We start from the raw sequence: 115,343 nt of genomic DNA on the forward strand, positions 1-115,343 counted from the left end.
TGTAGCTGACTTTTAAATTCCGCGAATTTTTCTTTTTCAACCATGACAATTATTGATTTTTCCTGATGATTCATTTCTTGTTTTATAGAAGGAAATGTCGGATTGAGCGACATTTGCCCTCCCCCGCTCCCTAATATAAAGCTAAGCATTAACCATTTAATCCACATAAAAAAACACCTCTCACACTATCGTGTCTCAAAGAGACACTTTTCATGTGAAAGGTGTTTAGAAATCTTACGAAAGCGGATTAAAAGCTTCCGGTCTGTTTTCACGGCGGTTGAAATAGTAGCTAATAGCATCACAAATACGTTTAGAAGCTAAGCCATCTCCGTAAGGATTCGATGCTTGTGACATTTGCTTATATACGTCTTCATCTATTAACAGCTCTTTTGCTAGCGTATAAATTGTTTCTTCTTCCGTTCCTGCTAGTTTGAGCGTTCCTGCTTCAATTCCTTCCGGTCGCTCTGTTGTATCACGAAGTACCAATACAGGTACGCCTAATGAAGGAGCTTCTTCTTGAACACCGCCCGAATCTGTCAAAATAATATGAGCGCGCTCAGCGAAGTTATGGAAGTCAATTACATCTAACGGTTCAATTAAATGAATGCGTGGGTCATTTCCTAAGATATCGTTTGCTGTTTCTCTAACTACCGGATTCAAATGAACAGGATACACAACTTGCACATCTTCATGTTCATCCACAATACGTTTAACCGCACGGAACATGTTTTTCATTGGTTCGCCTAAATTTTCGCGGCGATGCGCCGTTAATAAAATAAGACGATCATCTCCCAATTTCGTTAACACTTCATGCTCATATGTCTCTTTTACTGTCGTTTTTAACGCATCGATAGCTGTGTTTCCAGTCACAAAGATTCGCTCTTCTTTTTTATTCTCTGCTTGCAAATTAGCTGCAGACTTATCTGTCGGAGCAAAGTGCAAATCAGCAAGAACGCCTGTAAGCTGACGGTTCATTTCTTCCGGATATGGAGAATATTTATTCCATGTGCGCAAACCTGCTTCAACATGTCCCACCTGAATTTGATTATAAAAAGCTGCTAGTCCGGCAATAAACGTCGTAGTTGTATCGCCGTGTACAAGTACGATGTCCGGCTTTACTTTTTTCATTACGTCGTCCAAACCTTCTAATCCTCTGGTCGTTACGTCCATAAGAGTTTGGCGATCTTTCATAATGTTAAGGTCATAGTCAGGCTGAATGTCAAAAATGCTCAATACTTGGTCTAACATTTCACGGTGCTGAGCCGTTACCGTCACAATCGCTTCGAACTCCTCAGGTCGCTTTTTAAGCTCTAGCACTAGAGGGGCCATTTTAATTGCTTCTGGTCTTGTCCCGAATATCGTCATTACTTTAATTGGCTGCTTCATGTTCATCACCCGAATCTACAAATTATTTTGTACCGAATAAACGATCCCCTGCATCACCTAAACCTGGAACAATATATCCATGGTCATTTAATTTTTCATCTAATGCCGCAATGTAAATATCTACGTCAGGGTGTGCTTCTTTTACGATTTCCACGCCTTCAGGAGCAGCAATTAAACACATAAATTTAATGTTTTTAGCGCCTCTTTTTTTAAGAGAGTTGATTGCTTCTACAGCTGACCCTCCTGTTGCAAGCATAGGATCTACTACAATAAAGTCACGCTCTTCTACATCATTAGGCAGCTTTACATAATATTCAACAGGCTGTAATGTTTCTGGATCACGATATAAGCCAACGTGTCCAACTTTAGCAGCTGGCATTAGTTTTAAAAATCCATCTACCATGCCGATACCAGCACGAAGAATTGGAACGATACCAAGCTTTTTCCCTGCAATAACTTTTGACTTTGTTTTGCAAACCGGTGTTTCAATTTCAACGTCTTCTAGCGGTAAATCACGTGTCGCTTCAAAAGCCATTAAGCTTGCCACTTCATCAACTAATTCACGAAACTCTTTCGTTCCCGTTTTTACATCGCGTATGTAAGTTAATTTGTGTTGAATAAGCGGGTGATCAAATACGTATACTTTGCCCATTGATATCTCTCCTTATATATAAAGATGTACACATTAAAATACCATTCAACGAATTGAATGGTACGTACTAGTAAAAACATATCTCTTGCTAATTAAATTTATACATTGCATTCATTTTACAGAAAAAAGTTTTTGAGTTCAAGCATTATTCAAAAAATGATTGAATTGCTACCACTTTCTCCATAAAAAAACAGGCACAAAGGCCTGTCTCTCTTACAGTGATTTATACATTTCAAACTTGCTTGTTAAAGCTTCAACGCGTGTTTTAGCTTCAGCTAGCTTTTCTTCATCTTCAATATTTTTAAGCGTTAATCCGATGATAGAAGCAATTTCATCCATCTCTTCTAAGCCAAATCCGCGAGTTGTAACCGCAGCTGTACCAATACGGATACCGCTTGTTACAAACGGGCTTTGCTCATCGTAAGGAATTGTATTTTTGTTTGTTGTAATACCTACATCATCAAGTGCTTTTTCAGCTACTTTACCTGTCAAATTCATTGAACTTACGTCGATTAACACAAGGTGATTGTCTGTTCCTTCAGATACAAGAGCAAATCCTTCTTTCTTTAATCCTTCTGCTAAACGATTAGCATTGTCGATGATATTTTGAGCATAGTGCTTAAATTCATCTTGTAATGCTTCACCAAATGCTACTGCTTTTGCAGCGATAACGTGCATCAATGGACCACCTTGAATACCAGGGAAGATTGACTTATCAATCTTTTTCGCAAATTCTTCTTTACATAAAATCATACCGCCGCGTGGTCCGCGCAGTGTTTTATGTGTTGTAGTTGTAACGAAATGAGCATGTGGCACAGGATTTTGATGAAGTCCTGCAGCTACTAGACCAGCAATGTGAGCCATGTCTACCATTAAATAAGCGCCTACTTCATCAGCGATTTCACGGAAACGCTTGAAGTCGATTGCGCGTGGATATGCGCTTGCACCAGCCACAATTAATTTTGGTTTATGTGTACGAGCTTTTTCTAATACATCATCGTAGTTAATACGATGTGTTTCACGATCTACGCCATATTCGATGAAATTGTACTGAACACCACTAAAGTTAACAGGACTTCCGTGCGTTAAGTGACCGCCGTGCGATAAATTCATACCAAGTACTGTGTCTCCAGCCTCTAAAACTGTGAAATATACAGCCATGTTTGCTTGTGCACCTGAGTGAGGTTGAACATTCACGTGCTCTGCTCCGAAAATTTCTTTTGCACGATCACGAGCTAAGTCTTCTACTACGTCTACGTGTTCACAACCGCCGTAGTAACGTTTAGCTGGATAGCCTTCAGCATATTTATTTGTTAAAACTGAACCTTGTGCTTCCATTACCGCTGTTGTTACAAAGTTTTCTGAAGCAATTAGCTCAATCTTAGTACGTTGTCTTTGTAATTCATCCTTGATCGCATTATAAACTGCTGGATCTTGTTGCATTAGTTGTTTCTCCATCAAAATCCTCTCCTCATTTCGTATTCGCAATGTTCGTTATTTGTTGATTCAACTACATTGTAACATGATTTATTTAGAATAAAAAAGAAAAAATGTGTATTATTTTAATATATTTAATTACGAAAGTTCGTAAAACGCTCTCATTCCACCAATTAGTTTTGGACGCGTCTTTGCTAAAGTAACATGAGCGTGTCCAACTGCGTTTAACGTACAACGAACGGGTACTGCGACATGCTTTAAATGCATACCAATGAATGTATCTCCAATATCAATACCGGCATCAGCTTTAATAAACTCTACCAAAACAGGATCTTTAAGCTGGCCATAGGCCTGTGTAGCCATCGCTCCGCCTGCTTTATGAATAGGCACAACACTAACCATTTCTAAACGCTCTTTGCGAGCTAATTCTCTTTCTACTACCAGTGCTCGATTGAGATGTTCACAGCATTGAAATGCTAAGTGAACACCCGTCTTTTTTCGAAAATCTGATAGCGCATCAAAAATCATTTCTGCGACTTCCATTGCGCCTGCGGTTCCTATTTTTTCACCAATTACCTCGCTTGTACTGCATCCAATGACAAGTGTATGTTCTGAAGACAACTGCACTTGTGCTAAAAAATCAGATAAAACTGTTTCCAACTGCTCTTTCCATTTCGTAAGTTCAGACACGTTTTTCTTCCTTTCTTTCATTGAATACGTTCACATTATACAGTTAATGTTGCATCACTTTGCTGCTCATACTGTTTAATTTTATTCACGCGATTTTCATGTCGGCCGCCTTCAAATTCTGTCATTAACCAAATTTTCGCAATTTCACGTGCAAGTCCCGGCCCAATGACACGTTCACCCATTGCCAAAATGTTGCTATCATTATGTTCTCTTGTCGCTTTTGCACTGAACGTATCATGCACTAGAGCACAGCGAATTCCTTTTACTTTATTAGCTGCTATACTCATACCGATGCCTGTTCCACAAATAAGAATGCCTCGGCTTACTTCTTGGCTCGCCACTTTTTGAGCAACGGGAAGTGCATAATCCGGATAGTCTACGGACGCTGTGCATTCACACCCTAAATCCACATATTCAATATTTAATTCTTCCATTAAAGAGATAATTTCCTGTCGCAAATTTATACCGCCGTGGTCAGATGCAATAGCTACTTTCATCTTTGTTTCCTCCTCATACGTACCTTCGTCTTATATTAAATTTCTGTTCATTTTAAGTCAGCAAAAATTTATGGGACCTTTTATAATTTGTCGACTATTTTGTTAATCATACGCTCTAACTCTTCTAAAGTCTGTTCGTACGTCTGTAATGATCCGCCAAACGGATCAGATACTTCACCTTGCTCGTCGGCAAATTCTTTCAGCGTAAATAATTTATCACTTACGTATGGAGCTTGGTTCAAAATCAGCATTTTATGCTGCTCCGTCATCGTAAAAATATAAGTAGCCCACATCAATTGTTCTTCCGTTAATGCTGCCGAAGCATGAGAACAAGCTATGCCTTTCTGGTGAAGGGCAACTTGTGCATGAACAGAAGCTTCACTTCCATTTGAAGCGAATACGCCTGCAGACTTCACGTTTATTCCATCTATCTCTTTAGCTTTGAGCAACGCTTCTGCCATAGGGCTGCGGCACGTGTTTCCTGTACATACAAATAAGATGTTTTTCAAGATACATCCTCCCTTGCTTTCACTATGTTCGACTATGTTGATATTCCACCCTATTGTATCTCTATTGCCTGCATAAATCCAGTTAGCTTTTTCGGGTATTTTTTATCCATTATCGCTTCATGCATCTCGAAAAAACGACTTCGCTTTCCTTCTTTTATCACTGCAATCCAAAAGAAGCAAAAAAAGACCATAACCTGCATGGTCATGATCCTTTACCTATTTATATATAGTTAAAAAGGTAGTAACAATTTGATTCCAAAAGCTAATAAAATGCTCCCGCCCAGTGCCTCACTATATGAACCAAGCCAACCTTGTACTCTTCTGCCTAACAGCAGTCCTAACCAAGTTAATAGCATACTCACTACGCCAAAAACAATAATGGTCAAAAACGTTCTTGCCCCAAAAATACCTAAGCTAAGTCCAACAGAAAAACTATCTAGACTCACGCTGAGCGCAAAAAATAACAGTCCAAAGCCAACTGGTTTGATAAACGGCGTATCGTCATGCTTAAAGGAGGAATAAATCATCTGCGCCCCAAGAATCAACAATAAAATTCCACCGCCATAGGTAGCAAACATTCCAAGTTTATCAGACAAAAGTCGTCCAATAAACATGCCTAACAGCGGCATCCAAATATGAAATACACCGATAACAACACCAATGTAGAAAATTTGGCGAAAGCGTAAACGAATTAATCCCATTCCCAAACCAACTGAGAAAGCATCCATTCCTAAGGCAAACGCCATAATGACTAACGTGATCATTTCACTAATTAACTGAGATACATTCATCTTTACCCTCCTCGGACGTGCTCCTATTTCAAAATATGCACATTCGAAAAGGTTTAGAAGATGAATTTTATTGCTTAATCACGTGATGTCCTGCAGCTTTCATTAATCGGTTCATAACGGCATGACCGACTCCTTCTTCAGAAAAACTTTCACTAACGATAACATCTACGTCACACTCATTAAATGAACGAAGCGACTCGTATAAGTGGCTAGCAACCGTCTCTAAATTTGAACGAGATCCACATGTGATAACCGCATCCGCTTTATACGCATCTTCATGTTCAGATGTCGTTAATACCCCTACTCGCTTACCCTGATCTTTATAGCGATCGATAATAGATTGGAAAAAATCTGAACTGCCGTCAACAATGACAAGCGGTGCATCAGGTGCGTAATGCGTATATTTCATACCTGGAGATTTTGGCGCTTCTTTATCACTTAGTAACGCTCGATCTACTTTTACGGGACCAATGACATTTTCCAACTCTTTCTGAGTAATGCCGCCCGGACGTAAAATGATAGGAATCTCTTCGGTACAATCAAGGACAGTCGACTCTACTCCTACCCCTGTTGCTCCTCCGTCTACAACTCCGCTAATACGCCCTTCTAAATCATTCATCACATGATGAGCTAGAGTGGGACTCGGCTTGCCGGAAAGGTTTGCACTAGGAGCTGCGATAGGCAAAGCCACTTTTTTTAATAATGCGAGGGCTACTGGATGTGATGGCATTCTCACTGCAATGCTGCTTAAACCAGCCGTAACCTTATCTGAAACTCGATCTTTTTTGGGTAATATTACTGTAAGAGGACCCGGCCAAAAAGCATCGATCACTTTCTCTGCTTTTGAAGGAATCGACTCTACAAATGTATGAAGCTGCTCTTTATCTCCAATATGAACAATAAGAGGGTTATCACTAGGACGTCCTTTCGCTGCAAAAATTTTATCCACAGCTTTATCCGATGTTGCATCTCCTCCTAATCCATACACCGTCTCTGTAGGAAAAGCAACCACTTCGTGATTGCGCAGCAAATCTGCTGCTTCTTCTATCTGTGGATAAATATCTTTTTCGTTCGTAAAATTATCCACAACCCATAACTTAGTTTCCATCTTCTTCAACTCCTTTTTCTTTCTATATCTAGGTTTTTTTTACTTTAAAAGTACAATATGTATCATAGATAGTAAAATACCTGCATTCATTATATCAACAAACAAGCTTTATCCACAAAATGTGGATAAAGCTCATATTTTTGTGAATAACATTGTGGATACCCCTTTAAAATGATTTATCCACATTTTCTTTTAACTAGCTGCATAAAACATCACATAGACATCCTGAGGGTTTGGTAACTTTTTTAAATAAGAATGTTCTTTTAACAACTCAGGCAGTGCACTGTAAGATGTTTGCTGAAAATTCATCATTTGAAAAAAATGTAGAGAAGATGCCTTATTTGTTAGTAAATATAGTTGCTTCACGCCATGCTTTTGAGCCAGCTGGACGATGCTTTTAAATAGCAGCAGAATATCAGATTGCATTAAAGAAGGAGACACGACAAGGGAGCGGAGAATTCCATCCACACCTTCTTTTTCAAACCCAACTGTTGCTAGCAGCTCGCCTTCTTCATTTTCCATTATGACAAATTGATGAATATGCTCTTCCACACCTGCTGTGCTGATGCCCGCTTTTTGTAAAAACTGCTGAATTCGAATATAATCATTTTCACTGGCAATTTTTAATTGTTCTCTCACTTTAATCACCTCAACTTGTTTTCTAGTAACAAATCTATGAGATGATTAAAAAAAGTAGAACTGAATTTTATTTTTAATGATTCTATTAATTAAATACTGACGATACCCATTCTACTACAAAAAACTTAACTTCTAAAGAATCTTCTTTTGATTTAGAATCAGCTTTTTTCTTAGATGAAATAGACTTTTCAGCTTCTTTACTTTCCTTTTTTTCAGCCTTAGCACTTGTTTCTTCCTTTATTGTGCTTGTATCTTTTGCAATTGCTTCTTTAGAAGATACTGTTGGTTGAGAAGATTCCTCAGCTTTCTGCTCAATAGAATCTGATGTAATAGTTGCAGATTGAATTTCTGTTTTCACTGCGGGCTCTTTACTTTCAGCCGATTTGTCATCTGTTTTGTCTGCAGATTTTGATTCAGAAGCTGCTGGTTTCTCTTTTTCTTCCTTTGGCTCTTCTTCAGATGGCTCCGGCGCTTTTACCGCTTCACCGTTTGAGAAATCTAAGAAGCATAAAGGAGGAAATAGTACGCACCACCAGTTTGCTCCCTCTCCTTTGCCAAGAGTAATAAGCACGGCTTCATACTCACCTGCTGGATATAAAAACTGACCGTACAACTTAGTAGGAAACTCTACTTTTCCGAATTTAACATGAACAGATTCATTTACGCCTTCTTCTTTTAGCACTTCTTTCGCAATTGTTTCAAGCGCCGGCAAATTTTCTTTAATTGTTTTTCGAGCTACAGTTACAGATGTTAAATCTTTTACCCATTCTGTGATTTGTTCGTTCACGCGGTCACGAATCAGACGTTTTACGTACTGGTCTTTTTCACCGTCGCTGTTTGCTAAAATGCGCAGTCGAATTGCCTCGTCTGGAATGACTGCAGGCTGATCTGCCTGCACTTGGTTATGTGTATATATAAGTTGAGCATTTGCTCCAATAATTAATAAAATAAAATAAATGATAGCATATTTCTTCATTTCGGCCACCGCCCTTTCATAGGAACAGTATGGCCGAAAGCAAGATATCTTAAACTAGTAATTTAGTAAAAAAATGCATGATTTTCAAAAATCAAAGGGAAAATCATTCCCTCTAATTTTTTTAGTTCTCGCGAAGTTGTGCAAAAACCATTCGATCTTTTCCATTAATATCATATACACATTCTACAAAAGCTGTCGGAAACGTTTTTTGCAGCATCTCAGCTACATCTTTTGTCTGTCCGGCCCCGACTTCAAATCCAATAATACTATTTGACTTCGTCACATATGGCAACTCTTCCATGAAACGCCGATAAAAATCCAGGCCATCTTTTCCACCAAAAAGAGCTCGGTTTGGCTCATGATCTTTTACCACTGTGGACAACTCATCATCTGCTGGAATATAAGGCGGATTAGACACAATTACATCAAATTTCTGATTTGATAATAGAAATGGTTGTAATAGATCTCCCTGTATAAACGTGACAGCAGCTTCCAGGTTTTGAGCATTTTCTTTGGCTACGCTTAAAGATTCTATAGCTATATCTGTTGCTGTAACTTCCACTCTGTCAACCTCCAAAGCTAAAGTGATAGCAATTGCCCCACTTCCTGTTCCAATATCTACAAGCTCAATAGGCTGGTGTTGAAATTCTTTTTTTATTCGAGAAATCATTCCGTATACCAGCTCTTCCGTTTCGGGTCTTGGAATTAATACATGTTCGTTTACAATAAATGAACGCCCGTAAAATTCTTCTGTCCCGATTAGATATTGTACAGGCATACCTGCTTTATGAGCATGGACATCTTGTTTAAATCTTTTTAGAATTTCTTCTTCTAGTTCTTCCTGCAGAGCACCTAGCAAATGAGTTCTCGTCATCTGCAAGTGATGGCGAAGCAAGAGTTCTCCCGCGTTTTCATCTCGCTTTGCCTCTTTCAAAAAAGAAGAAGCCCATTTAAGGGCTTCAAATACTTTCATTAGTTCGAATCTTCCATTCGGCGCGCTTGGTCTTCCATGACTAATGCATCGATAATTTCATCAAGCTTGCCTTCTAAGATTTGATCTAGCTTTTGAATCGTCAGACCAATACGGTGATCCGTTACGCGATTTTGCGGGAAGTTATACGTACGGATACGCTCGGAGCGATCTCCAGATCCAACTGCTTGTTTGCGCGTTGCATCGTACTCTGCTTGTGCTTCTCGCTGGAACTTATCGTACACGCGAGCGCGCAATACTTTCATTGCTTTTTCTTTATTTTTAATTTGAGACTTTTCATCTTGACATGATACCACTGTATTTGTTGGTAAATGCGTTAAACGAACGGCTGACATCGTCGTATTAACACTTTGGCCACCAGGTCCACTTGAAGCAAATGTATCTACACGGATGTCTTTTTCATGAATGTCCACTTCGACTTCTTCCGCTTCAGGAAGACATGCTACCGTTGCTGTAGATGTATGAATACGACCGCCTGATTCTGTTTCAGGAACTCGTTGAACACGGTGTGCACCGTTTTCAAATTTCATCTTTGAGTACGCACCTTTACCGTTAATCATAAAGATAATTTCTTTATAACCGCCTACTCCAGTAGTCGTTGCTTCCATTACTTCTGTTTTCCAGCCTTGTGATTCAGCAAAGCGCGAATACATTCGGTACAAATTAGCTGCGAATAATGCTGCTTCATCTCCACCAGCCGCTCCACGAACTTCCATGATTACGTTTTTATCATCGTTTGGATCTTTTGGAATTAATAAAATACGTAGCTTTTCAACTAGCTCTTCTTGCTGCGTTTCTAACTCGGCAATTTCTTCTTTTACCATGTCACGCATATCTGCATCAAGCTTATCTTCAAGCATCGTTTTCGCTTCTGATAACTGCTCTTTTACATCTTTGTATTCCTGATAAGCCGCTACCGTTTGTTGTATATCTGATTGTTCCTTCGAATATTCTCTCAACTTAGAGGGGTTGTTTACGATCTCAGGGTCACTCAGAAGTTCGTTTAACTTCTCATAGCGCGCCTCTACCGCTTCTAAACGATCAAACACGTCATTCACCTCATTCTTTATCCATAACATTGTAATTATAGTATAGCTTTAAAATAGAGTCAAAACCTTGTTAATACACGTATATGAACAAAAAAACAGAACTGCGCGTTCTGTTTTTATCATCATAAAATTCTTGCTTTATTTTTCGACCATTTCGCTTGAGTCCACAGACACAGCTTGTCCTTTAGACTTTTGCACAACGTGGCAATGACGACATCTTGGTTCGTACGATTCAGACGCACCGACTAAAATAATAGGGTCGTCATAAGAAGCAGGCTCACCGTTAATCAAACGCTGCGTACGGCTCGCAGGAGAGCCACATGAAGCGCACACAGCCTGTAGCTTTGTTACCGACTCTGCAATAGCCATTAACTGCGGCATTTGTCCAAAAGGTTCACCTTTGAAGTCTTGATCTAACCCCGCTACAATCACACGAAAGCCTTGATCCGCTAAAGATTGAACAATTTCTAAAATATCTGTGTCAAAAAACTGTACTTCATCTATCGCTACTACGTCTGTCTCTTCATCTACTCGCTTTAAAATATCGCGCGATGCCGAGATTGAATAAGCCATAACAGATGTACCATTATGTGAAACGACCGCTTCTTCGCTATATCGATTATCGATTGCAGGCTTGAACACTTGTGCTTTTTGTTTAGCAAACTGTGTGCGGCGCACACGTCGAATTAACTCTTCTGATTTCCCTGAAAACATACTGCCACAAATTACTTCTATCCAACCGCTTTGTTTCATTACGTACACCACTGCGGGACTCTCCCTTCTTCTCGTTCCGTTTCTGAGCGAACCGCTACTAACTTAATCTACGTCTTCTATGTAGATCTTATTCCTATGATAAAGTACCCACTTTTTTATCAAGCAGACACTGTTTTTCTACTTTTATAAGCAAAAAAACAGGCAAGAAGTTAAGCTACTTGCCTGTTTGTTTCGACAATGTGATTATTTAAGACCGTATTTTTTGTTGAAGCGATCAACACGGCCACCAGCTTCAGCGAATTTTTGACGACCAGTGTAGAATGGGTGACATTCAGAACAAGTCTCAACGCGGATCTCTTCTTTTACAGAACCACTTTCAAATTCGTTTCCGCAAGTACATTTAACCATAACTGTTTTATAGTTTGGATGAATTCCTGTTTTCATTCGTTTCATCTCCTTCCGCCCTGAATCATTCTGAAACAGAGTTTATTGATAAAGATAGTGATGAAATAATAACTATTTCACTGTGTACTTTATCAACACACATGATGAAATTATAACAAGGGTTGTATGCTTTTGCAACCACATGTTTTATAACTTATCGTTTATTTGCTAGAAGTGTTTTTTTCTCTTCCGTTAACATCGAGAAGAACTCTTCATTTGTCTTTGTTTGACGTAAACGTTTTAAGAATTTTTCTGCAAAATCAGGAGCATCTGCCATTGATTTACGAATTGCCCATAAGTGGTCTAAATGCTCTTTTGGAATTAACAGCTCTTCTTTACGTGTGCCTGAGCGACGAATGTCAATCGCAGGGAAGATACGTTTTTCAGCTAGTGAACGATCTAGATGCAGTTCCATGTTACCTGTACCTTTAAACTCTTCATAAATAACATCATCCATACGAGAGCCTGTATCAATTAAGGCTGTTGCCAGAATGGTTAAGCTGCCTCCATCTTCAATGTTACGAGCCGCTCCAAAGAATCGTTTTGGACGGTGAAAAGCAGCCGGGTCAATACCCCCTGATAGTGTACGACCGCTCGGTGGAATAACTAAGTTATAAGCACGAGCAAGTCTTGTGATGCTGTCCATCAAAATGACAACATCTTTTTTGTGTTCAACTAATCTCATCGCACGTTCAAGTACAAGTTCCGCTACTTTAATGTGGTTTTCTGGCACTTCGTCAAATGTAGAACTGACAACATCACCGTCAACCGAACGCTCAATGTCCGTCACTTCCTCAGGACGCTCATCAATAAGAAGAACAATCAATTCTGCATCAGGATGATTCGTTGTAATGCTATTGGCAATTTCTTTTAATAGCATCGTTTTACCTGCTTTTGGCGGCGCGACAATTAGTCCCCTTTGCCCAAATCCAATTGGTGAAATCAAGTCAATAATACGAGTAGAGAAACTTCTTGGCTGAGTTTCTAGCAGCATTTGTTCATTTGGATAAATTGGCGTTAGCGCTGGAAAATGTACGCGATCTTTTGACGTTTCCGGATCTTCTCCGTTTACTGCTTCTACATGTAATAATCCGTAGTAGCGCTCATTTTCTTTTGGAGGACGAACTTTCCCCGATACCTTGTCTCCATTACGCAGATCGAAGCGACGAATTTGTGAAGCTGAGATATAAATATCTTCTGAACTCGGTGAATAGTTAATTGGTCGTAAGAAACCGAATCCTTCTGATTGAATAATTTCAAGAACGCCTTCCATAAATAAAAGCCCATCTTGTTCAGCTTGAGCCTTTAAAATAGCAAAGACAAGTTCTTTTTTCGTTAATTTACTATAGTACGAAACTTTATACTCACGAGCATGTTCATACAGCTCTTTTAATTTCATATTTTCTAAACTGGATAATGTTAAGTTCATTAGGACACCACGCTTTATAATGAATAATTTTTAACCGTTCCTCCCATATTAAATTCAAATTCAAATATAAAATTGAGAGATGATATGGATGGAATAAATCTGTGAAAATGGAGAATATAACCTTTGAAGTATAATAAGTAGAATCAATTGATTAACTATACACTTTTAGAAGAATAATTCCGACATAAAACCATTTATATTATCTTGATAAATTTAACGTAGCAATTTATATTCTAACCTTTTTCTATCTTTTTAATCAATCTTTTTTTACTTTAGAAGATGAATAAAAAAAAGGAAATTTAATAGCTTACGAGAAGCGAGGAAAACCTTTTCATAATTTCACATTAAAGGAAATAAACTGGACGTTAAAATAAGAAGTGAAATTTACCTTTTAGCTTCCCTTTTTATCTATTTACCCTATTCATAAATATATAAGCTACACAGAGATAGAAGAACGCTCCTACGCCTGTGTAGCTTATTAAAAAGCTCATTTCTAAACTTTGCTTTCATGACTGTGGCACCGATTTGCCTTTATGAATTTTGAAATTGCTCAATTTCCTCTTGAGTCATCTCTTCACGCCAAATCATTGCCCCTAAATCCGATAGCTTGTCTACTAAATGACTGTAACCTCGGTCAATGTGCTCTAAACCCGTTACCTCTGTAATCCCTTTGGCTATTAAGCCAGCGGTTACGAGAGCTGCTCCTGCCCGTAAGTCCGACGCTTTCACACGTGCACCTTGTAAGTGAATGGGACCATTAATAATAGCAGAACGCCCTTCTACCTTAACAGATGCATTCATTCGTCTCAGTTCATCAATATGCTTAAACCTTGCACCATAAATTGTATCTGTCACAACGCTTGTACCAGACGCTCTTGTTAGAAGCGTCGTAAATGGCTGCTGTAAATCAGTTGGAAAACCTGGATATACTAGCGTCTTAATATCTACGGGCTTCAATAGCTGACGAGTCGCTACAAGAATCTGATCTGAGCTTGTTTCGATATGAATACCCATCTCACGCATTTTAGCCGTTAATGACTCCAAATGCTGAGGGATAACGTTGTCCACAACAACTTCTTTTCCCATACTCGCTCCCATGATCATATATGTGCCTGCTTCAATTCGGTCTGGAATGATGGAATGACGGCATCCTTTTAATTGATCTACTCCATCAATTCGAATAACATCCGTACCTGCACCTTTAATACGGGCACCCATACTTGTCAGCAACGTAGCTACATCAATAATTTCAGGCTCTTTAGCAGCATTCTCAATAACGGTACGCCCTTTTGCTCTTACAGCAGCGAGCATAATATTGATTGTTGCTCCTACGCTAACAACGTCTAAATAAATTCGAGCACCAATCAGTTCCTCAGCTCGAATGTAAATAGCTCCTTGTTCATTTGTTACTTTAGCGCCAAGAGCTTCAAAGCCTTTAATGTGCTGATCGATTGGTCTAGGACCAAGGTAACAGCCTCCTGGAAGCCCAACTACCGCTTTTTTAAAGCGTCCCAACATCGCCCCCATTAAATAATAAGAAGCGCGTAATTTTTTTACTTTTCCGTTCGGTAAAGGCATTGCAACCATTCCGGATGGATCTACTGTTAATTCGTCGTTATCAATGGTTACTTTCCCACCAATTTCTTCAACTAAATCCCCTAATAACTGCACGTCTGAAATATCGGGCAGACCTTCAATTGTAACAGGTGACTCGGCTAAAATTGTTGCTGGAATAAGCGCAACGGCACTATTTTTAGCACCACTGACGCGGACGGATCCACTTAAGGTAAAGCCACCTTGTATTTTTAACTTTTCCATTTATAGCTCCCTTCTAGTGAAAGAAAGTTTCTCACCTAGTAATTGAGGAAAATTTTGGTACAAAGAATACCTAAAAGAATGGTTATTTTTCCTATTACCTACTAGTGTACACGAAAATGAAAAAATCATGTATAGTTTCGACAAGATAAAAGAAAAATATGGCATTCACCTGTCAGGATGGTAAACACCACACAAATTTATACATGTTTAGACATTTCGCTTTTCCCAATCTGCCAAAAATTGGTCAATTCCTGCGTTTGTTAACGGATGTTTGAACAATTGCATTAAAACTTTGTAAGGAATTGTCGCAATATGTGCTCCATTTTTTGCAGCTTCTGTTACGTGCATCGGATGACGAATAGATGCTGCAATAATTTCTGATGGAATGTCATGAATCGCAAAAATATCTGCGATATCTGAGATTAAATCGAGACCATTAAAACCAATATCGTCTAATCTTCCTAAGAAAGGCGATACGTAAGTAGCACCTGCTCTTGCTGCCATTAACGCTTGGTTAGCTGAGAAAATAAGCGTAACGTTTGTCTTAATACCTAAACTAGTAAATTCTTTTACTGCTTTTAAGCCATCTGGAGTCATCGGTACCTTGATTGTGATATTCGGCGCAATCGCAGCAAGCTCTTTTCCTTCGCGAATCATGCCTTCTGCATCAAGCGCAATCACTTCTGCACTTACAGACCCTTCAACGAACTCTGTAATTTCACGAAGACGATCTTCAAACGTGATGTTCTCTTTAGCTACTAAACTAGGATTTGTTGTAACCCCCGCTAACAAACCCAATGAATGCGCTTCCTTAATTTCGTCTAAATTAGCCGTATCAATAAAAAACTTCATGAATGCCATCCCCCTGTGTTATGTATTCAGAATGATAAGAAAATTATAGTAAAAATAAAACCGCCTTACAATGAAAATAAGACGGTTTTATTTTTCAGACTCAACTAACTGCAAACAGGCAATCCGAAGATTTCAAATTATGCTTTGTTAGAAGAACCGAATTCACGCATTTTACCTTGAACCGTTTCTTTGATTGCTTCGCGAGCAGGTCCTAAGTATTTACGTGGATCATATTGTTCAGGTTGCGCAGCTAATACTTCACGAACAGCTTTAGCTGAAGCAATTTGGTTTTCAGTGTTTACGTTGATTTTAGCAGTACCTAAAGAAACTGATTTTTGGATATCTTTTGTTGGAATACCAGTTCCACCATGTAAAACTAATGGTAAGCCTGTACGATCTCCGATTTCTTTCATTTCAGCAAAACCTAGGTTTGGTTCACCTTTGTATGGTCCGTGAACTGATCCTAATGCTGGAGCTAAGCAATCGATACCTGTACGGTTAACAAGTTCTTCACACTCGTTAGCATCTGCATAGATAACGCCCTCAGCAATAACGTCGTCTTCTTGTCCACCAACAGTTCCTAGTTCTGCTTCTACAGATACTCCGTGGAAGTGAGCTAGTTCAACTACTTTAGAAGTAATTGCAATGTTTTCTTCAAATGGATGGTGAGAAGCATCGATCATTACAGAAGTGAATCCAGCATGGATTGCTTTTGCACATGATTCAAAGCTTGAACCGTGGTCTAAGTGAATTGCAACTGGTACTTGAACGTCGTAATCTTCGATTAGAGCTTCAACCATTGCTACAACAGTTTTGAAACCGCCCATGTAGCGTGCTGCACCTTCAGATACACCAAGAATAACTGGAGAGTTTTCTTCTTTTGCTGCTTGAAGAATAGCTTGAGTAAACTCTAAGTTATTTAAGTTAAATTGACCTACTGCATAGCCTTGTTCTTTTGCTGTAATAAGCATTTCTTTCATTGATACTAAAGGCATATTGAAATCCTCCTTAAAATCAACCTTAGATTAGATGCTAACCAAAAGGCACACTCAAATAGTATGCTCTTGAATTGAGTGTTTCATGTAGAAACAACGCGCATCTTTACATAATAGATTGTCGAATTATGAATACAGTAATTAGGATACCAACTAACAATGAAAACAGCAACATTTTTAGGTTGATATTCAAAATTTGTTAGGATGAAAACCCTACCAAAACCTTAATTAGACTTTACTGGTATATATTCCCTAACAACTTTTCGGATTTCATCAATATCAAACGGTTTTGCAAAGTGTGTTAATGCTCCTAAATCTTTTGCTTCTTGAATCATATCCAATTCACCATAAGCGGTCATAATAATGACTTTAATCGTTTCATCGTGCTGCTTTAACCTTTTTAAAATTTCAATTCCATCCATTCCTGGAATTTTCATATCTAATAAGACAAGATCCGGTGCTTGCTCTTTTGTAATATCAATCGCCTGGAAGCCGTTCGCCGCTTGAAATGTCGTATAGCCTTCTTTTTGCAGCACTTCCGTTAATAAAATACGTATACCATACTGATCATCAACAATTAAAATTTTCTCTGCCAATATAATCCCACCTTTTATATTCCTCTTCTACAGACAAAACTAACATATGTATTTCGCCTTTAAAACAAAAATCCCTGCTTATTAGAGAAATTGTTACAAAACATAGCTTTTTTTGTCATCCATCCAACTTCATTGCACTTTACTTTCATTGTAGCTCATTTCAAGATAGAATACAGATAGCTTTTTTCGTTATAATGTGTAGATAGACGGCTTTAGCCGCTTAAATCGAAGGGAGATTCTATGCTTAAAATTTTCACAACTCAACTTTCAGGTTTTTTTAAACGAATTGAAGAACAAGAAGAATTCCAATTTGAAGATGCCGCGCGTATTTTAGCACAGGCCTCTGTCGGAGAAGGATTTATCTATATTTATGGTGTAGAAGAAATGCACGCCATAACGCTTGAAGCACTAAGCAGTGCAGAACCTTTAAGTCGGGCAAAAGCTTTGCCTTTACATGAATTAGATCAGCTGACTAGCGTTGATCGCGTACTGCTTGTCTCTCGATTTTCAACAGATAATAAAGCAGTGGAAATAGCTGAACGTTTAAAGAAACGGGATATTCCATTTGTTAGCATTGCTGCTGTTCCTAAAGAGATAGCCGAACCTTCTTTAACAGCACTCGCAGATGCTCATATTGATACAAAATTGTTAAAGCCGCTTATTCCTGGAGAAGACGGCTCAAGATTTGGTTTTCCAGCAATGATGGTCGCTTTATACGCGTACTATGGTTTAACTTTCACATTAAAAGAAATCGTAGAAGAATATGAATAAAAAACACGCTGTCTAAAGACAGCGTGTTTTTTATTTCACTTATTTGTTTTGGCCTGACTCCATTGATGCGCGAATAAATTCTCTGAACAATGGTTGCGGTCTTGTTGGACGAGAAGTAAACTCTGGGTGGAATTGTGAAGCCAAGAACCATGGGTGGTCTTTTAGCTCTACAATTTCAATTAAACGGCCGTCTGGGCTTGTACCAGAGAAGATAAAGCCTTTCTCTTCCATTTGTTGACGGTATTCGTTATTAAATTCATAACGGTGACGATGACGCTCATATACCACTTCATCTTGATATGCTTCATATGCAAGCGTATCTTCAGACAATTTACAAGGGTATAGTCCTAAACGCAATGTACCGCCTAGGTCCTCTACGTCTTTTTGTTCTGGCAATAAGTCAATAATTGGATAATTTGTTCCAGGTGCAATTTCCGCTGAATGTGCGCCTTCTAAGCCTAATACATTACGCGCAAACTCAACTGATGCCAGCTGCATACCTAAGCAAATACCTAAGAATGGAACCTTTTGCTCACGTGCATATTGTGTTGCTACAATTTTACCTTCAATTCCACGATCACCAAATCCACCTGGAACTAAGATACCATCTACATCACCAAGTAAATCTTGAACATTTTCTTTTGTTACAAATTCAGAATTTACCCACTTGATGTTTACATCTGCATCGAATGCATATCCAGCATGTTTCATTGCTTCTACGACAGAAATATAAGCATCTTGAAGCTCTACATACTTACCAACCAATGCAATTTTTGTCGTATTTGAAAGTCCTTTTACTTTCTCAACCAGTGCTTTCCACTCAGTCATTTCTGCTTCTTTGCAATCTAATTTCAAGTGATCGCATGTGATTTGATCTAGGTGCTGCTCTTGTAAAGATAGTGGAATTTCATATAATGTTTCAGCGTCTGCACACTCAATAACCGCTTTTGGATCAATGTCGCAGAATAAAGCTAGCTTGTCTTTCATATCTTCAGAAATTGGCATTTCTGTACGAACAACGATAACATTTGGCTGAATGCCTAAGCTACGTAACTCTTTTACACTATGCTGTGTTGGTTTTGTTTTCATTTCACCAGCAGCTTTTAAATATGGCACAAGTGTACAGTGGATATACATAACATTGTCACGGCCAATATCACTTTTGATTTGACGAATAGCTTCTAGGAAAGGAAGTGATTCAATATCTCCTACCGTTCCGCCGATTTCAGTAATAACAACGTCCGCATTTGTTTCTTTACCTGCACGGAAAACGCGTTCTTTAATTTCATTTGTGATGTGCGGAATAACCTGAACTGTTCCGCCTAAATAATCACCGCGACGCTCTTTTTTCAATACTGTTGAATATACTTTACCTGTTGTTACGTTGCTGTAGCGATTTAAGTTGATATCGATAAAACGCTCATAGTGACCTAAGTCTAAGTCTGTTTCCGCGCCGTCATCCGTTACGAATACCTCTCCGTGTTGGTATGGACTCATTGTTCCTGGGTCTACATTAATGTATGGATCAAACTTTTGAATCGTTACGTTCAACCCACGGTTTTTTAATAAACGGCCTAAAGAAGCTGCTGTAATCCCTTTTCCTAGAGATGATACAACACCGCCTGTTACGAAAATATACTTTGTCATCTATACTTCCCCCTCTAAATAATTTGAACTGTACAATATTAAAAGTTTTCACATAAACAATCACAATTCATTCATTGTGCATGCGAAATTATAAGAAACCTTATGAATGTGAAACGTTCAAGAACCAAAAGAAAGTTTCTATCAAGGATTTATAAGCACATATCGGGGTGTAAAACATGGATAGATAAAATAAAAAAATTGCTCCCAATACCAAAACTGGATTGGGAGCAATAGTCTATTTTAAATAAAAACTTTTTAAATGCTTGTTTAAAGAGCCCAAAAAAGATTCTACCTACTTCGCTTGAAAAAGTCAAGAAGGATTATTTTTCTTTTTCGTCCTCATAATCTTCTTCTTCGTCTTCCTCATCATCGTCTAGATCATCTTCTAAATCGTCAAAATCGTCTTCTGCAAGATCTTCTTCATCTTCTTCTAGCTCGTCAATGTCTTCAAAATCTTCTTCTTCGTCTAGATCATCAACATCTTCATAATCCAAATCTTCTTCTAAATCATCAAAATCTTCAACTTCTTCAACAACAGCTTTTTTCGCTTTTTTCTTTTTAGGTTTTGCAACCGGAATAACTTCTTCTTCAGCTTGGTCAAAAGGATACCATCCACGAAGACCCCAGTGGTTGTCCCCTACTGTTAAAAAGCGACCATCAATATTAATATCTGTATAAAACTGAGCTAATCTCGTTTTTAATTCTTGATCTGACATTTCAGCTGCTGCTTTAATTTCAGCAATAATTTCTTGGAATGACATTGCTTGACGATCTGTTTTTTCTTCTAGAAGTGCATAAGCAATCTCAATCATCGACATTTCTTTTAAATCCGTTTTTGAGTACTGTGCTAAACTCAAATCTGGCACATCCTTTCTATGACTATGTATATCGAAAATCTATTAAATCAATTCATCATATGTGTAAATGATGGAAACGAATAAATACATACCATTCATTATAAACAAATTCAATACATTTATGCTAGCCTCGTTTCTAAAATTCTCGAGAATTTCGCATAAAACAACGAAAAAATAGACATTTTATCACTATAATACATTCTATTTAATACGCCAATAACATCCTTTGATCAAAAGGAATTCACCATCAGTTATTCTGAATCCGCTAGGGTTAGGTCTATAAAAGCCGAGATGACCCACAAACGGTCATCTCGGCTTTTAATATATCACTATATACTAACGATACATTATTACATATTTCGGCGATATTGCCCACCGCATTCATATAAAGCTCGCGTAATTTCCCCTAAGCTGGCTACTTTAACGGTCTCCATTAACTCTTTGAAAATGTTCTCTCCTTCTGTTGCAGCTTTCTTTAACCTTTTCAGCGCATCTTCTCTTTTTTCTTCATGCTGCTGTTGAAACTTCTGAAGCTGATTAATTTGATGATTTTTTTCTTCTTTTGATGCGCGGGCTAACTGCATGTCATCAACTGAGGAATTTTTCTCTTCATTTGGATTAATATACGTATTTACTCCTATAATAGGTAAATCTCCCGTATGTTTTTGCATCTCATATTCCATCGATTCATCTTGAATCTTACCTCGCTGATACTGCATTTCCATCGCACCTAAAACGCCGCCTCGATCATTTAAGCGTTGGAACTCAGCCAATACCGCTTCTTCTACCAAGTCTGTTAGTTCATCAATAATAAAAGAGCCCTGTAGTGGATTTTCATTTTTAGTTAATCCATGCTCTTTTGTAATGATTAATTGAATGGCCATCGCTCTTCGTACAGATTCCTCTGTCGGCGTTGTAATTGCTTCATCATACGCATTGGTATGAAGAGAGTTGCAATTGTCATGAAGAGCCATTAAGGCTTGCAGCGTCGTACGTATATCATTAAAATTAATTTCCTGTGCATGAAGCGATCGGCCGGATGTTTGAATATGATACTTAAGCTTTTGACTGCGTTCATTCGCGCCGTATTTATCACGCATCACAATTGCCCAGATTCTTCTCGCTACACGTCCAATAACCGTGTATTCAGGGTCAAGCCCATTACTAAAGAAAAACGATAAATTAGGAGCAAAATCATCAATGTGCATGCCTCGACTCAAGTAATATTCCACGTACGTAAAACCGTTGGCCAATGTAAAAGCTAGCTGAGAAATCGGGTTAGCACCTGCTTCAGCTATATGATAGCCTGAAATAGAAACAGAATAATAGTTGCGCACTTTCTCGTCAATAAAGTACTGCTGAATATCTCCCATCATTTTTAATGCAAATTCCGTGGAAAAAATACATGTATTTTGTCCTTGGTCTTCTTTTAAAATATCCGCTTGAACAGTTCCTCTCACTTGTTTCAACGTACCCGATTTTACGTCCTCGTATTCCTCTTCTGTTAAAGGGCGCTTCAGCTCCTCTTCCTTCTTTTCCACCTGCTGACTGATAGCTGTATTCATAAACATAGCTAGTAATATTGGAGCCGGCCCATTGATCGTCATCGAAACGGAAGTCGACGGATGGCAAAGATCAAATCCTTTATACAAGAGTTTCATATCATCAAGCGTACAGACATTTACGCCGCTTTCGCCAATTTTCCCGAAGATATCCGGCCTTGGATCCGGATTTTCTCCGTAAAGCGTTACAGAATCAAACGCTGTACTTAAACGCTTAGCCTCATCATCTTTTGACAAATAGTGGAAGCGGCGATTTGTTCGTTCTGGTGTTCCTTCGCCTGCGAATTGACGCTTAGGATCTTCACCTTTTCGTTTGAATGGAAAAACACCTGCTGTATAAGGAAACGCACCTGGCACATTTTCTTTATAAAGAAAACGAAGAACTTCCCCGTATTCTTTAACTTTTGGAAGGGCCACGCGCGGAATACGCAGTCCTGATAGGGTATCAACTTGCAGAGAGGTTTTAATTTCTTTATTTCTTATCTTTGTAATAAGTTCTTCTTTCCCGTACTGACTTTTTAATTTAGACCAGTTTTCCAGCTTTTCAATCGATTCAGCCGTTAGCTGTTTTTGATATTTCTCCTTTAGCTGAGTGAGCTCTTGCTTGGCTGTTTCTGTTTCCACTTCTTCCAAAGCACCCTCTAGCTGATAAAATTTACGCGCTATTTGTACTTGAACATCCGTATTGCGGTGATAAGAGCGAACGCTGTTTACAATCTCCTGTAAATATTGCTGTTGATCATTAGGAATGATGGTATATTTCTTTTCACTTACGCGCTCTGATGATTTTTCTACGTGCCAAGACGTACGGCATGTTTGATGCAGATGATTTACAAGATCTTCAAATAAAATATTTGTTCCCCCGTCGTTGAACTGGCTCGCAATTGTTCCGTAAATTGGCATCGTAGAGAGATTATTTTCAAACAGCTGATGATTACGCTGATATTGACGCTGCACTTGTTTTTTTGCGTCTTCGGAACCTTTTTTTTCAAATTTATTGATTACAATAAAGTCTGCGTAATCAATCATTTCAATCTTTTCTAACTGCGACGGCGCGCCAAATTCGCTTGTCATTACATACAGAGAGACATTTGCAATATCTTTGACTTGAGCATCAGCTTGCCCGATGCCGCTTGTTTCGACAATGATAATGTCGAAACCCGCTTTTTTCACGACGGCAATTCCATCTCGAATGGCCGCCGATAGCTCATGTCCAGATGAACGCGTGGCCAAACTTCTCATATACACACGAGGAGACGCTGCGATGTTCATACGAATTCGATCCCCAAGAAGCGCTCCTCCGGTTTTTTGTTTAGTTGGATCGACGGATAAAACAGCTACATGAATATCTGGAATATGTTCAATAAACCTTCTTACTAATTCATCCGTAAGCGAACTTTTCCCCGCTCCTCCTGTTCCTGTGATTCCAATAACCGGTATTTTTTGATCCGTCTCGCTTTCGATTACACTTTCTCGGATTTCTTCAAGAGCAGCTGCGTGCTCTTTTGTGTATTCATAGGCTTCATTTTCAGCGCATGTAATAAGCTGGGCAATTAAACGGTCATTAGCCGGCGTTAAGGTTCGATCCTTCGGCAGTGCAGGGGGATTTGTGTAATAACAATCATCGATCATAAATTGAATCATGCCTTCTAACCCCATTTTTCGTCCATCTTCCGGAGAAAAGATTTTAGAAATGCCGTAATCATGAAGCTCTTGAATCTCACTCGGAATAATGACCCCTCCTCCTCCGCCATAAATTTTAATATGAGAAGCCTGTTGTTCTTGGAGTAAATCGTACATATACTTAAAATATTCTACATGGCCGCCTTGATAAGAAGAAATGGCAATCCCCTGAACATCCTCTTGTATGGAAGCGTTAACAATTTCTTCGACAGATCGGTTATGCCCCAGGTGAATGACTTCTACCCCCTTTGCTTGAAGAATTCGTCTCATAATATTAATGGACGCGTCGTGGCCGTCAAACAGGCTAGAAGCGGTTAAAAAACGAAGCGGTCTTTTGCTTGTATTCAAACTGTCTCCCCCTCACACAGTTGTTGAAATGAAAAATTTTTAAGTAAAAAATCTAACTGCATATTTGTATATTCTTCTAATGAATAATGCTTTTGCAGCCACCATCTGCGAAATGCCCACATCTGACCTTGAACAAATAAATGATGAGCAAACAGCGAAATTTCTTTATCCGTAAGTGCAAATTGATTGTTATCTACGCAGCCTTCGATAATAACCTTAAACATCTCAACCATATCCAGCTCTTTTTTTAATACATATGGAAGCGCATCTTTAGACAGTGATTTCGCTTCTTGGTACATGACTAATACTTCATCTTGAAGCTCATCCACAACTTTAAAATAGTGCTGAATCGCTTGTTGAAGCTCAGCGATTGTATAACGATCCACCACCATCTCTTCTAATCGCTCTCTCACTTCATCGTAAATATTGTCACATACAAGATATAAAACATCTTCTTTAGACTGAATATATTCGTAAAGTGTACCGATACTGAACCCAGCGGCTTTGGCAATTTCCCTTGTTGTTGTTCGGTGAAAACCTTTTTCCTTAAATAGCGTGACGGCCCCTTTAATCATTTGATTACGACGCTCTACAATCAGCTTTTCATCTTTAATGGATGTGAGAACTTCTCTCTTTTTCATTTTTTCACCTCTCCTACAACAAGTGTTTTATTTAGCAAGATACCTAGAAATGACGAGACGCTGAATCTCTTGTGTGCCTTCATAAATTTGCGTGATTTTTGCATCTCTCATAAAACGTTCTACTGGATAATCTTTTGTATAACCGTATCCTCCAAATACTTGAACAGCTTCTGTCGTTACTTTCATTGCTGTATCCCCAGCATATAATTTTGACATGGCTGATTCTTTGCCATATGGCAGCCCTTGAGACTCCAGCCAAGCAGCTTGATAGGTTAACAGTCTTGCAGCTTCTATACTCGTGGCCATGTCGGCTAGCTTAAAAGCAATTCCTTGCTGAGAAATAATTGGCTTACCAAATTGCTGACGTTCCTTGGCATAAGCTACGGCCGCATCTAATGCCCCTTGAGCAATTCCTACCGCCTGTGCTGCAATGCCATTTCGGCCGCCATCTAGTGTCATCATGGCAACTTTAAATCCTTCTCCTTCATTTCCCAGCAAATTTTCTTTTGGAACACGGCAGTCCTCGAAAATAATTTCTGTGGTAGGTGAAGAGCGAATGCCCAGTTTCTTTTCTTTTTTACCAACTGAAAATCCCGGCATATCTTTTTCAATAATAAAAGCGCTCGTGCGTTTTTCATTGGGATCGATGCGAGCAAATACGACGTAAATATCCGCTTCGCCGCCGTTTGTAATAAAGATTTTAGAACCATTTAAAATATAATCTTCTCCGTCTTTTACAGCGAGCGTTCTCATTCCTCCTGCGTCTGATCCAGCACTCGGTTCGGTTAACCCATAAGCACCTATTTTCTCACCCGTTGCCATAGGTTTCAGGTATTTTTGTTTTTGTTCTTCTGTTCCGAATGTATAGATTGGCCAGCCGGCAAGAGAAGTATGAGCCGACAAAGTAACGCCTGTTGATGCACATACTCTAGACAGTTCTTCAACAGCAATGCAATAAGCTAGATAGTCACTGCCAATTCCTCCGTATTGCTCCGGCCATGGAATACCTGTTAATCCTAGATCAGCCATTTGCGTAAAGATTCCTCTGTCAAAACGCTCTTCTTCATCTCGTTGTGCAGCTGTCGGAGCCACTTCGTTTTTGGCAAAGTCCCGCACCATTTTTCGAATCATTTCGTGTTCTTCTGAAAGTTTAAAAAACATGATTATTCCCCCTATAATTGACTGCTAATGACGATGCGCTGAATTTCGCTTGTACCTTCGTAGATTTCGCATACTTTGGCGTCACGAAAATACCTCTCTACTGGATAATCTTTCATATAACCATAGCCTCCCAAAACTTGAATCGCATCGATTGCTACATTCATGGCCGTTTGGGAAGCAAATAATTTCGCCATTGAGGCTTCTTTTTTACAAGGAAGTTTTTGATCATATAAAAAAGCCGCTCTATACATTAAAAGCTTCGCTGATTCAACAGCCGTTTCCATATCAGCCAGCTTAAAGGCAATACCCTGCTGAGATAAAATCGGTTTTCCGAATTGATATCTTTCATTTGCATAGTTTTTAGCTGCCGTTAACGCACCTTCAGCAATTCCTACCGCCTGAGCAGCAATACCAATTCTTCCGGCATTTAAATTAGCCATCGCAATTCGAAAGCCTTCACCTTCTTCTCCGAGACGATTTTCTACAGGCACCTGTATATTTTCAAAGTGAAGTTGAACCGTTCGAGAACCGTGAAGGCCCATCTTATGTTCATCTTTTCCTATCGAAAATCCCTCCATCGTCTTTTCAACGATAAAAGCGCTCATTCCTCTCGACCCGCGTTCGGGATTCGTTTTAGCAAATACAATATACGTATCTGCTTCGCCGCCGTTTGTAATGAAAAGCTTTGAGCCATTTAAAAGATAGTGGTCTCCTTTTCGTTCTGCCTTTGTTTTTAAGCTTGCAGCATCAGACCCTGCACTAGGTTCTGTTAAACAAAAAGCACCTAAATATTCACCTGTCGCCAGTTTTTTTACATATTTTTGTTTTTGATCTTCCGTCCCAAATACGACAATAGGATTCGTACCTACAGAAGTATGAACAGACAAAATGACGCCGAGGGCTGGACTTACTTTTGATATTTCGTGGATGGCAATCATGTACGACACAAAGTCCAGTCCGCCCCCTCCGTATGCTTGAGGAACGGGAATGCCCATCAGGCCAAGATCAGCCATCTGCTTTAATAAACCTCGAGGAAATTCACCCTTTTCCATGTTTGGCACAGCCGCAGCGACTTCTTTTTCACTAAAATCAGCTACCATCTTTTTAATCATGTGTTGTTCAGACGTAAAAAAGATCATTTCGCCACTCCTTTATGTTTCGTACGTAAAAAATCCTTTTCCTGTTTTTCGACCAAGCCACCCTGCCTTTACATATTTCCTAAGCAATGGACAAGGACGATATTTGTCATCACCAAACCCTTTATGAAGCGTTTCCATAATAAACAAACATGTATCGAGGCCGATGAAATCTGCTAATGTCAAAGGTCCCATTGGATGGTTCATTCCTAGTTTCATCACTTGATCAATATCCTCTTCGCTTGCTACCCCTTCATAGAGCGCAAACACAGCTTCGTTAATCATTGGCATTAAAATTCGATTTGAAACAAACCCTGGAAAATCATGAACTTCCACCGGGGTTTTATTTAATTTTTTCGTTGTTTCATAGACTGCTTGATACACTTCATCGGTAGTAGCCAGCCCTCTAATAATTTCAACGAGTTTCATCACCGGAACAGGATTCATAAAGTGCATGCCAATTACTTTTTCAGGTCGAGTGGTCGCAGCTGCAATTTCAGTAATAGGAAGCGAAGACGTGTTGGTTGCTAAAATAGTATGACTCGGGGCTAACGAATCCAACTCCGCAAAAATGGCTTGTTTGACTTCCATCTTTTCCACAACCGCTTCGACGATTAAATCTGCTTTTTGTGCTGCCGTTATTTCATTTGCCAGCTGAATGCGCTCCATAATCCCTTCATGTTCCTTAGCTGAGAGAGAACCTTTTCCCAACTGCTTTTTCAGACGTTTATCAATACCTTCTATTCCTTTTTGTGTATTTTTTTGATCAACGTCATACAAAGAAACTTGATATCCGCTCGCAGCAAATACTTGCGCAATTCCTGCTCCCATCTGTCCTGCTCCAATAACCATAACTGTTTCAATATTCAAGTTGGTATCCCCCTTTTACACTTCTACCATGATGGCATCACCTTGGCCGCCGCCGCTGCAAATAGAAGCAATGCCTAGTCCGCCGCCTCGTCGTCTTAATTCATGAATGAGCGTTACAACAATACGGGCGCCGCTTGCTCCAATCGGATGTCCAAGTGCTACAGCCCCGCCGTTCACATTTACTTTTTCAGCCGGAAGCCCTGCAATTTCCATACTCATCAACGCTACCGCTGAAAAAGCTTCATTGATTTCAAACAGCGCAATATCGTCTACTGTTTTATTTGTTTTTTGCAATAGCTTATTAATAGCAAACCCAGGCGTTTTCGGAAATTCCCTTGGCTCCATCGCAAGAGAAGTATGGTTTACAATCGTAGCCAACGGCTCATAGCCATTTGCTTTTGCCACATCTTCATCCATTAGCATGAGCGCAGCTGCTCCGTCATTCACACTAGGTGCATTTCCTGCTGTAATGGTTCCGCTGTGACCAAATACAGGCCGAAGAGACGAGAGTTTTTCTAACGACGTATCTTTTCTTGGTCCTTCATCTTTTTGAACCGTTATCGTTCCTTTTTTAGACGGAATATCAACTGAAATTCTTTCTGCAGTCCATCTCCCTTTCTCTTCTGACTCTACCGCCAATTGATGACTGCGAAGGGCCCATTCATCCTGCTTTTCTCGGGAAATATTCATTTCAGAAGCGATTTCATTTCCATACGTACCCATTTGAACCCCTGTAAAGCTGCATGTCAAACCGTCATGCACCATCAAATCCGTCACAACGCTATCTCCCATACGGAACCCCCACCTTGCTTTTGGAAGAAGATACGGCGCGTTACTCATCGATTCCATTCCACCTGCAATGATTGTTTTTGCTTCTCCTAATCGAATCAGCTGATCAGCAGTTGTAATGCTGCGCATGCCCGATGCACAAACTTTATTAATGGTTTCTGTCTCTACTTGCCACGGTAAACCTGCATAGTGCATGGCTTGCCTAGAAGGCAGCTGTCCTTGGCCCCCCTGCAGCACGCACCCCATAATAACGGAATCAATTTCTGTACGTCCCTTTGAAGCTGCTTGAATCGCTTTCCCGCCTAGTTCTGCCGCTTTTAGTCCACTTACAATGCCACCTAATTTTCCAAAAGGTGTTCGAACTGCACTCACAATAACTGTTTTCCCCACTATTGTTTCCTCCTTTTTCTTCCTCTTTGTCCTCGCCGATTGAACGCTTGCTCAATTTCCTTTCTGTAAAAAGTAGAGATGAAGACCATCTCTACTTCTCCTTTATGAAACCTGTTCTTGCACGTCGCCATAAATTGACTTTTCAAGCAGTTCTGCTACGTCATACGTATGAACCTTTTCTTCTACTTCTTTTGCTTTTGTTCCATCACTTAGCATCGTTAAGCAGTATGGGCAACCTGAACTGATAATGCTTGGGTTAACGGCCAAGGCTTGTTCCGTGCGTGCTACATTAATGCGCTGGCCGGTCGTTTCTTCCGTCCACATTAACCCTCCTCCTGCTCCACAGCACATACCATTTTCACGGTTGCGATCCATTTCAATCAAACGAACACCTGGAATCGCTTTCAAAATTTCTCTTGGTGGACTGTATACTTCGTTATATCTTCCTAAATAACAGGAATCATGGAAGGTAATTTTTTCATTAACCGCATGTTTTGGTGACAGCTTACCTTCTTTCACCAACATAGCTAATAATTCTGTGTGATGATACACTTCTCCTTCAAAACCGAAATCTGGATATTCATTTTTGAAGATATTGTAAGCATGTGGATCAATCGTAACAATTTTTTTGATTTCATTTTTTTCAAATTCAGCGATGTTTTTAGAAGCTAACTCTTGGAATAAAAATTCATTGCCCAACCTGCGCGGCGTATCACCAGAATTTTTTTCTTTATTTCCTAAAATCGCAAATGAAACACCCGCTTCATTGAGAAGCTTTGCAAACGATAGAGCGATTTTTTGGCTGCGGTTATCATAAGATCCCATCGAACCTACCCAGAACAAATACTCAAACGTTTCACCGGCTTTACTTACTTCTTTAACAGTCGGAATGTGAACATCTTCTCTTACATGTCGCCATTCTTCACGCTCTTTTCGGTTTAATCCCCAAGGGTTTCCCTGACGTTCAATATTCGTCATGGCACGCTGAGCATCCGCGTCCATCTTTCCTTCAGTTAATACTAAAAAACGTCGTAAATCTATGATTTTATCTACATGTTCGTTCATTACGGGACATTGATCTTCACAGTTTCGGCACGTTGTACATGCCCAAATTTCTTCTTCCGTAATGACATCTCCGATTAAAGCGGGATTATATTCCGCTGTTGCTGCAGCCTCTGCTCCGCCTTGGCCGGCCGCCATCATCGCCAGCTGATTTCCTTTTGTTTTGGAGAATGCATACGTAGGAACCCAAGGTGCCTTAGATGTCACAACCGCTCCTTTTTCTGTTAAGTGATCGCGCATCTTTAAAATTAAATCCATTGGAGATAAAATTTTCCCTGTACCCGTTGCCGGACACATATTCGTACATCGACCGCATTCCACACAGGCATATAAATCAATAAGCTGATGCTGCGTGAATTCTTCAATCTTTCCAACCCCAAACGTCTCCTGGGTCTCGTCTTCAAAATCAATCTTTTCAAGCTTACCTGGCTTAGAAACACGGTTAAAAAATACATTAGCCGGTCCAGCCAGTAAATGAGCATGTTTTGATTGAGGAACATATACTAAAAACGTCAATAATACGGCTAAGTGGATCCACCATGAAACATAAAAAATGGAGATAGCGGCAATATCATTGATTCCCTTAAACAAGATCGCAATCGATGACGCAATCGGTTCTGTCCATGACGGTTCATGATTATGCCAGATGATTGACATACCGTTTCCGACAAGCACTGACAGCATAAGTGCTCCAATAAAAATCAGTACTAAACCAGATTTAAACCCTCTTTTTAAACGCACAAGCTTTTCTACGTAGCGACGGTGAAAAGCCCAGACAACTGCTACTAAAATCAAAAACGTCACAATTTCTTGAAAAAATGTAAAACCGGGATATAAAGGTCCAAGCGGCAAATGTTTACCTGGAAGCAAACCTTTTATAATGAAGTCTAACGCGCCGAACTGAACTAAAATAAACCCATAAAAAAACATGACGTGCATAATTCCACTTTTTTTATCTTTTAACAGCTTCTTTTGTCCAAACACGTTCACCCAAATTTTTTGCAGTCTTTCTTTTAACCGCTGATCAAATTCAACTTTTTTCCCTAATTGAATATACTCAATGCGTGTGCGAATTAAATATACAAACAAAGAAACAGCGTAAGCGGTTACAATAATAAAAAAGAGAAAATTCACCCACAGCCACCCTGTCATCTCGTCCCCTCCTTGAATAGTTTGTTACCTTTCTTTCCTCCTGACGACTAAATTTTCTGATAATATATCTGTTTTCATTGTATATAATGAATGAGCATTCAGTCAATATCTTTTCGTTCTTTTGTTCATATTCTATTTAAACAAGGTGACACTAAGAACAACATAAAATGTATTTACATCGGGAAAAGAGGTGACATGATGAGCGGCATGGTTGTAATTTTACTTTTTATTATTTTTATTGCTTGGCTTGCAATTGACCTTGGCGTTGGAAAGAAAGTATTTTCTCAGGCTGAAAATACTTTTCCAAAGCGCCGTGCTTCTCTTTTTTTGTTCGCAGACGGGAATGTCTTGTATAAAGATTTATTTCAAGAAATAGAAAATGCCTCTTCGTTTATCCATTTATCGTTTTACATCGTACAAAATGATGAAATTAGTCAAGATTTTTTAGATTTACTAGTCCAAAAAGCACAGCAAAATATTGAAGTCCGGTTATTGGTAGACCGTGTGGGAAGCTATAAAATCAAGAAAAACAAAATTGCATTCTTAAAGAAACAAGGTGTTCATTTTGCTTACAGTCGAACGCTACGGTGGCCTTATTTGTTTTATACACTCAACGCACGCAATCACCGTAAAATGGCCGTTATTGATGGGAAAGTTGGCTACATTGGCGGCTTTAATATCGGAAGAGAATATTTAGGGCTCGACGCCAAGCTTGGGGTGTGGAAAGATTACCACCTGCGTATGGAAGGTGAAGGTATCCAAGATCTTCAAATGCAGCTGTTAAACGACTGGTATGCTGCTACCGGCATAGACCTGCGTAAAGTGGAAAGATACTTTCCACCAACCTCTGAAGGAGACTATGTTATTCAGCTTTCTTCAACTGAAGGTTTTTCACTTGAAGAAAGCTTTTTATCGATTATCAACCAAGCCAATAGGGAATTGTACATAGGTACTCCTTATTTTATTCCAAGTGAACCTTTGATGAATGCTTTACTGCAAGCTCGTGCACGGGGAGTACAAGTTCATATTTTGATTCCAATGCGTGCAGATCAACCGCTTGTTCATCATGCTGCATTTGCCTATCTTCCTACATTACTTCAAGCAGGCTGTATGATTTATCAATATTATTACGGTTTTTACCACGCAAAAGTATTAATTGCAGACAATGTTATCTGCGATGTAGGAACGGCTAATTTTGATAAAAGAAGCTTGTTCTTAAACGCTGAAATCAACTGTTTAATCTACGATGCCACATACATTGAAGAGGTAAAGAACAGCTTTAAAGCTTGTATGGGGGAATGCCCAATTTTGTCTTTGGAAGACGTCAAAAACCGAAAATGGAGTGAAAAACTAAAGCAAGGATTTGCAACCTTTATTTCTCCGTTACTTTAATGAACGAAAAGAGGAAAACTTATAATGAAAATTAGATTTGGCTATGTATCACATGCCCTGTCGCTTTGGGACTGCTCACCTGCGAAAACTTTCACGTTTACTAGATGGGAAAAAATGAAAAAAGATGAGAGGCTGGATAAGCTTCATTACGTCACAAAACAAAATTTGAATCATACTAAGCGCGCTTTACATTTTAATATTGCCCATGAAATTATGCTGTATCGATTATCATCTTCTCTTGTCCCTTTAGCTACTCATCCTGAAGTAGATTGGAATTACATTGATGCGTTCCAAGACGATTGGTCAGAGATAGGAGACTTGATTCGGAATCATCAGCTGCGCGTGAGTTTTCATCCCAATCAGTTTACATTATTTACAAGCGACAAAAAACATATTACAGAAAATGCGGTAAAAGATATGGATTATCACTATAGAATGCTTGAAGCGATGGGAGTAGCCGATCAAGCTCTTATTAATATTCATGTAGGAGGAGCCTATGGCAATAAAGAAAAGGCGATCGGTCGATTTCATGAAAACATTCAAACGCTGCCACCTGTCATTAAAAAGCGCATGACTCTTGAAAATGATGATAAAACATACACAACTGAAGAAACATTAGCTGTATGCGAAAAAGAGAAAGTCCCTCTCCTCTTTGATTATCACCACCACAAAGCAAATGAAGGAGAAGAACCTCTTGCATTATTGCTCCCTCGTATCTTTGACACGTGGAAACATATCGGGTTAAAACCAAAAGTACATATCTCTTCTCCTAAATCTGAAAAAGAATTTAGAAGTCACTCTGATTATGTCTCAACTGATTTTATCGCACCTTTTTTGCAAATGGCTAAAGATATTGGACAAGATTTTGACGTAATGATTGAAGCAAAGTTAAAAGATAAAGCGCTGCTAAAATTAGTGGAAGATTTAGCATCAATGAGAGGAGTAAAGCGTACAGGAGGTGCCACACTTGTTTTTTAAATAAAAAAGAGCCAAGAGGCTCTTTTTTTGTTACATTTTTTCAGGTGCTGAAACACCAATTAGTTTTAAGGAGTTTTGAAGCGTTACTTGAACAGCTTTCACTAGTTCAATACGTGCTTTACTTGTTTCTACATTATCGCTGTCTAATACTTTTTCTGCATTATAGAAGCTATGGAACGTAGAAGCAAGATCAAATACATAGTTTGTAATGCGGTGCGGAATACGTTTTGTTGCTGCTTCCGCTACGGCCTGAGGGAACTCTCCGATTTTCTTCAGCAGTTCCATTTCTTTTTCTGCACTAATTAATGAAAGGTCAGCGCCAGATGTTGATTGAATCCCCATCTCTTCACCTTGACGAAGAATACTGCAAATACGGGCATGAGCATACTGCGCGTAGTATACAGGGTTTTCATTAGATTGAGAAACAGCTAAATCTAAATCAAAGTCTAAATGTGTATCTGCACTTCTCATCGCAAAGAAGTAGCGAGTTGCATCAAGGCCTACCTCTTCTACTAGATCACGCATTGTTACTGCTTTACCTGTACGTTTGCTCATCTTCATTTTTTCGCCATTTTGATACAGTTGAACCATTTGAATGATTTCTACTTCAAGCGTATCTTTTTCATAACCAAGCGCTTGAATCGCCGCTTTCATACGAGGAATATATCCATGGTGGTCGGCTCCCCAAATGTTAATTAGCTTATCAAATCCGCGTTGAATTTTGTCTTGGTGATACGCAATATCTGGTGTTAAGTACGTAAATGAACCGTCATTTTTAATTAACACACGGTCTTTATCATCACCAAATGTCGTAGAACGGAACCACGTAGCACCTTCTTCTTCATATACATGGCCTTGTTTTTTCAGCGTTTCAAGTGCAACTGATATTTTATCATTTTTATAAAGAGACGTTTCAGAATACCATACGTCAAATTTCACACGGAACTGTTCAAGATCACGCTTTAATTTAGCTAACTCATAATCTAACCCGTATTGACGGAAGAATTCAAATCGCTCTTCTTCAGAGGCATTTACATATTTGTCTCCGTGCTCTTTTGCTAGCTCTTTTCCGATGTTTATAATGTCAGCACCATGATAGCCGTCTGCAGGCATTTCTTTCTCTAAACCAAGAGCCTGCATGTAGCGTGCTTCTACTGAATAAGCCAGGTTATTAATTTGGTTACCAGCATCATTAATATAGTATTCACGTGACACATCATAGCCTGCTTTTTCAAGAACATTACATAATGAGTCTCCAACTGCAGCACCGCGGGCATGTCCTAAATGTAAATCCCCTGTCGGATTAGCTGAAACAAACTCAACTTGTACTTTTTGTCCGTTCCCTACGTTTGTTTGACCGTAAGCTTCACCAGCTTTTACAATCGTTGGGATAAGCTCTGTTAAATAAGAGTTATTCATATAAAAGTTGATGAATCCAGGGCCTGCAATGTCAATTTTCTCGATAGATGCTTTTGATTTATCGAAGTTTGCTACAAGCTCTTCAGCGATAACACGCGGTGCTTTTTTGGCAATACGAGCTAGCTGCATAGCCATATTGGTAGAATAATCACCATGTGTTTTATCTTTTGGGGTTTCTAATAGAACTTCTGGAAGTTCTGCTTTTTCAGCAAGTCCTGCTTTGACCACAGCATCTTGAATTTCAGCTTTTAATTTTTGCTGCACTTGTTCGACGATGTTCATTTTTTCTCCTCCTTGAATGTAATGGTTAACGCATATTTCCCGGTAGGCTGACCCTGTACTTCTAGATCATACGTTAAAAATAATCGACCCTTTTGAGTCATTTGTTTATATTCAATGTTATGAGCGAATGTCAGTAAATCCATACGTCCATAAGGGCTTATATAAGTTCCTTCGATCTGTACCTTTTTACGAAACGATTGCTTCATTTGAACAGCACCGGTTCGATTAATTGATACTTCATCTTCGCTAATTTTCACCATTGTTCTAATATCTCCGATTTCCTCTTGGCACTCTGTGTATGTAAGATAAATTTTCGATCCTTTTTCATAATACATACCTTTTGCATTTACCGATGTTGTCTCTTTTCGGTGACCATCGCGGATATCCGTCACAATTTTAACTTCAATGGGTTTCTTGACTTCTGAAGCGTTACTCACAAAAGACACTTCCTTATTAAAATGAATACGTTATAACTTAAATAGTATAAACATTCTAAAGAAAGAATTCAATAATACTTCAAAGGAAATATGATAGATACGCCGAGAATTCACCTTTTTACAGTACGTGAAGCATTCACATATTCCAAATAAAAAAGGCAGCCACAGCGGCCGCCTTTTACTTTATTTATTTCTTTTGTACCCAGCCTAAGATCATTTCGCGAATAAGCTTGCTTGCTGTATTAGCTGTTTGTTCAGACGGATCATAAATTGGAGCTACTTCTACTAAATCTCCTCCGACAATGCGAAGATCTGATTTAGCAATTGCGTGAATAGAAGCTAAAAGCTCTTTTGATGTGATACCGCCCGCATCTACTGTTCCTGTACCAGGAGCGTGCGCTGGATCTAATACATCGATATCAATTGTTACATAAACAGGACGACCTGCAAGTGTTGGTAGAATCTCTTTTAACGGCTCTAGAACTTCAAATTTTGAAATATGCATGCCGTTTTCTTTTGCCCATTGAAATTCTTCTTTCATTCCTGAGCGAATACCAAATGAATAAACATTCTCCGGTCCGATTAGTTCTGCAACTTTACGAATCGGAGTGGAATGAGAAAGTGGTTCTCCTTCATACTCTTCACGAAGGTCTGTATGAGCATCCATATGGATAATGGCCAAATCCGGGTATTTTTTATACATAGCTTTCATAACAGGCCAAGAAACCAAATGCTCTCCGCCCATGCCTAATGGGAACTTGTCTGCTGCTAAAAGCTGGTCGATATACTCTTCAATCATATTTAAGCTGCGCTGAGGATTCCCAAATGGAAGTGGAATATCTCCTGCATCAAAATATTTTACTTCCTCTAGCTCTCGATCTAAATACGGGCTGTATTCTTCTAATCCAATTGATACTTCACGAATACGAGTTGGGCCAAATCGTGAACCTGGACGATAGCTAACTGTCCAGTCCATTGGCATTCCGTAAAGAACCGCTTCACTTTCTTCAAAAACAGGGTGACTGCCGATAAATACATTACCTGAATAAGCTTCATCAAAACGCATATTTTGTTCCTCCTTCATTATTCATAGAAAAGATGCCAGCCTTAAACCTCTGGCATCTCACTTGTATGTGGTAACTTATTTAATAAGATCTTGCACAAATTTAGGTAAAGCAAATGCGGCTTTGTGCAATTCTTTTGTGTAATACTTTGTATCAATATCGAAGAAACGATCTTCGCTTACTTCTAATGGATCATGTTTCTTTGAACCCATTGTAAATGTCCATAAACCGCTTGGATATGTTGGAATATTTGCTACGTATAGACGTGTAATCGGGAAGATTTCTCTTACATCACGCTGAACATTTGAGATAAGCTCTGGCGTGAACCAAGGATTGTCCGATTGAGCAACAAAGATACCATCTTCTTTAAGTGCTTTTGAGATACCTGCATAGAATCCTTTTGTAAATAAATTCACAGCTGGACCTACTGGCTCTGTTGAGTCCACTAAAATGACATCGTATTCGTTCTCGCTTTTAGCGATGTGCATAAATCCGTCATCTACTTGTACATCAACACGAGGATCTTCTAGTTTGCCCGCAATTGAAGGTAAGAATTTTTTCGAGTACTCAATAACTTTTCCATCGATATCAACTAACGTCGCTTTTTTTACGCTTGGGTGTTTTAAGATTTCACGGATTACGCCTCCGTCTCCTCCACCTACAACTAGTACGTTTTCTGGATTTGGATGCGTAAATAACGGTACATGCGCAACCATTTCATGATAAACGAACTCATCTTTTTCCGTTGTCATAACCATACCGTCAAGTAGGAGCATGTTACCAAACTCTTCTGTTTCAACCATGTCTAATTTTTGAAACTCCGTTTGCTCTGTATGTAAAGTGCGATTAATTTTAGCTGTAATACCAAAGTTCTTTGTTTGCTTTTCTGTGAACCATAATTCCATTTCAAACTCTTCCCTTCTATTTTGAGAATTAACCTATGCATAGATTACCCTAACATAATTTATACAAACATGAAAAAAGTATAGATGAATTCAGCAAAAAAGCAAGTAAAATTTTTAGCAATGGAGGTTTAAAACCACCTTTTCTATTTCATACTGATGATAGATACAAGCTTTAGAATCTACTTGCATCGCTCTTTTAATAGAATTTTGTTGTGTTGAAAACAACATGTACGGTGCATAGTGACACATATTGGTGGTGAATAGAAATGGAAACGGTATTAACCGAACATTTAAAAAAGGCAAGACGCATCTTCCGAATTCTTCTCGTCCTTGGTATATTAGCGGGGGCTTTATTATTGTTTGCCTACATAAGCATCTTTCTCTACGCCAAAATCGCTGGCCCCCCTCCGCTAAACGTTTCTCAAACAGCTGTTTTCTACTCAGCAAACGGTAAAGTTCTTGATGAAGTTCACAATGGACAAAAGCGCTACTGGGTTTCACTTAATCAAATTTCACCTTACGTAAAAGATGCGACTTTAGCCGTTGAAGATAAGCGCTTCTATGAGCATCACGGCTTTGATATGCATCGAATCGCCGGAGCAGTTGTAGCTGATATAAAAGCTATGGGGAAAGTACAGGGTGCGAGTACCATTACTCAGCAGTATGCACGAAACTTGTTTTTAGAGCACGACAAAACGTGGACTCGAAAGCTTCAAGAAGCTCTGTATACGATTCGTTTAGAAATGAATTATAGTAAAGACCAAATTCTAGAAGGCTACATGAATACGATTTACTACGGCCATGGAGCTTATGGAATTGAAGCAGCAGCTAGGCTGTATTTTGATAAGCATGCCAAAAATTTGACGTTAAGTGAAGCGAGTATGTTAGCAGGTATTCCAAAAGGCCCTAGCTACTACTCTCCTCTTATTCATCAAGAAAATGCAAAAAAACGACAAAATATCATTTTATCTCTTATGAAAGAGGATGGAATTATCACAGCCAAGCAAGCAACAAAAGCGCTTGTAACACCTCTAGCATTCGCAAAGCCTGCCGAAAAAGATCCTAATAAAGAAGATGCCTCTTACTTTATGGATGCAGCGCTAACAGAATTAAAGCAAGATTTAGGCATTGATGAAACCATGATTTACACAAATGGACTTCGCGTTTATACAACGCTGGATGAAAAGATGCAGCGAACAGCTAAAGAAAAAATGAAGGATGTTATCAGCAGCTCTTCAGACGTACAAAGTGCATTTGTTGCGATGAATCCTAAAAATGGACAAGTGAAAGCTCTTATTGGTGGAAGAGATTATGAAAAGAGCCCGTTTAATCGCGCGACTCAAGCAATAAGACAGCCTGGTTCAACGATGAAGCCATTTTTATACTATGCGGCGTTAAAAGATGGTTTTACTGAATCTACTCCAATGAAAAGTGAAGAAACGACGTTCAAATTGGAAGATGGCGTTTCGACATACACGCCTAGCAACTATCACAATTATTATGCGAATGCTCCTATTACAATGGCCCAAGCCATCGCACTTTCAGATAATATTTATGCCGTAAAAACGCATTTGTTCATTGGGGAAAACCGCTTAATTGAAACTGCTAAAACACTTGGAATATCATCACCTTTAAAGAAAGTTCCATCTTTAGCTCTTGGAACTTCGCCTGTGAAAGTTATTGATATGGTTAATGCGTACGGCATCTTTGCTAATGGCGGAAAAGAAATTCGTCCAACATTTATTAAACGAATTGAAACCCATGACGGAGAAGTTGTTTATCAAGCTCCTTCCGAACAGAAACAAGTCATTGATAAGCGCTATGCTTTTCTTACTACCCATTTAATGACAGGCATGTTTAATCAAAAGCTAAATGGCTATACAACCGTCACAGGAAAGCCTATTTCTAAATATGTATCTCGTCCTTACGCGGGAAAATCCGGCACAACCTCTACGGACAGCTGGATGATTGGCTACTCTCCGCAGCTCGTTTCAGGCGTTTGGGTTGGATATGATCAAGGAAGAACAATGGATGATGTAGCTGAAAAAGGATACGCCAAAAAAATGTGGGCATTATTTATGGAAGAGGCTTTAAAAGGGAAGAAAAAAGAAAAGTTTAAAGCACCAAACGGATTAATGAGCGTAAACATTAATCCTCAAAATGGAAAGTTAGCATCCAAATCATGCCCTGTTCAATATAAAGCTTATTATTTAACTGGAACACAGCCAAAAACATATTGTACTGATCACATCGATCATGCAGCAAAAACGAAGAAAAAAGAGCGTGAAAAAGAAGATAAAAAGTTTCACTGGTTACCCAAATGGTTTGATTAAAAAAAAGCTTAAGGCCAAGGCCTTAAGCTTTTTTTAGCATTACGATGTTTGAAGCGCTTCTTTTAAGTCATCATTAGATAACGTCCAAACTTCTTCATTATGAGACTTCAAAAACTCACGAAGCAAATCCTTAGACTTGTTATCCATTTCTTCTACCATAATGCGTCGTTTTAAGGATTTATCCATTTTGTTCACGTGTTCAGGAAGTGACTTATAGCCGCGGCGAATTTCACGATCAACGGTCATTTCACATGCTGTCATACCTGCGTAGTAAGGTCCTTCTTGCTTGCGATCAATCGTTACCCACACAAGCCAATATAACTTGCCGTTTGGCACCTCGTCTTTATTCGGTAAGAACTTAATTCCTTTTTCCACTACACTTCTTGCATGCATCGCACCGATATCTACAAATACTTCTTCGTCGCTCGGACAAACAAAAACGGGTGAAATGTTTTCTAAACTTAACGCTCCAACCCCGTAACCGCCGTGGCCGTCGGTTGAATCGTCTTTTATGATATTAAATCCTATACTTTTCTTTTTTGGCTGAGTCATAGTAAGCCTCCTCTATTCATTAAATCAGTGGTGCTAATATCTGCTGAAAGATATTCATAACAAACGTTGCTGCTCCGTTTAGAAGCGGCCAGATCACAATGCGATCCAGAGGTGTAATCACAAGAATTAAAAATACAAAAATGCCCCAAGACTCATACTGCGTCATCTTGGCTCGCGTGGACGGCGGAACGAGGTCTTCAATCACGCGGTAGCCGTCTAAAGGCGGAAAAGGCAACAAGTTAAATACACCTAGCGTTAGGTTTATTTGAATAAATAATGTAACAAAACGATAAAGCGCATCGTTATCCACTGCGGCGTTATTCATCAAATAATAAATAAGCAAACCGATAAATGCCAACACCAAGTTACTAAACGGTCCCGCTATCGATACTAGAATACCAGCTAAACGAGGCTTTTTAAAGAAATAGCGATTAACAGGAACCGGCTTCGCCCACCCAAAACCTGCGATGATTAACAAAAGTGTTCCAAATGGATCTAAATGAGCCAGCGGAGAAAGCGTTAGCCTTCCTTGCTTTTTAGCCGTGTGGTCTCCAAATAAATAAGCTACATACGCATGTGCAAACTCATGCAGCGTGAATGCAACAATAAGAGTCATTACCACGTAAGGAAGGTCTTGCAATGCAAAAGCTAAAAAATGTTCCACTCTTTATCTCCTTTATTTTAAAATAATTTCTACCTATCACATCTACTAGATGAATCTTTTTTTGCGTTAAGAAGGATACAATTTTTTTCAAATATGCCCTAAAAGTTCTCAAAGACCAGCGATGGGCCTCCTTTGGGCACACCTGTTTTTTATATCGATGTTATTATAAAAGTATACTACAGATTATGTCCTTCATCACTATCTCATACTGTCATTTTATTCAGAAAACGGGTACACTAATCATATAATGATCAAAAAGGAGTGTACACATTATGCCAGTTGTAACTGTTAAAATGCTTGAGGGCCGTACAGATGATCAAAAAAGAGCTCTTGTTGAAAAAGTAACGGATGCTGTGGTGGAAACAACAGGTGCAGCACCTGAAAAAGTATCTATTATCATCGAAGAAATGTCTAAAAACCATTACGCTGTAGCGGGCAAGCGCATAAGCGATCAATAACGCCTACATAAAAAAAATGCCATAGGAGTGAACCTATGGCATTTTTTTAATGGACAGACAGCGTTGCCTGAAGTTTTTCAATATATTTGTATGCTTCTGAAATGTCTTCTTCTGTATAGTTTTGCTTACGCTTTAACGTAAACACTTTTTCTTTTACTTCTTCTTTCGGTAAATTATCAAAATATAAAATCGTAGAGACAAGCTCCAAAAATTTAGAGCTTTGTTCGTTCATATCCTTCATACATTCCTGCAAGTAAGGAAGTTCTAAGTCATAGTGGCTTAAAAATCCTTCCCCCGCTTCTGTTAATACGTAGCGATACTGCATATACCCGCCTTTTTTCTCTTTAATTTCACTTAAAAAGCCTAAGTTACATAGCTCTTCAATTCGAAGCGTTAATTCTTCAGAATAAGGTCCAAAAAAGTGAAAATTATACTTTTCATAAAAAGGAAACTTCAGCTTTTTTCCGATAAATATCATCTTTTGTAACTTTTTTCTGCCAACAACTTCTCCCGCCGCGGAAAATACTTTCACAATCTTTGCGTGATCGTTTAACACAGCCCCTTCAACTCCTATACTATTTAACTCTGATCTCCTTTTAGTAAGTTTATAATCTGATCTTTAACTTTTCGCTTAGACGACAATTGATCAATGAGATCTTGTGGAAAATATAATTTATGATCGGTTCTCTTTTTCCCTGAAATTGCTTCAACAATCTCCGACTGACGTGATAATTCACGCACTTCATTATTTGGCATCAACAGATGAATCGGCAAACGTTCTTCCTCTTCACCCGGTCGATAAAAATCGTATGGTAAGTCGCTTGAAGAATCGACGACTAAATAATAATCTGGGTTAATACCCGCTTTTTTAAATAATGTTGTAAGCTCCATCCACATCTTCATTTGTGAATTCGGATTAAACTCAATGTATTTAAAAAGCTGACGATTCATAAATCTTCGGCATAGATCAGATAAAATTTCATCCTCTTCTTCTTCCCACGCTTGAAAATAAAATAAAATAACAGATTCATCTAATTTCAAATACTCTTTTAGCGATATTTCTTCTTCAAAAATCGAATAAAAATGAGTTGGCTCCTGCTTGAACTCATAGTAATGATGATGGAGCTCTTTTGCACGATGTAAAATTTTTGTCAAAATCACTTCAGCACTTCTCGTAACAGGATGAAAATACACTTGCCAGTACATTTGATAGCGGCTCATAATATAATCTTCAACCGCATGCATACCGCTGTGTTTAATCACGGCTTGGTCTTCCCTAGGACGCATCACGCGCAAAATTCGTTCCATATCAAAGTGACCGTAGCTTACTCCTGTGTAATACGCATCACGCTGCAAATAATCCATGCGATCTGCATCAATTTGACTGGAAATCAAACTAACGACAAGCTTATTTTCATATGTTTTCGCAATTACTTCAGCCACTTTTTTAGGAAAATCCTTTCCTACTTTCGTTAACACTCGATTTACCTCTGTGTCACCTACGATAATAGCTTGTGTAAATTCTTCATGGTCTAAGTGGAAAACCTTCTCAAACGAATGGGAAAACGGACCGTGACCTAAATCGTGCAGTAAAGCAGCACAAAGACAAAGAAGACGCTCATCTTCATTCCATTCAGGGCGTCCTTGAAAACCGTCATCAATAATACGGCGCACAATTTCATAAACACCTAAGGAATGACTAAAACGGCTGTGCTCAGCCCCATGAAACGTTAAGTATGTCGTTCCTAGCTGTCTAATGCGACGCAGCCTTTGAAATTCGGCTGTCCCAATTAGCTCCCAAATAACACGATCTCTTACATGGATATAGCGGTGAACAGGATCTTTAAATACTTTTTCTTCACTGAGTTTTTCATTAGGATATGTCATTTACATACCTCTCTATCTTCACTTTGTTGTTGCTATAATTTTTCGACACTCACTTCCTATTTTCCTATTCAGAATAAAAAATCACCTTGTCAAGCAACCAAGGTGATTTACCTAACAAACAAGGCGATTCTGTTTGTAAGAAGCTCGTTCGACAAATAAGTAGCAGAAAAGCAGCTATTTATTGTTTCACTATCTATTTTTTTACTTTTTTCTCAATCTTCTCGATTAATTCATCCTCTGTTGGCGCTGCTACAGGACGGTTGTTTACAAATGCAAATGACTTTTTACGTCCGGGCCCACAGTAAGACTGGCAGCCGATTTGTACTTCAGCTTGTTCATCTATTTTTTTAAGTCGAGGTAACAACGTTTTGACGTTTGTTGCCTGACAATCATCACAAATTCTAAATTCATTTGCCATGTTGACACAATCCTTTCAAAATTGGTTCATCATTTTGTCTAAGGGGTATTTTACCCCTATTTGAAGTCCGATGCAAGTTAAAGAAGGAAGCAAAATCTATCATACTCCTAGAAGAAATGGTATAAAGTATGGATTTTTTGTACATGATGATACTACAAAACATGATTACTATGAGTCATGGAAAATAGAGGAGTGAAAAAAGTGAAAGATAGACAAGATGCTTGGACAGAAGAAAACGACTTATTATTAGCTGAAACAGTACTGCGCCATGTCCGCGAAGGAAGTACGCAGCTGAATGCGTTTGAAGAAGTGGGAGATGAATTAAATCGCACTTCAGCAGCATGTGGATTCAGATGGAATGCTGTGGTACGCCATCAGTATGAAAAAGCACTTCAGCTAGCCAAAAAACAGCGAAAACAGCGCATGCGTGCACTTGGACAAGAGCAAGGCAAAAAGAAATTATTATATACGCCACCAGCATCTGTAGAGCATGTGGAAAAAATGATGTCTGCACCTACAGCAACATATAGCTTATCTGAAACACAAGTAGAAAAAAGCAGCAGTGAGGAGCTTTCAATGGCTGACGTTATTCGCTTTTTGCAAACAATGCCAAATCAAGCGAGCAATTTACAGGCATTACAAAGCGAAAACAAACGCTTGATGCAAGAAAATACAGAATTAGCTAAGAAAAACACAGAGTTGGAAAAACAAATCAAACATCTCGAGGCAAATGCTACTACTATTCAAGAAGACTATGAAACATTAATGCAAATCATGAACCGTGCGCGAAAGTTAGCTCTATTCGATGAAGAAGAACGTTCTTCTACTACATTTAAAATGGATCGTAACGGAAATCTTGAGAAAATGGCTGAATAAGCTACATGAACGAAGAAAGAGGGATGTCAAACTTGGCTCTTCTTTCTTCTTTTTCTATTTTACAGCCAATGACACGACGCCTTTATGCTATAATATGTTCGTTTACTGTTTATAAAGGGGTTTTAGATATGCAGCAGAATAGTTTAAAGCTTTTAGCACAGCCCGCTTGGCGTATTATTGATCAATCCAGTCTAGGTCCTCATTTTGATGCCCGTCATTCTTTTGCCATCGATGACACGCTTTGTACAACCGTTGGAAGAGGTGAATCTCCAGCTGTCATGCGCTCTTGGGTGCATCACGATACGATTGTATTAGGCATCCAAGATACAAAGCTACCTCATTTAGCTGAAGGTGCAGCTTATTTACATGAACAAGGATATAAAACAATCGTCCGCAATTCAGGCGGCCTCGCTGTCGTACTTGATCAGGATGTTCTAAACATTTCTTTAATTTTTCCTGATGCAGAAAAAGGAATTGATATTGATCGTGGATATGAAGCCATGTTTGATTTGATTAAGGTCATGTTTGCATCTTACGGGACAGCAATTGAAGCGAAGGAAATCGTAGGCTCTTATTGTCCCGGCAGCTTTGATTTAAGCATTCGCAATCAAAAGTTTGCGGGCATTTCACAGCGACGCGTTCGCGGCGGAGTAGCTGTACAAATTTACTTATGCGTTAAAGGAAGCGGTTCTAAACGTGCTTCTCTTATTCAAGAGTTTTACAAAAAAGGTCTCCAAAACACGGAAACTAAATTTTCATACCCAGATATCGAGCCTCACACAATGGCTTCTCTATCTGAACTATTACAGATTGAGTTAACCGTATCTGATGTCATGCTGCTTTTATTGCAAACACTGAATAGCATGAGCTCTTCTCTTATAAATATGCCTTTAAATGCTACCGAACAAGAGCTGTTTGAGACGCAGCTGCAGCGCATGTATGACCGCAACGAAAAAGCATTAGGTTCATTAGCCGAATAAAAAAAACTCCGCCCAAGGACGGAGTTTTTTTTATTACAGTGCTTGAGCTGCTGTGATTAAAGCAAGCTTGTACACATCTTCTTCGTTACAACCGCGAGATAGATCGTTTACCGGTTTGTTTAGACCTTGTAAGATTGGACCTACTGCTTCGAAGTTTCCTAGGCGCTGTGCAATTTTGTAACCAATGTTACCTGCTTCAAGGCTTGGGAATACAAATACATTTGCATCTCCTTTAATCACTGAACCTGGTGCTTTCTTTTCAGCTACAGAAGGAACAAATGCTGCGTCGAATTGGAATTCGCCGTCTAATGTTACGCTTGGTGCTAATTCTTTTGCAATTTCTACTGCGTTTGCTACCTTTTCTGTTTCCGGAGATTTTGCTGATCCTTTTGTTGAGAAGCTTAGCATAGCAACACGAGGATCGATATCGAACATTTCAGCTGTACGAGCACTTTCGATAGCAATTTCAGCTAAATCTTGGCTGTCAGGTGAGATGTTGATTGCACAGTCAGCAAATACGTATTTTTGATCACCGCGAACCATGATAAATACGCCAGATGTTTTCTTAACACCTTGTCTTGTTTTGATAATTTGTAGAGCCGGACGTACTGTGTCTGCTGTAGAATGAGCAGCTCCGCTTACAAGACCGTCCGCTTTGTTCATATGAACAAGCATTGTGCCAAAATAGTTTTCATCTAATAAAATTTTGCGAGCATCTTCTTCTGTTGCCTTACCTTTACGACGCTCAACAAACGCTGCTACCATTTCATCAAATTCAGAGTAGCTTTGAGGATCTAGAACCTCAACACCGTCTAATTTTACGTTTAGTTCTGCTGCTTTTGATGCTACAGCGTCTTTGTTTCCAACAACGATAGGCTTTAAGATATTGTCGGCAGCTAAACGAGAAACAGCGCCTAATACGCGCTCATCTAATCCCTCTGGGAATACGATTGATACATCGCTAGCTGATACTTTTTGTTTTAAACCTGTAAATAAATCACTCAAAGTAAATCCTCCTCGATATGTAAAAAACTTTTCTCATAATAGGATACTCCACTTTTTTTAAAAATCAAAGGCATGTCCTTCAAGAATCCATGATTACAAAAAAGTCTTTTAATTCTTAATTTTCCACTAACACCTAAAATGAAACCTGTTTTTACTTTGCGACAATTGTTTAAAGTTTAGTCACAAAATCACAGGTTTTTCATTCCAGTTCTTCGGACAAACTATGATATAGTAGAATTGGAATTTATCATAATCGGACAATAGGAGTGAAACGAAATGGCAGAAGCAGCACAAACATTAGACGGTTGGTATGCACTTCATGATTTCCGTTCAATCGATTGGAGCGCTTGGAAGCAGTTATCAAGCGACGATCGCCAAGCGGCTATCCATGAATTTTTAGGGTTGATTGAGAAATGGAAAGGAACTGAAGCTGAGAAGCAAGGCAGTCATGCTTTATATACCATTGTCGGCCAAAAAGCAGACTTTATGCTAATGCTTGTTCGTCCTACTATGGAAGAACTAAATGAAATTGAAACAGAATTTAATAAAACAAAGCTTGCTGAGTTTACCATTCCTACTTATTCATACGTGTCAGTAGTTGAATTAAGCAACTACTTACCTGCTGGGGAGGACCCTTATGAAAATCCTCAAATCCAAGCTAGACTATATCCAACTTTACCAAAAGCTAGTCATGTTTGCTTTTATCCAATGGATAAACGTCGTCAAGGAAATGACAATTGGTACATGCTTCCCATGGAAGAGCGACGCAGCTTAATGCGCAGTCATGGAATGATTGGACGTCAATACGCTGGAAAAGTAAAGCAAATCATTACGGGTTCTGTTGGTTTTGATGATTATGAGTGGGGCGTTACTCTTTTTGCAGATGACGTACTTCAATTTAAAAAATTAGTATACGAAATGCGTTTTGACGAAGTAAGTGCTCGCTACGGAGAATTTGGCAGCTTCTTTGTCGGAAATTTATTAAAAGAAGAAGCTATTGCACGTTTTTTACACGTTTAAACTAAGCCGCAAAAGCGCTCATCGCTTTTGTAACGCCTAGAGCAATAAATATCAATGAGCCTTATCTAAAAAACCTGTTTCCACTTGGAAACAGGTTTTTTATTTTCTAGCCATGGCATATTCGCACTTACAGGACCATATATATACAACAGTGTCACAAGTAAGCGAGGTGGGATAATGGCAGTCGTTGCACACAACGAAGAAGATGTTAAGCTCCTAGCCAGACTCATTCGAGCTGAAGCTGAAAGTGAAGGAAAACAAGGGATGTTACTGGTAGGAAATGTAGGTGTGAACCGCGCTAAAGCTCCCTGTTTAGATTTTAGAAATATAAGAACCATTCGTCAGATGGTGTTTCAAAACCCAGGCGGATTTGAAGCAACTCAAAAAGGCTACTTTTATCAGCGTGCCCGCCAGTCTGAAATTACACTTGCACGACGTGTATTAAGAGGGGAACGTTTTAACCCCGCAGAAAACTCACTGTGGTTTTTCAAGCCCAGCGGCGACTGTCCTGCTCAATGGTATAACCAAAATAATACAGGACGATTTAAATCTCACTGTTTCTTTGCACCAACTCAAGCTGATTGTCCAGGAGTTTACTAATTTCTTTTTGTTTGAAGGAGGTTCCTATGAAAAAACCAAAGTCTAATCAACCGCAACAGCAATATATGCAAAACCCGTATATGAGTCCAAACTACCCTTATTATATGCCTCAGCCGCAGCAGCCCCAGCCAGGCGGCCAGCAGGTTCAAGGGCAAACCCAAGGAGGTCCGCCCCCTACCTCTTCTGGAGGCAGCGGTGCCCCGCAAGACCCAAATCAACTGCCCATTGAAGAATCATATATTGAAAATATTTTACGTTTAAATCGAGGAAAAATAGCGACTGTATATATGACGTTTGAAAATAATACGCAGTGGAACGCGAAAGTCTTTAGAGGGGAAATTGAAGCAGCCGGACGCGATCATATCATTTTAAGTGATCCACAAACTGGCACTCGTTATTTACTGCTTATGGTTTATCTCGATTACATCACTTTTGAGGGTCCAATCAAATATAACTATCCGTTTAGCGGTGGAGGCCAGCAGTTGAGCAATTATTCTCCGCGTTAAAAAAACCCCTTTTCAGGGGTTTTTTTATAGCCATTTTACAGCTGCAACAACAATTAAAATCCAAGCTACAATAAACGCAACTCCACCTAGCGGAGTAATCGCGCCGAGAACTTTAATACCGGACGTACTTAATACATAGAGACTGCCCGAAAACAGCACAATCCCCGCGAACATAATCCAGCCCGAAGCTGTTAACAAAGAAGATTGAGGAAATTTGCTTAATAGAAATGCAATGACAAACAGCCCCATTGCATGGAACATTTGGTACTGCACTCCCGTTTTCCATACCTCTAAATACTTCTCTGAAATTTTCCCTTCTAACCCGTGTGCTCCAAAAGCACCAAGAGCAACCGCTAATATTGCATTGATTGCACCGATTATTAAAAATAGTTTCATGTTTTTCTCCTCACTTTAGAAATCAAACAGACTATCGCCGTTTGCATCATCTGATTTCAATTTCGTTCCTTCAAAATTAGGTTTGGATGACTGAATAATCTGTTGCTGCATAATCTCAGGCGATTGCATCATTTCCGGTGAAGACATTACAACAGGTTTTGAAACCGAGACAGGTTTCGATACTGAAACCTCTCCATTTTGATCTAATGCAAGCTCACATAGTGCTTTTATGGCAACCAATTGATCTCGAACGTTCGCACTATTCGAATGGTGCTTTGCTTTTTGTACTTCTGCACTAATTTTATCAAGGAGCTGCGTCATTTTTATATCCATGTAGACACCTCATCTTACATTCAATATGACTTTATACAGCTATTTTATCAAAAGATGAAATAGGAGGCTATGTCTGAAGCTAATCTTCATGAAATGCTCACTTTTACACATCGTCAATTTGCCAATCAATAGATTGACGTCCTTGTTGGAGCAAAAACTCATTTGCTCGTTGAAAGTGATTATTGCCAAAAAAGCCTCGATTAGCCGAAAATGGGCTAGGGTGCGGGCTTTCCAAAATTAAATGGTGCGAATGATGAATAAGCTCTTTTTTAGCTTGTGCATGCTTGCCCCACAGCAAAAACACGACTGGCTCCTCTTTTTGTGCCACTAATTCAATAATACGATCCGTCAGCTGTTCCCACCCTTTTCCTTTGTGAGAGTTCGCTTCTCCTCTTCTAACTGTTAAAACAGTGTTAAGCAAAAGAACACCTTGTTCTGCCCATTTGACCAAATAACCATTATTTGGAATATGATAATCCATTTCACTTTTCAGCTCTTTGTAAATATTCACTAAAGAAGGCGGTGTTTTTACTCCTGGTTGAACAGAGAAGCTCAGTCCATGCGCTTGATTTGGTCCATGATAAGGATCTTGTCCCAATATGACGACTTTTACATTTTTATAATCTGTATAGTGTAAAGCATTAAAAATATCATATTTATCAGGGTAAATGGTGTGGTGATTATATTCATCCACTAAAAACTCTCGAAGCTGTATGTAATAGTCTTTTTGAAATTCTTCTTCTAATAAAGGAGCCCAGTCATTTTTTAAAATACTCATCGTTTATCACCTCATAATAATCTTTTTTGTTATTTTATCGTAAACTCTGCCCCCTGCTCAAACGTTGCCTGCTTTAAATATGCTAAGAGCCTGGGCATATTTTAATATTGTCATGTTCAATGAAACTTTGTATACACTTATAAAGAGTGTATTTTTATATTAAAGGAGGGATTCCATATGATCATTAGCAATCCCCATCAAATAGATGTAACCTACAGCCTGGGTGTTACACCCGTTGAACCAATGATACCAAGAAAATACACCGTTTTCCCAGGTCAACACACTTCTGTTCCTTCCATTCAAATCGGCATTGAATTTGCCTACGATCATATGCAAAAAGAGCGGAACGAATATTTAGCATCCTTCGTCTTTGATAAAGGTTTTTATTCCCTTACTGTGTATTATTACATCGGTGCGCATACATCAACAGATGAAACCATTACACGCTACCTTCACTTTTTAGAACAGCTCCCTGTCATTCTATCGTCCATCTATCACGCTGATGCTTCTTTTTTCGAAAAACATCCACTTTTAATGCACTGTCCTATTTTTATCATCGCCGATAGTCCTGACTTGCCATTTTCAACAAAAAAATCTATCGGTTCCCTGTATCAATATAAATAAATGAGAAAAGCTACTGTTAAAATAACGGTAGCTTTTTCTCCGTATTCGAAACAAAATACTTTTAAACTTGTTAAAAACATGGAATAATAACTACAAATTGTTTTAATCTATTTGCGTTAACCCTTTAAAATCGTTACAATTTATTAGTAGTTCTATACATAAAGGAAAAGGTAAACAAGCAATCATTCGTTTGTTTATAAAGGCCGAGTTTAACGGGCAATGAATCCCCAGATTTCATTTAAGTGTTGTCTGTTAAAGCGGAAAAAAATTGAACGTAACTACGACAAAGTGAGGTCCTAGAAGTAATGACAAATGTACAACCAAAATCCATTATCGTAATTTTTGGCGCTACAGGTGATTTAGCAAAACGTAAGTTATTCCCCTCTATTTTCCGCTTATATAAAGCGAACAAACTATCGGAAGATTTCGCTGTTGTTGGTGTCGCAAGAAGACCTTGGACTAATGACGAATTACGCGAAAATGTAAAAAAATCAGTGAGCAGTTTCAAAAACAGTGACGCTGACATTGAAAAGTTTGCTTCACATTTTTATTACCAACCGTTTGACGTAACAGATGTCGCTTCTTATCAAGAATTAAAAAGCCTAACAGAAAGCCTTGATGAGCAATACAACGTGCCTGGAAATCGTATTTTCTATCTAGCAATGGCACCTGAATTTTTCGGAACAATTGCTTCGAATTTAAAAAATGAAGGTTTAACACAAACAGACGGTTGGAGTCGCCTAGTCATTGAAAAGCCGTTTGGTCATGATTATCCTTCCGCTAAAGAACTAAACGAACAAATTCGCCATGCATTTAAGGAAGATCAAATTTATCGTATCGACCACTACCTCGGTAAAGAAATGGTGCAAAATATCGAAGTTATCCGTTTTGCAAATGCTCTATTTGAACCGATGTGGAACAACCAATACATTTCAAACATCCAAATTACGTCTAGCGAGACGCTTGGTGTAGAAGATCGTGGCCGTTACTATGAATCTTCAGGTGCCCTTCGAGATATGGTACAAAATCATATGCTTCAAATGGTAGCATTGCTTGCAATGGAACCGCCAATTAAATTAACACCGGAAGAAATTCGTAGTGAAAAAGTAAAAGTACTGCGTGCTCTTCGCTCTTTATCAGTAGATGAAGTAGATGATTATTTTGTACGAGGCCAATACGGCAAAGGTGTACTTGAAGGAGAAGAAGTGATCGGCTACCGCGAAGGAAACTCGGTTGATCCTGAGTCTAACACCGCTACATTTGTTTCTGGTAAGCTTATGATCGATAACTTCAGATGGGCTGGCGTACCAATTTATATCCGTACAGGTAAACGCATGAAAGAAAAAGCAACGACAATTGTTGTACAGTTCAAAGACTTACCAATGAACCTGTACTTCAATAAAGATAAAGAAATTCATCCAAACTTGCTTGTCATTCATATCCAACCGGAAGAAGGCATTACGCTTCACTTAAACGCGCGTAAAACGCCGGGTGCAACATCGTCCACACCAATTAACTTGAACTATTGCAATAACTGTGGAGATAAAATGAATACACCGGAAGCTTATGAGCGCCTTATTTATGATTGCATGCTTGGAGATGCAACGAACTTTACTCACTGGGATGAAGTAGCCCTTTCTTGGAAGTTTGTTGATACCATTTCAGAAGCATGGGAAAGCACAAAAGCACAAAACTTCCCGAACTACGAATCAGGTTCAATGGGACCAAAAGAATCAGACGCATTGCTTGCTGAAGACGGTTTCCACTGGTGGCCAGTCGGAGAAGACAACTTCTCACCTAAAGAGTAAATAAAAAAAGCAGCTGTAGTATACAGCTGCTTTTCTTGTTTTTTATTTTAACCACTCAGTATGGAATACGCCCTCTTTATCAACACGTTGATATGTGTGAGCTCCGAAGTAGTCACGTTGCGCTTGTAAAAGGTTCGCTGGTAACGTTTCTGTACGGTAGCTGTCATAGTAAGCTAATGCACTTGAGAAACTTGGTACAGGAATACCTTGTTTAACCGCAATTGAAATAACTTCACGAAGAGCCGACTGATAGCCTTCTACGATATCCTTGAAGTATGGGTCTAATAATAAGTTTGTTAGATCTGCATCGCGATCGTAAGCTTCTTTAATTTTTTGTAAGAATTGTGCACGGATGATACAACCACCACGGAAGATCATTGCAATATCACCGTACTGTAAATTCCAGTCATATTCTTCAGAAGCTGCTTTCATTTGAGCAAACCCTTGCGCATATGAACAAATTTTACTCATGTACAATGCTTTACGGATTGCTTCTACTAATTCGGTTTTATCACCTTCAAATGCAGCTGCATTTGGACCGCTCAATACTTTGCTTGCTTTTACACGTTCTTCTTTCATAGCTGAAATAAAGCGCGCAAATACAGATTCCGTAATGATTGGTAGTGGTACACCTAAGTCAAGCGCACTTTGGCTTGTCCATTTACCTGTACCCTTTTGACCTGCAGTGTCTAAAATAACGTCTACAAGTGCTTTACCTGTTTCTTCATCTTTTTTCGTAAAGATATCAGCTGTGATTTCAATTAAGTAGCTATCTAGCTCGCCTTTATTCCATTCAGCAAATACTTCATGTAGTTCATCTGTTTCTAAACCTAATACGTTTTTCATAATGAAGTATGCTTCACAAATTAACTGCATATCGCCATACTCGATGCCGTTATGAACCATTTTCACGTAGTGACCTGCACCATTTGGTCCAATGTATGTGCAGCAATCATCGCCTTCAACTTTCGCTGAAATAGCTGTTAAGATTGGTTTTACAAGTTCATATGCTTCTTTTTGTCCGCCAGGCATGATTGAAGGTCCTTTTAATGCGCCTTCTTCTCCGCCGGATACGCCTGTACCGATGAAATGGATACCTAATTCTTCTAGCTCTTTGTTACGACGAATTGTATCCTGGAAGAATGTATTTCCGCCATCGATTAAAATGTCGCCTTTTTCTAAGTATGGTTTTAACGAATCAATTGTTGCATCTGTAGCAGCACCAGCTTTAACCATTAATAAAATTTTACGCGGTTTTTCAAGAGAATTAATAAACTCTTCCACACTGTATGTACCTGCAAAATTTTTACCTTCTGCTTCTGTTTTTAGGAACTCTTCTGTCTTTTCAGGAGAGCGGTTATAAACTGAAACAGAATAGCCTCTGCTCTCAATGTTTAGCGCCAAGTTTTTCCCCATAACCGCTAAACCGATAACACCGATTTGTTGTTTTGCCATGTTAAATTCTTCCCTTCATGTGTAATATGAATTGGTCAACCTAATCGTAACTGAACATATCATAAAGAAAGTTACAGATTCAAGTTTGATATAACCATAATCATACGTTTTATTATACACATTTGAAAAGAATCATGCTCACCGAACATTGATTATTTTGAAGAAAATTTCGATAAAATAAGCGAAATGAACGCAGTTACTAATCATCCGTACATTCTTAACTACCTTTAGACGCATTTTAACATTTTCTTAAACAATTACTTTTGTTAAAATATTAAGCAGTTAATCATTTCAATGAATTGATGATCAACACGGTTGTTACCGTTTTACTATATTTATTGTAGCTAAAAAGCTGTACTAGTACTTATTTTGTTTTATGAAGAGGGATTTTATATATGACGAAACCAATCAAAGATCCGTTCAAGGAAAATTTTGATACGCTTGAAGAATTCGCTGATCGCATTAGCGAAGTATTGAACTGTCCTATTACCATTGAAGATGCTAATCATCGCTTATTAGCTTATAGCACCCATGACGAAAGAACGGACCAGGCGCGTATTGCCACAATTATTGGAAGAAGAGTTCCGGAAAAAGTCATCAACAACTTATGGAAAGAAGGCATTATTCCTAAACTGCTTGAGACAAATGAACCTGTGCGTGTGAAAAATATAAATGAAATTGGGCTTGGAGATCGCATAGCTATTTCCATCTGGAAAAATGAAGAAGTTCTAGGATTCATCTGGGCTGTTGAAATTGAGAAAGCCTTAGGCGACGAAGAAGTAGAGCTATTAAAAAAAGCTGCGAATGTATTAAAAAATAAATTGCTACAGCTTCAAATTCGAAAGTATAAACGAGAGGAACGTTCACAAGAATTTTTCTGGAAATTATTAACTGGTCACATTAAGTCTCGCCAAGAAATTTCAGAAGCGTTTTATGAAGCTCAAATTACAGCTCCATCAACGTTTTCCATTGCTATCTTCCGCTTCCAAGAAGATATTACGCCTGAAGCTGAACGTCAAATCTCGTATATGCTAAAAACGATGCATCGCTTGAAAATCGTTCTTTATACGATTGATTGCAATGACTTAATCTTACTGCTTTCTTTGGATGCGGTTGAAAACCCTCTTGATGAACAGCGAGATTTTGTAGACTATTTTAGAGGCAACATGTATGAACGCTTTGACGTTACTCAAATTAAAGCCAGCTGCAGCAGTATTTATTCATCGCACGATCATATCGAAAAAAGTTATAAAGAAGCCTTGAACGTATTAGATATGAAAAGTAAGTTTCCAGAAGAAACGAAAGAGATTATTAACTATCAGGAATTAGGTATTTATCAATTTCTTGATGTTATTTTAGAAAAGCGCGTGCAAGATCAATTTGAAAACCATTCTTTAAAGAAGCTAACTGATTACGATCTTCGTCATAATAGCAACTTGGTGGAGACTCTCGAAGTATTTTTAAATAATGATAATAACATTAACGAAGCAGCAAAAGAATTAAATGTGCATATGAATACACTTAGCTATCGATTAAAGCGAATTTCAGAGATTGGTGATATTAACTTAAAGGACGTTAATCAAAAAATGACTCTTTATATTGATATTAAGTTAATGAAATATAAAAAATAACAGATAATGTAACTTCTTTTAACATTGAGCTATTCGTTTATTTCCTAATAAACAAATAGCTCTTTTTTTACTTTTTATTTCCTTATGATGTTAGATGACCTTACACAAAAATTAAAAATTCTGATAAGTAAGCGTTTACATTTGTGTGTTTAAACAAAAACCACTTCTTTAATTCTTCTTTCTAGACAAAGAAATTTCATAAAACTTTCTTTATACTAAAGGTACACAAACGACCAAGGGGGAAATTAATCATGATTATTGGCGTACCAAAAGAAATCAAAAACAACGAAAACCGAGTAGCGATTACACCAGCAGGCGTAGCATCATTTGTTGGTACAGGTCATCGTGTATTAATTGAAAATGAAGCGGGTATTGGAAGTAACTTCACAAACGAAGATTATGTAAAAGCTGGAGCTGAAATCGTTGAGACAGCAGCTGACGTTTGGGCACAAGCTGAAATGGTTATGAAAGTAAAAGAACCATTAGCAAGTGAATACGGCTATTTTAGACCAGGTCTTATCTTATTCACATACCTTCACTTAGCAGCTGAACCAGCACTAGCAAAAGCATTAAAAGATAGCGGCGTAACAGCCATTGCTTATGAAACAGTAGCAGTAAATCGTACATTGCCTCTATTAACACCTATGAGTGAAGTAGCAGGACGTATGGCTGCTCAAATCGGTGCACAATTCCTTCAAAAATCAAACGGTGGAAAAGGAATTTTATTAGCGGGTGTTCCTGGAGTTAGCCGCGGAAAAGTAACGATTATCGGAGGCGGCGGTGTTGGTACAAATGCTGCAAAAATCGCAATTGGCCTGGGTGCTGATGTAACAATTATTGATTTAAGTCCTGAACGCCTACGTCAATTAGACGATATCTTTGGCAACCAAATCAATACGCTAGTGTCAAACCCTTACAATATTGCAGATGCAGTAGCAGAGTCAGATTTAGTGATTGGCGCAGTATTAATCCCAGGTGCAAAAGCTCCAAAACTAGTAACGGAAGAAATGGTGAAAACAATGAAGCCAGGTTCTGTTATTGTTGACGTAGCAATCGACCAAGGCGGTATTGTTGAAACAATCGACCACATTACAACACACGATCAGCCGACTTATGAAAAGCACGGGGTTGTACACTATGCAGTTGCAAACATGCCGGGAGCAGTTCCTCGCACATCAACAATTGCTTTAACAAACGTAACCGTACCTTACGCACTTCAAATTGCTTCTAAAGGTGTTCACAAAGCAATCGCTCAAAACGAAGCGTTAAAATTAGGAGTGAACGTTGCAAACGGAGCCATTACGTACGAAGCAGTTGCACATGATTTAGGTTATGATTATGTATCAGTAGACGTAGCTCTTGAAAAAGAATTAGCTTCTATCTAATAAATAGTGAAAAACGTCCTTAACCCGCTGTTAAGGGCGTTTTTATTTTACATGAACAACAATTAGCTATAAAAAACACGACTATTTAAAGCTTTGTGTATCTGTTCACTCGTAATCTCCGGTACTATTGGCCAGAATTCAGGAGTAGGAAACATAAGGTTACTAGGCGTTCTATTATGATTTCCATCTAGTTCATGAAAAGGTTCTGGATCATCCGTCTCGTTAAAACGATTCGTAATAAACATAAAATGACCTAATTCATGTGCGAGAAGATACTCATCTGTACTTGCATTTGTCATAATAATAAGCGGAAAAGAATTATAAGTTACAGCGAGAGTAGATGAATAATCAAAATTAACAGGCCCAAATCTATTTCCATTCATGTAAAATACATACACATCAGCATTTTGACAAACTTTTCGGCCAGTTTTAAGCATTGCTTGTACCATTGTAAGATGACTAGCCCCTCCAATTGGAAAATTTTCTGCATTATTAACAATGCCACTGATGTTTTCCAAAAAAACAACTGAACGTGTAATAGTAAATGTAACACCTTGGATTAATCGGTTTTTCTCATATTGTTTCCATATTTTATTAGCAGCGGCTATGTCTCTTTTTACACGATTGGGAACTATAGACTGATTATCTGTGGAGTTTCGATCAACTTTAGCTCCTGGTAATACAACTATACAAACATTTAAAGTGCCTGTCTTAACAGTTCTGAAGTGATCATTTGTTAAATTTGAATTCATATAATAATCTTTGTGGTTTTTTTTGCGAGGTTGTGATTTATTGAAAGCATACGAATCGTCTTTATAACTGTCATGATTAGAATGTTTTTTTATGTGAATCACCCTTTCTTAAGTTTCTCTTTATTTTATTCATGAAAAGAAAGAGTGCTTGTACCATAAGGTAAAAGAGGCTAAGACAAAAGTATACACTTAGGATTCATACAGTTTTTAGAAATTGAATATCTACATTAAAAGCGATAAAATAAAAGAAAAAGTGAAAAGTGAATGGAAGAAATTTATCTAAAACACATTGGGCAGCTAAAAACCGACCGGTGGAAGTTTTACTCTATTTTCTCTATGAACTTAAAATACGGGAGGATTTTTTATGACAATGAATAAAGCATTAACCATTGCGGGTTCTGACAGCAGCGGCGGAGCTGGCATTCAAGCGGATTTAAAAACATTCCAAGAACTGGGTGTTTACGGAATGACAGCTTTAACAACAATTGTAACAATGGATCCCGATAACAGCTGGTCTCATAACGTATTTCCGCAAGAAGTTTCAACTGTTGAACAGCAGTTGAAAACAATTGTAAAAGGCGTAGGCGTACAAGCTCTAAAAACAGGTATGCTTGGCTCAGTGGAAATTATTGAACTAGCCGCAAAAACAATTGAAGAATATGGTTTAAAAAATGTCGTAGTAGATCCTGTGATGGTATGTAAAGGAGAAGACGAAGCGCTTCACCCGGAAACAACTGTCAGCTTGCGTGATGTACTAGTTCCAAAAGCAACAGTGGTAACCCCTAATTTATTTGAAGCTAGTCAATTAAGTGGACTTGGTCCTATCAAAACGGTCGATAAAATGAAAGAAGCAGCCGTCAAGATTTTTGACCTTGGTGCCGAATATGTATTGATTAAAGGCGGAAGTAAATTGGCGCATGAAAAAGCAATTGATTTGCTTTATGATGGAAAAACGTTTGAGATCTTAGAGTCTGAACGTATTGAAACAACATTCACGCACGGTGCTGGATGCACATACTCAGCTGCGATTGCTGCTGAATTGGCAAAAGGCAGTGACGTCAAACAAGCTATTTATACAGCAAAAGAATTTATTACAGAAGCAATTCGTCATTCATTTGCTTTAAATCAATATGTTGGACCGACAAATCACGGTGCATACCGTCGTAACAAGGAGAAATTAACAAACTAAAAAGCATGCCTTTAGGCATGCTTTTTAGTTTGCTTATTGTTTAACTGTTTCAAGCGCATTTAAAATAGCTTGAGCTACGCCGTGCTCGTCATTTGTTCCTGTTACGATATGGGCAAACTCTTTAATTTCTTGAGGGGCATTCCCCATCGCTACAGCACGTCCAACTCGCTGAAACATCGATACGTCGTTATAATTGTCTCCAATGGCCATCGTTTCTTCTAGAGAAATATGGCGTTCTTGAACAAATGATGTAACTGCAATTCCTTTTTGAGCATTTTCATCATTTATTTCAATATTTTCTTTACCAGATGCACTGACTGCAATCGAATCTAACTTCACAAGTTCTATTTTTGCCTGTTCTAACTTTTCTTCGTCAAAAGAGAAAGCAAGCAGCTTATAAATGTCCTTGTTTGGATCTTGAAATAACGCTTCATACTCTTCAATAAGCTTTACTCTGCCGCTATTGAAACGCTCTTTTGCCGCTTCTAACGATTTTTCATAATTATCTTTTAAGCTAGCGCTTAAATAAATATCCATTAATACCGACAAAGCTTTTTCATAGTCATTTGAATACGTGCCTTCACTTGTATAGACTTCAAAGTACAGCTGAAACTTCTTAAAAATATCCTCTACTTCGCGAATAGATTCCATCGTCATGCCTACTGAATATTGTTTTTCTCCTTGTGGATTCCGAAGCTCTGCTCCGTTTGCACAAATTAAATATGTATGAAGTCCTGCTTCTTCTAAAACATAACGGGCCTCTTCATAAGAACGTCCCGTAGCAACAACAACTTCCACCCCTGCCTTTTGAGCTGTCTTAATCGCTTGGGCATTTTCTTTACTTACAACTTGTTCACTATTTACTAAAGTTCCATCCATATCGATCGCAATACATTTAATCATGATGTACCCCTTCCTATGCATCTTTGCTCTCTTATTTTATTCTAGCATATGTTTTTTTGCGCTTTGCTACTTGCATGTAAAAGATTTACTAATTTTTTGTATACACGCTGTTATAATCTGTTCCTTTTCTTGCTTTTTCGAAAACCTCTTTGATCGTCTTTAAACACAAATCAGCTGTTGAATATACGTGAAAATTCATATTCTCTTCCTTCAGATGCTTACCAACGCCGATAGAAACCATATCTGTTTGATTAATAGCTTTTACACCCGCCTCTCCATCTTCTATGGCCACACATGCATAGGGTGTTACTTTTAATTGATCGGCAGCTGTCAAAAATATTTCTGGGTCTGGTTTTCCCTTCTTTATTTTTCTCACATCCACAATGCAATCAAAAAAAGGACGTATTCCTAACGCATCCACTACAGTATTTGCATTTGAACTAGAAGAAGCAATCGCCATTTTAATACCTTGTTTTTTACAATCCTCTAACAACAATTGTATTCCTGGAAGTAGATGATCCTTTGTCATTTCCTTTATTAATGCTTGATAATGCTTATTCTTTTCATCAGCAAGCTGTTCTTTTTTTTCCACTGTGAGACGTACGTTGCCTTGTGCAGCAATGAGCTCTACAGTTTTCACTCGGCTGATCCCCTGCAGCTGCTGATTCAGTTCTTCAGAAAATGAAACGTTAAGTTGATCTGCTACTTTTTTATTTGCTCTATAATATAAATGTACCGTATCTGCAATAACACCGTCTAAATCAAAAATAATCGCTTGTAGCCCTTTTTTTTTCATATTATCCTCCTCTGCACTTGTCTTTATGCCATTACTTGAATGCTTTGATTACATTCTATCGTGTTAAAATACCGTTAATACTGTTCACTTTATCATAAAATTTTTTTCATCATTTATGATTCATGAATAAATTTTTCAAAAAAAGAGAAATTACAGTCTTGCATTATGAAAGCCCTTTTATTACAATAAGGTTATGCAAACGGTTGCACTATCTTTGAAATATAGTTTATCAAAAAATAAAATGAAAACCCATACATAGGGGAAGGGGAAAAACTATGAAGAAGTTCTTTTCATTTGATTTTTGGCAGAAATTTGGTAAGGCTTTATTAGTAGTAGTAGCGGTTATGCCCGCAGCTGGTATTATGATTTCACTTGGAAAACTAGTTGCAATGACTGGGGGAGACATCACTGCTGTACAAACAATTGCACGCGTGATGGAAGACATAGGCTGGGGTATCATTACAAATCTTCATATTTTGTTCGCTGTTGCCATCGGGGGCTCTTGGGCAAAAGAACGTGCTGGAGGTGCATTTGCTGCACTCATCGCATTCATTCTTATTAATCGAATTACAGGAGCCATTTTCGGAGTTAAAGCAGAAATGCTCTCAGATTCAAAAGCAACGGTTCAATCACTGTTTGGACAAGAATTAGTTGTAAAAGACTACTTCACATCTATTTTAGGATCTCCTGCTCTTAACATGGGAGTGTTCGTAGGAATTATCGCTGGGTTTTTAGGTGCGAATTTATTCAATAAATATTACAACTATGATAAATTGCCTGAAGCCCTTTCGTTTTTTAACGGCAAGCGCTTCGTACCATTTGTGGTCATCGGTGGTTCAGTTGTAACGGCACTGCTTTTATCCATTGTATGGCCGTTCATCCAAGGTTCATTAAACAGCTTCGGACAGTGGATTGCAACATCTAGAGACACAGCTCCTATTCTAGCACCATTTATTTTCGGAGCATTGGAGCGCCTGCTTCTTCCATTTGGTCTTCATCATATGCTGACAGTTCCTATGAACTACACGGAGCTAGGCGGAACGTACAAAATTTTAACAGGTTCTGGAGCAGGTTCCACTGTTGCCGGTCAAGATCCTTTGTGGCTTGCTTGGATTGCAGATTTAAATAATTTCCGCGCTGCAGGAGATATGGACAGCTACAAACAGCTCTTACATGACGTTACACCTGCACGATTTAAAGTAGGACAGATGATTTTATCTTGTGCGTCATTAATTGGAATCGCTTTAGCAATGTATCGTAACGTAGATCCTGACAAACGTTCAAAATATCGTTCAATGTTCTTTTCAGCTGGACTAGCTGTTTTCTTAACAGGCGTAACAGAACCAATCGAATTTATGTTCATGTTCGCAGCACCTCTTTTATATGTCGTATATGCAATTATGACTGGACTGGCTTTTGCCATTGTTGATATTGTTCATGTTCGCGTACACTCCTTTGGCGTAATTGAACTATTAACACGTACACCAATGATTATCAAAGCCGGACTATGGGCTGACTTAATGAACTTTGTCATCGCCTGCCTTGTATTCTTTGGCTTAAATTTTGGAGTGGCAAACTTCTTAATCAAACGTTTTAACTTCCCAACGCCGGGACGTAACGGAAACTATATCGATGAAGAAACAACTGCAACAAGCAGCAAGCAGGTGAAAAATGATTCGCTTGCCCCAGTCATTATTGGACTGCTTGGCGGAGAAAACAATATTGAAGACGTTGATGCTTGTATGACTCGCTTACGTGTAACGGTAAAAGATATACATGCCGTTGCAGGAGAAAGTGAGTGGAAACAAAACGGAGCCCTTGGTTTAATCTTGAAAGATAAAGGGGTACAAGCTATTTATGGACCTAAAGCGGATGTTTTGAAATCCGACATTCAAGATTTGTTAGGAGCTTAACATAATGAAGCTATTAACGTTAAATTGCCACTCTTGGCAAGAGGAAAATCAGCTAGACAAGTTATCTTGTCTAGCTGAAGTAATTAAAAAAGAAAAATATGATGTCATTGCTTTACAGGAAGTAAGCCAAAAAGTAGACGCACCTTATGTATATGACTACATTCGCAGCGATAATTACGCTTGGCTTTTAGCAAAAGAACTGGGTAAGCAAGGTGAAGACTATCAATTGGTATGGGATTTATCTCATATAGGCTATGAAGTGTATGAAGAAGGAATTGCCATTTTAACGAAACACCCTATTATTGAAGAGCATTCATTTTTTGTTTCACAAACGTCAAATATTGACTATTGGAAAACGAGAAGAATTGTTGGAGCCACAATCGAATATGAAAAAGAACTCCTTACGTTTTATTCTTGTCATCTTGGCTGGTGGGATGACGAGGAAGAGCCGTTCAAGCAGCAAGTTGATACGCTGCTAGCTCATGTACACAAAGATAACCCATTTTTCCTACTCGGAGACTTTAATAATGACGCTCATAGACGAAATGAAGGTTACGACTACCTGTTGAGCCAAGGCCTCTATGATACGTATACTCTATCGAACAAAAAAGACAGCGGTATTACAGTTAAAGGTAACATTGCTGGATGGGATGATAATGAACGGGCACTGCGCCTTGATCTAATTCTATCGAGTCATGCGCAGGATATTCAGTCATCAACTGTGGTTTTTAACGGCATACATTATCCCGTTGTTTCCGACCATTTTGGGGTAAGCGTTGAAGTGAAATAAGTGACATAAAGCGAACGAATAGCGTTCGCTTTTTTTCGTGTGATTATGATGATGTGAAAATCATCTTCTTTACTGCTTTATCTATCGTTTTGGAAGTGTCCGATAAACTTTCGCATTTTAAAAAGTAGGTGTGCTATAATATTGTGATGTTGGCGATATGCAACCCATTTTTGCATGTTTATCAATGAAATCGCTCAACTTAATAGTAAGATGATACATGTAAGCTCTATTTAAATGAACACCCGTTGTCATTATCATAAACTAATAAAGAAAAATAGGTGTGAAACAATCATGAAAATTTTGTTGATTTCAAATATGTATCCTTCGGAACAATTCCCTAGCTATGGTGTATTTGTTCAAAACACTGAAAAAATTTTAGTTCAACATGGTATTCAAGTTGATAAAATTGTCATGCAAAAAAAGACAAGTAAATTAAGCAAGCTTTTTAGCTATGCTTCTCATTATGCTAATGTCGTCTTGACGGGCTTGACAAAAAACTACGACTACCTTTACGTACATTATGCATCTCATAATGCTCTTCCGCTGCTGATTCTTAAAAAGCTAAAGAAGAATGTGAAGATTGTGACAAACGTGCATGGTTCAGACGTTGTACCTGAAGTACCTTCACAGGAAAAGTATCAGCCTAGAGTAAATGACTTATTGCACCATTCTACTAAGATTATTACTCCTTCTCCTTATTATAAAGGGCTCGTTGAAGAGAAATATAAGGTTCCTAACCCAATCTATATTTTTCCAAGCGGAGGAGTGAATAAAGATCTGTTTCACCCTTATGCAGATAAAAGCAAAGCTTATCAAGAACTAAACTTGGACCCTACTATCCGTTATCTTGGATGTGTAAGCCGCATCGATGTGGGTAAAGGATGGGAATACTATCTGCAAGCAATTGCAAAAGCTGAACAAAAAATGCCCACTTCTTACAAATACCTATACGTTGGAAGCGGAAAAGATGAAGCTGCATTTAAAGAAATGATCAAGACTCTGGGCCTAGAGGAAAAAGTCATCCATTTCCCTCTCCTTCCTCAGTCCTCTCTTGCTTACGTATATAATGCAATTGAAGCATTCGTGTTTCCGACCGTAAGAAAAGGAGAAAGTTTGGGCTTAGTCGGCCTCGAAGCTATGGCTTGCGGAGCACCCGTAATTGGGAGTCAGATTGGTGGTCTAAAAGATTACATTATAAACGGAAAGAATGGTCTATTCTTTGAACCTAAAAATGTAGACGAACTAGCTTCACAGCTACAGGCTTTTATTAATCTTCCTGAAGATGTGAAACAGCAAATGTCTCAACAGGCGTTACAAACAGCAAACCGCTACACAGTAGATGTAATTGCTGAACAACTCCCAACAATTTTTTTTGATGAGGTGGAAAAATGAAAGTCGCAGTTTTAATTCCTTGTTATAACGAGGAAGTAACAATTGGAAAAGTAATTGACGATTTCAAACGCGAACTGCCTAGTGCAGATATTTATGTGTACGATAACAATTCAAAAGATCGCACAAGTGAAATTGCACTTGAACACGGGGCAATCGTCAAAAAAGAATTCAAGCAAGGAAAAGGAAACGTTGTACGTTCGATGTTTCAAGAAATTGATGCAGATTGTTATGTCATGGTAGATGGGGATGATACGTATCCTGCAGAATTTGTTCATCAATTAATTGAGCCTATTAGAAATCGAGAAGCTAACATGGTCATTGGAGATCGTTTATCAAACGGAACGTATCTCGAAGAAAACAAACGTGCTTTCCATAATTTCGGAAACAATTTAGTACGTTCTTTAATTAACGGCCTGTACAAAAGCAACATTAAAGATATCATGACAGGTTATCGTGCGTACGATAAATTATTTGTAAAATCAATACCTGTGATGAGCCCGGGATTTGAAATTGAAACAGAAATGAGTCTTCACGCGTTAGATAAACGCTTCCGCCTAAAAGAAATCGCGATCGATTATCGCGATCGACCTGAAGGCAGCGAATCGAAACTTAATACGTTCTCTGATGGATTTAAAGTGTTACGAATGATTTTTACGTTATTTAAAGAGTACAAGCCGCTTCAGTTCTTCTCCATTTGGACAGTGTTATTTATTGTCGCAGGATTAGCTGTTGGTGCTCCAGTACTTTATGAATTTTTTGATACAGGCTTTATTACCAAAGTACCTTCATCTATCTTAGCAACTGGATTGATGGTGTTAGGTGTTTTATCTTTCGTCTGTGGATTAATTCTAGATACAATCGCTTCATTAAATCGCAAGCAATATGAATTAGAACTAAATAAAAAAATTGAACAGATTGAACAAGTAGGAGAATAACAATGATGAAGAATAAAAAAAGTATTTTGCTGCTTACAGTAACAGCTTTAATTATTCTTATCGGTTTAAGTATTGGTAATCCAGACGGTGTTCACTATCTTTCCCTTTTTGCTGCACTTGTATTTACCATCATAAGCTCTATTTTTATTTATAAAAATAGAGCTTATGCTTCATTTAAACCGCTAGAATGGCTATTGCTGATTGTTTTTTCGTTTATCGTACAGTTTTCTCTTTTAGATAACTTACATATGACGAGCTCAACTATTTTCTTACTCGTTTTGTATGCCGTCAGCCGTACTTTATTGGCAATGCTGCTAACGGCCGCTGTACTCAGCGCTATCAAACAGATAAACGATTTTCACTATACATTTGCACACCCAAAGCGTTACCTAGGAATTGTTACGATTCTTATTTTAGCTGTTAGTCTATATTACTGGTTCGCCTTTTTCCCAGCGGCCATGACTCCCGATTCATTAGCACAGTGGAGACAGGCACATAACGGAGAATTTAACGATTGGCACCCTATTATGATTACGTGGCTGATTATGCTGCTGACAAAAATATGGGATAACCCAGGAATTGTAGCATTCACGCAAATTGTTGTTGTAGTAAGCATATACGCCTATACGTTCGATTTTTTCATTAAACGCAAAGCACATCCTGTTATGATTGGACTTTTAACAGCTATTATTGTCATTATTCCAAGCTTTTTAATCTTTTCAATTATTATTTGGAAAGATATTTTATACAGTGCTTTTCTGCTGTTTTTTACGGTGAATATTGCAAAAATCTATTTGTCAAAAGGTGCTTGGATTAAAAGTAAAGCAGGCTTTTTCTTACTTTTACTTTCTGCATTTGGAGTAGCTTTCTTTAGACATAATGGTTTTCCTGTATTTGTTTTGACTTTCCTTTTAATGATCGTCTTATTCAGAAAAAATTGGAAACCTCTTGTCACGATTTTCTTAGTTGTCTTTATTTTACAAAAGATTGTTACAGGCCCTGTGTTCACGTGGCTTGATGTACAGCCTTCGGATCCAAATGAAGCTTTGTCTATCCCAACTCAACAAATTGCAAACATCATTTCAAATGATGGGGAGATGTCAAAAGAAGAGCGCGAATATTTTAATAAAGTGCTTCCTATTGAATTGTGGAAAGAAAAGTACAATCCATATAAAAGCGATCCTATTAAATTCACTTGGAAATACTACGACCGCGAGTTTATTTTTAATGATCTAGGTCTTTACTTTAAGAATTATGCTAGCATTGTCATCAAAAATCCTTATCTAGCAACGGAAGGCTTTCTCAAACAAACGGCTTTAGTATGGCAAATCAATCCTTTTAAAGATGGCTACACAGATACGTATGTAACCAACATTTATTACGGCAATGATTTAGGTCTTAAAAATAAAGTAATCGAGCCGTTTATTACGCATACTGCCAATGCTTACTTAGCTATTTTTAAGCACCCTGTTTTTACATTCTTATGGAAACCAGCTTTTTATCACTGTGTCATTTTATTATTTTCATTAATGCTAGTGATTCGAAGAGGAATTACGTCACTTATTATCGTCATTCCTTGGGCTCTTAACACGCTTTCTGTTCTCGCGGCATTGCCGGCTCAAGATTTTCGATATTTATTAGCAAGCGTATTTGTGTCTTTCTTCTTTATTGGTCTTCCTTTTATCCGATTTGATCAGAAAGAAAGGGATGTGACCTCCTGATGGAGAGCAATTACAACAAAAAGCTAGGAATCACACTCATTATCGTGGCTTCCCTGTTTACAGCTGTTGGACAACTTTTTTGGAAGTTGTCCGAAGCTTCATTTAACTTAAATTTAATTATTGGTTTTTTCCTTTATGGATTAGGAGCGGTTTTTATGATTGCCGCTTTTAAATTTGAAAGAGTTTCCTTGCTTCATCCATTTTTAAGCCTAGGATACGTAATCAGCATTGCTCTTGGTTTCTTTCTATTAAATGAAACCATTAGCCCTATGAAGCTGGTCGGTACTCTTATTATTATCGTAGGTGTAATTTTAGTAGGTGGCCAAGATGAATAGTATCCCGCTTTTACTTATTATGACTCTTTTAGGTTCAGTTGGAGCTGTCTTTTTCAAGTATATTTCTACGTATTTAAATGAAAAAAAGATAAAGCTAGCGCTTATTTGCTTTGTGGGTGGCGGCCTTTTTTACGGGGCGGCAGCTCTGCTTAATGTGTATGTTTTAACGCTGTTACCTTATTCTATTGTATTTCCGCTCACGTCTATTACGTATATTTGGACATTAACATTCGGTTACTTTTTAATTAAAGAAAAAGTTACAACAAAACAAGTTATCGGCTGTATTCTTCTAATTGTCGGATGCTTCTTTATTGCTAATAGTTGATGAGATAACTTGAAAAGGTAGGAGTTTCGCATGAAAAACTTAAAATTCGCGAGCATTTTACTGCTCATATCAACATTATTTTTGAAATTTTCTAGTATGATTCGTGATTTAGTTATTGCTAACTATTTCGGTACAAGTTATATTGTCGATTCATACAACGCAGCAATGATCATTCCAAACGCTTTTATTTTATTTATGCTAACGGGGATGAAGGATGCATTTATTCCTAGTTATTTACGTTATGAAAAAGAATATAAAGGAAAGGTTCATTTGACTAATATTGTTAAATCAACCTTTCTTATTTGTTTCATTATTTCGGTTCTCGGATCAATTGCCGCTTTCTTTTACTTTCCCGCTTCGTATTCTAATTTTTCCAAAGCAGCAATTGAACTAGGAATTTATACGGGCGTTATGTACTTTTTATCTCTTTCACTAGTTGGAGTGAATGCCGTATACGAAGGTGTATTTGATGCACGAAGTCAATATTCTTTCTCCGTGTTTTCTCAAACGGTTGTTGTACTATTTACGATTTTAAGTACAATCCTATTACATTCAATTATGGGCGGCTATGCAATTGCTCTTGGCTATTTTATAGGAACAATTGCTTCTTTCTTAATTAAAGTTGTCTATTTTAAACCGCAGCATCTGCTGTTATGGAAGCAAAAAATTGACCGTGATGAAGTGGTGGCTTTTTATAAAGTATTCATCCCTGTCGGTGTGACCATTATGGTCGGTCAAATTAATTTAACTGTAAACTTCTTCTTTGCTGGCTCCTTTGGTGAAGGTGTTATTTCATACTTAAATTACGCCTTCAGACTTGTAAGTATTCCCCAGGCAATATTCGGGGTTACGGTCGCAACCATTATTTATCCGCTGATTGCCAGAGCCATTTCTGAAAAAGATGAAGAACGCTTTAAATCTGGAATTGAAAAAGGGATTACGTTTATGCTGATGCTCCTGATTCCGACGATTGTTATTATGATCTTTTATATGAAAGACATTGTAATGATTGCTTATCAGCGCGGTGCATTTGACGCAAATTCGACGTTAAAAACAACGGATGTATCTTATTATTACCTAGGTTCGGTGTTTTTCTATTCGCTGCAAGCTGTTCTTGCAAAAGGATTTTATTCTCTTCAAAAAGGTTATCTTATTATGAGAGCAGGCTTATTATCCATTGTGTTAAACATCATCTTTAACATGATTTTCACTAAATTTATGGGATACCAAGGATTAGCACTTTCCATGTCAGTGGTTGCCTTTTTCTATACGGCCATCGTATTCGTTATGCTGGCAAAACAAATCAATCACTTCCATTACGGATATCTAGTGAAAGAAACAGGAAAAATTCTTTTAGCTTCTGTACCTGTTGCTATCCTCATGTTCTTCTTGAAGGACATCGCATTTTTGAATTCATTACATGTTATCTTACGATTTGGTATTGTCTGTCTTGCAGGTGGTTTAGTATACTTAATGTCGACGCTATTATGCAGAGTAGAAGGTGTTATGCTTTTAGTTAAAAGAAAACGTTAATTCACGTAAAACAGGAGAGTACTATATGAAGAACACATACTGGTTATTTTTTCTGTTCGTTGGTTTTATTTCAATTCAGCCAATTATTGATATGCTAACGACGTACATGGTTTTGAACATGGATAGTGGTCTCTCAATTGGGGTTGTTATTCGCTTTCTATATATGATTTTTGCAGGTGTCCTACTTTTAGTGTTTGCTAAACAATCAAAATGGGCTAGATATTCGATTATCTACCTTATTGTTTTTGCACTCTTTCTTGGACTCAATATCTACTTAAATCATCAATGGAAAGATCCTTATTATATTGGGCAAGAAATTAAATTTTTCAATAAGGTTGTTTATATGAACGTTACATTACTTGGAATGATTGTGATGTTTTCACATTATCGATCGTCTTTGGATGTAAAAAGAATACTGAGCAAAAACTTATTGACTGCTTCACTCATCATCAGTATTGTTTTTATCGGTACAATGCTAACAGGTACAGCACTAGAGAGTTATCAGTATAATAAAATCGGATTCAAAGGCTGGTTTTATGCAGCGAATGAGCTAGGGGCAACCATTGCTATTTTGCTTCCTCTCACACTGCTTTTAGCTTTAGATAAAGTACGTTCGTTTTCAAAAGCTTATTACTGGATTCCTTTTATCTTGTTAGCTGTTTCGTCCATCATGCTTGGAACGAAAGTAGGCTTAGGTGCCGTTATTCTTTCTTTAGTTGTAGCAACAGTTGTCTTATTTGCAAAATTATTTACGAATAAACGCAGCTTAATTAAAGCCAACTTAATAATCTCGATTCTGCTTTTAATTGTAACCGGAGCAACCACTCCGATTTCTCCAGCTTATAAAAACACATATACGCACATCGATATGTTAGAGGCTAAAAAAGAGAAAACAAAGCAAGAAAAGCCGGAAAAGAAAGAAAAAGAAAAGCCGGCTAAAAAGAAAAAGCAAAAGGAATCAAATTTAGATGACAAAGATATTCAAAATCTGATTCTAAGCAGCCGTGAGCAATTTTTAGCTCATCATAAGGAAGAGTATGCAAAAGCACCTATTGCAAGAAAAATGATAGGTATGGGCTTTTCTGGTGACTATACAAAACAGCTTCCGCCAAAGATGATTGAAATGGATTTTTATGACCTGTTTTTCTCTTTAGGTATCATCGGATTTTTACTATGGGTTCTTCCACTTCTAGTAGTTGGTTTAACCGTACTGGTTCGATTATTTAAAAACCCGTCACAGCTTCTTGATGAAAGCTTTATGATGTATAGTACAGCAATTGTATTAGCTCTTGGAATTGCTTTTGTAGCTGGGCATGTCTTCACCGCACCAGCCGTTACTATCTATTTTGCAGCAGCTGCTGCTTATCTGTTCGTCATTCATTTTAAACAAAGACAAGCATAAAAAAACAGGCCACTGAAGGCCTGTTTTTTTATCTTTTTAACGGCTGAAGGCTTAACACCGTATCACCCGCATTAACGTTTATTTCTTGATCATGAGCAAAAAAACTCAATGCCTTTCCTTGCTTGCTCACTGCTAGTAAAAGAGAATCATCGCTTTTCTCCTCAAGATATGTTTCATACGTATATTCATCCGTAATTTTTGTATTGTAAATCGTATGTCCATGCTCCATTTTATGATGTAGAAACTCCCACGTAATTCCTTTCTTAAAGAGCATGCGTCCTCTTACCGTGTGCATAATTTCATCGACATCTTCTCTTGAATCTTCTTGATCACGAATACTCAATTGAAAAACATTGTTCCGTCCCATATCTTGAAGAAAAGCAGTACAAACAAGTGCATTATATGCATCTAACTCAGTTGCAGCAATCACGTATTCATAAGGAGTTAAATCTAGATGATATTCCGTTTGCTCAGCTAGAACTTCTCCGTGATACACATCTACTTCCGCTCTGCGCGCAACTCTTAACCGCTCCCACGAAGAATCAGCAACTAACACTGGATAGCCCAGTTGCTTTAACTTGGAAGCAAAGGCAACCGTAAAATCATTGCTTCCTACAAGCAAAATACCAGGTTCTTCTCCAATTGATAAATCAAGCTTCTTAGCTAGCCAGGAAAGGGAAAAACCGTGTGCACAAACCGTAGCAAATACTAAAGCAAATGTCAGTGTTGTTAGGATGGAAGCATCTTTAAATCCTTCATCGATTAGTACTTTCGCAAAGTAACTTGAGACCGTTAACGCCACAATGCCGCGCGGGGCAATCCAGCCAATCAGTATTTTTTCTTTTATAGATAAATCTGTCCCTACCGTTGATAAAAAGATGGAGACAGGTCTGACAATAAACAGCATAAGTAAAACAAACAAAATAATATTCCAATGAAAAATTTCAGTAATGGTCTTCATCGTCAGTCCAGCCGTTAACATGATAAAAATAGTAGAAGTCAATAGAACCGAAATGTTCTCTTTAAAATGTCGCATATCACTAATAGATGAAATATGCATATTAGCCAGGGTAATCCCCATCGCTGTCACTGCTAGAAGACCTGTTTCATGCTTAATTTCATCAGCTATCGTAAAGCAGGCAATAACAACAATAAATACGACAGGAGATTTTAAATACTCTGGAATATGCCCCTTTTGAAACATCCATCCTATTCCGCGGCCAAGAAGCCATCCTATTAAAACAGCAATAATAGAGGCTGCAAAGAAAAAGAGAATTGTTTTTCCACTGACTTCTTTCAGCACTAAAAATTGAACAATTTCAAACGAAAAAACGGCCAGGAGTGCACCAAATGGATCAACAATAATACCTTCCCATTTTAAAATCGCTGCTGGTTTTGGTTTTAATTTAGCTTGTCGTAAAAGAGGTAAAATCACGGTTGGACCCGTCACAATAAAAAGCCCTCCGATAACAATTGCCACCGCCCATGATAAATCCGCTATATAATGAGCAGCTAAAGAGCCTAAAATCCAAGCTAGCATGGCTCCGAGCGTCACAATGCGAAACACGGGCTTTTCGATTCCCCTTACCTCTCTCATGTCTAAGTTCAAGCTGCCTTCAAATAAAATAACAGCTACAGCAATCGATACAAAAGGATCAAAAAGCTGAGCAAATTGTGCTTTAGGGTCAATTAAACCTAAAATAGGGCCTGTTAGCAGTCCGATAATTGACATCACGACAATTGCTGGTAACTTAAATCTCCAAGCCAGCCACTGAGATAGAACTCCTAGTCCCACTACGAGCGTGATATGTATAAGCATAGGTTCCATTGTATCTTCCTTCTCTCGTTCGCATAATGTGTATATATTTTCCCTAAAATAAACCGATGTTATACAGGAAGAAACAAACACTACCTTGTTTTACCACTTTTTCAAAAATGCTAAACGCATACTCTTTTCTTTGAATCAAAGCTGTTTTCTTTCATTCGACACATATTTTACTCGTGTTTGTCGAATTTCACTTTATGATCAAATAATAAAAAGCCTTTAGCTTCTGCTAAAGGCTTTTTGCCGGATGATCCAATTCATATAGCTTTTGATAGTGACTGTTCGTCGCAAGTAATTCATCATGTGTTCCTCGAATGGCTATCTTACCATCTTGTAAAAATAAGATTTCATCCATTTTTTCCATCCCAACTAAATTGTGCGTAACCCAAATTAAGGTTTTATCTTGAAGAGTTTCAAAGATAGTGGATAATAGACGCTTTTCAGTCATAGCATCCAACCCTGCAGTTGGCTCATCTAGCATAACAATTGGCGTATGCTGAAGCAGAACGCGTGCTAACGCAATCCGCTGACGTTCTCCTCCCGAGAAGCGCTGACCTGTTTCGAGCATCGGCGTTTGATATCCTTGGTGCAAACCTTCCACAAGGGAGTGCATATTCACTTGCTTCATGACCTCAATTACTTCTTCTTTTGTAGCTTTTTCATTAGCTAGTAATAAATTGTTGGCTACGCTTGTATTAAATAAATAAGGATTTTGATTTAATACAGAGATGAGTTTTGGTACATCTTCACGAACTTCAGCAACAGACTGACCGTTTAGTTGAACTGTGCCTTCTGTAGGTACTAAGGAGCCTTGCAGCAACTTTAATAGAGTCGATTTTCCAGCTCCACTCTTGCCAAGAATCGCAATTTTTTTCCCTTGCTCGACTTGAAATGAAAGATCATGAATGACTGACTCCTCCTCATTACTATAGCGAAAGCTTACATGCTCAACTTTTAATCTAACCGAATTCCATGAACCTTCATAAGGTAGAGAAAGAGTATGTTTTTTCTTTTCTTTCACATCTTCCCAGTTCTTTTCCATTGCCTGTACTCTATTTAATGATTCTTCAAACTGAGGAATTTTTTCTATTGCATTGGATACTGGCAGCAGGGCTTCAGATAAAGGAAATACTACTAAAATAAAAGCAGCAATAAACACACCTGCAAGCTCTTTATCTGCAAAAAGAGAAGCTCCAAACCAAATCATTGTGACAATTAAACCTGCTACAATAAGTTGTCCAAACAATTCTCGGTAATACGTCCATAGTTTAAGCTTACGATCCATGCCGTCTAACTCATTTTCTGTTTTGTCATACGAATGAAAAAATGACTGCTGCTGACCGCTTAACACCCAATCAGCAACTCCTAAAAAGCCATCTGTGACCTTGGCATATAACTGTGCTTTGCTTGATTTATATCGCTGATTGGCTGCCTTCATATGCCAAAGGGAAAAAAGCGGCATTACTACTACTAATAAAAATAAATAGATGGCAATCAAACATGCAAACTTTAGGCTAAAGAATCCTAAAGCTACAATCGAAATAACGTATAAAATAACAGCTGAAATTGTTGGAAGAATGGTACGCAAGAACAAGTCTTGTAAACTTTCAATATCTTCCGCGAGAACTCCTAAAACATCTCCTGTTTGATAGCGAGATGTAGCAATTAACGGTTCAATCAAATGATAAAGACGCGTACGCATTTTAGCTAAAATGCGAAGAATAAAATCGTGACTGACAAGACGCTCCGCATAACGGAAAGCGGCTCGGCTTAAACCAAATGTACGCACAAGTACAATTGGAACATACACCAATAAAATCGTTTCTGGCCGTAAGGAAGAAGCTGAAATCAAATAACCTGACGTGAACATTAGCGCGCAAGCAGAACCAATCGTTAACAAGCTTAGTAATAAGATAGAAAAGATACGATATTTATATGTTTTAAAGTAGGGCCATATCCAACTTTTATATTTCATCATATCTCCTCCTCTTCATGTAAAAATTGATAGTAAGCTCCTTTTTTTTGAATCAGTTCTTGATGATTACCGATTTCTGCAACCTTTCCGTCCTCTATTACAACAATGAGATCCATGTCTTTCATCCAATGCAGACGGTGCGTAGCTAAAATAAATAACTTGTCTTGGAACATCGTTAAAATATCTTGCTTTATTTCATATTCCGTTTCAATATCGACTTGTGCCGTTGGTTCATCAAGCATAATAATAGGACGGTCGCTTAGAAACGCCCTTGCTAGAGCAATCCTTTGAGCTTGGCCGCCGCTAAGCTGTCGCCCCCCATCCCCTATCATTTCATTTTCCTTCTTAGGCATCTGTTGAACCGTTGATAAAAGTCCTGCTTTCGTTAAAGCATCTTCATAATCATATGAGCCGCCTCTGTCTTGATAAAATTCAATATTTTCTTTTACTGTTCCATTAAAAATAAATGGGTGCTGAGGGATATACGTAATCTGCTTTTGCCAAGCATCTGAGCGTAAATCAATTGGCACGCCGTTTACTTCAGCAGAGCCTTCTGTAGATTGTACAAAGCCGCTTAGTATATCAATAAGCGTCGATTTTCCAGCTCCGCTTTTTCCGATGATTCCAATTTTCTGCATTCCTTTAACATGCAGTGACACATCTTCAAGAGAAGGTGGATGCTCTTCGTCATATTTTACAGTGATATGCCTTAATTGAAGTTCACTATTTTCAGTCCAACTAGGAACATCTTCTTTTTTAGCCGGCGATTTTTCAGCCTGTTTCACAATCTTAAGTAATGCATCTCCGGATTCTTTTCCGTCTAATGTTGCATGGTAATCATTTCCGACTTCTCGTATCGGCAGGAAATATTCAGGCGCCAGCAATAAAATCATAAGTGCAGGCTCTAATGTCATAGACCCGTTTACGAGCCGCAAACCAAGCATAACAGCCACGATGGCTACAGATAACATCGTAAAGAAATCTAAAGCAAACGTAGATAAAAAAGCAATTCGGAGCGTTCCCATTGTCGCTTTTCGATAACGGTCACTGACTCTTTCAATCGTTTCAGCATGCTCCTTACTTTTCCCGAGAAATGTTAAAGTTTCTAACCCTCGAAGCGAATCTACAAAGTGGTTGGACAACACGTGATATGTCTCCCATTGGCTGTCTATTTTTTTTTGTGCAGCCAATCCAAGCAAAATCATAAATAAAATTAAAATTGGCATGGTCACAAGTAAAATAATGCCTGAAAGCCGATCATGGTACCAAACGAAAGCAAGCACCAGCCAAGGTGTTACGCTAATGGCAGCCAGTTTAGGCAAAAACAGCTCGAGATAAGCACGAAGCTTCTGTACGCCTGTGGTGATGAGCGTCACCAAGTTTCCTGTTCCTTCATCTTTGGTAAAACGCGGTCCTAATGAAAAAATGCTTTGCATGACTATCAAACGAAGTTCCTGAGTCGTTTTGACTCCAAATTGATATGCTGTTTTTTTTACTATAAAACCTACGATCTGACGAATCATAAAGGCAGACAAAAACAATCCGATTGCTTTTGTCTGCGAGGTTAAACTTTCACCATGAAAAAGAGCGGTAATTACTTCGGCGAGCCACTTAGCTTGAAAAATAATGGCTACACTTTGAATAGTAATAAGCCCTATTAACATGGCAAGAACCATTTTTATTCCGTTGTAAACCATTAAATTTCTACCCATTAATACTCCATATGCTCCTTATGATCTACACGTTTTCTGAAAACGTAGTAGCTCCAAATTTGATAACCTAACACAAAAGGCAGTAATGCAATAGCAGCGTAAGACATAATTTTTAAGGAATAATTCCCTGATGCTGCATTATGAATCGTTAAACTATAGCTTTCATTGATTGAACTAACCAAAACGGTTGGAAACAATCCTGCAAATATAGAGGAAATTGATAAAATTAAAATTAAGCCAGACATAGCAAATGCCCATCCGTCTTTTTTACGTGTAAGGAAAAATCCTGCTAGTAAATACACGAAAATACCGATGAAAAATGTATATAGCATCAAGCGGCTATGATTACTGAATAAATCTGTTTCAAAAAACGTCATGCCTGAAAAGATAAGAAGTAATAAAGCATTTATAGGCAAAAGCTTCATAGCGACCTTCCGTGAACGATCTCTAATATCGTCCATCGTACGGATCGTGGCAAAAATAAGTCCGTGCCATAAGCAAAGCATTGTTAACGTAACGCCGCCTGTGATGGTATATAGATTAACAATATCCGAAAAGCCGGCATTCATTTGCATATTGCGCTCAACAGGCAGTCCTTTCATTAGCGCTGAAAATAAGATACCAAAAATGAGAGGTGGAAAAAGACTTCCAAAGAAGATAACCCAATCCCATGCATTTTTCCACGCTTGTTTTTCAACTTTCCCTCGAAATTCAAATGCTACACCGCGGCCAATAAGCGAAAGCAAAAGAAGAACAAAAAGAACATATGACCCGCTTAATAGCGTTGCATACCAGTTTGGAAAAGCGGCAAACATAGCACCGATTGCTGAAATTAGCCAAACTTCATTTGCATCCCAAAAAGGACCGATTGTATTAATAAAAGCTCGTCGCTCTAAGTCGTTTCTTCCTAAAAAACGAGACACCATTCCAATCCCAAAATCAAAGCCTTCTAAAAAGATAAAACCAACAAACAGAATGGATACTAGTAAATACCAGAATTCATTAAGAGAAAACATTGTATCCCTCCTTGGTAAACGGATCAGTTGATACTACTTTTGTATGTGCTTCGTGATCGTGATCTGGACCTTTTTTAATTTCTTTAACGAACAAGAACACCATAATCACAGCTAAAATTAAATAAAAGAATGAAAACGAGATAATAGAAAACAGCAATTCACCTGCTGTTACACCAGGAGACACGGCATCTTCCGTTTTCATATAGCCAAATACAACCCAAGGCTGACGGCCAATCTCTGTCATAATCCAACCTGCTGAGCTTCCAAGGAACGGAAAGGCAATGGCAATCGTCATAATACGTAAAAATAGTTTGCTTTCTTGAAGTTTTTTACGAGAAAGCAAGTACGTGCCCCAAATGCCTAATGCACATAATACGCCACCTAGACCAGCCATAATGCGGAAACTCCAAAATGTTGTCCGAACGGGTGGAATATAATTTCCTGCTCCATATTTCGCCGTATACTGCTCCTGTAGCTCGTTCATCCCAGGAACGGAACCTGAAAATTTCCCGTATGATAAGAAACTTAATAAATAAGGTATTTTGATTTCCCCCGTATTTTTCTTTTCATCTGGGTGAATATTTGCTGTCACCGTCCAAGCGCCTGGACTTCCGCTGTTTTCCCATAATCCTTCACTTGCGGCCATTTTCATCGGCTGTGTCTTAACTAAGTATCCAGCCTGTTCATGACCAGATAACGCAATTCCCACACCTGAAACTAACCCTACAATAATGGCAACTTGAAATGATTTTTTGGCAAAAGCCAAATGTTTTTTCTTCAAGAGCATAATGGCACTGACACCCGTGATAAAAAAGGCGCCTGTTGCAAACGAACCTAAAATGGTATGAGGGAATTCAACCCACAGCTGACCGTTTGTTAACAATTTAAAGAAGTCATTCATTTCTAAACGGCCATTATTCAGCTCCATTCCAACCGGATGCTGCATAAAAGAATTAGCCGTTAAAATGAAGAACGCCGAAAAAATAGTACCTAGACTAACAAGCCAAATACATAGACAGTGCAGCCATTTAGGCAAACGATCCCACCCGAAAATCCACAGTCCAAGGAAAGTGGATTCCATAAAAAACGCGAGCAGTGCTTCAATAGCAAGCGGCGCACCGAATACATCTCCTACAAACCTTGAGTACTCTGACCAGTTCATGCCAAACTGAAACTCTTGTAAAATACCTGTTACGACTCCGACAGCAAAGTTAATCAGGAATAAGTGCCCCCAAAACTTTGCCATCTTTTTATACTGTTCATCTTTTTTTACTACGTACATCGTTTCCATGATCGCTACTAAAAAGACAAGACCGATAGATAGCGGTACAAAGATAAAATGAAACAGCGTCGTTGATGCAAATTGAATACGTGATAGTATAACTGTATCCATCTTCTTTCTCCTTTCATATATAAGAACATTCATCATTTCCATAGATACTTTGCTCATTTCTGAGCATCTTTTACTTACATTGTGAAACATTGAGCATAATAATTCGAGAGATATGCTCAATGTTTCACATACATATGTAATATCTCTCTTTCTATTTACATAGTATAGTCTATTTTTTTAGCTGTGCACGGACTTTTTTTGAACGTTTTTAGACTAAAACGTGACTTTCTTGTGACAAAAAAGTGAAGGATCTCTTTATTTTTTTCATAAAAAAAGCACGCTCTGATTTGAGCTTGCTTCTCTATGGTCGATATTTTGCTTTGGCATTTAATTTAGACTGACGAATGATTTGGTTGATGACTTCAGAAAACACAATACCAATGGCAATTGAACCTGAAATCATAAAGGCTTTTGCTGCAAGACTAATCGCTTCATTATAGTTATTTTCTACAAAATTACGCATGGCATCGTATGCTGTTCCTCCCGGAACTAGCGGAATAATACCTGCTACGGTGAAAATAATGATCGGCGTTCGATAAATTTTTGCGTAAATTTGACTAATAATAGCAATAAAGAAGGCCGATGCAACTGTGCTTGGAATTTCATCTACGCCATAGAACGTTAGCAAATAGTAAATGAGCCAGCCAACCATTCCGACAAAGCCACTTTTTAATAATGATTCACGTGGAACATTAAAGATGATCCCAAATGCTGCTGAAGCAATAAAACTTGTAATTATCTGCTCTACGATATGCATATGATGCCTCCCTTCTATAGAAGTGTAAATACAATGGCAATACCTGCACCGATAGCGAATGCCGTCAGAAACGCTTCTGCTCCTTTTGATAATCCAGACAGTAAATGTCCCGCCATTAAATCTCGCACTGCATTGGTAATGGATAAGCCAGGAACGAGTGGCATAACGGATCCAATAATAATTTTATCGATTTGCGTGCCTAGTCCTGAAGCGACTAAAAGAGCTGATAAAAGTCCAATAACTAACGAAGCGGTAAACTCAGCAAAAAAGCGAATCGGAATAAGACGGTGGAAATACACCACGGTTAAAAATCCGAGACCTCCTGAAAACATAGCTGGAATAAAGTCCGTCCATAAACCTTGAAACATGATTAAAAAGCATCCGCTAGAAATGGATGCAGCTGCAAGTTGAACCCATAGTGGAAAAGCTACGTTTGTTGCTTCAATTTCTTGTAGCATTTCATACGCTTCCTCCAAGGAGATGTTTCCTTGACTGATTGTTCTTGAGACGCTATTTACCATGGTTACTTTTTTTAAATCTGTCGTTCGTTCGGAAATACGAATTAACTTCGTTTTCGTCGGTTCTTTCGTTTCAAGTGAAAACATAATCCCTGTTGGCGTCACATAGCTGTGGGATTTTTTTATACCGTAAGACGCTGCAATCCGCATCATTGTGTCTTCTACTCGATACGTTTCTGCTCCGCTTTCTAACATAATTTTACCTGCTAGTAAGCTAACGTCCATAATTTCATATTTATCTAATTTTTGTTGTGTCATCAAATCGCTCCAAACATATTAAAGCTTGGTTTTTTTCCCCTACAGCATACAGTGTATAAGAAAGAGGGAAGTGGACGCAATGGTTAATGCAAAAAAGTGTGGACTTTTTGTCTCACACTTTCAGGAATAGTATATACATTCCTTATCAATTCATACGTTTTGTGGTCTCGCGCTCTACTAATAAAGGTGCCATTTTATACTGTATCTGATCTATTTCTTGCTGATCCTGAATTTGTTGAAGTAAGAGGTTTACTGCTTTTTCAGCCATTTTTTCCATCGGTTGACGGATAGTTGTTAGTGGAGGATGCGCTTCACTAGCTTCTGTAATATCATCAAATCCTATAACAGATAAATCTGCTGGAACGTGAAGCCCGTTTTGCCACGCACAGTGTATCACTTTCAGAGCAATGTAATCCGTAGCACAAATAAGCGCGGTTGGAGGCTCTGGATGATGAGCTAGCTCATTTATAAACTGATATAGTTCATCTGAGTTATTCATATCTTCTTTCACAAACTTTGCGTTTGCTGACGGTACATACTGATAAAAAAGGGACAGACGGTGCTCGACTCCGCTTACAGCTTTTCCAACGAACCCTATATTCTTATGACCAAGATCCGTTAAGTGAGCAACAGCTAATTGCATTCCCACCGCATCATCTACATGTACAATCGGCCAAAGTGCAGAAGAGGCGTCTCCTGTAAGAGAAACGTAAGGCGTTTGATATTGTTTTAATACATCTACAAACGGATGCTGAGCAGCTACATAGTCTAATAAAATGACCCCATCAAACCAATGGTTCATCATAGCATTTAATTGACGCTCAGCCGTTGTTTCTTCGTAATCCGTGTGTCCAATAAGAACGTCCATCCCTCGACTTTGGACTTGTTGCTGTACCTTTTTTAATAGTTCAATTAGAAACGGATCTTTTAAATCTCTAATTAATATCCCGATAATCCCTGTTTTTTGGGCCCGAAGAGCTGCCGCAAATGGATTCGTCTGATACCCCAAATGAGCTGCTGCTTTTAGCACTTTTTGTTTAGTTGTTTCACTAATTTTAATTTTACCTTCTTTATTATTGAAGATTCTTGATACCGTAGCTAATGAAACACCCGCTTCTTTTGCTACTTCTGTAATCGTGACTTTTTTTCTCCCCATTCGTACCGACTCCCATTTTCTTTTAGTCTATCGACCAAGTAAACATTTTTCTTTATTATACTACTAGAAGCCGGCACCACTGAAAACTACCTTCCCTACTTTTCACTAAACAGCCACTTTAACACATCTTGAATTTTTTGATCCCAATATGCCCAGTCGTGACTTCCTTTTCCTTCTTCATATGTAAAACAAATAGGCTCTTGCTTACAACGCTCGGAAAAACGTTTATTTTCCTGATATAAAAAATCTTCCGTTCCACAGCATTGATAAATACGCGGAGTCACTTCTCCATAGCGCCGACGATTTTCAAGCAGCCAGAAAAGATCATCCTCAGGTCTAATAACAGGGGGCATGCCAAAAATCAAAGGATAATCTAAGAACTGAACTTCTCCTCGCCCTCCAAGCCCTTCAACGTCCATCACTCCTGATAAACTGGCAGCTGCAGAAAATTGATGTGGTTTGCGAAACGCCCATTTTAAAGCGCCGTACCCTCCCATAGAAAGGCCAGCTACAAAATTATCTTCTCTTTTTTCCGATAACGGAAAGAATGATCTAGCCAAGTGAGGAAGTTCTTCTGTTACAAACGTCCAATACTTCTTTCCATAAGCCATATCTCTATAAAAGCTGCGATCTACATTTGGCATTACAACTGCAAGTCCTAATTCTGATGCATAGCGTTCAATCGAAGTTCTTCTCATCCATATCGTATGATCATCAGAAAGACCGTGTAATAAATAGAGCGTAGGGTGTTTCTCACTTCTTGTATTGGTTTGTAAACCAATTTGAGATTTTGTGTGCTGCGGTATCAAAACGTTCATTGAAGTACTTATTTGCAATACTTCTGAAAAAAAATCACATTGCATAAACGCCATATTTCTCTTCCCCCTATTTTTTCTTCCCTATTGGTTGATAACAAAACGTACATAATTCATATAAAAGGTAAAAAATAGTTTGATTATTTACAATTTTTAGTTTAACATAAAAACATCTTTTATGAAAACGTTTTACGTATAACGTTTTTTTAATTGAAATAGTGACGGTGATTCAAAGGAGGAATTTATATGGGGATAGTAAAAGTAACTTCTGACGAGTATAAGGAGCAAAAAGGAAATCTAGTTTTCGTGATTTTCATTTCATGTGCAGCTGCTTTTGGAGGGTTGCTTTACGGCTATGACACAGCCGTCATTTCAGGAGCTATTGGGTTGATGAAAGTACATTTTAATCTTGGTCCAACGATGGTAGGTTTTGTTGTATCTAGTCTGCTGCTCGGTGGTGCCGTTGGGGTACTTGCTTCAGGAAAACTGAGTGATCGATTCGGTAGAAAAAGCATCTTACTTTTAGCAGCTTCTTTATTTGTCGTATCCGCAATTATGCAAGCGCTATCTTCATCCATCTCTTTTGTGATTATTTCTCGAATTATTGGAGGACTAGGCATTGGTATGGCTTCTGTTCTTTCTATTACCTATATTTCTGAAATAGCCCCTCCGCACATGCGTGGCCGCTTAGGCTCTCTATACCAATTTGCTGTTGCCGTTGGGATTGTTTCTGTCTATTTTGTAAATGACTACATTTTATCTATTGGGGAAGACGCTTGGCAGAATTCCACGGGATGGCGCTACATTATCGGTGCTTCTGGTATTCCAGCTCTTTTATTTCTTCTTATTCTTTCTCCTGTTCCTGAAAGTCCGAGGTGGCTGGTAAAAGCAAACCGCACTTTAGAAGCTATGGACATTTTAATTAAAATCAATGGTACACACATTGCACGCCAAGAGCTGTATCATATTGAGCAATCGTTAAAAGAAAATCAACCAGCTTCTCTTTCACTTTTTAAAGAGGCCTGTCTTCGAAAAGCGCTGCTTATTGGTATTCTACTTGCAGCCTTTCAACAGCTTGTCGGAATTAATGCCATTATTTATTACGCCCCGCAAGTTTTTAAAGCAGCTGGAGCTAGAGGAGATTTATCGCTCCTTGTTACGTCTATGATTGGTGTGGCTGCCTTTTTAGGCGTTCTTTGTTCCATGTGGCTTATCGACCGGATTGGCCGCAAAGCTTTATTGCTTATTGGCACAGCTGGTATGGCCGTTACGCAGCTTCTCGTTTCCTTTGGGTTTCATTCTCAAGGTACTGAAGGGTTGACTACTAGTTTACTTATTGTTTTTTATTTATTTCTTTTTAATATTTCTATGGGACCGGTTGTATGGGTTGTGATTTCTGAAATTTTTCCTAATCACGCGAGAGGCTATGCAATGTCTATTTCTACGTTTTTCTTGTGGATAGCTAATTGGTTTGTATCTCAGTTTTTCCCTATCCTTTGGAACAAAGCTGGAGGATCTTTTACATTTTTATTCTTTATGTTTATGTGTCTCGCTTCATTTTTGTTTATATGGAAGTGGGTTCCGGAGACAAAAGGAAAGTCACTTGAAGAAATTGAACGTATATGGAAATAAGAGAAGCCTGGGCATATGCCTCAGGCTTCTTTTTTATCGAATTTGTCCATCTCCGTAAATAATATATTTTAGCGTTGTTAATTCCTTTAATCCCATCGGTCCACGCGCATGAAGCTTTTGTGTACTAATTCCGATTTCTGCCCCGAAACCAAACTCTTCTCCGTCCGTAAATCTCGTTGAAGCATTCACATAAACAGCGGCTGAATTAACGCGCTGTAAAAAACGCTGAGCATGAGCATAATTTGTTGTTACAATCGCTTCAGAGTGATGTGAACTATGAACATTAATATGAGAAATCGCTTCATCGATATCATCTACGATTTTAACCGCCATGATGAAATCCAAGTATTCTTTTTTCCAATCCTCATCCCCTGCGGGAACAAGATCTGGAACGATTGTTACCGCACGTTCATCACCGCGTACTTCTACATCTTTCTCTCGTAGCGCTTGAACAATAATCGGCAAAAATTCATGAGCCGCTCGTTTATGGATAATCAGCTTTTCGGCTGAGTTACACACCGCTGGACGAGATGTTTTTGCATTAATGACAATATTGGCCGCCATGTCACCGTCATATTCTTCATCGACATAAATGTGGCAGTTCCCAGTTCCTGTCTCAATAACGGGAACCGTTGCATTTTTTACCACTGCTTCAATTAAACCAGCACCGCCTCGAGGAATTAATACATCGATATATTCATTTAATTTCATTAACTCCAGTGCTGTTTCTCTCGACGTATCTTCAATAAGCTGTACGCTATGCTCAGGCAACCCTGCACTTGCCGCAGCTTGAGATAATACAGAAACAATCGCTTGATTCGAATAAAACGCCTCGCTGCCTCCGCGCAAGATAACTGCATTTCCTGCTTTTAAGCATAAGCCTGCTGCATCACACGTAACGTTTGGACGCGCTTCATAAATAATTCCTATGACACCAATAGGTACACGCTGCTGCCCAATTTGTAAGCCATTTGGTCGCTTCGCCATAGACAGCACTTCTCCTACTGGATCCGCAAGCGCAGCTACTTGGCGCAGGCCGTCTGCCATTCCGTGAATCCGCTCTTTATTTAAAGATAGGCGATCCAACATCGCTTTTGATGTGCCTTTTTGAACGGCTTTTTCTATGTCTAATTCATTGGCTTTTAAAATCGCTTCTTGCTGATTCAATAAAGCAGCCGCCATTTTATAAAGTGCCTGCTGTTTTTGTTCGCTCGTTACATTTCCTAAGAAATAAGAGGCATCTTTTGCCTGCTTTCCTTTAAGCTGCAATTCACTCATTTCATTACTCCTTCAGCTTGTTTTAAGAATAACGTTCCAATTTCTTGGCCTTCAATAATATCTCGCAAAATATTTGGCTCTTTACCATTTGCTAAGATTAAGCTTACGCCTGCACTTGTAGCTGTTTTAGCAGCGGTAAGCTTTGTGACCATTCCGCCTGTTCCAACGTCAGTTCCACTATCTCCAGCAAAATTCTCAAGCTCCGGTGTGATGCCATCTATTACTTTCATTAATTTAGAGTTAGGGTTTTTTGTGGGATCTGAATCAAAGAAACCGTCAATATCAGATAAAATAACAAGTAAATCTGCGTGAATCAAAACTGAAACAATGGCAGATAAATTATCGTTATCGCCGAAGCGCACGATGTTTTCAATTTCATCGATTGCAACCGTATCGTTTTCATTCACAATAGGAATTACTTTGTCTTCAATTAATTTTTCAAACGTATTCACAACGTTATTGCGCACATGTTCATCTTCGATTACATCCTTCGTTAACAGTACTTGACCAACGATGTGGCTGTACTCACCAAAGAATTTACTATAGATATGCATAAGCTCACATTGCCCGACAGAGGCCGCTGCTTGTTTTTCTCGAATAGAAGTTGGCTTTTCCTTTAACTTTAGTTTTTTTACTCCCACTTGAACGGCACCTGATGTAACAAGCACAACTTCTTTTCCTGCATTCATTAAATCGGATAAAACACGCGCTAGTTTTTCAATGCGTGCTAAGTTAATATCTCCATTATCATAGGTCAACGTAGATGTCCCTACTTTGACTACGATACGCTTGCTATTTTGTAACTCTTGACGATGGTTCACTCTTTTCATCTCCCTAACTAAAACACCTAAATGCGTACTAATTTTTTTAAAAATTATAGCAGAGATTATGCAAAAAGTCTTATAGTTTTTCAAAGGGAATTTGAACTTTCTAATTTTTTAAATAATTAAGGGAAAAACTGGTGATAAAAGCGCTTTCTTCTTTTATAATGAAAGTTGTAAGGGGAACACACAATTACATAACGTTGTGTAGTAGTACAAACATCAGACAACTAAGGGATAGGGGGATTTGTAATGAATGCGGTTACGATTGTTATTGGATCTATCTGTATTTTAATGATTGCGTATCGGCTATACGGAACATTCATGGCTGTTAAGGTCTTGAAACTAAACGATTCGCAAAAAACGCCAGCACATGAACTTGAAGATGGGAAAGATTATGTGCCAACCAACCGATGGGTAACATTTGGTCATCACTTTGCAGCTATTGCAGCTGCTGGTCCGCTTGTTGGACCTATTTTAGCAGCTCAGTTTGGCTATTTGCCCGGACTGCTCTGGCTTTTAATAGGAGCTGTAATCGGAGGAGCCGTTCACGATGCGGTTGTGTTATTTGCATCTATGCGCCAAAAAGGCCAGTCGCTTTCCGAAGTGGCTAAAAAAGAGCTAGGACCTGTCGCTGGTTTTTGTACAGGTTTAGCTATGCTTTTTATCATTACCATCACAATGGCCGGTTTATCTATGGTCGTGCTACACGCACTTGAGAAAAACCCTTGGGGTACATTCGCTGTTGGAATTACGATTCCGATCGCAATGGGGGTAGGTATTTACCACAAAAAAACCGGTAATTTAAAAGCGGCTTCTACCGTCGGCTTCATTTTAATTTTAATCGCCGTATTTAGCGGTCCTTATATTCAAGGAACAGCTTTAGGAGATTTTTTAACGCTAGATATTAAAACACTTTCAATTATTCTTCCCGTTTATGCATTTTTCGCAGCGGCCTTGCCCGTTTGGCTGCTTTTAGCACCTCGAGATTATTTAAGCAGCTTTATGAAAATTGGTGTCTTTATCGCGCTGATTGTAGGCGTGTTTTTCGTAAATCCAGCAATTCCATTTCCTGCAGTTACTGAATTTATTCACGGAGGCGGCCCTATTTTAGCAGGACCCGTGTGGCCGTTCATTTCCATTACGATCGCCTGCGGTGCTATTTCCGGCTTCCATGCATTTGTTGGTTCAGGGACAACCCCTAAGATGCTCGACCGTTGGAGTGACATTAAAGTTGTAGGCTTCGGGGCGATGTTAGTAGAATGCTTGGTAGGAATTATGGCATTAATTGCCGCAACAGCTTTACATCCTGGAGACTATTTTGCAATCAACTCTACACCTGAAGTGTTCAAAACGCTCGGCATGAACGTGACAGCTCTTCCTCAGCTTAGCCAAGAGATTGGTCTAAACTTAGAAGGCCGTACAGGCGGGGCTGTTACACTGGCCGTAGGAATGACATATATCTTCACAGAAATTCCTTGGTTCAGCCACCTGTCTTCTTACTTTTTCCAATTCGTCATTATGTTTGAAGCAGTGTTTATTTTAACTGCTATCGACGCGGGTACACGCGTTTCCCGCTATTTAATTCAAGACTTTTTTGGTGAATTTTATAAGCCATTGAAGCGAGTAGACTGGCTTCCGGGGTCCATTTTTGCAAGCGCCCTAGCCTGTTTTATGTGGGGGTATTTATTGTTCTCAGGAGATATTGGCTCCGTTTGGGCGCTGTTCGGCGTATCGAATCAGTTAATGGCCTCTATTGGTTTAATTATTGGAGCAACCGTTATTCTTAGAATTGCAGATAAACGCTCCTATATGCTTACTTGCCTTATTCCACTAGCCTACCTTTACGTAACGGTTAACTACGCAGGTTATTGGATGGTTAAGAATGTCTATTTAAATGAAGCTGCAGCAGGTTACAGCATATTAAATGCAACTCTTTCAATCATCATGCTTATACTCGGTCTCATTATTATGATTGCTGCGATTCAAAAATGGACGCAGCTTTGGCGCACGCCTCAGGCTGAACTGGCAGCGAAAGCAAACTTATCACAAAATATATAAAACGAACACGCTTGCTTATATAAATAAGCAAGCGTGTTTTTGATATGGTAATAGCCGGTCAAAATAATTGCACACCAGGCATTTTTATTATTAAACTAAATATACTATACAGAAAATTTTTTAAATAGTTCGTACACTTCACATGTTATATACCCCATTGACTACATCTCAAAATTAACGATTTAAATTATAATAATTATAATTTAGTATTGATTTTTTATTTAAAAATGTTATTATTATTTCTAACATAATAAAATTCAAATAAGAGGTGGTTCTAAGATGACAACAAACAAGAATAACCTGACGACTAGTTGGGGAGCTCCGGTTGGAGATAATCAAAATTCAATGACCGCTGGTTCACGCGGACCTACTTTAATTCAAGATGTTCACCTTTTAGAGAAATTAGCCCATTTTAACCGAGAGCGAGTTCCTGAACGCGTCGTACACGCAAAAGGCGCCGGTGCCCACGGCTATTTTGAAGTGACAAATGATGTTTCAGCCTATACAAAAGCAGCTTTCCTTTCTGAAGTAGGAAAACGAACGCCTCTATTTGCTCGTTTTTCAACAGTAGCTGGTGAAAACGGGTCAGCAGATACCGTTCGCGACCCTCGCGGATTTGCTGTTAAATTTTATACAGAAGAAGGAAACTACGACTTAGTCGGAAATAATACACCTGTATTTTTCATCCGAGATGCGATTAAATTCCCTGACTTTATTCATACACAAAAACGCGATCCACGCACACATTTAAAAAACCCGACGGCCGTTTGGGATTTCTGGTCTTTATCTCCTGAATCTTTGCATCAAGTTTCTATTTTAATGTCTGACCGCGGTATCCCCGCAACTTTACGCCATATGCATGGATTTGGCAGCCACACATTTAAATGGGTTAATGCCGAAGGAGATGGCGTTTGGGTAAAATATCACTTCAAAACAGAGCAAGGCGTAAAAAATCTGTCTCCAGACGTAGCTGCAAAGCTAGCTGGTGAAAATCCAGATTATCATACTGAAGATTTATTTAATGCCATTGAAAAAGGCGATTTTCCTTCATGGAAGCTGTACGTTCAGATTATGCCATTAGAAGATGCTGATACGTATCGCTTTGATCCGTTTGACGTAACAAAGGTTTGGTCACAAAAAGACTACCCGTTAATTGAAGTAGGTCGCATGATCTTAGACCGCAATCCAGAAAATTATTTTGCCGAAGTGGAGCAAGCTACATTCTCACCTGGAACGCTTGTGCCGGGAATTGACGTATCACCTGATAAAATGCTGCAAGGTCGACTATTCGCATACAGCGATGCACATCGCTACCGCGTGGGTGCTAACCATCAAGCGCTACCGATTAACCGTCCGCGCAGCGAAGTAAATAACTATCAGCGTGACGGCCAAATGCGCTTTGACGATAACGGCGGCCGTTCTGTTTATTATGAGCCAAACAGCTTTGGCGGCCCGACAGAATCACAGGAAAACAAACAAGCAGCATACCCTGTTTCAGGCGTTGCCGATAGTGTTGCATATGATCATAACGACCATTACACGCAAGCAGGTGACTTATACCGCCTTCTAAGCAAAGACGAGCGTACACGACTAGTTGCAAACATCGTTGAAGCTATGAAACCTGTAGAAAAAGAAGAGATTAAACTGCGTCAAATTCAACACTTCTACAAAGCGGATCCAGAGTATGGAACACGCATTGCAGACGGTTTAGGATTATCTGTTCCGCAGCAAGTAAAATAAATTTATCCGTTTTCTAAATGAAAAAGTAAGAGTATTTTTCTCATTTTAGATTATCATTTATTCTCAATTAGTTTAACATTTTATCACTAAATAAGTATCCATATTTTATGGATACTTATTTAAATTCTTGTAAAAAGAGGAAGGGATGAAGAAATGATTAGACAAGAAATAAGATGTAATCAGTGTGATAGAGAAATAAAAGTACTAAAACACAGTACGCTTTGCGGTTGCGGAATAAAATTACGAACGCTAAAAAAAGAGAAGCAACCAGCATAATGAGGTTGCTTCTCTTTTTTACTAGATATGCTGTTTATATTCACTGACATTAAAGAGTAATCGTTACTTTAAATAAATCTCCGTCAATTTCAATATTCAGTTCTCCTCCGTGCAAATCAATAATTGACTTAGCAATAGCTAACCCAAGTCCGGAGCCATCGGTTTGTCTTGAAGTGTCCCCTCTTTTAAATCGTTCAAACAGCTCATCTGCCTGCTCATTTAGTTCATATTTACTTACATTTTTAAAGGTTAGTTTCACTTGTTCGTTTATTTCTTGAACAGAAATATAGACACGCGTTTGTTCAAGTGAATATTTCAATATATTCTCTATCAAATTGTCAAATACTCTCCATAATTTTTGACCATCTACAGTAGCAAATATCGGCTTTTCGAGAGATTGAATACGAAATTGCAGAGTTGAATCTTCAATTGCTTCATTATATTCAGCTAAAGCCTGATGAAGAAGCTGGTTAATATCAATTTTGTCTTTATGCAATTCTACATTTCCACTTGCCATTTTTGACACTTCAAATAAATCATCAATAAGTGTCTGTAAACGTTTTGATTTACGGTCAATAATTTCAACGTAAGCATGTTGTTCGTCCGAAGTAAGATCTTGTGACTTTAGCAACGCTGTATATGTCATAATAGAAGTCAATGGTGTTCTTAAATCGTGACTGACGTTGGTAATTAACTCTGTTTTCAAGCGTTCACTTTTAACTTGAACATGCTGAGATGTTTGAATCTGCTGCTGGATATGATTTATGTTTAGCGCTGCTTGAGTCAAAGCTGATTTTCCTTTGATAGGTAACGGCTCTTTCCACTCGGCTGTGGCAATTTGATCAATTGAGATAATAATTTTATTTAAATAATTAACTCGTAGCATAAGCAGTATCAAAGTAACCACTCCTACAACACTGCCTATAGCTAAGTACAGTATGGATACTTGTTCTGCAAACATAGATCCACTAGTCAATAGAGCTGCAACAGCAAACACGGCAAACACTAAAAGCAGCACTACAACCATTATATGCATGCCAATATGTCTGATAATAAAAATAGATTGAAGAAAATAAATTACTTGATAAACACACGTTCTTTTATATTCTTCTTTTATATCATCTATTGTACGTATACGCTGAAACAGTAGAAATACTTGAAGTGCCCATAGAGAAATAGCTATAGATATTGCTATCATATAAAAGAAGAACGTAGCAACATGCTTATATGATTCTAATACAGAAGCAGGATAGCCGTTCAGAACTAGACTTAATGTAAAAAATGAGTATAAAAGAAAAACAATTATACAAATATCTAAAGGTATTTTTTTATAAACCCTCTGTACTGCAGTTTGTCTTGTTATTTCTTTTAAATGTCCAGTTATTGTTTTTTTATAAATAAAGTAACCTATTAACAGAGCTAGTATCCCTGAAAATGCATACACGAGAAACGCTACATTTTGATGATGATAATAGTTATATTCATCAAATAAAGGACTAATGAAGGTTTCTTTTTCAGGAACAGCAATTATACCCGTAAACTTCTGCTTTAAATACCAGGTTGGGATCTCTGAGTCTACCTCACTGCTTAACGATGAATTTTTATATTCATCTGCTTGGAACACAAGCGGTGATTGAGCTGAATAAGTATGTTTATACAATATATTTTTCTTTTTTACTAATTGATTAACATCTTCTTTGCCTGCGTTTTGGATGTTCGTGTATATTTTGTTTGTGTTCCTATCTTTTAAATAATACACGACGTCTTTTTTATATTGAGATAATGTTTCTTGTCGATCAAAAGCTTCGTCATATAGTTTCTTCATTTTGAGTTTTTTGTTTTTCGCTATTTCTTCTCGAACGAATTGATCATCTTGAAACTTTTTTTGAATGTTTTTAACTTCTAGATCCTGCTGCTTTATATAGGCATCTTCAACGTTTTTGCTCTTTGCCTGCTTAGCGTCTTCTATTTTTTCTTCATATTTATCGTGCACGTTTTTTATTTGTTCTGTTAATGTTCCTTCCGTATATCGATACGACTCAATCTCTTCTCCTGTTATCTTATTTGCATTAACGGTATTCTTATCTTTTTGTGTCAATTCTAAAAGGTAGAGATCATTTGTAAAACGACTTATTTGCTTTTTGAAGTCTTCTGATTTTACATAGCTGCTTTTTTGTAAATAGTTTGTTTTTAATAGATTATGCACGTTACTAATTGAAGAAATAGTTGCTCCTAAACCAAATAAAAACAAGATAATCCCTATAGCTGAAATGACGCTACTTTTCCATTTTGTATCCAAGTCCCCACACAACCTTTACATACCTCGGATTTTTTGGTTCAATCTCAATTTTTTCTCTTATTTTTCTAATGTGTACCGCTACTGTATTTTCTGCGTTGTAGCCTGGTTCATTCCATACGCGTTCATAAATATCATGTATAGAAAAAACTCTCCCTGCATTTTTCATTAATAACTCTACAATTTTATACTCAATGGGAGTCAGCTTAATGAACACCCCGTCAAGAGTGACGGACTTAGCCTCAATATCAAGTACGAGACCTCGGATATCAATCGTCTTTGTTTCCTCATATGTACCTAATGTTACATATCTTCTTAACTGTGATTTAACTCTAGCTATCAGTTCTAATGGATTAAAAGGCTTTGTCACATAATCATCTGCTCCTACCTGCAGACCGAGCACTTTATCTGCATCTTCGCTTTTAGCGCTCAGCATAATAATCGGGATATTTTTTTGTTCTCGGATTTTAAACGTCGTTGAAATGCCGTCTTGCCTTGGCATCATAATATCAAGAATAATTAAGTGAACTTTTTCTTTATTTAGTATCTCTATGGCTTCGATTCCATCTTTGGCCGTAAAGACTTTAATGCCTTCATTTTTCAAATAAATAGCAATGCCATTACGGATTTCTTGCTCATCGTCTACGACTAAAACCACATATTCGTTCATTGATTTCTCACACTCCTTTCAAAAGTATATCATGGGTCATTTCGTCTATGGATTTTATTGTAAACTGCATTTCTTAAGAAAAAGGAAGGGGAAATCTTAAGATTTTCTTAAGCTTCATATGTTGAAAAAGGTTTAAAGAATAGGGATAACAGGAACGTTAAAAGAAAAAATATAATCAATTCCTCATTTGATTCTAAAGAACTATCCGTGAGCGATTATATCTTTTTATTTAAAAGGAGGATGATTTAACTTGGAACGGAATCATACAATTATGCAATTTTTCGAATGGCATGTGCCAGCTGATGGCGAGCATTGGCAACGCCTTAAAGAGCTCGCTCCTCAACTAAAAGAACAAGGAATTGATTCCGTGTGGATTCCCCCGGTTACAAAAGGTGTTTCATCAGAGGATAATGGCTACGGCGTTTACGACTTATACGATCTTGGCGAATTTGATCAAAAAGGAACCGTTCGTACAAAGTATGGAACCAAGCAAGAGCTGCATGAAGCGATTGATGCCTGTCATAATCATGGAATTAATGTCTATGTGGATATTGTAATGAACCATAAAGCTGCAGCAGATGAAAAAGAAACGTTCCACGTCATTGAAGTGGACCCCATGAACCGAACAGAAGAAATTTCTGAACCTTTTGAAATTGAAGGGTGGACAAAGTTTACATTTGAAGGGCGCGGCGATCAATATTCTTCTTTCAAATGGAACTTTAATCATTTTAACGGCACTGATTACGATGATAAAAATGGAAAAGAAGGCGTTTTTCGTATTGCCGGAGAAAACAAAAGCTGGAACGAAAACGTGGATCAAGAGTTTGGCAACTACGATTATTTAATGTTTGCGAATATTGATTACGATCATCCTGAAGTTCGAGAAGAAATGATCAAATGGGGAAAATGGTTAGCAGACACTCTGCAGTGCGACGGTTATCGATTAGACGCCATTAAACATATTAACCACGATTTTATTAAAGAGTTTGCCCACGAATTGTCCTCTTCTCAAGAAAAGCCCTTTTATTTTGTGGGAGAGTTTTGGAATCCAGAGTTAACAGCCTGTCAGGAATTCCTAGACGTGATTGATTATCAAATCGATTTGTTTGACGTATCGCTGCACTATAAACTGCATGAAGCCTCTCAGCAAGGAAGAGATTTTGATTTAACCACGATTTTTGATGATACATTAGTCAAGACTCACCCTTTGAATGTTGTCACATTTGTAGATAACCATGACTCTCAGCCAAATGAATCTTTAGAATCTTGGGTAGAAGATTGGTTCAAACAGAGTGCTTACGCTCTAATTTTACTTCGTGAAGACGGTTATCCTTGTGTGTTTTACGGAGACTATTTTGGGATAGGCGGAGAGCACCCAATTGAAGGAAAAGAAAAAGATATTTCCGCTCTCTTGCATGTACGCTATGACAAAGCATACGGCCAGCAAGACGATTATTTTGATCACCCGAATACTATTGGATGGGTAAGGCATGGTGTAGAGGAATTTGAGAAGTCTGGATGCGCTGTGGTGATGTCAAACGGTGAAGATGGCGAAAAGAGAATGTTCGTCGGCGAACACCGAAGTGGACAAACGTGGATCGACTTCACAAACAACCGAGAGGACCAAGTTGTGATTGAAGAAGATGGCTACGGACAGTTCCCTGTAAATGGCGGCTCTGTATCCGTTTGGGCTGAAGCATAAAAAAAACAGTGGCCTGCGCCACTGTTTTTTACCATAGACCTAGCAGTTTCCACCACAAGCCGCCAATTCCAATCCAAATGATAATATGAATAATTGAAATTAAAAAGCCGAGCGACCACCATTTTTGCTGCGTTACATAGCCACTACCGAAGAACACCGGTGCCGGTCCACTTCCGTAGTGAGTTAAACAGCCAAATAAATTGCTAAAGAACGCTAAAATTAATGCTGACAGTAACGGAGGCGCACCAGCGGCCACGATGACAGATAAAAATGCTGCGTACATAGCGCTGACGTGAGCCGTGTTACTCGCAAAAAAGTAGTGAGAATAAAAATATGCAATAGCTAATACAATCAACGCCGTCATCCAAGACATATGGCTAACAGTGCCTTTCATCAGATCACTGAACCAAGGAATCATGCCTAGATCATTTAAGAAAGTTGCCATCATAACCAAAACAGCAAACCAGACTAATGTATCCCATGCTCCCTGTTCTTTTTTGATGTCCGACCAGCTTAACACTTGCGTTAAAAGCAGCGCACATAGACCAATAAAAGCAGTTGTTGTTGCATTAATATTTAAATTAGCGCCAAAAATCCACAGCACAAGAAGAAGTAAAAATACGCCAATCATGTACCATTCTTCTTTCTTTAGCGGACCCATTTCATTTAGTTTTTTTGCTGCAATTTCAGATGCTTCCGGCGTTTCTTTTAATTCTGGCGGATACAGCTTATAAATAACGAGCGGAATAACGATTAAACTAATAATTCCAGGTACGATTGCAGCCGCTGCCCAGCCAACCCATGAAATAGTCTTGCCTGTAATTTGTTCCGTCATTTTAACCGCAAGAGGATTGGCCGCCATTGCTGTTACGAACATAGCGGATGTGATCATATCTCCTTGAAACGATACTTTTGTTAAGAAAGCACCGACTCTGCGCTCCGTACCGTCGCCAGTTCTCGATCCGTATGTTTCGGATAAAGAACGAATGATTGGAAGAATAATTCCTCCAGCTCGTGCTGTATTAGACGGCATTGCAGGTGATAAAAGTAAGTCACTTACGATAAGAGAATACGATAGTCCCAACGTCTTTTTACCGAACAAACGAACGAAGATATAGGCAACCCTTGTTCCTAGACCAGTCTTAATAAAACCTCTAGAAATAAAGAATGCAATAACGATTAACCAAATCGTCGTATTTTGAAAACCGCTGAGCGATTGTTCAAGTGTTAATGTATTAGTTAATACAATAATGGTTAAAGATAAAATAGCTACACTGCCCAATGGCAATGGTTTAATGATAAGCCCTACGATAGTAGCCACAAAAATAGCGAATAAGTGCCAAGCCTTCAAATCAAGTCCGGACGGAGGTGTAATAAACCATAAAATAAGTCCGATTGCCAGACAAATTAATAAAGGAATAAATTTCACTTCGCCGGCAGGCTTTTTTGTTGTTTCAGCCATAATCTTTCTCCTTTCATGTTTTTAAATAATAGTAATAGTATGCTCTTTCCACTTCGTACTCAATACTTATCCCATTTAAAATAAAATAATTGTAAAAATACGTTTCGTAAGGATGATATTGTAAAATTGTGAAGTGTTGAGCATAATTCCTTTATTATTTTATCATATATATTGACAATATTTATCTCTTACCTTCATTTTATTCCCTTCAAAATAGCTTGTAAGCGTTATTTTTTTAAAAATAAATAAACTGCATGAATTCATCATGCAGCCTTGCATTTAGCGATTTACTTTTTGAATAAACACGACTTTTAAATAATTACCTGACTTAAATTCTTTTATTGTTTTAAAATCAGCTGGAAGAGCGAACTGCTCCATCATTTTGTACTGTTCTCCTTTTTCATTAAAAGCTTTTTCAATAAACGAATGGAATTTTTTCATATCAAAATTGCTTGCGTTCGTAGATGCTACAATGACACCATTTGGCTTTGTAAGAGCAATAGCTTCTTTTAATAAATCTTTGTAGTCTTTTGCCGCGCTGAACGTATGCTTTTTCGACTTGGCAAAGCTCGGCGGATCTAGCACCACAAGATCGAAGGTCATGTTCTTCTTGACCGCATATTTAAAATACTTGAAAACATCTTCTACGATAATGTCCTGTGCTTCGTGATCAATTCCATTTACACTAAATTGCTCAATTGTTTTAGCCAAGCTGCGATTGGCTAAATCGACACTTGTTGTTTTCGCAGCTCCTCCAAGAGCGGCCGCCACTGAAAATGCGCCTGTATACGAAAACATATTTAGCACGGTCTTTCCTTTTGCATATTTATCTCGAATCGTTTTACGGACGTCTCGCTGATCTAAAAAGACTCCCACCATCGCTCCGTCATTTAAGTAAACGGCAAAACGAATACCATTTTCTTTTATAATTAAAGGGAATTCACCTTTATCCCCTGCTACAAAATCATCTTCTTCAATATACTGACCCTTTACGTTAAAACGTTTTTTCTGGTACAGCCCTTTAAAGTTAGGCGCAGACTTTAAGGCTTCAATGACGTATTCTTTAAATTGATAAATTCCTTCACTATACCAACTCATGACGTAATATCCGTCATAATAATCAATAATCAAGCCGCCGATTCCGTCACCTTCACTATTAAATACGCGAAAAGCAGTTGTGTCTTCAGACGCATAAAAGTCATGACGAGATGAAATAGCTTGCTGAATTTTTCTAGCAAAAAACGCCGCGTCAATTTGCTCATTTTTCTTCTTCGTAAGAATCCATCCGTAGCCTTTGTTTTGTTTTCCATAATAGCCTTTGGCTAAAAATTGATTCTTGGGAGTGACTAAGTTAATAATAACCCCTTCTTCTTGCAGTTTATGACCATCAACAAGCGCATCTTTTTCAATGAGTGGATAACCCTTGTTCACTTTTTTAATAAAAGCTTCTTTGGCTATAACTTGTACTTCTTTTCTCATGTGTACACCCTATCTATTTAATTTATTTCATTCTAGTTCTATCCATTTTACAACAATAATCTACATTTATCTTAACATAGATAAACAGCCCCGTTTCTAGTTATAAATAGAAAAGCAGAGGATGCCTTGAAACACCCTCTGCTTGATATGAATAAAAAATGAAATGTATGTTTTATGTTTCAAGATAAAAAATTATGAGCACTCTTGCCCCGTATAAGCATCGAACTGAGTGACGTTTTTTTCTGCTAAAATACCTTTCAATTTTGCTGTACGAGCCAAAGCGCTTCTTGTCGCCTTTAGCTATGTCTTTATTGTAAGAGCGGCACATGAATGCACTGTGAAGCCCGGCTGAATGCTATCTGAACAAATTCTGAAAGATAGCTGAATAACTTCTAGTTAAACTTGTCATATAAATGTTCAACGTTCTTAACAACAGCTCAACAAATCCAGCGCTTCTCTTTATATTTCCTCAACAATCAAATGATTTAATAAGTGTATGAATACAATTTGGAGGTTATCAACCATGAAAAAACGAGTATCTCTTGGACTATCTCTCACCCTTTTAGCTTCTAGTGCCGCTTCTGCTTTTGCAGCAGAGCATCACCCAGTTCAACATCCAAAACAAATCAAAAGCGTCGAGTTTCAGCCAATGAAAGCACCTACTACGATTGAAAATATGATTAAAACGTATACAGAGGCATCTGTAAAAGTAACGTATAAAGATGGAAGCGTTGAAGAAACGCCGCTTAACTATAACCAGCTCTTTCTTTCAAAAGATAAAATTGTCGATAATAAAGGGGAATTAATCGCCGCAGGTACACCGATCGATGCAAACGGGGATCCGATTATTGACCGAAGCGTTCCTGATAAGCCATCACCGTACGTATCAGACGCACCGGATTCAAACAGCTTTATCACCATCAACGGTAAGTCTTATATTATTTCACATTATGAATATGAATCTGTTAATAATGCTGGAAAAGAGATTTCCGGTCTTCCCGCTTCAATGACGCTTACACAAGTTGACCGAGATGATAAAACAGGAAAATTAACGGTCAACCATGCTAAAAAAATTGATTTTTCCAATGTAAATGGTTTATGGACGCCGTGTAATGGCTCTACAACGGATTGGGGTACTCACCTTGGTTCAGAAGAATATGAGCCCGATGCACGTGCTTTTGAAGATCCTTCATCCAGCTCTTATAAAGACGTCACGAACTTCGCTAAGCTTTATTTCGGCGACACGTCAAAAGCAAATCCTTACTACTACGGCTGGATTCCAGAAATTTCAGTGGATGAAAGCGGCCATGCATCCGTCGTAAAACATTACAGCACAGGCCGTTTTTCACACGAAATGATGCAGGTACTTCCAGATAACAAAACCGCTCTTTTTGGAGACGATGGGTCTAATACCATGATGTTTATGTATGTAGCAGATAAGGAAAAAGACTTCTCAGCAGGAACTCTTTATGCGGCAAAGTTTAAACAAACGAGCACAGAAAATGGAGGTAAAGGCGACCTTCAGTGGATTAAGCTTGGCCATGCAACAGACAATGAAGTGAAAACAATAATCGACAAAGGCACAAAATTTAGTGATATTTTTGAAACAGCTGACCAGCCTAAAAAAGGATTTAAAGCTGTGAAAACCGCTGCAAGTAAAAAAGTTGAATACCTAAAAGTAAAGCCTGGTATGGAAAAAGCAGCTGCCTTTTTAGAATCACGCCGATACGGTGCAATTTTAGGTGCAACATCTGAATTCAACAAGATGGAAGGACTAACGGTTAACAAAAAAGACAAAAAAGCGTATATGGCTATTTCTTACCAAAATAGTGCCATGCTAAAAGAATCTGGCGCTGTACAAGATGATATCCAGCTTCCAAAATTAGAGTCTGGTGTGACCTACCAGCTGAACTTAGGATCGCATCAAAAAGACCAAGCAAACGGCAAGATTAACAGTCGCTACGTTCCTGCAAGCATGGAAGGGCTACTGATTGGACAAGATCTAGAAAAAGCAGATGCATACGGTAATACAGCGGACCCAAATAAAATTGCCAACCCTGACAACCTTACGTATTCAAATGACTTAAATACACTGTTTATCGGAGAAGACAGCTCACTGCATACAAACAACTTCGTATGGGCTTATAATGTAAAAACTAAAAAACTATCACGCATCCTTTCAGTTCCAGTGGGAGCAGAAGCAACAGGACTTCGTGCAGTAGAAAACATTCAAAACTCTCGCTACGTACTAAGCAACTATCAGCACCCGGGCGAGGACATCAGCGACAAAAATATTACCGCTGTTGATAAAGAAGAGCTAGCTAATGCAATGAAAGAAAGCATCGGCATTCAAGAAACTGGTGGTGTCGGATACATTTCTGGACTGCCTTCTAAGGACGGCGCTCCTTACAAAAAGCATTAATACGTAATGAAGCCACGTCTGTTGTGCAGTGACAGACGTGGTTTTTTATATAGTCGAAGTTATTTATAAAATCGTTTATCGTAATCATAATTATGGTGAATACTTTATAATATCCTTGGAGAAAGTGCCTACACACAAACCAAATGCTTTAGGATATTTATTCGCGGGTATCCGGTACATGCCTTCAAGCTTGCTTTTAATTGCTTACACCCCACTAATACTAGATATAAAAGTTGTTTCAATAAGTATTTCCAGCAAAACAAAACCACTCGTTCCCTTGCACTTTTCGTTCCATACCATTAAAGTATATATTGGTTGAAGTTTATACTGACATTCAACCTTATAAAAGAAATTACACTTTTTAATTTTGGGAAGATGTTTTCCCTAAGAGAAAGGGTTTAGATATAAGATGAAAGATAATTTTTGGCATGAGTTGCCGCGTCCGTTTTTTATTTTGGCACCGATGGAAGCTGTGACGGATGTCGTTTTTCGCCATGTTGTGACCGAAGCAGCACGACCTGACGTATTTTTTACAGAGTTTACGAATACGGAAAGCTACTGCCATCCGAAAGGAAAAGATAGCGTAAAAGGACGTTTGACGTTTACAGATGATGAACAGCCAATCGTTGCGCACATTTGGGGAGACAAGCCTGAGTACTTCCGTCAAATGAGTATCGGCATGGCTGAAATGGGATTTCGCGGCATTGATATTAATATGGGCTGCCCTGTGCAGAACGTTGCAGGAAATGGAAAAGGTTCTGGTCTGATTCGCCGTCCAGATACTGCGGCTGAGATTATCCAGGCAGCCAAAGCTGGAGGGCTTCCAGTAAGCGTAAAGACTCGTCTTGGCTATACGCAAGTTGACGAGTGGTACGACTGGCTGAAGCACATTTTAGAACAGGATATCGTGAACCTTTCTATTCACCTTCGTACGAAAAAAGAAATGAGCGATGTTGACGCGCACTGGGAGTTAATTCCGGAGATCAAGAAGCTTCGTGACGAAATTGCGCCTCATACGCTACTAACAATTAACGGTGATATTCCTGACCGCCAGAAAGGTCTTGAACTTGCTGAAAAGTATGGCGTTGATGGAATCATGATTGGACGCGGGATTTTCCATAATCCGTTTGCGTTTGAAAAAGAAAAGAAAGAGCACACAAGCGAAGAGCTATTAGAACTTCTTCGCCTGCAGCTAGATCTTCATGATAAGTATTCTGAAGAATTAGAGCCGCGCCCTTTCAAACCGCTTCGACGCTTTTTCAAAATTTACGTTCGCGGATTCCGCGGTGCAAGTGAATTAAGAAATCTACTCATGAGCACGGAAACAACTGACGAAGTGCGTGCGTTGCTTGATGAGTTTAAAGACAGAGCTGGAGTGAAAGAAGACGAAGGTTTTTCTGTTTCTTAAATAAGATCTCGTTTGCTTAAACTCAATTGTTCTAACATTTTATCGGAGAGAAGAACCTCTTGTTCTTTTTTATAGACGTATGCTATTTATCCACATATGATAAAAGCTGAGGCAGAAGGTTTTACATTTCCTTCTGCCTCAGCTTTTAATGAAAAAATATCCACACGATCTATTTATGATAAGGTTCATTTCGAATAATACGAAAAGCTCGGTAAATCTGTTCTACTAATACTAGGCGCATAAGCTGATGAGGAAACGTCATCTTTGAAAAAGAAAGGGCTGCGTTTGAGCGTTTCATTACTTCGCTGCTTAAACCAAGCGACCCGCCAATGACAAACGCTACTTTGCTTTTTCCGTAGGTAGCTAATGAATCAATTTCTTTTGCGAGTTCCTCGGAAGACTTTTGTTTTCCGTTAATAGCTAATGCGATCACATAAGTATCGTCTGAGATTTTCGCTAAGATGCGCTCTCCTTCTTTTTGTTTTACCTGTTCCATTTCAGATTCACTTAAGTTTTCTGGCGCTTTTTCATCTGCAAGCTCAATAATTTCTACTTTTGCATAGCTTGATAAACGCTTTAAATATTCTTGAATGCCTTGTTTTAAGTATTTTTCTTTTAGCTTTCCAATGGTTATAATAGAGATATTCACAGGCTATTCTCCTCTCCTTTATCTCTTATCCACAGATATTATCCACATATCCACATGCTGTATCCACATTTTGTATAAGAATATCAGTTCCCTACTACATATACAGCTTCATTGTCACAATATTCACAGCTTTTTTTGTCAGTGGAATTTTCTATTTTTTCAAAAACCGGCGCTAGCTCAATCTCATCTACCATTACATCCAGCGCTAGTTCTGTATGTTCTAAACAGCAATATATCTTCATGTATTTATCTTCCTTTCTCTATTCTTTTCATTAAAAAACCACAGGAGTTTATCCCCTGTGGATAACTTTTCTTTCACTTCATTTGACGCGTTAATTTTACTTCTGTGGATTTCTTTTTGCCGTCTCGATAGAACGTTACGTTCATTTTATCGCCAATTTCTTTTTCAATGTAGAGGTGTTTGCGAAGTGTCGCAATGTCCCTTACTTTGCTGTGATCTAACTCAACAATCACATCATATTCCTTTAATCCGGCTTTAGCGGCTGGCGAACCTGGCTCAACTTTTAGAACAGCGACTCCGTTTACTACATCATGCGGTAACTTAAGGGTTTCTTTTAAATGATACCCTGATACCTCACTTAATGATAGTGTACTAACTCCAAGATATGGACGTCTGACTTCACCATATCGTTCTAAGTCATTAATAATGGGTCTAGCCATGTTGATTGGAATCGCAAGACCAATGCCTTCTACTGCTTCTTGGGCAATTTTCATGGAATTAATACCGATTAATTCACCATCAATATTAACAAGAGCACCCCCGCTATTACCAGGGTTAATGGCGGCATCTGTTTGAATAACTTCTGATTGCCAATCAGGATTTCCATCGCCATTCAAATCTTGAGGAATGACACGGTTAACCCCTGAGACAACTCCTTGTGTAACGGAGCCAGAAAATTGAAGGCCTAGCGGGTTTCCGATCGCAATCACTGGTTCACCAGCTTTAAGCTTATCAGAATTTCCGAAGGTAGCGACTTTTGTCACGTGGCCTGCGTCAATTTCAAGAACTGCTAAGTCCATTAAATCATCGCTGCCAAGAATTTTAGCCGATACTCTTGTACCGTTACTGAAGCTCACTTCAATTTCGTTAGCGCCTTTAATGACATGATAGTTTGTCACAATATAAGCTTTATTGCCTTGCTTTTTGTAAATAACACCTGAGCCCGTCCCGGCATCAGTTCGTTCATCATTCCAAAAGCTTTCAGAGTTCTGAATGTTTACAACTCCTACAACTGCTGCATTGACTTCAGAAACAGCTTTTGTGACGGCCGTAGTGACGTCAAGAGATACTGATTTTTGAATGGTAGACCCTGTTTGTTCATCTCCATTTTCATCATCCATCCATCCGTATGGCAAAATCCCGTTCCTCACCAAGGCTGGCATAAGAAGCAGTACAATAAGTGCACCTATAATAGCTCCAATCAGAGCAGAAGCGAAATATCCTCTGCGGCGTTTAGGCGGCCGACTATTTGGCTCTTGGCCTTCATCATAATGTTCCACACTATCACCGAACCCTTCATTTATCATCGTGAATGTCTGCATTCACGTACTAAATGAAGTTATTTTTCGCTTCCTTTCTAGAGACTATACATAAACAATATCAGTTGGTCTTTTTGGATCTGTATCACATAGGAGAATATTGTCCTCTACACTGATGTCTTTCTGTTGTAACACTTGCGCAACAGACATGCGGGCAATTTCCTTCATGTTATTGTCTTGACTCAAATGCGCTAAGTAAATGCGTTTGGTTTGATCTCCAATCACATCTGCCATTGCAAGAGCCGCGTCTTCATTTGATACATGTCCCACGTCGCTTAGAATTCGTCTTTTAATGCTCCAAGGGTAGCGCCCCATTCTCAGCATTTCAACGTCATGATTGCTTTCAAATACGTACATATCGCTATTTTTAATCGTACCTTTCATGCGGTCACTTACATAGCCGGTATCCGTAATAAGGGTTAATTTTTTAGGTCCTTGATGAAAGACATAAAACATAGGCTCTGCAGCATCATGCGAAACGCCAAAAGACTCCACTTCCAATTGACCAAACGATTTCGTTTGGCCAATTTCAAAGTGAAACTTCTGTTCCGTATCAATGTTGCCGATCAAGCCATCCATTGCGTTCCACGTTTTTTCATTTGCGAAAATAGGGAGCTTATATTTACGTGCCAGAACACCTAGTCCTTTAATATGGTCACTATGTTCATGAGTCACTAAAATTCCTGATAAATCTGGGATATTGCGATTTACTTGTTGAAATAGAGCTTCCATTTGTTTTCCGCTCAGCCCTGCATCAACTAGTAAGGAATGTTCTCCATCACTTACTAAAATCGCATTTCCTGTGCTCCCACTCGCTAGCACGCTGAAATGCAGGCTCATTTATCTCACTCCAAATACTTATTTATTTCCTTTTTTAATAATCTGCCCTTCAAAGGCATTTACAAAATAACTCGTATCTCCATTTACAATAACATGCCAAGTTGGTGCTAAAACTTGAGAATTTAGTAGCGGCAGATCAAACGTATAGTACCCAAACTCTACTTTTGTTACAGAATCTTTCTTTTTCAATTCACCCTTCAAAAACAAATTTTCTAATGCTTTTAAAGGCGTTAAAACATCCTGCTCATCATCTAACGTTTTCACAGAACCTAGCATTGTTTGTTCATACGAAATAATTTCACCTTTATCATTTAAATGAGCAATAATCATGCCATTTTCATTATCAAAGATTTTATGCTTCTTATATTGTTGAAAGAATGTAACTGTTTTTTTCTCTTTATTAACATTCCATAGCTCATAATCTTTACCCGAGAGCACATACCGTTTTAGAAATTGACTTAGCTTTGCTTCGGGACTTTTTTCAGGTACTGAAAAAGGTTTGTCTAGTACACTTCGAATTGTTTTTTCCTCAAGCAGCGCTGCTTTTTGCTCTTTCAGCTTTTTCAAGTCTTCTTCTTTAAACAGCTTACTTTTAGCATTTAGCGATGAAGCTTCTTTCACATCTATAGGTAAATGTTTATATTCAATGCCTTCACTCGTTAATTGTTCTTCAACGCTCGACTCTACAAATAGAGAGTACTGATCTTCTTGATGAGTCTTAAAAATCTGATAGCCTAAGTAAATATTAAGGATCAAGAAAGTGAAAATAAAGATGGTTTTTGTTCTATTCCAATCCATCGTTATCGCCTCCTTCGGTCGGCGGTGCAATTCGATACCACTTACTATTATAATAATAGAACCAAGAAGGAACGAGTTTGACAGAGTTAGAATTAAACTCAACCGTCTTTTCACCGGTTTTTGGCTGCTGGGAGACTTCTTCTAGCTGATAGCCTATTGAAATATCTTTTAACAGATTCGGGTCAAAGTTTTGGTGTTTTTCAATTAATTGAATCACCTTTTGAGATGACTGCAGCTTTTCTACACTCGAATCCTGTACTCTCACAAAACGATAAAGAGGACGACGGTAATTTAAAATCTCCGCATTTCCCCATCTTTGATATATTTCAGTCATTCCCTGATTGCTGTACACTGGATAGTTATCTTTATAATAACGATAGCTAATTTCTTTTGTAATACGATTCCAGCTGTTGAACCTGTAATTAGATTCCGTCCAGCCGCCGTGGTCATTAACGAAGCTAAAGCTGCGGTTTATTAAATTATAATCTTCCATTACTTCGGTCGTGGAATTTACAAGATTCACATATTCCATCACATCTGTCTTCGTATTAACATTAATCACTTTTGTACCTTCGGTGTAGACATCTCGGTTTGTAGACGTTTCTTTCCGTGCATAGTCTGGGTTGTTAAAAAGCGCTTCCTTATATTTTTCAATATCTAAATGCCTCATGCTCGTATAGTAGACTTCACTATTCATCGTGATATTGTTTTCCGGAAGGAAGATATACCGATTTTTGTTTTCTTTATATACAAAGCTCGGGGCATACGTACGTTTCATCTTATCTTCTAATTCTTTGATATCATCTTTGGCCAAATTCTTGACTGTAACCGAATAAATCTTTTTTTGCTCATAATTCACAAGATACACACTCACGAAAAAGGAAGGTGTACGCTTAATTTTAATGAGTACACGGTCAAATGTTTGATTAGGCAAAGACGTTTGAGAAAATGAAAAAAGCTGTTGAAATGTTTTCAAAGGCAGCGCGTCTGGATACAACACTTCAATAGAATTACTTCCATGGACATAATTTAAAAATCCATCAGGAGAAATAGCATCCGAAACGTCCGTCACATTCGAAAATTTCCACTTTTTCATTTCATTTACCCATTTGTTTACATCATCTTCGTCGTGAGACATGTAGTGATTATCGTTTCGATGATAGAGAACTTCTGTTGGAAGAATATGATCTTCTATTTTACTTTTTGAACTGACTTCAACTTCCTGCAAATGTTGATTTTTTGAAATGACCTTATAAGAAGGCTGATACGTCCATATATGATACGTCATAATTAAACTGGAAGCGACGAGAACAACTAAGATGGCCGTTTTGATATGTTCATACCTCATTCCCATTCGTCATCATTCTCACTTTCAATAGGAAGAGTAAAGTAAATCGTTGTTCCTTTTCCTTCCTGACTATCTGCCCAAATACGTCCATCATGTGCTTCAATAATTTCCTTGGCAATAGCAAGCCCTAATCCTGTTCCGCCTAATTTACGCGTTCGTGCTTTGTCTACACGATAGAAGCGTTCGAAAATTTTAGCTAAATTTGATTTTGGAATTCCCATACCTTGGTCTTTAATGCTCACAACAATTTCATGCGTATGCTGAGCAATTGAAAATGTAATGGTTCCGCCTTCAGGTGAATATTTTATTGCATTGGAAATAATGTTATCTAATACTTGTGTAATTTTATCTTGATCGATAGCGACATAGATTGCTTCATTTGGCAAGTCGCGCACGAACGAAATACCTTGTTCAATTGTCATTTCAAAGCGATCAATGATGTAATGATAAAACTTCACAAAATTGATTGGGTCACGACTAAATCGGTAGTCTTGGCTATCTAGCTTAGATAATTGAAGCAAGTCGTTAACGAGACGAATCATTCGTTCTGTTTCCGTTTGCGTTACATTTAAAAATGTTGGAGCTAAGTCCTTATCTTCCCATGCTCCTTCTGCAAGCGCATCTAAATAACTGCGCATCGTTGTTAACGGCGTACGCAATTCATGTGAAACATTCGCTACGAATTCTCGGCGATCTTGATCAATTTTCTCCTGCTCTGTAATATCATGCAAGACAATGATAATTCCGTTAATAAAACCGGTCTCTTTTTGAATAGCGGAAATGGTAGCTCTTAAAATAAAAGGATCCGATTTTGTACTAAAGTCCAAAATTAATGACTCTTGATTAGCGAGCAAGCTTTCAAACGTATGCGTTTCTTCAAGATCTAATAGGGAAACAACTGGGTCAGATAAAACCGTTTCACGTGAAACATTTAGCATAGCTGCGGCTGGATCATTAATTAAAATTACTCTTCCCTTTCGATCCGTCGCAATAACGCCGTCCGTCATATGAGCTAATACTGAACTAAGCTTACGGCGCTCCCCTTCTGTAGTTGCCTGTGCTTCTTGAAGCTTTCTTGTTAAGTTGTTGAATGTGAGAGCTAGCTGACCAATCTCATCATACCCGTATACCTTAGCTTTTCTCGTAAAATTCCCTTTGGCCATCTCAAGTGCTTGTTTTCTCATTTCAGACATTGGACGAGTAATCGTCTGAGCTAAAAACACGCCTAAAATAGCTGTAATAAAAAGAGCAATTACCGTCCCTGCTTTAAAGATCTGATTGATATTACTCATTTGATCGTAAACAGGCTCCATGGAAGCTGTTAAGTAAATAGCACCTAAGATTTCTTCGCTAGACTGAACTTTTCCATTTTTATTAGTTGAATTTGATTGACTGGCACCTACTTTATCCTGTAAACGAATAGGCTGTATCATAACTCTGATTCGCTGTCCGCTTTGATCAACAAATACATTATCAGAGTTTGTTCCTGCTAACAACGCATTTGTAATCGCTAAATCATTAGTCTTTTTACCTATGATCTGTTGAGGATTTGAGTTCGATGTAGCAATGATTCTTCTATTTTGGTCAATGACTCTTACTTCAGAGATGTCATTCATATCATTTGAAGCTAAATTGGGTCTTGAAGCAAAATCTCGTAAAATAGTCTTTAAGTCTTCCTCAAGAGTGGGTGAATCATCATCACGATTTTTCACCATTTCTTGTCCAATATTATACGTCAGCAAGTCTGTCCGCTCTTGAAGAGACGTTCGAAAGTTGTTAACTAATTCTTTTTCTAATTGTCGTGCAAAATAGACCCCAATAATTTGCATCGCAATTAAAATGAGCAGCACATAAATCAATACAAACTTTAAATGAATAGATTGCAGGAGCCTTACTTTCTTCATCTAAAATTACTCCTGCTCTGGGCTGCGTAAATAATAGCCTACTCCACGTCTTGTTACAATCCACATTGGATGGCTTGGATTATCTTCAATTTTTTCACGTAATCTTCGAACTGTTACATCTACCGTACGCACATCACCAAAATAGTCATAACCCCATACAGTTTGAAGCAAGTGTTCACGCGTCATGACTTGTCCAATGTGCTTCGCTAAATAATGCAGCAGCTCAAATTCACGGTGAGTCAGTTCAATCGTTTCTCCGCGCTTAGACACGATATAAGCATCTGGGTGAATAACAAGTGCTCCAATCGTAATTTCATTCGTTTCGCTTTCTTCCGTTGGAACAGCTACCTGCTGATGTCTACGTAAATTAGCTTTTACACGTGCTAATAATTCACGCGTACTAAACGGCTTAGTTACATAATCATCTGCACCTAATTCTAGACCTAAAACTTTGTCAATTTCAGAGTCTTTTGCTGTTAACATGATAATTGGCATATCATATTTTTTGCGCACTTCTCGGCAAACTTCCATTCCATCTTTCTGAGGAAGCATAATATCTAATAAAATCATTTCAGGCTGTACTTCTTCCACTTTTTCAAGTGCTTCTACGCCATCATAAGCACAAAATACTTCGTAACCTTCTTTTTGCAAATTAAACTTTAAAATATCTGCAATCGGCTTTTCGTCATCTACGACTAAAATACGTTTATCCATGATCATCGTTCTCCTTTATTAGTTGAAGCAAAATATAAAAGATAGTATTCATACTGTTTGAATACCGTAGTTTTATTATACTTGATAACCCTTGAAACGTCACAAGTTCATCCTCTACTATACATGAAGATATATGATTTTCAACCATCTCTAAATACAAAAGTAATATATTACCACAAAAGAGATACAAAGCAAATAACGTTTTCTTTTAAATGTAAATAAAAGAAAAAAGCATGACTTTAAATAAAGTCATGCTTTTTGATGGCTCGGGACGGAATCGAACCGCCGACACAAGGATTTTCAGTCCTTTGCTCTACCAACTGAGCTACCGAGCCAAAATGGCGGTCCCGACGGGAATCGAACCCGCGATCTCCTGCGTGACAGGCAGGCATGTTAACCGCTACACCACGGGACCTCAGTCTATATGCTATGTATTAAAAATATTAAAAATGACCCGTACGGGATTCGAACCCGTGTTACCGCCGTGAAAGGGCGGTGTCTTAACCGCTTGACCAACGGGCCACGTTGTAACAAAAGTGAGCCATGAAGGACTCGAACCTTCGACCCTCTGATTAAAAGTCAGATGCTCTACCAACTGAGCTAATGGCTCATGTTATATCTCTTAGCGACGCTTATTATAATAACATGATATTTCATATGAATGCAATAGTTTTTTTAAAACTTTCTTTTTATTATTGAGCTTTTTTAAAAAATCTTGTTAACAAAGCACCAATTATAAATAAAAAAGGTTAGCTCACGAGGAGCTAACCTTTTTTATTTAGCTATATACACCACGTAATACATTTGTTTGTGTACGATCTGGACCTACAGAGAAAATAGATAAAGGAATACCTGTTAATTGAGACACGCGCTCTAAGTAGTGGCGAGCGTTATCAGGTAACTCATCTAATGTTTTCACACCCGTAATATCTTCTGTCCAACCTGGAAGCTCTTCATATACAGGTTCGCATTCTGCAAGTGTTTTTAAGCTAGCAGGGAATTCTTCCATAACTTCCCCTTTATAACGGTAAGCTACGCAAATCTTTAATGTCTCAATTCCCGTTAATACATCAATTGAGTTTAAAGATAAATCTGTGATTCCGCTAACGCGACGAGCATGACGTACAACTACACTGTCGAACCAACCTACACGGCGAGGACGACCAGTTGTTGTACCATATTCACGTCCTACTTCACGGATTTGATCACCGATTTCGTTTGTTAATTCAGTTGGGAAAGGACCGTCACCAACACGAGTTGTATATGCTTTTGATACACCTACAACGTGTTTGATTTTAGATGGACCTACACCAGAACCAATTGTTACTCCACCCGCTACTGGGTTTGAAGATGTAACAAATGGATATGTTCCTTGGTCGATATCTAACATAACACCTTGTGCGCCTTCAAATAGTACACGACGTCCTTCGTCTAACGCATCATTTAATACTACTGATGTATCAACAACATATTTTGCAACTTGTTGACCATACTCATAGTACTCATCTAAAATTTCTTCTAATGTAAAGCCTTCTACTTCATACATTTTTTCAAGAAGGCGGTTCTTTTCAGCTAAGTTTTGTGTTAATTTTGCTTCAAATACTTCACGGTCTAGTAAATCGGCAATTCGAATACCAACACGTGCTGCTTTATCCATATAAGCTGGTCCAATACCTTTTTTCGTTGTACCAATCTTATTTTCACCTTTACGTTCTTCTTCAACTTCATCTAATTTTAAATGATATGGAAGAATCACATGAGCTCGGTTACTAATACGTAAGTTTTCTGTTGTTACACCGCGATCATGTAAGTATTTTAATTCTTGAACAAGCGCTTTTGGATCGACAACCATACCGTTTCCAATTACACACGTTTTGTCATTATAAAAAATACCTGAAGGAATTAAATGTAACTTATAAGTTTCACCATTAAACTTAATTGTGTGACCTGCATTGTTCCCACCTTGGTAACGTGCAATCACTTCTGCATTTTCTGATAGGAAGTCTGTAATCTTCCCTTTTCCTTCATCTCCCCATTGTGTTCCTACTACAACGACTGAAGACATATCTTAAGCACCTCCGCTTAGTAAGCAACAGCTCACTACGACATAATTTAACCATGGATAAGTGTATCAATTTATCACACTAAAGTCAATTAAATCCGAACGATTTAACAAAAGTTATTACAAATATATCGTATTTTGCGGAACGAATACGATAACAATAAAATAAAACCTCTCATATTGAGAGGTTTTATGCACCAGGCGGCACTCCTGCGTCATCAAAGCGCCGCTCGAGATTAACGAATTTATTGTACTCTTTTACAAAGGCAAGCTGTACGGTTCCAACTGGACCGTTACGCTGCTTGGCTATAATAATCTCGATAATATTTTGATTTTCTGTATCTTTTTCATAATAGTCTTCACGATATAAGAAAGCTACGATATCGGCATCCTGCTCAATACTTCCGGATTCACGGATATCAGACATCATTGGCCGCTTATCTTGTCTTTGCTCTACTCCACGGGAAAGCTGTGATAAGGCGATAACAGGAACTTCTAATTCACGAGCTAAAGCTTTTAACGCACGAGAAATTTCAGATACTTCCTGCTGTCGGTTTTCTCCGCTTCGTCCATTTCCTTGAATGAGCTGTAAGTAGTCAATTAAAATCATCCCAAGCCCGCCTTCTTGTTTCAAGCGACGGCACTTAGAACGGATTTCACCTACACGAATACCCGGTGTATCATCAATATAAATCCCTGCATTGGACAAAGATCCCATTGCCATCGTGAGCTTTCCCCAGTCATCAGCTGTAAGCGAACCTGTACGCAGCCTTTGTGCATCAATATTTCCTTCGGCACACAGCATCCTCATAACAAGCTGCTGAGCCCCCATCTCTAAACTGAAGATGGCTACGTTCTCATCCGTTTTCGTTGCAACGTTTTGCGCAATATTTAAGGCAAAAGCCGTTTTACCTACCGATGGTCGGGCCGCTACAATGATTAAATCATTTCGCTGGAACCCTGCTGTCATTCTATCTAAATCACTAAACCCGGTTGGGATACCTGTAATGTCACCTTTTCGATTGTGAAGAACTTCGATATCATCGTACGTTTGTACAAGTACATCTTTGATATTTTGAAACACACCGCTGTTTTTACGCTGTGCTACTTCTAAAATGTTTTTTTCCGCTTCATTTAATAAAACTTCCACTTCGTCTTCCCTTGCATATCCTTCTGAAGCAATATGCGTTGCAGTACGAATTAAACGGCGTAAAATCGACTTTTCTTCTACGATTTTACCGTAATACTCTACATTTGCAGCCGTTGGAACAGAGTTAGCTAAATCACTTAAATACGATACGCCGCCAACTTCTTCTAGGATTTTTTGGTCAGCTAATTCAGACGTTACCGTTACCAAATCAACCGGTTCACCTTGGTCAGAAAGTTTCAGCATACATGTAAAGATTTTCTGGTGCGATGCCCGGTAAAAATCTTCAGGTATTAGCAGTTCAGATGCTAAGGTTAAAGAAGAAGGCTCTAAGAAAATGGCCCCTAATAGCGCTTGCTCTGCTTCAATATTCTGAGGCGGAAGACGATCAGCAAAAAGATCACTCATATTTCTATGCCCCTCTTATATTCTTTCAGTATTTTCTTTCATCATAAATGTTGGCGCGAACAAATACAAGTCCGCGCCAACCCTTTATATTATTTACTTATTTCTCAATCTTACGTTTATTTTTGTTCAGTCACGTGTACCTTTACCGTAGCCGTTACTTCCGGATGTAATTTAACCGGTACATTTGTGTAGCCTAATGCGCGAATTGCATCATTTAATTCAATTTTACGCTTATCTACTTTAATTTTGTGCTTTTTCTTTAATTCTTCAGCAATTTGTTTGCTTGTGATAGAACCGAATAAACGGCCACCTTCACCAGATTTTGCTGTTAATTCAACTGTTAGTTCTTCAAGAGTTGCTTTTAACTCTTTGTTTGCTTGAAGTTCTGCAGCTGCATCTTTTTGCTCTCTATTTTTTTGTGCTTCTAATACTTTCACATTACCGCCTGTAGCTTCAACAGCATAACCATTTTTTAATAAGAAGTTATGTGCATAACCGTCTGAAACATTTTTCACTTCACCTTTTTTGCCTTTTCCTTTTACATCTTTTAAGAAAATTACTTTCATGATTTTTTACCTCCATCTAAGTACTCATCAATTGCTTGTTTAAGCCGTTCTTCAGCTTCATCCAAACTAATGTCTTGAAGCTGAGTAGCAGCATTCGTTAAATGGCCTCCGCCTTGGAGACTTTCCATAATAACTTGTACATTGATATCTCCAAGCGATCTAGCACTAATGCCAATTAGATTATCCCGTCGCTTAGAAATAACAAACGAAGCAACCACTCCGCTGATTGAAAGCAGCGTATCTGCAGCCTGCGCAATTAACACTTGATCATACATTTTGTTTGGTTCAGCTCGTGAAATAGCAATACCTGCTGTATAAATCTCTGCATGTTCAATAAAGCGTGCTCGCTGTACATATTGCGTGATATCTTCTTTTAAAAACTTTTGAACAAGAACCGTATCTGCGCCTTGAGAACGTAAAAAGGACGCTGCATCAAACGTACGAGATCCCGTGCGTAATGTAAAGCTTTTTGTATCGACAATAATACCGGCTAAAAGTGCTGTTGCTTCTAGCATATCAATTTTAAATCGTTTTGGCTGGTATTCAAGAAGCTCAGTAACGAGTTCTGCTGTCGAGGAAGCATATGGCTCCATATAGACAAGAAGAGGATCTTCGATAAAGTCTTCTCCTCGTCTATGATGATCAATGACCACGACATTTTCAATACGATTTAATAACCTTTCTTCAATAACGAGCGACGGCTTATGCGTATCTACTACTACTAAAAGAGTATCATCACTCACAAGATTTAAGGCTTCTTCAGGCGTAATAAATCGTTCCCACAGGCCTTCTTTCTTTTTAATCTCTTCTAGCATTCGCTGAACACCTGTATCAATATGATCAGGATCTAATACGATAAAA

The 115,343-nt window shown here is 38.4% G+C and carries 103 protein-coding genes and 4 tRNA genes (2 of these 107 cut by a window edge); 30 read left to right on the top strand and 77 right to left on the bottom strand.

The window, feature by feature from the left end; all coding sequences use genetic code 11:
- The 20 genes from ACFX4G_RS15870 to ACFX4G_RS15965 form a co-directional block, all read right to left on the bottom strand.
- Positions 1–167, bottom strand: partial view of a S8 family serine peptidase gene (locus tag ACFX4G_RS15870; RefSeq protein WP_230184033.1) — the 5' end (the start) only. The gene continues 2,026 nt to the left of window position 1, outside the view; 167 of the gene's 2,193 nt are visible here — the first part of the coding sequence; the start codon lies at positions 165–167; its stop codon lies beyond the left edge, outside the window.
- 67 nt (positions 168–234) lie between these two features.
- Positions 235–1,386 carry a non-hydrolyzing UDP-N-acetylglucosamine 2-epimerase gene (gene wecB / locus ACFX4G_RS15875; RefSeq protein WP_016765923.1) on the bottom strand — a complete coding sequence of 384 codons (1,152 nt, stop codon included), beginning with the start codon at positions 1,384–1,386 and terminating at the stop codon, positions 235–237.
- A 22-nt stretch (positions 1,387–1,408) separates the two neighbouring features.
- Positions 1,409–2,038: a uracil phosphoribosyltransferase gene (gene upp / locus ACFX4G_RS15880; RefSeq protein WP_013059810.1), complete on the bottom strand. Its 630-nt coding sequence runs from the start codon at positions 2,036–2,038 to the stop codon at positions 1,409–1,411.
- Positions 2,039–2,251: 213 nt separating this feature from the next.
- Positions 2,252–3,496, bottom strand: coding sequence for a serine hydroxymethyltransferase (locus ACFX4G_RS15885; protein WP_013059811.1), 1,245 nt, complete (start codon positions 3,494–3,496; stop codon positions 2,252–2,254).
- A gap of 117 nt (positions 3,497–3,613) precedes the next feature.
- Positions 3,614–4,165 carry a TIGR01440 family protein gene (locus tag ACFX4G_RS15890; protein WP_377575631.1) on the bottom strand — a complete coding sequence of 184 codons (552 nt, stop codon included), beginning with the start codon at positions 4,163–4,165 and terminating at the stop codon, positions 3,614–3,616.
- A 35-nt stretch (positions 4,166–4,200) separates the two neighbouring features.
- Entirely contained in the window at positions 4,201–4,662 is a 462-nt protein-coding gene (rpiB, locus tag ACFX4G_RS15895) for a ribose 5-phosphate isomerase B (RefSeq protein ID WP_013085468.1), read from the bottom strand.
- A gap of 80 nt (positions 4,663–4,742) precedes the next feature.
- Entirely contained in the window at positions 4,743–5,171 is a 429-nt protein-coding gene (locus ACFX4G_RS15900) for a low molecular weight protein arginine phosphatase (RefSeq protein WP_025752493.1), read from the bottom strand.
- A gap of 230 nt (positions 5,172–5,401) precedes the next feature.
- Positions 5,402–5,962 carry a manganese efflux pump MntP gene (locus ACFX4G_RS15905; protein ID WP_013059815.1) on the bottom strand — a complete coding sequence of 187 codons (561 nt, stop codon included), beginning with the start codon at positions 5,960–5,962 and terminating at the stop codon, positions 5,402–5,404.
- A 67-nt stretch (positions 5,963–6,029) separates the two neighbouring features.
- Positions 6,030–7,070: an L-threonylcarbamoyladenylate synthase gene (locus ACFX4G_RS15910; RefSeq protein ID WP_043977484.1), complete on the bottom strand. Its 1,041-nt coding sequence runs from the start codon at positions 7,068–7,070 to the stop codon at positions 6,030–6,032.
- A 192-nt stretch (positions 7,071–7,262) separates the two neighbouring features.
- A complete protein-coding gene (locus ACFX4G_RS15915; RefSeq protein WP_013059817.1) occupies positions 7,263–7,709 on the bottom strand; it encodes a GNAT family N-acetyltransferase in 447 nt (148 codons plus the stop codon).
- Between the two features lie 85 nt (positions 7,710–7,794).
- Entirely contained in the window at positions 7,795–8,685 is an 891-nt protein-coding gene (spoIIR, locus tag ACFX4G_RS15920; RefSeq protein ID WP_377575634.1) for a stage II sporulation protein R, read from the bottom strand.
- Between the two features lie 121 nt (positions 8,686–8,806).
- A complete protein-coding gene (gene prmC, locus ACFX4G_RS15925; RefSeq protein WP_377575637.1) occupies positions 8,807–9,658 on the bottom strand; it encodes a peptide chain release factor N(5)-glutamine methyltransferase in 852 nt (283 codons plus the stop codon).
- On the bottom strand, positions 9,658–10,725 hold the full coding sequence (prfA, locus tag ACFX4G_RS15930) for a peptide chain release factor 1 (protein ID WP_013059820.1): 1,068 nt from the start codon (positions 10,723–10,725) through the stop codon (positions 9,658–9,660). Before prfA ends, prmC begins: the two co-directional genes overlap by 1 nt.
- A gap of 138 nt (positions 10,726–10,863) precedes the next feature.
- On the bottom strand, positions 10,864–11,478 hold the full coding sequence (locus ACFX4G_RS15935; protein ID WP_226897604.1) for a thymidine kinase: 615 nt from the start codon (positions 11,476–11,478) through the stop codon (positions 10,864–10,866).
- A gap of 204 nt (positions 11,479–11,682) precedes the next feature.
- Positions 11,683–11,883: a 50S ribosomal protein L31 gene (rpmE, locus tag ACFX4G_RS15940; RefSeq protein ID WP_013085477.1), complete on the bottom strand. Its 201-nt coding sequence runs from the start codon at positions 11,881–11,883 to the stop codon at positions 11,683–11,685.
- Between the two features lie 154 nt (positions 11,884–12,037).
- A complete protein-coding gene (gene rho / locus ACFX4G_RS15945; RefSeq protein ID WP_013059823.1) occupies positions 12,038–13,312 on the bottom strand; it encodes a transcription termination factor Rho in 1,275 nt (424 codons plus the stop codon).
- 531 nt (positions 13,313–13,843) lie between these two features.
- Positions 13,844–15,130, bottom strand: a complete 1,287-nt coding sequence (locus tag ACFX4G_RS15950) for a UDP-N-acetylglucosamine 1-carboxyvinyltransferase (protein ID WP_377575640.1) — start codon at positions 15,128–15,130, stop codon at positions 13,844–13,846.
- A gap of 207 nt (positions 15,131–15,337) precedes the next feature.
- The gene (gene fsa / locus ACFX4G_RS15955; protein WP_013059825.1) at positions 15,338–15,982 is read right to left on the bottom strand and encodes a fructose-6-phosphate aldolase; all 645 of its coding nucleotides are present in this window, start codon (positions 15,980–15,982) and stop codon (positions 15,338–15,340) included.
- A 137-nt stretch (positions 15,983–16,119) separates the two neighbouring features.
- Positions 16,120–16,977 carry a class II fructose-bisphosphate aldolase gene (locus tag ACFX4G_RS15960; protein ID WP_013059826.1) on the bottom strand — a complete coding sequence of 286 codons (858 nt, stop codon included), beginning with the start codon at positions 16,975–16,977 and terminating at the stop codon, positions 16,120–16,122.
- Positions 16,978–17,201: 224 nt separating this feature from the next.
- The gene (locus ACFX4G_RS15965) at positions 17,202–17,576 is read right to left on the bottom strand and encodes a response regulator (RefSeq protein ID WP_087944205.1); all 375 of its coding nucleotides are present in this window, start codon (positions 17,574–17,576) and stop codon (positions 17,202–17,204) included.
- Positions 17,577–17,813: 237 nt separating this feature from the next.
- Between ACFX4G_RS15965 and ACFX4G_RS15970 the strand changes: the two genes are divergently transcribed.
- A complete protein-coding gene (locus tag ACFX4G_RS15970) occupies positions 17,814–18,344 on the top strand; it encodes a DUF2529 family protein (protein ID WP_377575643.1) in 531 nt (176 codons plus the stop codon).
- Positions 18,345–18,383: 39 nt separating this feature from the next.
- Here ACFX4G_RS15970 and ACFX4G_RS15975 read toward each other — a convergent pair whose 3' ends face one another.
- The 9 genes from ACFX4G_RS15975 to ACFX4G_RS16015 form a co-directional block, all read right to left on the bottom strand.
- Positions 18,384–19,991 carry a CTP synthase gene (locus ACFX4G_RS15975; RefSeq protein WP_034648257.1) on the bottom strand — a complete coding sequence of 536 codons (1,608 nt, stop codon included), beginning with the start codon at positions 19,989–19,991 and terminating at the stop codon, positions 18,384–18,386.
- A 320-nt stretch (positions 19,992–20,311) separates the two neighbouring features.
- Complete coding sequence (gene rpoE / locus ACFX4G_RS15980) at positions 20,312–20,848, bottom strand: DNA-directed RNA polymerase subunit delta (protein WP_043977497.1); 537 nt, start codon at positions 20,846–20,848, stop codon at positions 20,312–20,314.
- A 350-nt stretch (positions 20,849–21,198) separates the two neighbouring features.
- Entirely contained in the window at positions 21,199–24,441 is a 3,243-nt protein-coding gene (icmF, locus tag ACFX4G_RS15985) for a fused isobutyryl-CoA mutase/GTPase IcmF (protein ID WP_377575646.1), read from the bottom strand.
- Complete coding sequence (locus ACFX4G_RS15990) at positions 24,438–25,082, bottom strand: TetR/AcrR family transcriptional regulator (RefSeq protein WP_377575649.1); 645 nt, start codon at positions 25,080–25,082, stop codon at positions 24,438–24,440. The genes icmF and ACFX4G_RS15990 overlap by 4 nt, the downstream gene beginning before the upstream one ends.
- Before the next feature lie 27 nt (positions 25,083–25,109).
- A complete protein-coding gene (locus tag ACFX4G_RS15995) occupies positions 25,110–26,243 on the bottom strand; it encodes an acyl-CoA dehydrogenase (RefSeq protein ID WP_013059833.1) in 1,134 nt (377 codons plus the stop codon).
- An 11-nt stretch (positions 26,244–26,254) separates the two neighbouring features.
- Positions 26,255–27,382 (bottom strand): acyl-CoA dehydrogenase, encoded by a 1,128-nt coding sequence (locus ACFX4G_RS16000; protein WP_097824922.1) that lies wholly within the window; start codon positions 27,380–27,382, stop codon positions 26,255–26,257.
- Positions 27,383–27,394: 12 nt separating this feature from the next.
- Positions 27,395–28,249 carry a 3-hydroxybutyryl-CoA dehydrogenase gene (locus ACFX4G_RS16005; RefSeq protein ID WP_377575652.1) on the bottom strand — a complete coding sequence of 285 codons (855 nt, stop codon included), beginning with the start codon at positions 28,247–28,249 and terminating at the stop codon, positions 27,395–27,397.
- A gap of 15 nt (positions 28,250–28,264) precedes the next feature.
- Positions 28,265–29,428 (bottom strand): acetyl-CoA C-acetyltransferase, encoded by a 1,164-nt coding sequence (locus ACFX4G_RS16010; protein ID WP_097824923.1) that lies wholly within the window; start codon positions 29,426–29,428, stop codon positions 28,265–28,267.
- A gap of 102 nt (positions 29,429–29,530) precedes the next feature.
- Positions 29,531–31,642, bottom strand: a complete 2,112-nt coding sequence (locus ACFX4G_RS16015; RefSeq protein WP_377575655.1) for a (Fe-S)-binding protein — start codon at positions 31,640–31,642, stop codon at positions 29,531–29,533.
- A gap of 198 nt (positions 31,643–31,840) precedes the next feature.
- Here ACFX4G_RS16015 and cls point away from each other — a divergent pair, with 198 nt between their 5' ends.
- Positions 31,841–33,034, top strand: coding sequence for a cardiolipin synthase (gene cls / locus ACFX4G_RS16020; protein ID WP_097824925.1), 1,194 nt, complete (start codon positions 31,841–31,843; stop codon positions 33,032–33,034).
- A 24-nt stretch (positions 33,035–33,058) separates the two neighbouring features.
- Positions 33,059–34,012, top strand: coding sequence for a UV DNA damage repair endonuclease UvsE (gene uvsE / locus ACFX4G_RS16025; protein ID WP_097824926.1), 954 nt, complete (start codon positions 33,059–33,061; stop codon positions 34,010–34,012).
- Between the two features lie 30 nt (positions 34,013–34,042).
- Here uvsE and argS read toward each other — a convergent pair whose 3' ends face one another.
- The 4 genes from argS to speE all read right to left on the bottom strand — a co-directional run bounded on the left by argS (position 34,043) and on the right by speE (position 38,119).
- Positions 34,043–35,713 (bottom strand): arginine--tRNA ligase, encoded by a 1,671-nt coding sequence (gene argS, locus ACFX4G_RS16030; protein WP_014457737.1) that lies wholly within the window; start codon positions 35,711–35,713, stop codon positions 34,043–34,045.
- Entirely contained in the window at positions 35,710–36,150 is a 441-nt protein-coding gene (locus tag ACFX4G_RS16035; RefSeq protein WP_230184042.1) for a YwiB family protein, read from the bottom strand. The genes argS and ACFX4G_RS16035 overlap by 4 nt, the downstream gene beginning before the upstream one ends.
- Positions 36,151–36,337: 187 nt before the next feature.
- Entirely contained in the window at positions 36,338–37,216 is an 879-nt protein-coding gene (gene speB, locus ACFX4G_RS16040; RefSeq protein ID WP_013059842.1) for an agmatinase, read from the bottom strand.
- Between the two features lie 75 nt (positions 37,217–37,291).
- Positions 37,292–38,119: a spermidine synthase gene (gene speE, locus ACFX4G_RS16045; RefSeq protein WP_013059843.1), complete on the bottom strand. Its 828-nt coding sequence runs from the start codon at positions 38,117–38,119 to the stop codon at positions 37,292–37,294.
- Between the two features lie 266 nt (positions 38,120–38,385).
- On the opposite strand from speE, the gene ACFX4G_RS16050 reads away from it, so the two are divergent.
- On the top strand, positions 38,386–40,452 hold the full coding sequence (locus ACFX4G_RS16050; RefSeq protein WP_377575660.1) for a transglycosylase domain-containing protein: 2,067 nt from the start codon (positions 38,386–38,388) through the stop codon (positions 40,450–40,452).
- A gap of 39 nt (positions 40,453–40,491) precedes the next feature.
- Here the strand turns inward: ACFX4G_RS16050 and ACFX4G_RS16055 are convergent, their stop codons facing one another.
- Both ACFX4G_RS16055 and ACFX4G_RS16060 read right to left on the bottom strand, forming a co-directional pair.
- Positions 40,492–41,004, bottom strand: a complete 513-nt coding sequence (locus tag ACFX4G_RS16055; protein ID WP_025752469.1) for a YwhD family protein — start codon at positions 41,002–41,004, stop codon at positions 40,492–40,494.
- 19 nt (positions 41,005–41,023) lie between these two features.
- A complete protein-coding gene (locus ACFX4G_RS16060) occupies positions 41,024–41,668 on the bottom strand; it encodes a site-2 protease family protein (protein WP_043977515.1) in 645 nt (214 codons plus the stop codon).
- Between the two features lie 272 nt (positions 41,669–41,940).
- On the opposite strand from ACFX4G_RS16060, the gene ACFX4G_RS16065 reads away from it, so the two are divergent.
- On the top strand, positions 41,941–42,126 hold the full coding sequence (locus ACFX4G_RS16065; RefSeq protein ID WP_097824928.1) for a 2-hydroxymuconate tautomerase: 186 nt from the start codon (positions 41,941–41,943) through the stop codon (positions 42,124–42,126).
- 46 nt (positions 42,127–42,172) lie between these two features.
- On the opposite strand, the gene ACFX4G_RS16070 is transcribed toward ACFX4G_RS16065, so the two are convergent.
- The 3 genes from ACFX4G_RS16070 to ACFX4G_RS16080 form a co-directional block, all read right to left on the bottom strand.
- Positions 42,173–42,682, bottom strand: coding sequence for a YwgA family protein (locus ACFX4G_RS16070; protein ID WP_097824929.1), 510 nt, complete (start codon positions 42,680–42,682; stop codon positions 42,173–42,175).
- Between the two features lie 23 nt (positions 42,683–42,705).
- Positions 42,706–44,013 carry an HD domain-containing protein gene (locus ACFX4G_RS16075; protein WP_043977517.1) on the bottom strand — a complete coding sequence of 436 codons (1,308 nt, stop codon included), beginning with the start codon at positions 44,011–44,013 and terminating at the stop codon, positions 42,706–42,708.
- A gap of 193 nt (positions 44,014–44,206) precedes the next feature.
- Positions 44,207–44,431, bottom strand: coding sequence for a YuzB family protein (locus ACFX4G_RS16080; protein WP_013059850.1), 225 nt, complete (start codon positions 44,429–44,431; stop codon positions 44,207–44,209).
- A 201-nt stretch (positions 44,432–44,632) separates the two neighbouring features.
- Between ACFX4G_RS16080 and ACFX4G_RS16085 the strand changes: the two genes are divergently transcribed.
- Together ACFX4G_RS16085 and lipL are read left to right on the top strand one after the other, a co-directional pair.
- On the top strand, positions 44,633–45,307 hold the full coding sequence (locus ACFX4G_RS16085) for an RsfA family transcriptional regulator (RefSeq protein ID WP_043977519.1): 675 nt from the start codon (positions 44,633–44,635) through the stop codon (positions 45,305–45,307).
- A gap of 128 nt (positions 45,308–45,435) precedes the next feature.
- On the top strand, positions 45,436–46,287 hold the full coding sequence (lipL, locus tag ACFX4G_RS16090; RefSeq protein WP_043977522.1) for an octanoyl-[GcvH]:protein N-octanoyltransferase: 852 nt from the start codon (positions 45,436–45,438) through the stop codon (positions 46,285–46,287).
- 33 nt (positions 46,288–46,320) lie between these two features.
- Here lipL and pta read toward each other — a convergent pair whose 3' ends face one another.
- On the bottom strand, positions 46,321–47,292 hold the full coding sequence (gene pta / locus ACFX4G_RS16095) for a phosphate acetyltransferase (protein WP_013059853.1): 972 nt from the start codon (positions 47,290–47,292) through the stop codon (positions 46,321–46,323).
- A gap of 276 nt (positions 47,293–47,568) precedes the next feature.
- Here pta and hemQ point away from each other — a divergent pair, with 276 nt between their 5' ends.
- The 3 genes from hemQ (at position 47,569) to gerQ (ending at position 49,418) form a co-directional block, all read left to right on the top strand.
- Entirely contained in the window at positions 47,569–48,312 is a 744-nt protein-coding gene (hemQ, locus tag ACFX4G_RS16100; protein WP_043977523.1) for a hydrogen peroxide-dependent heme synthase, read from the top strand.
- A 177-nt stretch (positions 48,313–48,489) separates the two neighbouring features.
- Positions 48,490–48,912, top strand: coding sequence for a cell wall hydrolase (locus ACFX4G_RS16105; RefSeq protein WP_016765947.1), 423 nt, complete (start codon positions 48,490–48,492; stop codon positions 48,910–48,912).
- A 26-nt stretch (positions 48,913–48,938) separates the two neighbouring features.
- Positions 48,939–49,418: a spore coat protein GerQ gene (gene gerQ / locus ACFX4G_RS16110; protein WP_043977525.1), complete on the top strand. Its 480-nt coding sequence runs from the start codon at positions 48,939–48,941 to the stop codon at positions 49,416–49,418.
- A 24-nt stretch (positions 49,419–49,442) separates the two neighbouring features.
- Here the strand turns inward: gerQ and ACFX4G_RS16115 are convergent, their stop codons facing one another.
- From ACFX4G_RS16115 to ACFX4G_RS16125, 3 genes are all read right to left on the bottom strand, one after another.
- On the bottom strand, positions 49,443–49,814 hold the full coding sequence (locus ACFX4G_RS16115; protein WP_377575665.1) for a DUF423 domain-containing protein: 372 nt from the start codon (positions 49,812–49,814) through the stop codon (positions 49,443–49,445).
- A gap of 15 nt (positions 49,815–49,829) precedes the next feature.
- Positions 49,830–50,147: a YwdI family protein gene (locus tag ACFX4G_RS16120; RefSeq protein ID WP_043977526.1), complete on the bottom strand. Its 318-nt coding sequence runs from the start codon at positions 50,145–50,147 to the stop codon at positions 49,830–49,832.
- Positions 50,148–50,250: 103 nt separating this feature from the next.
- The gene (locus ACFX4G_RS16125) at positions 50,251–50,925 is read right to left on the bottom strand and encodes a uracil-DNA glycosylase (RefSeq protein ID WP_097824932.1); all 675 of its coding nucleotides are present in this window, start codon (positions 50,923–50,925) and stop codon (positions 50,251–50,253) included.
- A 177-nt stretch (positions 50,926–51,102) separates the two neighbouring features.
- Here ACFX4G_RS16125 and ACFX4G_RS16130 point away from each other — a divergent pair, with 177 nt between their 5' ends.
- Complete coding sequence (locus ACFX4G_RS16130; protein ID WP_025752460.1) at positions 51,103–51,549, top strand: staygreen family protein; 447 nt, start codon at positions 51,103–51,105, stop codon at positions 51,547–51,549.
- 305 nt (positions 51,550–51,854) lie between these two features.
- Positions 51,855–53,357 (top strand): glucose-6-phosphate dehydrogenase, encoded by a 1,503-nt coding sequence (gene zwf, locus ACFX4G_RS16135; RefSeq protein ID WP_013059860.1) that lies wholly within the window; start codon positions 51,855–51,857, stop codon positions 53,355–53,357.
- A 42-nt stretch (positions 53,358–53,399) separates the two neighbouring features.
- Here zwf and gndA read toward each other — a convergent pair whose 3' ends face one another.
- The gene (gene gndA / locus ACFX4G_RS16140; protein ID WP_013059861.1) at positions 53,400–54,812 is read right to left on the bottom strand and encodes an NADP-dependent phosphogluconate dehydrogenase; all 1,413 of its coding nucleotides are present in this window, start codon (positions 54,810–54,812) and stop codon (positions 53,400–53,402) included.
- 395 nt (positions 54,813–55,207) lie between these two features.
- On the opposite strand from gndA, the gene ACFX4G_RS16145 reads away from it, so the two are divergent.
- Both ACFX4G_RS16145 and ald read left to right on the top strand, forming a co-directional pair.
- Positions 55,208–56,443 carry a PucR family transcriptional regulator gene (locus ACFX4G_RS16145; RefSeq protein ID WP_028409727.1) on the top strand — a complete coding sequence of 412 codons (1,236 nt, stop codon included), beginning with the start codon at positions 55,208–55,210 and terminating at the stop codon, positions 56,441–56,443.
- Between the two features lie 251 nt (positions 56,444–56,694).
- Positions 56,695–57,828, top strand: coding sequence for an alanine dehydrogenase (gene ald / locus ACFX4G_RS16150; protein WP_013059863.1), 1,134 nt, complete (start codon positions 56,695–56,697; stop codon positions 57,826–57,828).
- A gap of 62 nt (positions 57,829–57,890) precedes the next feature.
- Here ald and ACFX4G_RS16155 read toward each other — a convergent pair whose 3' ends face one another.
- Positions 57,891–58,682: a hypothetical protein gene (locus tag ACFX4G_RS16155; protein WP_377575669.1), complete on the bottom strand. Its 792-nt coding sequence runs from the start codon at positions 58,680–58,682 to the stop codon at positions 57,891–57,893.
- Between the two features lie 262 nt (positions 58,683–58,944).
- On the opposite strand from ACFX4G_RS16155, the gene pdxK reads away from it, so the two are divergent.
- A complete protein-coding gene (gene pdxK / locus ACFX4G_RS16160) occupies positions 58,945–59,769 on the top strand; it encodes a pyridoxine/pyridoxal/pyridoxamine kinase (protein ID WP_377575672.1) in 825 nt (274 codons plus the stop codon).
- Between the two features lie 33 nt (positions 59,770–59,802).
- Here the strand turns inward: pdxK and ACFX4G_RS16165 are convergent, their stop codons facing one another.
- Together ACFX4G_RS16165 and pgmB are read right to left on the bottom strand one after the other, a co-directional pair.
- Positions 59,803–60,672 (bottom strand): Cof-type HAD-IIB family hydrolase, encoded by an 870-nt coding sequence (locus ACFX4G_RS16165; RefSeq protein WP_014457719.1) that lies wholly within the window; start codon positions 60,670–60,672, stop codon positions 59,803–59,805.
- Between the two features lie 88 nt (positions 60,673–60,760).
- Positions 60,761–61,468, bottom strand: a complete 708-nt coding sequence (gene pgmB, locus ACFX4G_RS16170) for a beta-phosphoglucomutase (protein ID WP_377575676.1) — start codon at positions 61,466–61,468, stop codon at positions 60,761–60,763.
- A 275-nt stretch (positions 61,469–61,743) separates the two neighbouring features.
- On the opposite strand from pgmB, the gene ACFX4G_RS16175 reads away from it, so the two are divergent.
- The 9 genes from ACFX4G_RS16175 (at position 61,744) to ACFX4G_RS16215 (ending at position 71,814) form a co-directional block, all read left to right on the top strand.
- Positions 61,744–63,381 carry a PTS transporter subunit IIBC gene (locus ACFX4G_RS16175; RefSeq protein WP_025752447.1) on the top strand — a complete coding sequence of 546 codons (1,638 nt, stop codon included), beginning with the start codon at positions 61,744–61,746 and terminating at the stop codon, positions 63,379–63,381.
- A gap of 4 nt (positions 63,382–63,385) precedes the next feature.
- A complete protein-coding gene (locus tag ACFX4G_RS16180; protein ID WP_013059869.1) occupies positions 63,386–64,171 on the top strand; it encodes an endonuclease/exonuclease/phosphatase family protein in 786 nt (261 codons plus the stop codon).
- 291 nt (positions 64,172–64,462) lie between these two features.
- Positions 64,463–65,563 (top strand): glycosyltransferase family 4 protein, encoded by a 1,101-nt coding sequence (locus ACFX4G_RS16185; protein ID WP_377575679.1) that lies wholly within the window; start codon positions 64,463–64,465, stop codon positions 65,561–65,563.
- Entirely contained in the window at positions 65,560–66,498 is a 939-nt protein-coding gene (locus ACFX4G_RS16190) for a glycosyltransferase family 2 protein (RefSeq protein WP_013059871.1), read from the top strand. The genes ACFX4G_RS16185 and ACFX4G_RS16190 overlap by 4 nt, the downstream gene beginning before the upstream one ends.
- Positions 66,499–66,503: 5 nt before the next feature.
- On the top strand, positions 66,504–68,219 hold the full coding sequence (locus tag ACFX4G_RS16195) for a DUF6020 family protein (protein WP_377575682.1): 1,716 nt from the start codon (positions 66,504–66,506) through the stop codon (positions 68,217–68,219).
- Entirely contained in the window at positions 68,219–68,554 is a 336-nt protein-coding gene (locus ACFX4G_RS16200) for an EamA family transporter (protein ID WP_013059873.1), read from the top strand. Before ACFX4G_RS16195 ends, ACFX4G_RS16200 begins: the two co-directional genes overlap by 1 nt.
- Positions 68,547–68,879 carry an EamA family transporter gene (locus tag ACFX4G_RS16205; protein ID WP_016765961.1) on the top strand — a complete coding sequence of 111 codons (333 nt, stop codon included), beginning with the start codon at positions 68,547–68,549 and terminating at the stop codon, positions 68,877–68,879. Before ACFX4G_RS16200 ends, ACFX4G_RS16205 begins: the two co-directional genes overlap by 8 nt.
- 30 nt (positions 68,880–68,909) lie before the next feature.
- Positions 68,910–70,412 (top strand): murein biosynthesis integral membrane protein MurJ, encoded by a 1,503-nt coding sequence (gene murJ, locus ACFX4G_RS16210; protein ID WP_377575685.1) that lies wholly within the window; start codon positions 68,910–68,912, stop codon positions 70,410–70,412.
- Between the two features lie 25 nt (positions 70,413–70,437).
- Positions 70,438–71,814: an O-antigen ligase family protein gene (locus tag ACFX4G_RS16215; RefSeq protein ID WP_377575688.1), complete on the top strand. Its 1,377-nt coding sequence runs from the start codon at positions 70,438–70,440 to the stop codon at positions 71,812–71,814.
- Between the two features lie 28 nt (positions 71,815–71,842).
- On the opposite strand, the gene ACFX4G_RS16220 is transcribed toward ACFX4G_RS16215, so the two are convergent.
- From ACFX4G_RS16220 to ACFX4G_RS16260, 9 genes are all read right to left on the bottom strand, one after another.
- Entirely contained in the window at positions 71,843–73,642 is a 1,800-nt protein-coding gene (locus tag ACFX4G_RS16220; protein WP_377575691.1) for a cation:proton antiporter, read from the bottom strand.
- A 226-nt stretch (positions 73,643–73,868) separates the two neighbouring features.
- Entirely contained in the window at positions 73,869–75,617 is a 1,749-nt protein-coding gene (cydC, locus tag ACFX4G_RS16225; protein WP_377575695.1) for a thiol reductant ABC exporter subunit CydC, read from the bottom strand.
- Positions 75,614–77,326, bottom strand: coding sequence for a thiol reductant ABC exporter subunit CydD (gene cydD / locus ACFX4G_RS16230; RefSeq protein WP_377575698.1), 1,713 nt, complete (start codon positions 77,324–77,326; stop codon positions 75,614–75,616). The genes cydC and cydD overlap by 4 nt, the downstream gene beginning before the upstream one ends.
- Positions 77,326–78,342: a cytochrome d ubiquinol oxidase subunit II gene (gene cydB, locus ACFX4G_RS16235; protein ID WP_043977563.1), complete on the bottom strand. Its 1,017-nt coding sequence runs from the start codon at positions 78,340–78,342 to the stop codon at positions 77,326–77,328. The genes cydD and cydB overlap by 1 nt, the downstream gene beginning before the upstream one ends.
- Positions 78,329–79,735 carry a cytochrome ubiquinol oxidase subunit I gene (locus ACFX4G_RS16240; RefSeq protein WP_025752440.1) on the bottom strand — a complete coding sequence of 469 codons (1,407 nt, stop codon included), beginning with the start codon at positions 79,733–79,735 and terminating at the stop codon, positions 78,329–78,331. The genes cydB and ACFX4G_RS16240 overlap by 14 nt, the downstream gene beginning before the upstream one ends.
- 301 nt (positions 79,736–80,036) lie before the next feature.
- The gene (locus ACFX4G_RS16245) at positions 80,037–80,492 is read right to left on the bottom strand and encodes a threonine/serine exporter family protein (RefSeq protein ID WP_251469638.1); all 456 of its coding nucleotides are present in this window, start codon (positions 80,490–80,492) and stop codon (positions 80,037–80,039) included.
- A gap of 14 nt (positions 80,493–80,506) precedes the next feature.
- Positions 80,507–81,268, bottom strand: coding sequence for a threonine/serine exporter family protein (locus ACFX4G_RS16250; protein WP_013085528.1), 762 nt, complete (start codon positions 81,266–81,268; stop codon positions 80,507–80,509).
- A gap of 145 nt (positions 81,269–81,413) precedes the next feature.
- The gene (locus ACFX4G_RS16255) at positions 81,414–82,424 is read right to left on the bottom strand and encodes a LacI family DNA-binding transcriptional regulator (RefSeq protein ID WP_377575701.1); all 1,011 of its coding nucleotides are present in this window, start codon (positions 82,422–82,424) and stop codon (positions 81,414–81,416) included.
- 95 nt (positions 82,425–82,519) lie between these two features.
- A complete protein-coding gene (locus tag ACFX4G_RS16260) occupies positions 82,520–83,296 on the bottom strand; it encodes an alpha/beta hydrolase (RefSeq protein ID WP_043977570.1) in 777 nt (258 codons plus the stop codon).
- Between the two features lie 189 nt (positions 83,297–83,485).
- Here ACFX4G_RS16260 and ACFX4G_RS16265 point away from each other — a divergent pair, with 189 nt between their 5' ends.
- Positions 83,486–84,871 carry a sugar porter family MFS transporter gene (locus ACFX4G_RS16265; RefSeq protein ID WP_377575704.1) on the top strand — a complete coding sequence of 462 codons (1,386 nt, stop codon included), beginning with the start codon at positions 83,486–83,488 and terminating at the stop codon, positions 84,869–84,871.
- Between the two features lie 33 nt (positions 84,872–84,904).
- Here the strand turns inward: ACFX4G_RS16265 and ACFX4G_RS16270 are convergent, their stop codons facing one another.
- A complete protein-coding gene (locus tag ACFX4G_RS16270; RefSeq protein ID WP_043977574.1) occupies positions 84,905–86,149 on the bottom strand; it encodes a glutamate-5-semialdehyde dehydrogenase in 1,245 nt (414 codons plus the stop codon).
- Positions 86,146–86,979: a glutamate 5-kinase gene (gene proB / locus ACFX4G_RS16275; protein ID WP_043977576.1), complete on the bottom strand. Its 834-nt coding sequence runs from the start codon at positions 86,977–86,979 to the stop codon at positions 86,146–86,148. The genes ACFX4G_RS16270 and proB overlap by 4 nt, the downstream gene beginning before the upstream one ends.
- A 243-nt stretch (positions 86,980–87,222) precedes the next feature.
- Between proB and cstA the strand changes: the two genes are divergently transcribed.
- Both cstA and katA read left to right on the top strand, forming a co-directional pair.
- Positions 87,223–89,031: a carbon starvation protein CstA gene (cstA, locus tag ACFX4G_RS16280; protein WP_013085534.1), complete on the top strand. Its 1,809-nt coding sequence runs from the start codon at positions 87,223–87,225 to the stop codon at positions 89,029–89,031.
- Positions 89,032–89,310: 279 nt separating this feature from the next.
- Complete coding sequence (gene katA, locus ACFX4G_RS16285; RefSeq protein WP_377575708.1) at positions 89,311–90,771, top strand: catalase KatA; 1,461 nt, start codon at positions 89,311–89,313, stop codon at positions 90,769–90,771.
- A 325-nt stretch (positions 90,772–91,096) separates the two neighbouring features.
- Here katA and ACFX4G_RS16290 read toward each other — a convergent pair whose 3' ends face one another.
- Both ACFX4G_RS16290 and ACFX4G_RS16295 read right to left on the bottom strand, forming a co-directional pair.
- Positions 91,097–93,346, bottom strand: a complete 2,250-nt coding sequence (locus ACFX4G_RS16290; RefSeq protein WP_377575711.1) for a sensor histidine kinase — start codon at positions 93,344–93,346, stop codon at positions 91,097–91,099.
- Positions 93,324–94,013 carry a response regulator transcription factor gene (locus ACFX4G_RS16295; protein WP_025752427.1) on the bottom strand — a complete coding sequence of 230 codons (690 nt, stop codon included), beginning with the start codon at positions 94,011–94,013 and terminating at the stop codon, positions 93,324–93,326. Before ACFX4G_RS16295 ends, ACFX4G_RS16290 begins: the two co-directional genes overlap by 23 nt.
- A gap of 250 nt (positions 94,014–94,263) precedes the next feature.
- Between ACFX4G_RS16295 and ACFX4G_RS16300 the strand changes: the two genes are divergently transcribed.
- Positions 94,264–95,715, top strand: a complete 1,452-nt coding sequence (locus ACFX4G_RS16300; RefSeq protein WP_014457695.1) for an alpha-amylase — start codon at positions 94,264–94,266, stop codon at positions 95,713–95,715.
- 28 nt (positions 95,716–95,743) lie between these two features.
- Here the strand turns inward: ACFX4G_RS16300 and ACFX4G_RS16305 are convergent, their stop codons facing one another.
- Positions 95,744–97,177: an anion permease gene (locus ACFX4G_RS16305; protein WP_043977584.1), complete on the bottom strand. Its 1,434-nt coding sequence runs from the start codon at positions 97,175–97,177 to the stop codon at positions 95,744–95,746.
- A 279-nt stretch (positions 97,178–97,456) separates the two neighbouring features.
- Complete coding sequence (locus ACFX4G_RS16310; RefSeq protein WP_377575714.1) at positions 97,457–98,656, bottom strand: class I SAM-dependent rRNA methyltransferase; 1,200 nt, start codon at positions 98,654–98,656, stop codon at positions 97,457–97,459.
- 523 nt (positions 98,657–99,179) lie between these two features.
- Between ACFX4G_RS16310 and ACFX4G_RS16315 the strand changes: the two genes are divergently transcribed.
- Positions 99,180–101,078, top strand: a complete 1,899-nt coding sequence (locus ACFX4G_RS16315) for a PhoX family protein (RefSeq protein ID WP_318331360.1) — start codon at positions 99,180–99,182, stop codon at positions 101,076–101,078.
- Between the two features lie 409 nt (positions 101,079–101,487).
- Entirely contained in the window at positions 101,488–102,486 is a 999-nt protein-coding gene (locus ACFX4G_RS16320; RefSeq protein ID WP_014457691.1) for a tRNA dihydrouridine synthase, read from the top strand.
- A gap of 169 nt (positions 102,487–102,655) precedes the next feature.
- On the opposite strand, the gene rlmH is transcribed toward ACFX4G_RS16320, so the two are convergent.
- The 16 genes from rlmH to ACFX4G_RS16400 all read right to left on the bottom strand — a co-directional run.
- Positions 102,656–103,135, bottom strand: coding sequence for a 23S rRNA (pseudouridine(1915)-N(3))-methyltransferase RlmH (rlmH, locus tag ACFX4G_RS16325; protein WP_043977590.1), 480 nt, complete (start codon positions 103,133–103,135; stop codon positions 102,656–102,658).
- Positions 103,136–103,218: 83 nt separating this feature from the next.
- The gene (locus tag ACFX4G_RS16330) at positions 103,219–103,377 is read right to left on the bottom strand and encodes a CxxH/CxxC protein (RefSeq protein WP_013059901.1); all 159 of its coding nucleotides are present in this window, start codon (positions 103,375–103,377) and stop codon (positions 103,219–103,221) included.
- 73 nt (positions 103,378–103,450) lie between these two features.
- On the bottom strand, positions 103,451–104,683 hold the full coding sequence (locus ACFX4G_RS16335) for a S1C family serine protease (protein WP_097824961.1): 1,233 nt from the start codon (positions 104,681–104,683) through the stop codon (positions 103,451–103,453).
- A gap of 57 nt (positions 104,684–104,740) precedes the next feature.
- Complete coding sequence (locus ACFX4G_RS16340; RefSeq protein WP_097824952.1) at positions 104,741–105,535, bottom strand: MBL fold metallo-hydrolase; 795 nt, start codon at positions 105,533–105,535, stop codon at positions 104,741–104,743.
- A gap of 18 nt (positions 105,536–105,553) precedes the next feature.
- Entirely contained in the window at positions 105,554–106,333 is a 780-nt protein-coding gene (locus tag ACFX4G_RS16345; RefSeq protein ID WP_097824953.1) for a two-component system regulatory protein YycI, read from the bottom strand.
- Positions 106,320–107,687, bottom strand: coding sequence for a YycH family regulatory protein (locus ACFX4G_RS16350; RefSeq protein WP_028409756.1), 1,368 nt, complete (start codon positions 107,685–107,687; stop codon positions 106,320–106,322). The genes ACFX4G_RS16345 and ACFX4G_RS16350 overlap by 14 nt, the downstream gene beginning before the upstream one ends.
- Positions 107,678–109,585: a cell wall metabolism sensor histidine kinase WalK gene (gene walK / locus ACFX4G_RS16355; RefSeq protein WP_097824955.1), complete on the bottom strand. Its 1,908-nt coding sequence runs from the start codon at positions 109,583–109,585 to the stop codon at positions 107,678–107,680. The genes ACFX4G_RS16350 and walK overlap by 10 nt, the downstream gene beginning before the upstream one ends.
- A 6-nt stretch (positions 109,586–109,591) precedes the next feature.
- Positions 109,592–110,299, bottom strand: coding sequence for a response regulator YycF (yycF, locus tag ACFX4G_RS16360; RefSeq protein ID WP_013085552.1), 708 nt, complete (start codon positions 110,297–110,299; stop codon positions 109,592–109,594).
- A gap of 262 nt (positions 110,300–110,561) precedes the next feature.
- Positions 110,562–110,634 (bottom strand) — tRNA-Phe (locus ACFX4G_RS16365).
- A gap of 4 nt (positions 110,635–110,638) precedes the next feature.
- Positions 110,639–110,714: transfer RNA gene (locus tag ACFX4G_RS16370), tRNA-Asp, on the bottom strand.
- A 35-nt stretch (positions 110,715–110,749) separates the two neighbouring features.
- Positions 110,750–110,821, bottom strand: a tRNA-Glu gene (locus ACFX4G_RS16375).
- A gap of 15 nt (positions 110,822–110,836) precedes the next feature.
- Positions 110,837–110,909 (bottom strand) — tRNA-Lys (locus tag ACFX4G_RS16380).
- A gap of 168 nt (positions 110,910–111,077) precedes the next feature.
- Positions 111,078–112,364: an adenylosuccinate synthase gene (locus ACFX4G_RS16385; RefSeq protein ID WP_013085553.1), complete on the bottom strand. Its 1,287-nt coding sequence runs from the start codon at positions 112,362–112,364 to the stop codon at positions 111,078–111,080.
- A 187-nt stretch (positions 112,365–112,551) separates the two neighbouring features.
- Positions 112,552–113,916: a replicative DNA helicase gene (dnaB, locus tag ACFX4G_RS16390; protein ID WP_013059909.1), complete on the bottom strand. Its 1,365-nt coding sequence runs from the start codon at positions 113,914–113,916 to the stop codon at positions 112,552–112,554.
- A gap of 116 nt (positions 113,917–114,032) precedes the next feature.
- A complete protein-coding gene (gene rplI, locus ACFX4G_RS16395; RefSeq protein WP_013059910.1) occupies positions 114,033–114,482 on the bottom strand; it encodes a 50S ribosomal protein L9 in 450 nt (149 codons plus the stop codon).
- Positions 114,479–115,343, bottom strand: partial view of a DHH family phosphoesterase gene (locus tag ACFX4G_RS16400; protein WP_025752414.1) — the final stretch only. The gene runs 1,109 nt beyond the window's last position; only the last 865 of its 1,974 coding nucleotides appear in the window; its start codon lies off the right edge, out of view — the gene reads right to left on this strand; its stop codon occupies positions 114,479–114,481. Before ACFX4G_RS16400 ends, rplI begins: the two co-directional genes overlap by 4 nt.

The sequence above is a fragment of the Priestia sp. YIM B13486 genome (assembly GCF_042787865.1).
Classification (GTDB): Bacteria; Bacillota; Bacilli; order Bacillales; family Bacillaceae_H; genus Priestia; species Priestia megaterium.

What these genes read in the sequence shown, in the direction of transcription:
- hemQ (WP_043977523.1), top strand. Translation starts at nt 47,569, where the DNA reads ATGGCAGAAGCAGCACAAACATTAGACGGTTGGTATGCACTTCATGAT.
- ACFX4G_RS16255 (WP_377575701.1), bottom strand. Translation starts at nt 82,424, where the DNA reads ATGGGGAGAAAAAAAGTCACGATTACAGAAGTAGCAAAAGAAGCGGGT.
- upp (WP_013059810.1), bottom strand. Translation starts at nt 2,038, where the DNA reads ATGGGCAAAGTATACGTATTTGATCACCCGCTTATTCAACACAAATTA.
- proB (WP_043977576.1), bottom strand. Translation starts at nt 86,979, where the DNA reads ATGAAAAGAGTGAACCATCGTCAAGAGTTACAAAATAGCAAGCGTATC.
- pdxK (WP_377575672.1), top strand. Translation starts at nt 58,945, where the DNA reads ATGACAATGAATAAAGCATTAACCATTGCGGGTTCTGACAGCAGCGGC.
- cydD (WP_377575698.1), bottom strand. Translation starts at nt 77,326, where the DNA reads ATGGGTAGAAATTTAATGGTTTACAACGGAATAAAAATGGTTCTTGCC.
- ACFX4G_RS16320 (WP_014457691.1), top strand. Translation starts at nt 101,488, where the DNA reads ATGAAAGATAATTTTTGGCATGAGTTGCCGCGTCCGTTTTTTATTTTG.
- ACFX4G_RS15975 (WP_034648257.1), bottom strand. Translation starts at nt 19,991, where the DNA reads ATGACAAAGTATATTTTCGTAACAGGCGGTGTTGTATCATCTCTAGGA.
- gndA (WP_013059861.1), bottom strand. Translation starts at nt 54,812, where the DNA reads ATGGCAAAACAACAAATCGGTGTTATCGGTTTAGCGGTTATGGGGAAA.
- fsa (WP_013059825.1), bottom strand. Translation starts at nt 15,982, where the DNA reads ATGAAGTTTTTTATTGATACGGCTAATTTAGACGAAATTAAGGAAGCG.
- ACFX4G_RS16120 (WP_043977526.1), bottom strand. Translation starts at nt 50,147, where the DNA reads ATGGATATAAAAATGACGCAGCTCCTTGATAAAATTAGTGCAGAAGTA.
- ACFX4G_RS16015 (WP_377575655.1), bottom strand. Translation starts at nt 31,642, where the DNA reads ATGACAGGGTGGCTGTGGGTGAATTTTCTCTTTTTTATTATTGTAACC.
- rplI (WP_013059910.1), bottom strand. Translation starts at nt 114,482, where the DNA reads ATGAAAGTAATTTTCTTAAAAGATGTAAAAGGAAAAGGCAAAAAAGGT.
- ACFX4G_RS16200 (WP_013059873.1), top strand. Translation starts at nt 68,219, where the DNA reads ATGGAGAGCAATTACAACAAAAAGCTAGGAATCACACTCATTATCGTG.
- ACFX4G_RS16220 (WP_377575691.1), bottom strand. Translation starts at nt 73,642, where the DNA reads ATGGAACCTATGCTTATACATATCACGCTCGTAGTGGGACTAGGAGTT.
- ACFX4G_RS16310 (WP_377575714.1), bottom strand. Translation starts at nt 98,656, where the DNA reads ATGAGAAAAGAAGTACAAGTTATAGCCAAAGAAGCTTTTATTAAAAAA.
- ACFX4G_RS16190 (WP_013059871.1), top strand. Translation starts at nt 65,560, where the DNA reads ATGAAAGTCGCAGTTTTAATTCCTTGTTATAACGAGGAAGTAACAATT.
- ACFX4G_RS16270 (WP_043977574.1), bottom strand. Translation starts at nt 86,149, where the DNA reads ATGAGTGAATTGCAGCTTAAAGGAAAGCAGGCAAAAGATGCCTCTTAT.
- ACFX4G_RS16195 (WP_377575682.1), top strand. Translation starts at nt 66,504, where the DNA reads ATGAAGAATAAAAAAAGTATTTTGCTGCTTACAGTAACAGCTTTAATT.
- ACFX4G_RS16055 (WP_025752469.1), bottom strand. Translation starts at nt 41,004, where the DNA reads ATGACTCAGCCAAAAAAGAAAAGTATAGGATTTAATATCATAAAAGAC.
- ACFX4G_RS16385 (WP_013085553.1), bottom strand. Translation starts at nt 112,364, where the DNA reads ATGTCTTCAGTCGTTGTAGTAGGAACACAATGGGGAGATGAAGGAAAA.
- ACFX4G_RS16185 (WP_377575679.1), top strand. Translation starts at nt 64,463, where the DNA reads ATGAAAATTTTGTTGATTTCAAATATGTATCCTTCGGAACAATTCCCT.
- prmC (WP_377575637.1), bottom strand. Translation starts at nt 9,658, where the DNA reads ATGAAAGTATTTGAAGCCCTTAAATGGGCTTCTTCTTTTTTGAAAGAG.
- zwf (WP_013059860.1), top strand. Translation starts at nt 51,855, where the DNA reads ATGACAAATGTACAACCAAAATCCATTATCGTAATTTTTGGCGCTACA.
- katA (WP_377575708.1), top strand. Translation starts at nt 89,311, where the DNA reads ATGACAACAAACAAGAATAACCTGACGACTAGTTGGGGAGCTCCGGTT.
- ACFX4G_RS15950 (WP_377575640.1), bottom strand. Translation starts at nt 15,130, where the DNA reads ATGGAAAAGTTAAAAATACAAGGTGGCTTTACCTTAAGTGGATCCGTC.
- ACFX4G_RS16050 (WP_377575660.1), top strand. Translation starts at nt 38,386, where the DNA reads ATGGAAACGGTATTAACCGAACATTTAAAAAAGGCAAGACGCATCTTC.
- ACFX4G_RS15960 (WP_013059826.1), bottom strand. Translation starts at nt 16,977, where the DNA reads ATGCCTTTAGTATCAATGAAAGAAATGCTTATTACAGCAAAAGAACAA.
- lipL (WP_043977522.1), top strand. Translation starts at nt 45,436, where the DNA reads ATGCAGCAGAATAGTTTAAAGCTTTTAGCACAGCCCGCTTGGCGTATT.
- ACFX4G_RS16260 (WP_043977570.1), bottom strand. Translation starts at nt 83,296, where the DNA reads ATGGCGTTTATGCAATGTGATTTTTTTTCAGAAGTATTGCAAATAAGT.
- ACFX4G_RS16330 (WP_013059901.1), bottom strand. Translation starts at nt 103,377, where the DNA reads ATGAAGATATATTGCTGTTTAGAACATACAGAACTAGCGCTGGATGTA.
- cydC (WP_377575695.1), bottom strand. Translation starts at nt 75,617, where the DNA reads ATGATGAAATATAAAAGTTGGATATGGCCCTACTTTAAAACATATAAA.
- ACFX4G_RS16295 (WP_025752427.1), bottom strand. Translation starts at nt 94,013, where the DNA reads ATGAACGAATATGTGGTTTTAGTCGTAGACGATGAGCAAGAAATCCGT.
- uvsE (WP_097824926.1), top strand. Translation starts at nt 33,059, where the DNA reads ATGAAAATTAGATTTGGCTATGTATCACATGCCCTGTCGCTTTGGGAC.
- speB (WP_013059842.1), bottom strand. Translation starts at nt 37,216, where the DNA reads ATGCGTTTTGATGAAGCTTATTCAGGTAATGTATTTATCGGCAGTCAC.
- ACFX4G_RS16080 (WP_013059850.1), bottom strand. Translation starts at nt 44,431, where the DNA reads ATGGCAAATGAATTTAGAATTTGTGATGATTGTCAGGCAACAAACGTC.
- ACFX4G_RS16205 (WP_016765961.1), top strand. Translation starts at nt 68,547, where the DNA reads ATGAATAGTATCCCGCTTTTACTTATTATGACTCTTTTAGGTTCAGTT.
- rpmE (WP_013085477.1), bottom strand. Translation starts at nt 11,883, where the DNA reads ATGAAAACAGGAATTCATCCAAACTATAAAACAGTTATGGTTAAATGT.
- ACFX4G_RS16105 (WP_016765947.1), top strand. Translation starts at nt 48,490, where the DNA reads ATGGCAGTCGTTGCACACAACGAAGAAGATGTTAAGCTCCTAGCCAGA.
- ACFX4G_RS15935 (WP_226897604.1), bottom strand. Translation starts at nt 11,478, where the DNA reads ATGAAACAAAGCGGTTGGATAGAAGTAATTTGTGGCAGTATGTTTTCA.
- ACFX4G_RS16335 (WP_097824961.1), bottom strand. Translation starts at nt 104,683, where the DNA reads ATGATAAATGAAGGGTTCGGTGATAGTGTGGAACATTATGATGAAGGC.
- ACFX4G_RS16145 (WP_028409727.1), top strand. Translation starts at nt 55,208, where the DNA reads ATGACGAAACCAATCAAAGATCCGTTCAAGGAAAATTTTGATACGCTT.
- ACFX4G_RS16250 (WP_013085528.1), bottom strand. Translation starts at nt 81,268, where the DNA reads ATGACACAACAAAAATTAGATAAATATGAAATTATGGACGTTAGCTTA.
- ald (WP_013059863.1), top strand. Translation starts at nt 56,695, where the DNA reads ATGATTATTGGCGTACCAAAAGAAATCAAAAACAACGAAAACCGAGTA.
- ACFX4G_RS16075 (WP_043977517.1), bottom strand. Translation starts at nt 44,013, where the DNA reads ATGACATATCCTAATGAAAAACTCAGTGAAGAAAAAGTATTTAAAGAT.
- speE (WP_013059843.1), bottom strand. Translation starts at nt 38,119, where the DNA reads ATGGAATTATGGTTCACAGAAAAGCAAACAAAGAACTTTGGTATTACA.
- ACFX4G_RS16350 (WP_028409756.1), bottom strand. Translation starts at nt 107,687, where the DNA reads ATGGGAATGAGGTATGAACATATCAAAACGGCCATCTTAGTTGTTCTC.
- rpiB (WP_013085468.1), bottom strand. Translation starts at nt 4,662, where the DNA reads ATGAAAGTAGCTATTGCATCTGACCACGGCGGTATAAATTTGCGACAG.
- ACFX4G_RS16115 (WP_377575665.1), bottom strand. Translation starts at nt 49,814, where the DNA reads ATGAAACTATTTTTAATAATCGGTGCAATCAATGCAATATTAGCGGTT.
- rho (WP_013059823.1), bottom strand. Translation starts at nt 13,312, where the DNA reads ATGAACTTAACATTATCCAGTTTAGAAAATATGAAATTAAAAGAGCTG.
- ACFX4G_RS16215 (WP_377575688.1), top strand. Translation starts at nt 70,438, where the DNA reads ATGAAGAACACATACTGGTTATTTTTTCTGTTCGTTGGTTTTATTTCA.
- ACFX4G_RS16125 (WP_097824932.1), bottom strand. Translation starts at nt 50,925, where the DNA reads ATGAGTATTTTAAAAAATGACTGGGCTCCTTTATTAGAAGAAGAATTT.
- wecB (WP_016765923.1), bottom strand. Translation starts at nt 1,386, where the DNA reads ATGAAGCAGCCAATTAAAGTAATGACGATATTCGGGACAAGACCAGAA.
- ACFX4G_RS15885 (WP_013059811.1), bottom strand. Translation starts at nt 3,496, where the DNA reads ATGGAGAAACAACTAATGCAACAAGATCCAGCAGTTTATAATGCGATC.
- ACFX4G_RS16240 (WP_025752440.1), bottom strand. Translation starts at nt 79,735, where the DNA reads ATGGATACAGTTATACTATCACGTATTCAATTTGCATCAACGACGCTG.
- cls (WP_097824925.1), top strand. Translation starts at nt 31,841, where the DNA reads ATGAGCGGCATGGTTGTAATTTTACTTTTTATTATTTTTATTGCTTGG.
- ACFX4G_RS16065 (WP_097824928.1), top strand. Translation starts at nt 41,941, where the DNA reads ATGCCAGTTGTAACTGTTAAAATGCTTGAGGGCCGTACAGATGATCAA.
- ACFX4G_RS16000 (WP_097824922.1), bottom strand. Translation starts at nt 27,382, where the DNA reads ATGATCTTTTTTACGTCTGAACAACACATGATTAAAAAGATGGTAGCT.
- ACFX4G_RS16305 (WP_043977584.1), bottom strand. Translation starts at nt 97,177, where the DNA reads ATGGCTGAAACAACAAAAAAGCCTGCCGGCGAAGTGAAATTTATTCCT.
- ACFX4G_RS15970 (WP_377575643.1), top strand. Translation starts at nt 17,814, where the DNA reads ATGCTTAAAATTTTCACAACTCAACTTTCAGGTTTTTTTAAACGAATT.
- walK (WP_097824955.1), bottom strand. Translation starts at nt 109,585, where the DNA reads ATGAAGAAAGTAAGGCTCCTGCAATCTATTCATTTAAAGTTTGTATTG.
- murJ (WP_377575685.1), top strand. Translation starts at nt 68,910, where the DNA reads ATGAAAAACTTAAAATTCGCGAGCATTTTACTGCTCATATCAACATTA.
- ACFX4G_RS16265 (WP_377575704.1), top strand. Translation starts at nt 83,486, where the DNA reads ATGGGGATAGTAAAAGTAACTTCTGACGAGTATAAGGAGCAAAAAGGA.
- ACFX4G_RS16175 (WP_025752447.1), top strand. Translation starts at nt 61,744, where the DNA reads ATGAAGAAGTTCTTTTCATTTGATTTTTGGCAGAAATTTGGTAAGGCT.
- spoIIR (WP_377575634.1), bottom strand. Translation starts at nt 8,685, where the DNA reads ATGAAGAAATATGCTATCATTTATTTTATTTTATTAATTATTGGAGCA.
- ACFX4G_RS16340 (WP_097824952.1), bottom strand. Translation starts at nt 105,535, where the DNA reads ATGAGCCTGCATTTCAGCGTGCTAGCGAGTGGGAGCACAGGAAATGCG.
- ACFX4G_RS16130 (WP_025752460.1), top strand. Translation starts at nt 51,103, where the DNA reads ATGATCATTAGCAATCCCCATCAAATAGATGTAACCTACAGCCTGGGT.
- ACFX4G_RS15910 (WP_043977484.1), bottom strand. Translation starts at nt 7,070, where the DNA reads ATGGAAACTAAGTTATGGGTTGTGGATAATTTTACGAACGAAAAAGAT.
- ACFX4G_RS15995 (WP_013059833.1), bottom strand. Translation starts at nt 26,243, where the DNA reads ATGTTTTTTAAACTTTCAGAAGAACACGAAATGATTCGAAAAATGGTG.
- ACFX4G_RS16165 (WP_014457719.1), bottom strand. Translation starts at nt 60,672, where the DNA reads ATGATTAAATGTATTGCGATCGATATGGATGGAACTTTAGTAAATAGT.
- gerQ (WP_043977525.1), top strand. Translation starts at nt 48,939, where the DNA reads ATGAAAAAACCAAAGTCTAATCAACCGCAACAGCAATATATGCAAAAC.
- ACFX4G_RS16315 (WP_318331360.1), top strand. Translation starts at nt 99,180, where the DNA reads ATGAAAAAACGAGTATCTCTTGGACTATCTCTCACCCTTTTAGCTTCT.
- argS (WP_014457737.1), bottom strand. Translation starts at nt 35,713, where the DNA reads ATGAACATCGTCGAACAAGTGCAGCAAAAATTAAAAGCTGAAATTCAA.
- ACFX4G_RS15905 (WP_013059815.1), bottom strand. Translation starts at nt 5,962, where the DNA reads ATGAATGTATCTCAGTTAATTAGTGAAATGATCACGTTAGTCATTATG.
- ACFX4G_RS16245 (WP_251469638.1), bottom strand. Translation starts at nt 80,492, where the DNA reads ATGCATATCGTAGAGCAGATAATTACAAGTTTTATTGCTTCAGCAGCA.
- pgmB (WP_377575676.1), bottom strand. Translation starts at nt 61,468, where the DNA reads ATGAAAAAAAAAGGGCTACAAGCGATTATTTTTGATTTAGACGGTGTT.
- ACFX4G_RS16180 (WP_013059869.1), top strand. Translation starts at nt 63,386, where the DNA reads ATGAAGCTATTAACGTTAAATTGCCACTCTTGGCAAGAGGAAAATCAG.
- dnaB (WP_013059909.1), bottom strand. Translation starts at nt 113,916, where the DNA reads ATGAGTGATCTTTTTGCTGATCGTCTTCCGCCTCAGAATATTGAAGCA.
- cydB (WP_043977563.1), bottom strand. Translation starts at nt 78,342, where the DNA reads ATGTTTTCTCTTAATGAATTCTGGTATTTACTAGTATCCATTCTGTTT.
- cstA (WP_013085534.1), top strand. Translation starts at nt 87,223, where the DNA reads ATGAATGCGGTTACGATTGTTATTGGATCTATCTGTATTTTAATGATT.
- yycF (WP_013085552.1), bottom strand. Translation starts at nt 110,299, where the DNA reads ATGGATAAACGTATTTTAGTCGTAGATGACGAAAAGCCGATTGCAGAT.
- ACFX4G_RS15990 (WP_377575649.1), bottom strand. Translation starts at nt 25,082, where the DNA reads ATGAAAAAGAGAGAAGTTCTCACATCCATTAAAGATGAAAAGCTGATT.
- ACFX4G_RS16345 (WP_097824953.1), bottom strand. Translation starts at nt 106,333, where the DNA reads ATGGATTGGAATAGAACAAAAACCATCTTTATTTTCACTTTCTTGATC.